This is a genomic window from Parapedobacter lycopersici, from assembly GCF_024643285.1.
GTDB lineage: Bacteria > Bacteroidota > Bacteroidia > Sphingobacteriales > Sphingobacteriaceae > Parapedobacter > Parapedobacter lycopersici.
The window spans coordinates 1-115,343 of sequence record NZ_JAMSLW010000002.1; the positions used below are offsets into that span (position 1 = coordinate 1).

The 115,343-nt window shown below is 49.1% G+C and carries 107 protein-coding genes (1 of these 107 running past the window's edge); 50 read left to right on the top strand and 57 right to left on the bottom strand.

Annotation, left to right across the window (positions count from 1 at the left end):
* The 10 genes from NEV57_RS04165 to NEV57_RS04210 form a co-directional block, all read left to right on the top strand.
* Positions 1-424 (top strand): ASCH domain-containing protein (locus tag NEV57_RS04165; protein ID WP_257657039.1); only part of this gene is annotated, 424 nt, incomplete at its 5' end.
* A 316-nt stretch (positions 425-740) separates the two neighbouring features.
* A complete protein-coding gene (locus NEV57_RS04170) occupies positions 741-2,027 on the top strand; it encodes a WD40 repeat domain-containing protein (protein ID WP_257657040.1) in 1,287 nt (428 codons plus the stop codon).
* A gap of 43 nt (positions 2,028-2,070) precedes the next feature.
* Positions 2,071-3,372 carry a YncE family protein gene (locus NEV57_RS04175; protein WP_257657041.1) on the top strand — a complete coding sequence of 434 codons (1,302 nt, stop codon included), beginning with the start codon at positions 2,071-2,073 and terminating at the stop codon, positions 3,370-3,372.
* Between the two features lie 264 nt (positions 3,373-3,636).
* On the top strand, positions 3,637-4,509 hold the full coding sequence (locus tag NEV57_RS04180) for an alpha/beta fold hydrolase (protein ID WP_257657042.1): 873 nt from the start codon (positions 3,637-3,639) through the stop codon (positions 4,507-4,509).
* Positions 4,510-5,330: 821 nt separating this feature from the next.
* A complete protein-coding gene (locus tag NEV57_RS04185) occupies positions 5,331-5,741 on the top strand; it encodes an Rrf2 family transcriptional regulator (protein WP_257657043.1) in 411 nt (136 codons plus the stop codon).
* 49 nt (positions 5,742-5,790) lie between these two features.
* Positions 5,791-6,639, top strand: coding sequence for an SDR family oxidoreductase (locus tag NEV57_RS04190; RefSeq protein WP_257657044.1), 849 nt, complete (start codon positions 5,791-5,793; stop codon positions 6,637-6,639).
* Between the two features lie 519 nt (positions 6,640-7,158).
* Positions 7,159-8,460 carry a DEAD/DEAH box helicase gene (locus NEV57_RS04195; RefSeq protein ID WP_257657045.1) on the top strand — a complete coding sequence of 434 codons (1,302 nt, stop codon included), beginning with the start codon at positions 7,159-7,161 and terminating at the stop codon, positions 8,458-8,460.
* Between the two features lie 36 nt (positions 8,461-8,496).
* Entirely contained in the window at positions 8,497-8,706 is a 210-nt protein-coding gene (locus NEV57_RS04200; protein WP_257657046.1) for a DUF1456 family protein, read from the top strand.
* A 140-nt stretch (positions 8,707-8,846) separates the two neighbouring features.
* The gene (locus NEV57_RS04205; protein ID WP_257657047.1) at positions 8,847-9,713 is read left to right on the top strand and encodes a metallophosphoesterase; all 867 of its coding nucleotides are present in this window, start codon (positions 8,847-8,849) and stop codon (positions 9,711-9,713) included.
* A 32-nt stretch (positions 9,714-9,745) separates the two neighbouring features.
* Positions 9,746-10,243 carry a RidA family protein gene (locus NEV57_RS04210; protein ID WP_257657048.1) on the top strand — a complete coding sequence of 166 codons (498 nt, stop codon included), beginning with the start codon at positions 9,746-9,748 and terminating at the stop codon, positions 10,241-10,243.
* 42 nt (positions 10,244-10,285) lie between these two features.
* Here NEV57_RS04210 and NEV57_RS04215 read toward each other — a convergent pair whose 3' ends face one another.
* A complete protein-coding gene (locus NEV57_RS04215; protein ID WP_257657049.1) occupies positions 10,286-10,897 on the bottom strand; it encodes a dihydrofolate reductase family protein in 612 nt (203 codons plus the stop codon).
* Between the two features lie 248 nt (positions 10,898-11,145).
* Here NEV57_RS04215 and NEV57_RS04220 point away from each other — a divergent pair, with 248 nt between their 5' ends.
* Both NEV57_RS04220 and NEV57_RS04225 read left to right on the top strand, forming a co-directional pair.
* Positions 11,146-12,162 (top strand): alkaline phosphatase, encoded by a 1,017-nt coding sequence (locus tag NEV57_RS04220; protein WP_257657050.1) that lies wholly within the window; start codon positions 11,146-11,148, stop codon positions 12,160-12,162.
* 83 nt (positions 12,163-12,245) lie between these two features.
* Entirely contained in the window at positions 12,246-13,037 is a 792-nt protein-coding gene (locus NEV57_RS04225; protein WP_257657051.1) for a carbon-nitrogen hydrolase family protein, read from the top strand.
* Positions 13,038-13,061: 24 nt separating this feature from the next.
* Here the strand turns inward: NEV57_RS04225 and NEV57_RS15755 are convergent, their stop codons facing one another.
* The 7 genes from NEV57_RS15755 to NEV57_RS04255 all read right to left on the bottom strand — a co-directional run bounded on the left by NEV57_RS15755 (position 13,062) and on the right by NEV57_RS04255 (position 20,090).
* Positions 13,062-13,352: a type II toxin-antitoxin system RelE/ParE family toxin gene (locus tag NEV57_RS15755; protein ID WP_372340057.1), complete on the bottom strand. Its 291-nt coding sequence runs from the start codon at positions 13,350-13,352 to the stop codon at positions 13,062-13,064.
* Positions 13,353-13,395: 43 nt separating this feature from the next.
* Positions 13,396-13,605, bottom strand: coding sequence for a DUF2683 family protein (locus NEV57_RS04230; protein ID WP_257657052.1), 210 nt, complete (start codon positions 13,603-13,605; stop codon positions 13,396-13,398).
* Between the two features lie 738 nt (positions 13,606-14,343).
* Positions 14,344-15,192 carry a DUF2911 domain-containing protein gene (locus tag NEV57_RS04235; RefSeq protein WP_257657053.1) on the bottom strand — a complete coding sequence of 283 codons (849 nt, stop codon included), beginning with the start codon at positions 15,190-15,192 and terminating at the stop codon, positions 14,344-14,346.
* 89 nt (positions 15,193-15,281) lie between these two features.
* Entirely contained in the window at positions 15,282-16,529 is a 1,248-nt protein-coding gene (locus tag NEV57_RS04240) for a glutamate-5-semialdehyde dehydrogenase (RefSeq protein ID WP_257657054.1), read from the bottom strand.
* Positions 16,530-16,538: 9 nt separating this feature from the next.
* Positions 16,539-17,573 carry a glutamate 5-kinase gene (gene proB / locus NEV57_RS04245; RefSeq protein ID WP_257657055.1) on the bottom strand — a complete coding sequence of 345 codons (1,035 nt, stop codon included), beginning with the start codon at positions 17,571-17,573 and terminating at the stop codon, positions 16,539-16,541.
* A gap of 319 nt (positions 17,574-17,892) precedes the next feature.
* Positions 17,893-19,335 carry an amidohydrolase family protein gene (locus NEV57_RS04250; protein ID WP_257657056.1) on the bottom strand — a complete coding sequence of 481 codons (1,443 nt, stop codon included), beginning with the start codon at positions 19,333-19,335 and terminating at the stop codon, positions 17,893-17,895.
* Positions 19,336-19,472: 137 nt separating this feature from the next.
* Positions 19,473-20,090 (bottom strand): GNAT family N-acetyltransferase, encoded by a 618-nt coding sequence (locus NEV57_RS04255; RefSeq protein WP_257657057.1) that lies wholly within the window; start codon positions 20,088-20,090, stop codon positions 19,473-19,475.
* A 241-nt stretch (positions 20,091-20,331) separates the two neighbouring features.
* On the opposite strand from NEV57_RS04255, the gene NEV57_RS04260 reads away from it, so the two are divergent.
* Both NEV57_RS04260 and arr read left to right on the top strand, forming a co-directional pair.
* Complete coding sequence (locus tag NEV57_RS04260) at positions 20,332-20,784, top strand: VOC family protein (protein ID WP_257657058.1); 453 nt, start codon at positions 20,332-20,334, stop codon at positions 20,782-20,784.
* A 371-nt stretch (positions 20,785-21,155) separates the two neighbouring features.
* Positions 21,156-21,554: an NAD(+)--rifampin ADP-ribosyltransferase gene (gene arr, locus NEV57_RS15715; RefSeq protein WP_307876400.1), complete on the top strand. Its 399-nt coding sequence runs from the start codon at positions 21,156-21,158 to the stop codon at positions 21,552-21,554.
* A 29-nt stretch (positions 21,555-21,583) separates the two neighbouring features.
* Here the strand turns inward: arr and NEV57_RS04270 are convergent, their stop codons facing one another.
* Complete coding sequence (locus NEV57_RS04270; protein WP_257657060.1) at positions 21,584-22,450, bottom strand: ATP-grasp domain-containing protein; 867 nt, start codon at positions 22,448-22,450, stop codon at positions 21,584-21,586.
* A gap of 301 nt (positions 22,451-22,751) precedes the next feature.
* The gene (locus NEV57_RS04275) at positions 22,752-25,211 is read right to left on the bottom strand and encodes an outer membrane beta-barrel family protein (RefSeq protein ID WP_257657061.1); all 2,460 of its coding nucleotides are present in this window, start codon (positions 25,209-25,211) and stop codon (positions 22,752-22,754) included.
* Positions 25,212-25,296: 85 nt separating this feature from the next.
* Here NEV57_RS04275 and NEV57_RS04280 point away from each other — a divergent pair, with 85 nt between their 5' ends.
* From NEV57_RS04280 to NEV57_RS04290, 3 genes are all read left to right on the top strand, one after another.
* Positions 25,297-26,283: a helix-turn-helix transcriptional regulator gene (locus NEV57_RS04280; RefSeq protein WP_257657062.1), complete on the top strand. Its 987-nt coding sequence runs from the start codon at positions 25,297-25,299 to the stop codon at positions 26,281-26,283.
* A 231-nt stretch (positions 26,284-26,514) separates the two neighbouring features.
* Positions 26,515-27,909: an acyl-CoA--6-aminopenicillanic acid acyl-transferase gene (locus tag NEV57_RS04285; protein ID WP_257657063.1), complete on the top strand. Its 1,395-nt coding sequence runs from the start codon at positions 26,515-26,517 to the stop codon at positions 27,907-27,909.
* A gap of 189 nt (positions 27,910-28,098) precedes the next feature.
* Positions 28,099-28,515: a hypothetical protein gene (locus NEV57_RS04290; RefSeq protein ID WP_257657064.1), complete on the top strand. Its 417-nt coding sequence runs from the start codon at positions 28,099-28,101 to the stop codon at positions 28,513-28,515.
* A 129-nt stretch (positions 28,516-28,644) separates the two neighbouring features.
* Here NEV57_RS04290 and NEV57_RS04295 read toward each other — a convergent pair whose 3' ends face one another.
* From NEV57_RS04295 to NEV57_RS04345, 11 genes are all read right to left on the bottom strand, one after another.
* The gene (locus tag NEV57_RS04295) at positions 28,645-29,607 is read right to left on the bottom strand and encodes an alpha/beta hydrolase family protein (protein WP_257657065.1); all 963 of its coding nucleotides are present in this window, start codon (positions 29,605-29,607) and stop codon (positions 28,645-28,647) included.
* Between the two features lie 124 nt (positions 29,608-29,731).
* Positions 29,732-31,126, bottom strand: a complete 1,395-nt coding sequence (locus NEV57_RS04300) for an MBL fold metallo-hydrolase (RefSeq protein ID WP_257657066.1) — start codon at positions 31,124-31,126, stop codon at positions 29,732-29,734.
* A 42-nt stretch (positions 31,127-31,168) separates the two neighbouring features.
* Entirely contained in the window at positions 31,169-31,684 is a 516-nt protein-coding gene (locus tag NEV57_RS04305) for a DUF6691 family protein (RefSeq protein WP_372340058.1), read from the bottom strand.
* 4 nt (positions 31,685-31,688) lie between these two features.
* A complete protein-coding gene (locus NEV57_RS04310) occupies positions 31,689-32,249 on the bottom strand; it encodes a YeeE/YedE family protein (RefSeq protein WP_257657067.1) in 561 nt (186 codons plus the stop codon).
* An 89-nt stretch (positions 32,250-32,338) separates the two neighbouring features.
* Positions 32,339-33,136, bottom strand: coding sequence for a sulfite exporter TauE/SafE family protein (locus NEV57_RS04315; RefSeq protein ID WP_257657068.1), 798 nt, complete (start codon positions 33,134-33,136; stop codon positions 32,339-32,341).
* A gap of 95 nt (positions 33,137-33,231) precedes the next feature.
* Entirely contained in the window at positions 33,232-33,882 is a 651-nt protein-coding gene (locus tag NEV57_RS04320) for a Crp/Fnr family transcriptional regulator (protein WP_257657069.1), read from the bottom strand.
* Between the two features lie 84 nt (positions 33,883-33,966).
* On the bottom strand, positions 33,967-34,368 hold the full coding sequence (locus NEV57_RS04325; RefSeq protein WP_257657070.1) for a VOC family protein: 402 nt from the start codon (positions 34,366-34,368) through the stop codon (positions 33,967-33,969).
* 11 nt (positions 34,369-34,379) lie between these two features.
* Positions 34,380-34,829: an SRPBCC family protein gene (locus tag NEV57_RS04330; protein WP_257657071.1), complete on the bottom strand. Its 450-nt coding sequence runs from the start codon at positions 34,827-34,829 to the stop codon at positions 34,380-34,382.
* Positions 34,830-34,865: 36 nt separating this feature from the next.
* Entirely contained in the window at positions 34,866-35,237 is a 372-nt protein-coding gene (locus tag NEV57_RS04335) for an iron chaperone (protein WP_257657072.1), read from the bottom strand.
* On the bottom strand, positions 35,230-35,604 hold the full coding sequence (locus tag NEV57_RS04340) for a DoxX family protein (protein ID WP_257657073.1): 375 nt from the start codon (positions 35,602-35,604) through the stop codon (positions 35,230-35,232). The genes NEV57_RS04335 and NEV57_RS04340 overlap by 8 nt, the downstream gene beginning before the upstream one ends.
* A 26-nt stretch (positions 35,605-35,630) precedes the next feature.
* Positions 35,631-36,050 (bottom strand): SRPBCC family protein, encoded by a 420-nt coding sequence (locus tag NEV57_RS04345; RefSeq protein ID WP_257657074.1) that lies wholly within the window; start codon positions 36,048-36,050, stop codon positions 35,631-35,633.
* A 140-nt stretch (positions 36,051-36,190) separates the two neighbouring features.
* Here NEV57_RS04345 and NEV57_RS04350 point away from each other — a divergent pair, with 140 nt between their 5' ends.
* The 12 genes from NEV57_RS04350 to NEV57_RS04405 all read left to right on the top strand — a co-directional run bounded on the left by NEV57_RS04350 (position 36,191) and on the right by NEV57_RS04405 (position 42,665).
* Positions 36,191-37,168, top strand: coding sequence for a GlxA family transcriptional regulator (locus NEV57_RS04350; RefSeq protein WP_257657075.1), 978 nt, complete (start codon positions 36,191-36,193; stop codon positions 37,166-37,168).
* 131 nt (positions 37,169-37,299) lie between these two features.
* Entirely contained in the window at positions 37,300-37,638 is a 339-nt protein-coding gene (locus NEV57_RS04355; protein WP_257657076.1) for an ArsR/SmtB family transcription factor, read from the top strand.
* Complete coding sequence (locus tag NEV57_RS04360) at positions 37,622-38,107, top strand: SRPBCC family protein (RefSeq protein WP_257657077.1); 486 nt, start codon at positions 37,622-37,624, stop codon at positions 38,105-38,107. Before NEV57_RS04355 ends, NEV57_RS04360 begins: the two co-directional genes overlap by 17 nt.
* A complete protein-coding gene (locus tag NEV57_RS04365) occupies positions 38,104-38,547 on the top strand; it encodes a nuclear transport factor 2 family protein (protein WP_257657078.1) in 444 nt (147 codons plus the stop codon). Before NEV57_RS04360 ends, NEV57_RS04365 begins: the two co-directional genes overlap by 4 nt.
* A gap of 93 nt (positions 38,548-38,640) precedes the next feature.
* Positions 38,641-39,009, top strand: a complete 369-nt coding sequence (locus NEV57_RS04370; RefSeq protein ID WP_257657079.1) for a helix-turn-helix domain-containing protein — start codon at positions 38,641-38,643, stop codon at positions 39,007-39,009.
* A gap of 97 nt (positions 39,010-39,106) precedes the next feature.
* Positions 39,107-39,862, top strand: coding sequence for an SDR family oxidoreductase (locus NEV57_RS04375; protein ID WP_257657080.1), 756 nt, complete (start codon positions 39,107-39,109; stop codon positions 39,860-39,862).
* Between the two features lie 67 nt (positions 39,863-39,929).
* Positions 39,930-40,280, top strand: coding sequence for a hypothetical protein (locus tag NEV57_RS04380; RefSeq protein WP_257657081.1), 351 nt, complete (start codon positions 39,930-39,932; stop codon positions 40,278-40,280).
* A gap of 99 nt (positions 40,281-40,379) precedes the next feature.
* Entirely contained in the window at positions 40,380-40,706 is a 327-nt protein-coding gene (locus NEV57_RS04385) for a hypothetical protein (RefSeq protein ID WP_257657082.1), read from the top strand.
* Positions 40,707-40,847: 141 nt separating this feature from the next.
* Positions 40,848-41,081: a thioredoxin family protein gene (locus NEV57_RS04390; protein ID WP_257657083.1), complete on the top strand. Its 234-nt coding sequence runs from the start codon at positions 40,848-40,850 to the stop codon at positions 41,079-41,081.
* 74 nt (positions 41,082-41,155) lie between these two features.
* On the top strand, positions 41,156-41,419 hold the full coding sequence (locus NEV57_RS04395) for a DUF2024 family protein (RefSeq protein WP_257657084.1): 264 nt from the start codon (positions 41,156-41,158) through the stop codon (positions 41,417-41,419).
* A gap of 3 nt (positions 41,420-41,422) precedes the next feature.
* Positions 41,423-42,040 (top strand): MarR family winged helix-turn-helix transcriptional regulator, encoded by a 618-nt coding sequence (locus NEV57_RS04400; protein ID WP_257657085.1) that lies wholly within the window; start codon positions 41,423-41,425, stop codon positions 42,038-42,040.
* A 160-nt stretch (positions 42,041-42,200) separates the two neighbouring features.
* Positions 42,201-42,665 carry a thermonuclease family protein gene (locus NEV57_RS04405; protein WP_257657086.1) on the top strand — a complete coding sequence of 155 codons (465 nt, stop codon included), beginning with the start codon at positions 42,201-42,203 and terminating at the stop codon, positions 42,663-42,665.
* Between the two features lie 46 nt (positions 42,666-42,711).
* On the opposite strand, the gene NEV57_RS04410 is transcribed toward NEV57_RS04405, so the two are convergent.
* Positions 42,712-43,569 (bottom strand): alpha/beta hydrolase, encoded by an 858-nt coding sequence (locus NEV57_RS04410; RefSeq protein WP_257657087.1) that lies wholly within the window; start codon positions 43,567-43,569, stop codon positions 42,712-42,714.
* A 292-nt stretch (positions 43,570-43,861) separates the two neighbouring features.
* Between NEV57_RS04410 and NEV57_RS04415 the strand changes: the two genes are divergently transcribed.
* The 9 genes from NEV57_RS04415 to NEV57_RS04455 all read left to right on the top strand — a co-directional run bounded on the left by NEV57_RS04415 (position 43,862) and on the right by NEV57_RS04455 (position 55,707).
* Complete coding sequence (locus NEV57_RS04415) at positions 43,862-44,068, top strand: (4Fe-4S)-binding protein (protein ID WP_257657088.1); 207 nt, start codon at positions 43,862-43,864, stop codon at positions 44,066-44,068.
* A 127-nt stretch (positions 44,069-44,195) separates the two neighbouring features.
* Entirely contained in the window at positions 44,196-44,543 is a 348-nt protein-coding gene (locus NEV57_RS04420) for a cupin domain-containing protein (RefSeq protein ID WP_257657089.1), read from the top strand.
* Positions 44,540-44,953 (top strand): OsmC family protein, encoded by a 414-nt coding sequence (locus NEV57_RS04425; protein ID WP_257657090.1) that lies wholly within the window; start codon positions 44,540-44,542, stop codon positions 44,951-44,953. The genes NEV57_RS04420 and NEV57_RS04425 overlap by 4 nt, the downstream gene beginning before the upstream one ends.
* 545 nt (positions 44,954-45,498) lie before the next feature.
* The gene (gene metA / locus NEV57_RS04430; RefSeq protein WP_257657091.1) at positions 45,499-46,443 is read left to right on the top strand and encodes a homoserine O-acetyltransferase MetA; all 945 of its coding nucleotides are present in this window, start codon (positions 45,499-45,501) and stop codon (positions 46,441-46,443) included.
* Positions 46,444-46,518: 75 nt separating this feature from the next.
* Positions 46,519-46,914 (top strand): hypothetical protein, encoded by a 396-nt coding sequence (locus NEV57_RS04435; protein ID WP_257657092.1) that lies wholly within the window; start codon positions 46,519-46,521, stop codon positions 46,912-46,914.
* Between the two features lie 140 nt (positions 46,915-47,054).
* The gene (locus NEV57_RS04440) at positions 47,055-51,434 is read left to right on the top strand and encodes a CusA/CzcA family heavy metal efflux RND transporter (protein ID WP_257657093.1); all 4,380 of its coding nucleotides are present in this window, start codon (positions 47,055-47,057) and stop codon (positions 51,432-51,434) included.
* 22 nt (positions 51,435-51,456) lie between these two features.
* Positions 51,457-52,698 (top strand): efflux RND transporter periplasmic adaptor subunit, encoded by a 1,242-nt coding sequence (locus tag NEV57_RS04445; RefSeq protein WP_257657094.1) that lies wholly within the window; start codon positions 51,457-51,459, stop codon positions 52,696-52,698.
* 30 nt (positions 52,699-52,728) lie between these two features.
* On the top strand, positions 52,729-55,221 hold the full coding sequence (locus tag NEV57_RS04450; RefSeq protein WP_257657095.1) for a heavy metal translocating P-type ATPase: 2,493 nt from the start codon (positions 52,729-52,731) through the stop codon (positions 55,219-55,221).
* 63 nt (positions 55,222-55,284) lie between these two features.
* The gene (locus tag NEV57_RS04455; protein ID WP_257657096.1) at positions 55,285-55,707 is read left to right on the top strand and encodes a Fur family transcriptional regulator; all 423 of its coding nucleotides are present in this window, start codon (positions 55,285-55,287) and stop codon (positions 55,705-55,707) included.
* 42 nt (positions 55,708-55,749) lie between these two features.
* On the opposite strand, the gene NEV57_RS04460 is transcribed toward NEV57_RS04455, so the two are convergent.
* Together NEV57_RS04460 and NEV57_RS04465 are read right to left on the bottom strand one after the other, a co-directional pair.
* A complete protein-coding gene (locus NEV57_RS04460) occupies positions 55,750-57,003 on the bottom strand; it encodes a hypothetical protein (RefSeq protein ID WP_257657097.1) in 1,254 nt (417 codons plus the stop codon).
* Between the two features lie 57 nt (positions 57,004-57,060).
* Positions 57,061-58,374, bottom strand: coding sequence for a ligand-binding sensor domain-containing protein (locus NEV57_RS04465; RefSeq protein WP_257657098.1), 1,314 nt, complete (start codon positions 58,372-58,374; stop codon positions 57,061-57,063).
* A 271-nt stretch (positions 58,375-58,645) separates the two neighbouring features.
* Between NEV57_RS04465 and NEV57_RS04470 the strand changes: the two genes are divergently transcribed.
* A complete protein-coding gene (locus NEV57_RS04470) occupies positions 58,646-59,248 on the top strand; it encodes a class I SAM-dependent methyltransferase (protein WP_257657099.1) in 603 nt (200 codons plus the stop codon).
* A 21-nt stretch (positions 59,249-59,269) separates the two neighbouring features.
* Here the strand turns inward: NEV57_RS04470 and NEV57_RS04475 are convergent, their stop codons facing one another.
* Positions 59,270-59,632, bottom strand: coding sequence for a DUF4260 domain-containing protein (locus tag NEV57_RS04475; protein ID WP_257657100.1), 363 nt, complete (start codon positions 59,630-59,632; stop codon positions 59,270-59,272).
* 275 nt (positions 59,633-59,907) lie between these two features.
* Here NEV57_RS04475 and NEV57_RS04480 point away from each other — a divergent pair, with 275 nt between their 5' ends.
* On the top strand, positions 59,908-60,432 hold the full coding sequence (locus NEV57_RS04480) for a DinB family protein (RefSeq protein WP_257657101.1): 525 nt from the start codon (positions 59,908-59,910) through the stop codon (positions 60,430-60,432).
* 38 nt (positions 60,433-60,470) lie between these two features.
* Here the strand turns inward: NEV57_RS04480 and NEV57_RS04485 are convergent, their stop codons facing one another.
* From NEV57_RS04485 to NEV57_RS04510, 6 genes are all read right to left on the bottom strand, one after another.
* Positions 60,471-60,929, bottom strand: a complete 459-nt coding sequence (locus NEV57_RS04485; RefSeq protein WP_257657102.1) for a MaoC family dehydratase — start codon at positions 60,927-60,929, stop codon at positions 60,471-60,473.
* Positions 60,930-60,983: 54 nt separating this feature from the next.
* On the bottom strand, positions 60,984-61,784 hold the full coding sequence (locus NEV57_RS04490; RefSeq protein WP_257657103.1) for a methyltransferase domain-containing protein: 801 nt from the start codon (positions 61,782-61,784) through the stop codon (positions 60,984-60,986).
* Between the two features lie 127 nt (positions 61,785-61,911).
* Entirely contained in the window at positions 61,912-63,156 is a 1,245-nt protein-coding gene (locus tag NEV57_RS04495; protein WP_257657104.1) for an outer membrane protein assembly factor BamB family protein, read from the bottom strand.
* Positions 63,157-63,270: 114 nt separating this feature from the next.
* Complete coding sequence (locus NEV57_RS04500; RefSeq protein WP_257657105.1) at positions 63,271-64,065, bottom strand: SDR family NAD(P)-dependent oxidoreductase; 795 nt, start codon at positions 64,063-64,065, stop codon at positions 63,271-63,273.
* A gap of 124 nt (positions 64,066-64,189) precedes the next feature.
* Entirely contained in the window at positions 64,190-65,284 is a 1,095-nt protein-coding gene (locus NEV57_RS04505; protein ID WP_257657106.1) for a helix-turn-helix domain-containing protein, read from the bottom strand.
* Positions 65,285-65,386: 102 nt separating this feature from the next.
* Positions 65,387-66,148, bottom strand: a complete 762-nt coding sequence (locus tag NEV57_RS04510; protein ID WP_257657107.1) for a hypothetical protein — start codon at positions 66,146-66,148, stop codon at positions 65,387-65,389.
* Between the two features lie 423 nt (positions 66,149-66,571).
* On the opposite strand from NEV57_RS04510, the gene NEV57_RS04515 reads away from it, so the two are divergent.
* On the top strand, positions 66,572-66,997 hold the full coding sequence (locus NEV57_RS04515; RefSeq protein WP_257657108.1) for a hypothetical protein: 426 nt from the start codon (positions 66,572-66,574) through the stop codon (positions 66,995-66,997).
* A gap of 169 nt (positions 66,998-67,166) precedes the next feature.
* Positions 67,167-67,499, top strand: a complete 333-nt coding sequence (locus tag NEV57_RS04520; protein ID WP_257657109.1) for a hypothetical protein — start codon at positions 67,167-67,169, stop codon at positions 67,497-67,499.
* A gap of 34 nt (positions 67,500-67,533) precedes the next feature.
* Here the strand turns inward: NEV57_RS04520 and NEV57_RS04525 are convergent, their stop codons facing one another.
* The gene (locus NEV57_RS04525; protein WP_257657110.1) at positions 67,534-70,002 is read right to left on the bottom strand and encodes a hypothetical protein; all 2,469 of its coding nucleotides are present in this window, start codon (positions 70,000-70,002) and stop codon (positions 67,534-67,536) included.
* Positions 69,968-71,008 (bottom strand): hypothetical protein, encoded by a 1,041-nt coding sequence (locus NEV57_RS04530; RefSeq protein WP_257657111.1) that lies wholly within the window; start codon positions 71,006-71,008, stop codon positions 69,968-69,970. The genes NEV57_RS04525 and NEV57_RS04530 overlap by 35 nt, the downstream gene beginning before the upstream one ends.
* Before the next feature lie 327 nt (positions 71,009-71,335).
* Here NEV57_RS04530 and NEV57_RS04535 point away from each other — a divergent pair, with 327 nt between their 5' ends.
* A complete protein-coding gene (locus NEV57_RS04535) occupies positions 71,336-71,782 on the top strand; it encodes a hypothetical protein (RefSeq protein ID WP_257657112.1) in 447 nt (148 codons plus the stop codon).
* Positions 71,783-71,804: 22 nt separating this feature from the next.
* Entirely contained in the window at positions 71,805-72,296 is a 492-nt protein-coding gene (locus NEV57_RS04540) for a YdeI/OmpD-associated family protein (protein ID WP_257657113.1), read from the top strand.
* A 78-nt stretch (positions 72,297-72,374) separates the two neighbouring features.
* Here NEV57_RS04540 and NEV57_RS04545 read toward each other — a convergent pair whose 3' ends face one another.
* The 3 genes from NEV57_RS04545 to NEV57_RS04555 form a co-directional block, all read right to left on the bottom strand.
* On the bottom strand, positions 72,375-73,277 hold the full coding sequence (locus NEV57_RS04545; protein WP_257657114.1) for a carbohydrate-binding family 9-like protein: 903 nt from the start codon (positions 73,275-73,277) through the stop codon (positions 72,375-72,377).
* 425 nt (positions 73,278-73,702) lie between these two features.
* The gene (locus NEV57_RS04550; RefSeq protein ID WP_257657115.1) at positions 73,703-74,131 is read right to left on the bottom strand and encodes a hypothetical protein; all 429 of its coding nucleotides are present in this window, start codon (positions 74,129-74,131) and stop codon (positions 73,703-73,705) included.
* A 146-nt stretch (positions 74,132-74,277) separates the two neighbouring features.
* Positions 74,278-75,093, bottom strand: coding sequence for a M48 family metallopeptidase (locus NEV57_RS04555; protein WP_257657116.1), 816 nt, complete (start codon positions 75,091-75,093; stop codon positions 74,278-74,280).
* Between the two features lie 314 nt (positions 75,094-75,407).
* Here NEV57_RS04555 and NEV57_RS04560 point away from each other — a divergent pair, with 314 nt between their 5' ends.
* Together NEV57_RS04560 and NEV57_RS04565 are read left to right on the top strand one after the other, a co-directional pair.
* The gene (locus tag NEV57_RS04560) at positions 75,408-76,292 is read left to right on the top strand and encodes a dienelactone hydrolase family protein (RefSeq protein ID WP_257657117.1); all 885 of its coding nucleotides are present in this window, start codon (positions 75,408-75,410) and stop codon (positions 76,290-76,292) included.
* Between the two features lie 204 nt (positions 76,293-76,496).
* Positions 76,497-77,156, top strand: a complete 660-nt coding sequence (locus NEV57_RS04565; RefSeq protein ID WP_257657118.1) for a response regulator transcription factor — start codon at positions 76,497-76,499, stop codon at positions 77,154-77,156.
* A gap of 28 nt (positions 77,157-77,184) precedes the next feature.
* On the opposite strand, the gene NEV57_RS04570 is transcribed toward NEV57_RS04565, so the two are convergent.
* Positions 77,185-77,931 (bottom strand): porin family protein, encoded by a 747-nt coding sequence (locus NEV57_RS04570; protein WP_257657119.1) that lies wholly within the window; start codon positions 77,929-77,931, stop codon positions 77,185-77,187.
* 224 nt (positions 77,932-78,155) lie between these two features.
* Here NEV57_RS04570 and NEV57_RS04575 point away from each other — a divergent pair, with 224 nt between their 5' ends.
* Together NEV57_RS04575 and NEV57_RS04580 are read left to right on the top strand one after the other, a co-directional pair.
* A complete protein-coding gene (locus NEV57_RS04575) occupies positions 78,156-79,199 on the top strand; it encodes a threonine aldolase family protein (protein ID WP_257657120.1) in 1,044 nt (347 codons plus the stop codon).
* A 366-nt stretch (positions 79,200-79,565) separates the two neighbouring features.
* Positions 79,566-82,178 carry a TonB-dependent receptor gene (locus tag NEV57_RS04580; RefSeq protein WP_257657121.1) on the top strand — a complete coding sequence of 871 codons (2,613 nt, stop codon included), beginning with the start codon at positions 79,566-79,568 and terminating at the stop codon, positions 82,176-82,178.
* A gap of 34 nt (positions 82,179-82,212) precedes the next feature.
* Here NEV57_RS04580 and NEV57_RS04585 read toward each other — a convergent pair whose 3' ends face one another.
* Positions 82,213-83,916 carry an FAD-dependent oxidoreductase gene (locus tag NEV57_RS04585; protein WP_257657122.1) on the bottom strand — a complete coding sequence of 568 codons (1,704 nt, stop codon included), beginning with the start codon at positions 83,914-83,916 and terminating at the stop codon, positions 82,213-82,215.
* Positions 83,917-84,042: 126 nt separating this feature from the next.
* Here NEV57_RS04585 and NEV57_RS04590 point away from each other — a divergent pair, with 126 nt between their 5' ends.
* The gene (locus NEV57_RS04590) at positions 84,043-84,621 is read left to right on the top strand and encodes a YbhB/YbcL family Raf kinase inhibitor-like protein (RefSeq protein ID WP_257657123.1); all 579 of its coding nucleotides are present in this window, start codon (positions 84,043-84,045) and stop codon (positions 84,619-84,621) included.
* A gap of 85 nt (positions 84,622-84,706) precedes the next feature.
* The gene (locus NEV57_RS04595) at positions 84,707-85,990 is read left to right on the top strand and encodes a glycoside hydrolase family 2 TIM barrel-domain containing protein (protein WP_257657124.1); all 1,284 of its coding nucleotides are present in this window, start codon (positions 84,707-84,709) and stop codon (positions 85,988-85,990) included.
* A gap of 20 nt (positions 85,991-86,010) precedes the next feature.
* Here NEV57_RS04595 and dinB read toward each other — a convergent pair whose 3' ends face one another.
* The 19 genes from dinB to NEV57_RS04690 form a co-directional block, all read right to left on the bottom strand.
* Positions 86,011-87,069 carry a DNA polymerase IV gene (gene dinB, locus NEV57_RS04600; protein WP_372340062.1) on the bottom strand — a complete coding sequence of 353 codons (1,059 nt, stop codon included), beginning with the start codon at positions 87,067-87,069 and terminating at the stop codon, positions 86,011-86,013.
* Positions 87,070-87,130: 61 nt separating this feature from the next.
* Complete coding sequence (locus tag NEV57_RS04605; protein ID WP_257657126.1) at positions 87,131-88,249, bottom strand: putative sensor domain DACNV-containing protein; 1,119 nt, start codon at positions 88,247-88,249, stop codon at positions 87,131-87,133.
* A gap of 77 nt (positions 88,250-88,326) precedes the next feature.
* On the bottom strand, positions 88,327-89,067 hold the full coding sequence (locus NEV57_RS04610; protein ID WP_257657127.1) for an SDR family oxidoreductase: 741 nt from the start codon (positions 89,065-89,067) through the stop codon (positions 88,327-88,329).
* 300 nt (positions 89,068-89,367) lie between these two features.
* Entirely contained in the window at positions 89,368-90,270 is a 903-nt protein-coding gene (locus NEV57_RS04615) for an NHL repeat-containing protein (RefSeq protein WP_257657128.1), read from the bottom strand.
* A 45-nt stretch (positions 90,271-90,315) separates the two neighbouring features.
* The gene (locus tag NEV57_RS04620; RefSeq protein WP_257657129.1) at positions 90,316-93,567 is read right to left on the bottom strand and encodes a heparinase II/III domain-containing protein; all 3,252 of its coding nucleotides are present in this window, start codon (positions 93,565-93,567) and stop codon (positions 90,316-90,318) included.
* Between the two features lie 49 nt (positions 93,568-93,616).
* Entirely contained in the window at positions 93,617-94,435 is an 819-nt protein-coding gene (locus NEV57_RS04625) for an SDR family oxidoreductase (RefSeq protein WP_257657130.1), read from the bottom strand.
* 52 nt (positions 94,436-94,487) lie between these two features.
* On the bottom strand, positions 94,488-95,225 hold the full coding sequence (locus tag NEV57_RS04630) for a hypothetical protein (protein ID WP_257657131.1): 738 nt from the start codon (positions 95,223-95,225) through the stop codon (positions 94,488-94,490).
* Positions 95,226-95,269: 44 nt separating this feature from the next.
* Positions 95,270-96,592 (bottom strand): sugar MFS transporter, encoded by a 1,323-nt coding sequence (locus tag NEV57_RS04635; protein ID WP_257657132.1) that lies wholly within the window; start codon positions 96,590-96,592, stop codon positions 95,270-95,272.
* Positions 96,593-96,662: 70 nt separating this feature from the next.
* Entirely contained in the window at positions 96,663-97,424 is a 762-nt protein-coding gene (locus NEV57_RS04640; protein WP_257657133.1) for a glucosamine-6-phosphate deaminase, read from the bottom strand.
* A 42-nt stretch (positions 97,425-97,466) separates the two neighbouring features.
* The gene (gene nagA, locus NEV57_RS04645) at positions 97,467-98,681 is read right to left on the bottom strand and encodes an N-acetylglucosamine-6-phosphate deacetylase (protein ID WP_257657134.1); all 1,215 of its coding nucleotides are present in this window, start codon (positions 98,679-98,681) and stop codon (positions 97,467-97,469) included.
* A gap of 118 nt (positions 98,682-98,799) precedes the next feature.
* A complete protein-coding gene (locus NEV57_RS04650; protein WP_257657135.1) occupies positions 98,800-99,525 on the bottom strand; it encodes a carbohydrate-binding family 9-like protein in 726 nt (241 codons plus the stop codon).
* A 45-nt stretch (positions 99,526-99,570) separates the two neighbouring features.
* Positions 99,571-100,623 (bottom strand): aldo/keto reductase, encoded by a 1,053-nt coding sequence (locus NEV57_RS04655; protein WP_257657136.1) that lies wholly within the window; start codon positions 100,621-100,623, stop codon positions 99,571-99,573.
* A 15-nt stretch (positions 100,624-100,638) separates the two neighbouring features.
* Positions 100,639-104,151, bottom strand: a complete 3,513-nt coding sequence (locus NEV57_RS04660; protein ID WP_257657137.1) for a LamG-like jellyroll fold domain-containing protein — start codon at positions 104,149-104,151, stop codon at positions 100,639-100,641.
* Between the two features lie 29 nt (positions 104,152-104,180).
* Positions 104,181-105,656 (bottom strand): pectate lyase, encoded by a 1,476-nt coding sequence (locus tag NEV57_RS04665; protein WP_257657138.1) that lies wholly within the window; start codon positions 105,654-105,656, stop codon positions 104,181-104,183.
* A 114-nt stretch (positions 105,657-105,770) separates the two neighbouring features.
* Positions 105,771-107,345: a pectate lyase gene (locus NEV57_RS04670; protein WP_257657139.1), complete on the bottom strand. Its 1,575-nt coding sequence runs from the start codon at positions 107,343-107,345 to the stop codon at positions 105,771-105,773.
* A 58-nt stretch (positions 107,346-107,403) separates the two neighbouring features.
* On the bottom strand, positions 107,404-109,002 hold the full coding sequence (locus tag NEV57_RS04675; RefSeq protein WP_257657140.1) for a SusD/RagB family nutrient-binding outer membrane lipoprotein: 1,599 nt from the start codon (positions 109,000-109,002) through the stop codon (positions 107,404-107,406).
* A 22-nt stretch (positions 109,003-109,024) separates the two neighbouring features.
* Positions 109,025-112,036 carry a SusC/RagA family TonB-linked outer membrane protein gene (locus NEV57_RS04680; protein ID WP_257657141.1) on the bottom strand — a complete coding sequence of 1,004 codons (3,012 nt, stop codon included), beginning with the start codon at positions 112,034-112,036 and terminating at the stop codon, positions 109,025-109,027.
* A 468-nt stretch (positions 112,037-112,504) separates the two neighbouring features.
* Positions 112,505-113,851, bottom strand: a complete 1,347-nt coding sequence (locus NEV57_RS04685) for a DUF4861 family protein (RefSeq protein ID WP_257657142.1) — start codon at positions 113,849-113,851, stop codon at positions 112,505-112,507.
* Positions 113,852-113,885: 34 nt separating this feature from the next.
* Positions 113,886-115,343, bottom strand: the 3' portion of a protein-coding gene (locus NEV57_RS04690; protein ID WP_257657143.1) for an amidohydrolase family protein. It continues 294 nt past the right edge of the window; the window shows 1,458 of its 1,752 coding nt (coding positions 295-1,752); its start codon lies off the right edge, out of view; the stop codon is at positions 113,886-113,888.

Genomic DNA, 115,343 nt, shown 5'->3' on the forward strand with positions numbered 1-115,343 from the left:
TTTCCAGGAAAACCATCCTGAATATGCGGACGTGAAGCCGCTAACTTATCATTACTGCGATAACAAAAAGGATGCTGACGAATGTGCAGACCTGGTTGTAAAGAAAATCAAGCAAGCAACTTCGCCTTCAGTCTGGTGGTTTGAAAAATATAACGAAGAATTTCCGAAAATTGGCGACCTGGCCATCATTACCAATTGGGACGGAGAGCCTAAAGCTATCGTCAAAACCATAAGAACCGAAATTGTAAAATTCAAGGATATTACCGCTGAATACGCCCGGATAGAAGGAGAAGGCGATAAAAGCTTAGCATACTGGAAAGAAACGCACTGGGCGTATTATACGAATGAAATGAAGGGGTTTGGCGAGCAGCCGACACTGGATATGGAAATTGTCTGTGAATATTTTGAAACGGTTTGGGTGTAGGTTTAATTTGCTATTTGTATAATTTAAACAGGCTTAGAACCAAGAAATCCGCTAGTAATTAGCCGACAAAGTGCTCCTTGAATTAAATTATGTTTTGCCCCTCCCCTCGCCATTTTTAGTGAATTGTTTCGAATAGATTGATTTTATCTTGGCGTCTTGGACATAAATAATTGACCAAACATAACCAATCCCGCAACAGGAAACATAACAACGCTTCGAAATTGAAAAACCAAATCGGTTTATCTCAAAAATAATTTTCTTTCTTTTAGATTGTATAATGGTTTATTATTTAAATTGCAGTCAACTTATAACCATTATGAAAAAAACCTTTACCGTATTCATCTTATTTGTCTTAATTATTTCATGTAAAAAAGGAGAAAAGGATCCAGTACCTGCCGAGAAAACTTACACAGATCAGATCATTTTGAATGATTTAGATATCCAGGGAGACACCGTTAAGCTATCATGGTCTAAATTAGATACCGCTTCCTTTATCAAATACGTAGTGGCAAGGAGAGATTTTGACGGAGCCGAGTTATATGCTATGGGCAATGAAATCCAATCAAAGGAAACAACCGAGGCAGTTGATGTAAATGTACCTTATAGCCCGGATGTGACTTACCAGATCCTTGGTTACCTTTCGGATGATTCGATCATATTCAGTAATGCCGTAAACTATCATAGACCTGATATTACGGCATTGGACTTAATACCTTTTGACGTTATTTATCATCCAGAGGACGATTTATTATATTTCTTTGAGCGCCCAGGCCGAATAAGTATATACGATCTAAAGGCGAAACAAGTGACCAAACAAATAGACACGGGTGGCAAGATTAGCTTTTCAGATTTTGAAGTATATCAAGGCAGAGAAGAATTATATGTACCGAGGGACGATGGATGGGTTTTTATATATGATGCGCGCACATTGGAAAAAGTGGATGAAATCAATATCGGAGCGACTTCATCTAGTGTAATTTCAAACAATAATATTCTTTTTATATCAAATATAAGCTGGATTGACAAAACCCTAAAAGTATATAACCGGGCAACAAAGCAAGTCATTTCGCAATCCGGTGGTGCTGAATCGGTCCGGTTCAAAAAAATACCACACAGCAGCACGAAGTTATTGGGGGCTAGATTAGGCTCCGGGCATCCGCATTATTATCAGTTTGATGCTAATGGCTCCATTGAAAACAACTTTTATGGTCAGTATAGTGATTATGGAATGAGTGCTAATATTTTTGAGGTTTTTCCCAATGGGGAGAAATATATTATGTCAAGCAATGGTGCCATCTTCAATATAGACCTAAGCTATGATAAAAGCTTACCACGCGGGAGTCTTCGGTTTATGGGCTTCGCCTTTAACCAGCAGGGAGATCTTATTTATGGCGCAACAACCACGAGAAGTATTGAGGTTTATTCGACACGGGATTTTGAACATATTAAAACGATCCCCACAAAAGCTTATCCTTTTAGAATTTTCGTAACCGACGATGCCGTGATCAGTGTAAGTCTTGCTTCACTTATCAACGGTGAAGTGGACCATTATTCTTTTTACGGGCTAGGCAATAAAGTAATCATGGAAGTATTGAATAAATAACTATAATTCTTGTTAAAAATATCAAAATCAACCAGTAATTCATATGAAAAAGTACGTTGCCATATTTATTTTATTGGGCTTAATTATTTCCTGCAAAAAAGGAGAAAAAGACCCAGCACCAGTAGAGACTTATACTGATAAGGTCGTTTTGAATAAGTTAGACATTCAGGGAAACACGGTTAAACTATCGTGGTCTAAATTGGACACCGACAAAGCTTATAAATATGAGGTGTTGAGACGGGATTTTGATGGTGCGGATTTCTATCCTATCGGTGAACAGATTCTTCTGCCTAAAGAAACGACAGAGACTGTCGATATGACTGTTCCTTACAGCCCGAATGTAAGCTACCAAGTCCGTGTTCGGCTTTCGAGTTCAACCATATCCAGTAATATCGTGAACTATCAAAGACCGGATATTACACTATTGGATTTAATACCTTTTGATGCTTTTTATCATCCCACTGATAAATCGTTGTATATATTCGAACGAGGTGGCCGGATAAGCATTTACGACCTAAACGCACAACAGCTGACCAAGCAAATAGATACCCGTAGTGTGATTGGCTTTCCAATTTTCGAAACTTATCAGGGCAGAGAAGAACTATATGTACCAAGGAACGACGGATGGGTTTTCGTTTATGACGCGAAAACATTGGAAAAAGTAGACCAAATCAGTACGGGAATTCCCTCAACTTCTGTCGTTTTGAACAACGATACCCTTTTCGTATCAACTGACGACTCAGGCCGCAAACACTTGAAATTATATAACCGAATAACGAAGCAGTTTATTTCCGAAGCCGCAGGTGACGGATTCGCGCGACTGAAAAAAATACCCGATAGCAACACAAAGCTATTGGCAATTACCTTAAACGTAAGTCCTGTACAGCTACATTACTATCAATTTGACAATCAGGAATTGATTGAGGGCAATGCGTACGATTTATATCATGAGAATTATGATATAGACGCCAGTATTTTCGAGTTTTTTCCGGATGGTAAAAAGTATATTTCTTCAAGCAACGGCGCTATATACAATATTGACCTGAGCCGCGATAAATACCTTCCGCGCGGGGATCTCCAATTTAGGGGTTTCGCCTTTAATCAACAAGGTGATCTTATTTACGGGGCATCAACCACGAAAAGCATTGAGGTTTATTCAGCACAGGGCCTTGAACATATTAAGTCCATACCTACAAAAGCTTATCCCTTTAAAATTTTCGTAACCGATGACGCCGTTATAAGCTTGGGCCTTGCATCTGTTTATAATGGTTATATAAATACTTTTGACTCTTATGGGCAATACGGCGACGTCAATAAGGTACTTATTGAAATACTGGATAAATAGGTAAATCGGATATGATGGGATATTATTCCAATCCTATGGAAACCATTGTAGCCGATGTCATTGAAAAGCCGTAATTAAAAAACATTCGGATGCATTGAATTCGAAAATAGGCTGATTGATTCTTCAAGCTATCTCAATATTACTACACTAAGACAAATCTAATCTTCTTTATTCATTGTATGACAATACACTGGAAAGCCACTTTTGAAACAATTGCCGCATTTTACCGGGTGGAGTCTGCGAGTTTTTTTTAAATTAGCTCGTATGTCAAGACAAATTTATAACAGGACAATAAAGATTAATGGAATTGATGTTTTTTACAGAGAGGCCGGAGATGTAAGGAACCCTTCTCTCCTGCTTTTGCATGGGTTTCCAACTTCATCAATAGCGTTCAAAAACTTGATGATTGCAATGTCCGATCAGTATCACCTTATTGCTCCGGATTATCCAGGATTTGGCTTCAGTGAGTTTCCGGTGCCCGCTGATTTTGAATATACCTTTGGGAATATTGCGGCGTTGATGAATGCGCTAACCGAGGAGATAAAATTGGATCGGTTTTTTATTTATCTCCATGATTACGGTTCGCCGATCGGGCTTCAGCTATGCGTAAATCACCCGGAAAAGATCGCCGGAATAATTGTACAGAGTGGCAATGCCTATCGTGAAGGAATGGGTCCGGAATGGGATGAGTATATTGACTACTGGTACCACCCGACTGCTGAAAAAAAGAAAAAGCTGACGCAGTTTCTAAGCGCTGAGGGTATAAAAAACCAATACTTCGGCGGGCTTCCCCCGGAAATATTGCTGCGGGTGAGTCCGGAGTTATGGATGCTGGATTGGGAACTCCTGAAAAGACCGGGTAATATTGAAAGGCAGTTTGAACTGAATTGTGATTTCAGGACGCACCTGGAGATGTTTCCGGTTTACCAGGAATTTTTCCGTAACCACCAACCGCCGGCCCTGGTTATTTGGGGAAAATATGAGATCTTTTTCTCGGTAGAGGAAGCGCATTGTTATAAGCGGGACCTGCCCAATGCGGAAATCCATATTTTAGACGGGGGGCACGATGTACTGGATACGCATTTTGATGAGGTATTGACGTTGATACGGAATTTCCTACAGCGAACGGACGCGTAGTACCGCTGCCAATGCTATTTTACAACGTTGTACCTGATATGTGTCACCACGCCTGTACCGCTTAAACTTTGACGCTTTTATCATCAGAAGAAAATTTTGATTAACTTTGTTAATACGGGAGATATAGTCATGGATAGGAATAAAAACAAGCAAAAAACAACGAGTATAAAGAGTACCCAACAAGCAGGTCTGTAGCGCAGTACTCCGATGCCGCCTTCTTCAAAAAGAAGGATGAGAAAGCTAAAAAGTTCCTAGATAAACATCCGATACCAAATACGTTCTGGGAACAATAGCAGACAGCATACGCTTCGATTGCTCCTAATCTTCGATGGCATTATATACGATTAATTTATAATACAACTCCTATACCCAAAGGCAGACCGCTAAACCTTTACTATAACAGGAATTTCAGCGTTTACTTTTAGTAGGGTATTGATAAACGTATCGTTATTATCTTATGGGCCAGTGCCGGGCGAAAAGCCTACCCCATAATTATGCCAGTGTTTACCACGCAGAGCACAAAGGAAAGCCCCGAAACAGGGAGAAAAAACAGCTACACCATTAACCTGATAAACTCAGAAAAAACCTACCATTGCTTTTGGTGCGTCGAGAAATAGAGGTGGCTGCGCGCGCGCTGCCGTTCCTCGGAGCATGCCATGAGTTGTAACATATCCATGTTATAATCAAATAGCAGCAGCCGGCTCATCCCAGTAGGCACCAAAAGCGTGTTATTGTTCAGCAGGGAGAATACGTCATCGTTACAAATTAAACTGTAATACTATTCATTACAGTTGTAGTTTATTTCTACCTTTGTTGCCCATATGAACAATACACGGTTTGCAACACTTATCCATATTCTGACCATCTTGGCCAAGAGCCCTGGTGAATGGCTGAGCTCGGACTGGATTGCAGGTAGTATTCAGATCAACCCAGTCATTGTCCGCAAAGAACTGGGTGCACTACAGGAACAGGGGTGGGTAACCAGCCGAAAGGGAAAAGAAGGCGGTTCTATGTTGCTTGTTTCGAGCGATGAAATCACCTTGGCAGACATCTATAAGACCGTAAAAAACTCAAATGTGCTGGGGAAGAAGAACCTCTCCCCTAGCCCCAAATGCCCCATCGGAAAGAACATCAACAAGGAGCTGGAAGAACTGTTTGACGAAACGGATGAAATCGTATTTGTCGCGCTCCAGCGCCGTACCTTGGCGGGTTTTGTAGATCAGTTCAACTAAAAAAATTTAAACACTACTGTAATAAGTTTTGTTACATAAATAGATTATTATGAAGATAGGGATCACTGGAGCTACCGGACAACTAGGTCGTTTGGTAGTAGAAAAACTAAAACAACGGGTAAATTCAGAAACGCTTGTGGCACTGGTCCGCTCTCCCGATAAGGCTGCCGACCTTGGGATCGAAGCAAAAGCATTCGATTACACCAAACCAGAAACCCTGGCAGCTGCCCTACGAGGGATTGATTACCTATTGCTGATTTCGGGAAGCGAGGTTGGTCAGCGTAAGGAACAACACCAAAACGTCATCAATGCTGCCCGCGAAGCTGACATCAAATGGATCGTATACACAAGCCTGCTCCATGCGGATACCTCTTCATTGAGCTTGGCTGCAGAGCACGTAGCAACGGAAGAACTGCTAAAGGCATCTGGCATACCGTACACCCTGTTAAGAAACGGATGGTATACAGAAAACTACACAGCTTCGATACCGGGTGCTCTGGGAGCCGGTGCATTTGTAGGCAGTGCGGGTGATGGTAAGATCTCCTCGGCCACCCGCGAAGACTATGCCGAAGCAGCGGCCGTGGTATTAACCACCGAAGGGCATGCGGGCAACGTGTATGAGTTGGCGGGCGATGTAGCCTATACGCTCAACGATCTCGCGGCGGAGGTATCCAGCCAAACCGGAAAAGACATCCCGTACAACAACCTATCCGAAGCAGAATATGCCGGGGTATTGAGATCATTAGGTTTACCAGAAGGACTTGCCCAGGCAATTGCCGGTTGGGATATTGGGGCTTCAAAAGATGACCTGTTGGATGATACTCGTGTGCTTTCCAAATTGATCGGCCGCCCAACTACACGTTTGGCTGATACCGTTAAGAATGCATTGAATTCGTAAAACAATCGAGTGTCCTCTCACCGCCCTGCATACCGTTCGGTACAGGGCGGTTCCTTAAGTTTTGAACCTAGCCTTTTGGTAATAACCCGAAAGGGTTAAATGTTGCTAAATGAAGAAAAACTCGTGCATAATATTTTTACTTCCCCTTATCATTTCTATTTTGACAATAGCGTGATTTAGCGTAGCATCTACATTAGATGCACATTAACCAGTTATGTAGTATCAGGCACAACTGCACCAAGATTTTCTTCAACCGCTGAAAAACTTTTGTCTTTATGATTTCTTCAATTACTCCTGAAAATTCAAGTTCTCAGTATATTTTATCTACGTATTTCATTTCCTTTAGCTCCTTGTCCTGCTTTTCCCCGATCTTAAATCCGACGCGATCCCTATCTCCTATCTGGCAATAATGCCGGTGAGGCAATGAAATAGCTCAAAACGCGACGGTGAACGAAAGAACGATAAAGGTATGAATTTGCTGGTTTTTAGCATTATCTTTGACACCCAACCACCATGCAGATGTTAAAGCAAGCACTCCGTAATCTAAAAATAAATGCACTTAACGAAATGCAGCAGGCTGCCATCCATGCCGCCGACAAGGAAAATCTCATCTTGCTTTCGCCCACAGGTTCGGGAAAGACGTTGGGCTTTTTGCTCCCGCTGCTTTCTTCATTAAACGCCGATATACCTACTGTCCAGGCAATGATTATTGTGCCTTCGCGGGAGCTTGCCCTGCAGATTGAGCAGGTTTTCCGAACCATGGGCAGTGGATTTAAAGTGAATTGCTTTTATGGCGGCCATCCTGTTCCGGTTGAAATCAATAACCTGTCGCAACCACCGGCTGTATTAATCGGCACACCCGGCCGGTTGGCCCACCACTTGCGCCGCAAGACGTTTGATACGGCTACGGTGAGCACCTTGGTGCTTGATGAGTTTGACAAAGCATTGGAATTTGGTTTTCAGGAAGATATGGCCTATATCATCAGGCAATTGCCCAATCTCAAAAAACGCGTGCTTACCTCGGCTTCGCCGATGGATGACATCCCGCCGTTTACCGGCATCACGAAGCCGACGACGCTGAATTACCTGGCGCACCAAGCTTCGGCCCCCAATCTGACACAAAAGGTGGTCATCACTGAAGCTGCCGATAAGTTGGATACGCTGTTTGCGCTGATCTGTAAGGTTAGTACGGCGCCGACATTGGTATTCTGCAATCACCGCGAAGCGGTGGAGCGCATCAGCGGCCTCCTGTGGGACAGGCGGCTGGTGCACGGTATCTTCCATGGCGGAATGGAACAGGACGACCGGGAGCGCACCTTGCTTAAGTTCCGTAATGGCAGCCACCGGATATTGGTTACCACCGATCTGGCGTCGCGCGGCTTGGACATTCCCGAAATCGAGCATATAATCCATTACCAGCTACCGCATAACGAGGATGCGTTTCTGCACCGCAACGGACGTACGGCGAGGATGCACGCTACGGGCACATCGTACCTGCTCCTTACCCCGGATGAGAACCCCGGCTATTTAACCGAATTCCCCGAAAAAGAAGCGATACCGGAAAATCCTGCTTTACCCCCGCCAACTAACTGGGCAACGCTTTACATTGCCGCGGGGAAAAAAGAAAAAATAAACAAGGTAGACATCGTGGGGTTATTGCTAAAAAAAGGCCAATTGGCAAAAGAAGACCTGGGGCTCATCGAGGTATTGGACAGCTCGGCCTATGCAGCGGTAAACCGGGGTCAGATTGAGCGCGTAGCACAATTGGTGAGAAACGAAAAAATCAAAGGCAAAAAAATCAAAATAGAAATTTCACGATAACGGCATTGAATTTATACCATGAGCAACAATGACATCATGAAAAAACTCCGGGTGGCTTTAAAGTTCACGGACGACGACATCATCGAAGTATTGGCGCTGGCGAATTTCAGGGTAACGAAAACCGAGCTCGGTGCGATATTCCGGAAAGAAGACCATCCAAATTTCAAACCATGCGGCGATCAGTTGCTCCGCAATTTCTTAAACGGACTGATTATTTACAAGCGTGGCCCCAAACCCCGCAAGTAAGTCCGCCAACCTTGCACCCCCTGAAGTTGTCTTTGCCGCGGCCATACAGGCTCCGGTTATCGTAGGGATTGCATCGGGCGTTTTTGGCAGCTTTGATAGGGAAATAACGGAAGGAACAATTAAAAAAACAAAATATCAACATGAAAAAAAGAGCAGTTTATTGGTTGGTAGCTGTATTTGCCGTAAGCGTGTTAAGTGGCTGTGCCGCACCTGAGGATAAGACAGTTTCGATTATTCAACTGACCGATCCGCAGCTCAATTTTTATTCCACTCCTGAATCGTTTGAAAAGGATGTGACGACTTTCACCAGGGCCATAGCGGCGGCCAACCGGCTCAATCCGGACTTCGTGATTGTTACCGGCGATTTGGTGAACACCCCATTTGATGCGGAACAGATTAAGGAATACAACCGGATTGGCGGTCTTTTAAAACCGACCATTCCGCTATACAACCTGCCGGGAAACCACGATGTGGGCAATGCACCCACGGCGGAGGACATCAGCGCCTATAACGAGGCCTTTGGTGCGGATTACTACACGATTGAGCAGGACGGTCTTTTTGCAGTGGTGTTAAATTCGCTGTACCTGCACCATCCGGAGCATGTAATGGATAAGGCGCGTGACCAAGAAACCTGGCTGGAAGCCAAATTAGCGGAGGCACAGCAGAAAAAAGATAAAAATGTGGTGGTGTTCCTGCATCACTCGTTGTTCTTAAACCGGTCGGATGAGGCAGATGAATACTTTAATATTCCTACGGAAACACGGATGCGCTACCTTGAGTTATTCAAGAAATACGGGGTAAGCCACGTCTTTTCGGGCCATTATCACCGGAATGCGTTTGGGACGTACGACGGCATGGAAATGGTTACCTCCGGTCCGGTTGGCCAGCCGTTGGGTGACGATCCGTCGGGCCTGCGCATCATCAATATTAGCGGGGGAAACATCCGGCATCAGTATTTTCCGTTGGATTCCCTGCCGGAGGATATTCATTTAGCGGAGACTAATTAATTACACGCGTAAACAATTAACCAATTAAATAAATGAAACGTAGAGAAATCCTGAAAAGTCTGACCGTGCTTCCCTTAGCCGGTGCGGCGGCGATAGCGCCCGGAAAGGCAGCGGAGGCCCCAACAAAAAAAGAATGGACCCCCAAAAAAGAAGCGATACCATTGCCGGGCTCATCAACTTCCTCTCCACTGTCTTCATGTATCCGATCGGGCAACTTGCTGTTTATCTCGGGTATCGGAGGCTGGTATGAGGCACAGCGGAAAGAGCCAGGTGATATCCAGGTTCAAATTAAAAGTGCGCTCGAGCGCATGAGGGAACTGCTTGAAAATGCGGGGTCATCTATGGCCAATGTACTGAAGGTACACATGACACTGGCCGATGCCAATAAGAATATTGGTCCGCTCAACGAGGTATATGGCGATTTTTTCCCGGATCCGAAGCCGGCACGCTCTTATAGTGCGGCAGGGGCAGATCAGATGGGCCGCCTCGGGGTGCTGGTGCAGATTGATTGCATAGCGTATGTGGATTAGCACCGCGGCAGTGTGGCGAGCTGCGGCTGGTTAATGCCAATGCTATTTTACAACGTTATACCTGATATGCGTCACCACGCCTGTTCCGCTTACCTCAACCGGCTCAAGCTTGAGATTCGGTACGCCTTCAAAAAGCCTTGAGCCGGCGCCAATGGTAACGGGTACCAGGTGCAGCCATAATTCGTCTATGAGACCAGCCGCCAGATATTGATTGACGGTATTTGCACCGCCCATGATCTTCACGTTTCGACCTCCGGCCGTTTCCTTCGCCTGGTTCAGTGCGGCTTCGATACCGTCTGTAACAAAATGAAATACCGTTCCGCCTTCCATTGTTATGGGTGGGCGTTCGTTATGGGTGAGCACAAAAACCGGGGCATGGTACGGCGGATTGTTGCCCCACCACCCTTTCCATGCTGATGTACTTCTCCTATCCTTAGGCCCAAACATATTGCTGCCCATGATAAATGCGCCTGCATCAAGAATAGCGGCTATCTCTTTTTTATGCTGATGCTTTTCAGGTTCGGAAAACATCCAGCGATCCAGCAGGTCCGCATCAAACCGATCGCCAAATGGCCTTTCAAAACTTTGATTGTGCCCCGCAGCAAAGCCATCAAGGGAAACGGTTAATCCGCTTGTTACTTTTGGTTTTTCCATGATTAGACATTTTTATTAATGTTTCTTTCAAAGCTAAACAATCTTGTTGATTGTGCTGCCTGCGGCGGGCCGGCTTAATCGTTACCTACCGGATGCGGCCGGAAGATTAATCATTGACGAATTGCCTATAATTGGTTAGCTTTGGGTAAGGTTAACCATAATATTTATTTCCTATCAGCATGAATAAGCAAGTAATTGGTGTGATGATAATCTTGTCATCGTGTTTCGGTATGTCGTTTGGCCAACAAATGAAACAAAAAGTGAAAAAGGCCAAAAATGTCATCGTTATGATTGGCGATGGCATGAGCGCGGTGCAGATATATGCGGGTTTGACCGCCAGCAAGGTGCCGTTGAACCTGGAACAATTCAGTTATATTGGGTTTTCAAAAACGAACTCCACCAGTTACGTTACTGATTCGGGCGCCGGTGCCACGGCAATTTCAACCGGCCACAAAACCAACAATGGTGCAATAGGTGTCGATTCGCTGGATAATCCGGTGCCGACGATCCTCGAGATTGCGGAAGCGCATGGGCTGACAACGGGCCTGGTAGCAACGACATCCATTACTGATGCGACGCCGGCTTCGTTTGTGGCTCACCAACCGAAGCGGAGCATGCAGCAGGAGATTGCGGCTGATTTCCTGAAATCGGGCGTTGATGTTTTCATCGGTGCGGGCATGACTGATTTTACCGACCGGACTGACGGGAGAAACCTGGTTGATGAGCTACGGCAAAACGGGTACCTGGTTGCTACTGACATGGAAGAAATTATCGGTGTTAATGCCGGGAAATTAGCGGGGTTTTTGCCTGAACGGTCGGTGAAGGAGCGCGGTGACCAGCTTGCGCGAACGGCAATGACTGCGATCAATATCGTTAATCGGAATAAAGATGGGTTTTTCCTGCTGATTGAAGGGTCAAAAATAGACGACGGCGGCCACGCTAATGATGTGGGTGTGGTGATTGATGAAATGATTGATTTCGACCAGACCATCGGGAAGGTGCTGGAATTTGCCCGGAAAGATAAACACACCCTGATTGTGATTACGGGCGACCATGAAACCGGCGGACTTACGTTAACAGACGGTGATCTGGCCACGGGCAGGGTTAAAGCGGAATTCTCCACGGAGGATCACACGGCCGTGATGGTGCCGGTGTTTGCCTATGGCCCCGGCGCGGAGGCGTTTACGGGGATTTACCATAATAACACCATCTTTGATAAACTGCTCGCAGCCTTCGGATTCCGCCATCAGAATGAAAAGCAATAATGGGACATATACGTAATAGTTGGTTTCAACCTTTCGGAATTTAATTGCATATATGCCGCGGACTCTTATTTATAACTAAAAAAATGAAAATAGCACTGGCAACCCCTCCTCTTCCCACATCACTGGCACATGGGCTGCTGTTATTAGACCAGTTGGTTTCGGACGCCGCGTTACAGCGGGCGGAAATGGTGTGCTTTCCGGAGTCTTTTTTGCCGGGATATATAGGTATGGGGTATCCGCCCGAAGACCGTACGGAACAGGCTTTACGGGATGCGTTAGCCCGTGCGGCCGACATCGCCAGGAAACACCGGATTGCCGTGATTTTGCCGATGGACGGTTTTATCGGGGGTCAAATCCATAACCTGGTGTATGTGCTGTCAGCTGAGGGTGAGGTATTGGGATACCAAACGAAAAACCAATTGGACCCGAGTGAGGATGGGTTTTGGACAGCAGGTGAAAAACGGCAGCTGTTTGAAATAAATGGACTGAAATTCGGGATTACCATTTGCCACGAAGGCTTCCGTTATCCGGAATCTGTGCGTTGGTGTGCGTACAATGGGGCGCATTTGGTGTTTCATCCGCATTTTGCGGGAAGTAATGACCATGGGCAAGCCTGCAAAACGTTTGGGGCGTTTGAAAACCCGTATTATGAAAAGGCGATGATGATGCGGGCGCTGGAAAATACGATCTATTTTGCCAGTGTAAATTATGCTTCGAAATACCAGGAATCGGCGTCGGCGGTTATTGCCCCGGATGGTTCCTGCATCGGGTACCAGCCATATGGCGAGCCTGGTGTTCTGGTTGTGGATATTGACCCGGAGAAAGCCTCAGGAAGGCTGGCGAAGCGGTTTAAACCTCAGTTATTGCAGTATTGATCAATAAACATCCGCTATCGGATATCAAGTAAACATCGGCTCCTGCCGATTATCCCAGAAACAAATGATAGTGACGGTTTGGTCGTTTACCTTGTACAGCAGGGAACAGTTTTTATGGATGATACATTTCCGGACCCGGGTTTCTTTAACAATAACGGGGTATAAGAACGGAGTGATGCTTAAGGTGGTTAATGCTTTGGAAATCCGATCTTCAAATTTTTGTACAAAGTGGATTCCCCAACGCTGCTGTAGTTGTAAAGATAATGCATCATAAGTATCTTCCGCCTCGGGAGTAAATCTGAGGGTATAAGACATTAATTAGTGTAGATTTAGTTTAGGTTGCTCGTATTTTGGCTAGTTAACGTTTCAGAAAATGCTTCTCCTTAAACGTTTCTAATCCAATAGTTTTTCCTTCAGAAGCCTGCTCCAGCCCTTTGTTAATACTTTCTGTTACATGATCTGGCAAGCTACTGGATTGTGATTCAAAAGGCACCTTTAACGCTTTAAGCATCGATTTAACGGTTTTGAGCTGTTCAGCATTTTCAGGATGTATTGTAATTGCTTCCATTTTTCAACTGCTACAATACAAAACTAATAAAAATTAACACAGGTATCCTAATCTGCTCCTTGATTTCTGTTTGATAAACAGCCTACTAAACGTATTTATCCATGTATGGGACCGGCCGCAGACCGTTTTCTTGCAGTTAGCCGGCACACAATATTGGTTTAACGCTTGGGTGACTGATATAGCATCTAATGTACTCAAATATTGAATAGCGCCGTATTAGGTGCCTTGCGAGAAATTCTTTGGGCAGACCGGGTTATTTCTACCTGCTATCCTTGCATTTCAGACAGCTGAAGGAGTTTTTCTACATGACTTACCATGGAGTCACCGGGCTGTCTGTGTTGAAAGTCAATAGTATTTTTGGTATACTGGTTGTACTGATTTCATTGGCTTTTGTGCTGTTCCTAAAGTCGCAGCAATAAAAGTATCTTTGAAAAGCTGCATCTTCCCACGGTGTGAAACTGATCGCAGGAAGATGCCGTAATTTTGATATTAGATGTATCCTTACCACAATAAAATAAAGCAGCGGATAAAAAACGGGGAGCTGGTAAAGTTTGAGTTTGTTGAAAAATACAAAAACATCAGCCCTTGTTTGCTCCTCTATTTCAGTACGGAGCCTTACATAAGGCCGATAAGGGCCCATCGGTTCGAAGCGTATGACTTATTGCTGAAGACGGTGAAAAACGTATCCGGCAAATAGCCCGAGCCCGTACAAGCCTGTTAAATTATTTACACTCCCCCCTATTGCTGCGCTTCGGCAATTACCTGACCATTCAGCTTTACGTATTCCGGATTGTTCTGCTGTTTGGCAATCTCGATACCCTGTGTTGCGGTTGCAACGGCACCAGCTTTATCGCCTGCCTTGATTTGGATCCGTGCCTTCCAATACTTAATATAGGGAACGGGTGCTGACGCTTTATCGGCTTCATTTACCCATTCAAGCGCCTTTTGAATATCTTTATTATTGGTATAGTAATATTGGGCCGCCAGGAAAAATGGTTTTGTTTCTCCCTTCATGGCCTGGTCTATTGAAGCCATTATCTCGGCATCCTGATCGACTGTCAGATCAAAACTGATTTTTATTTTTTCCCACGCGATATCCAGCTTTGCACTTTGGGGCTGCACATCGGAAAAGGATATCGTAAATGTTTCGGTGGCTTTATCCAGCTGCTCGGGCTTTACCTCAAAGCGGAATAGGTCTTCGCCTTGGTTATACGCATATGCGCCCCATTGTTGACTGTTTTTACTGAAGATGATGGTCCAGCGATCTTCCCCTGGTATTGTCAGTAATCCGTAGGTCCCGGCATCCACCTGACTGCCGGCTACCGTGACGGGGGTATCAAACGTAATGCTTGGAATGCCGTTAGCGCCGGTGCGCCACACTTCACCGTATGGTGCCAGATCCGTAAATACAGCTCTGCCGTTGGTATTCGGGCGGCTGTACGTAAGCGTTATGGTACTGATGCCCAAGCTCTGGATCACCGTCTGGGAACTGCTGGCCGGTGGTAATTTCAGCTGCGCCGCTACGGGCTGCCCGCCTACGGTGACTGCAACGGCAATCATTGCCGCGATAATTAGTGGTTTTTTCATAGGTCCGAAGCTAACGAATATCGTTAAGCAACCAGCCACGCTACGGAAAAATTACAATACGGGTATTGTAATGGTCAGCGGCCTCAGTTTTATCGTATCTGGCCGTCGCCCCGCACCACCCATTTTTCGGTAACGAGCTTCTCCAACGCAAACGGACCGCGGGCGTGGAGCTTCTGGGTGGAAATGCCGATTTCGGCTCCCAGGCCAAACTCACCACCGTCGGTAAAGCGGGTAGAGGCGTTGGCGTATACCGCGGCGGCATCCACCGCGTGCAAAAACGTATCGATATGTGCCTGATCGGTAGAAACAATGCATTCGGAATGCTTGGAGGAATATGCTGCAATGTGATCGAGCGCTTCTTCCAGGCCCCCAACAACTTTGACGGAACACTTCAGATCCAGGAACTCCCGGCCGAAATCAGCTGCCGTGGCATGCTGCAGGTGGGGATATCCCACTTCCTCGAGCTGTTGGAAGGCCTGTGGATCGGCATAGACCTCCACCTGATGTTCGGCAAGATAAGGAGCCAGTTTGGCAAGTAAAGGGCCGGCAACCTGTTGGTCTACTAATACGGTATCCAGCGCATTGCAGACCGACGGACGCGATATCTTTGCGTTGGCAACGATACGGGCGGCTTTATCGAGGTCAGCGGTTTCATCCACATAGGTATGGCATACGCCGGCGCCGGTTTCGATGACCGGTACTTTGGCGTGTTCCCTGACAAAATCGATAAGTGCCTGCGATCCGCGGGGAATCAGAATATCTACATAGTCCTTGGCCGCGAGCAGCTCACCCATCAGCTCACGGGCGGTAGGCAGCAGTTGCACGATGTCGGGGTTGATGCCCGCTGCTTCGACAGCCTGCCGGATCAATGAAACGAGGTAACTGTTGGTAAACCAGGCGTCCGACCCGCCACGCAACAGGCAGACATTGCCCGACTGGATGCATAACGCAACCACATCGACGGTTACGTTGGGCCGCGACTCATAAATAACACCGACCACACCGAGCGCTACTGACCGCTTTTCGATTTGCAGGCCGTTTTCAAGGGTTTTCTGGAGTAACACCTTATCGGTGGGATCTTCCAGATTGGCCACGTCGATCACGCTGTCGGCCAATGCCTGGATGCGTTCGCGGGTGAGCTTCAGCCGGTCATATTTGGCGTCCTGCGGATCCATACGATCCAGGTCCTTTTTATTTTCGGTGATTATGGCATCCTGATGGTCGACCAATAGTGCGGAAATAGCTTGCAGAAGCTGCTTTTTCTGGGGCAACGTCAGCATGTTCATCGCTTTCTTCGCCTGGCGTGCCTGTACCAACTGTTGTTTTATGCTATTCATCGGTTGTTGTTATAAGAGGACGATGTCGTCCGCGTGTGCGATTTCGATATTCTTTTTGTCTGTGGTGTTTTCAATCACCGCTGATTCGATCTTGGATTTGGCCACGGCATGTACAAGGCCCTGTTCGTCCACGATCTGGAACACTTCGCCGGTTGTGAAGCCACCGATCACTTCCGTAACCCCGACGGCGAGCAGGCTTCGTCGTTTTTTTAACGCTTCCAGGGCACCCTTGTCGGCCATAACTTTGCCGGAAATGAGGCTGCCGGTAGCCATCCACTTGTGGCGGGATGACACTTTCTTGGGCTGCGCCAGGCAGCGGGTGCCGGTTGTGCCTGTCACGGCTTTCAGAATGGCATCTTCGGTGCGCATACTGAAAATGACTGCCTCGATGCCCAGCTGGTTGGCTAACCTGGCAAAATTCAGCTTGGAGGTCATGCCGCCGAGCCCTACTGCCGATTTTTCTTTGCGGGCTAACGACAGGGCCTGCTTGTCAATCACCGGGATTTCGCTGATCACTTGTCCGGCTGCATCCAGTACGCCGGGTACTGAAGTGCTGAACAGGATCTTTTCGGCGCCGAAACCTACGGCGATAAGTGTAGCGAGCTCGTCGTTGTCGGAAAACTTAAGCTCTTTATTGCTGACCACATCGTTTTCATTTGCAATGGGTACGATGTGATTTCTCCACAGGGTCTCATAGGTGTTCTTCAATTGGAGAAACTGGTCGCGGTTGGCAAAATGCTGCCGCTCACAGAGACTCTGCGCCAGGGCGATTTTGTACGGCCTGAAATGCGTGGCATAAATGCCAATCAGGAGGGGGTTGCCAATTGCCGCAGCTGCTTTGCGCTCCGGCAGTGTACCCTTGTACCGGGGAATATAGGCTTTTCCTGCCGCCACGGCACCGGACGACACGAGTACCACGTTGTAATGTTCCTGTAGTTTGGCCGTCTGCCGCGCTATCTCCGTGATAATCTGTTCATCGACCAATCCGTCTGCCGTAGTAATCGCGGCAGAACCAAATTTGATGACAATGACGGGTTTCTTCATGAGCCAAAGATAATGCCTGCTAATTTCGTAAATTTTAACCGAATTCCGGGGGTTTTTGTACGGACAAACTGCTTTTCTTAGTTGCATGGCACGGCCACAGGCTATTCTTTGGGTCATTAGCTGCTTAATGCAGAATTGCCGCCTTATTTTGAATTTATTCTATATGCTGCTGAAATGACAGAGTATATGCGGCTTTTAGGGACCGAACTGGGCAATGCTTATCGCATCAAAGGACGCGTTACATGGCGCCGGCCGGGAGCATACATAACAAAAAAGGCGGATAAGTAACCTTACCCGCCTTTGGACATATTGCAAATTTTTATAACTGCTGTGCAGCGACGGGTACCTGAGCCAGTGCCGGCCTATGTTCCTCATCGACATCACTATGGGCTCTTCTTGCCGGTTGCGGAAGGTTAATCGGTTTAATACGACCATTCAGGTTGTACTCTACGTTTCCACCCCGAATGGTGATTTCATTGACGATGCGTTTGGTACCGTCAACGTAACCGTCATTACCCCAGAAACCAAACTTACCGTCGCGGACTTCAAAAATGGCAATATCGGCAATTGCACCTTCTGACAGGTGACCAAGTTCAGGCCGTTTGATTTCCTGTGCCGGTTCCCACGTACTTGCTGCCACAACGTCCTGCAAAGGCATGCCCATGGCCATGAATAAGCCCATGATATTCTGCATATCTTTCATAGCCGTGTTCATGCTGTTGATGTGCTGATCGGAGCTGATGGAGTTCGGGAGAAATCCAGCTTTGAAAGCTGGGGTAGCCCTGCGGAACGTAAAGCTGGAACCGCCGAAGCCGACGTCAAAAATAACACCTTTTTCACGGGCCGCAAGCACGAAGTCCTTTACTGTTCCGTCTTCGTTCATCAGATCCCTGCCGTAGATATGTGTAAAAATATCACCGGGACGGAACAATTCCATTGTTTTTTCTGAAAGCTGCCCGTCAAGCATGAAGATACCGCCCATTATTCCGGCAGCCTTAATGCCTTCCCTGATCGGCACCAGGTTACCATCGGGCTTTCCGGTATTGCCGTTGCCATAGTGTGCATTTTTTACCCCCACAATAATATCGGGATATTTCAGCCCCATTTCTCCGGTCTTCTGTGCGTCTATCTCGGCTTCGTTATTCTCTCCTTGACCGTCCATACCCGTGCCGATAATATTCAGCAAAGCAAGCACACGGGTTTTGGACACATCAATGGTCTGTCTTTTAAATTTCTCAAAATCCCGCCAGCCGGAACTACCGGCATCCACTACGGTAGTTACCCCTGTGCGAAGCGTAAATCCATCGGGCTGTATGCCGTTGGGGCCATCTTTGTAGTTAATGCCACCCATGTTGGTTCCCCAGAAATTGTGGGTGTGGATGTCAACAATACCGGGCGTTACATACAGGCCAGTAGCATCGATTACCTGTACGGCCAGGTCCGGGTCGATATTTTTTGCGACCAGGGCAATATGACCATCGGTACCTTTTACAGCAGGACGCGCCGGTTCAGCCGGACGGTCCGGCCGCCCGTTGGTGCCGGGACGTGCGGGTTGTGCATCCCGTGCCTCCATGGAGGGTGTCCATTCATGATCGATAGCGATATCCATCACTTCATCGATATTGTTCTTGGGGTCAATTACGTGACCTCCTTTGATCACGTATTTGTACAACTTAGCGGGAGCTGCCGCCGGTTGCTGTGCTTTTACGCTGATACTGATCAGAAAAAGCGATGCCAGCACGGGTACGAATATTTTTTTCATTGTTTTTGGTTATATTTTCAAAGCTAATATAGGTATACCAGCCTTTGTTGCAAATAGAATAGCTTTTTGGCAGTATTTAAGTTACAAAAGGGTAAAGTCCTGCTGGGCTCAAAACAATGTTTCGGATGGCCGGCGAGTTAAGCCCTTATCCATTCTTCCTTTAGTAAGCCCGTTATACATTCATCCATGACTGCACCATTGGCCATGGAGATATAGGCCTTTCTTCTTACGCCCTCAACTTTATATCCCAGTTTTTCCTGCATTTTAAAGGACACTTCATTTCCTTTAAAATAACCGTTTTCCAAACGTCTCAACTTCAAGTCTTCAAAGGCAAACTCAATCCGCTTACCAAAAGCCTCAGCTCCGTACCCCCGGCCATGAAACTTGTCATTTAACCAAATGCCACCACCGGCAGTCCCCTGGGAGAAGTTGATTTTATCAAGGCTTAAACCGCCAATGACTTTTTGAGCTGATTTAAGTTCAATGGCCAAATGATAGTCGGTTCTTTCCTTGCCGTTGCCTGAACTATTGAGGCAGTACTGTATCCACTTTTCAGCATCGGCAACTGTATATGGGTGTGGGACAAAGGCTAACCATTTCACTACATCCATATTATTTAACCCTTCTACCAAATCATCAATGTCGGTTAAATTCCATTCTCTTAAAATCAATCGGTTTGTTTCTAGTACCATTGTTACTGTATTAATGGGAATGATGTAAAGCGCTTCAAAAATAAAAATCACAATTTTTGACACCAAATGTTGGTAAGCAGGGGTATCATCGATACTGTTGTGAAAATTCTGCTGTTGTCGTATAACAGGTAGTTGCTTCTATTTTCAGTTACTATATCGCAAAACTAATAAAAACAAGGACTAACGGCATGTCGTGTCAATCGGGTATTCTCCCTGAAAATATGTCTTGGTTTGCAAGCCCTCAGCTACTACTTTTGTTAGTAACCCGAAAGTTGACATACTAAATTATATAAAACGAAAAACCATGGCAAACAACAAATTACTACGGATGGATAACGTCGGAATCGTTGTGGAATCGCTAGACAAAGCCATTTCTTTTTTTTCGGAAATAGGCCTGAAGCTCGAAGGACGGGCAACAATAGAAGGTGAATGGGCGGGCCGCGTTACCGGGCTGGGCAATCAGCATGTTGAGGTCGCCATGATGGTGACACCGGATGGACACAGCCGGCTTGAACTTTCGCAATTCCACACACCGCCAATTATTTCAGACCATCGTACAGCTCCGGTGAATGCGCTCGGCTACCTCCGTGTCATGTTTACGGTTGAAGACATAGACGAGCTGGTATCCAGGCTCAGCGAACACGGCGCACAGGTCGTTGGTGAAGTGGTTCAGTATGAAAACGCATATCGGCTTTGCTATATCCGCGGGGCCGACGGACTCCTTATCGGACTGGCAGAACAGCTTGGCAATAAATAAGACTTACCACAGCAAAATAATGAGCGATGGAATTTAACCCAAACAGCAAGATTGTAAAACTATGTATCCAGGGAATGGGCCTGGAAGAAAAAGGAAGACCGGAAGAAGCGGGTAGCACATTTCTTCAAGCCTGGAATGAGGCAGCAAACGACTTTGAAAAATTTATTGCCGCACATTACGTTGCCCGGCATCAACAAAATGTTTCCGACAGATTAAAATGGCTCGAAACAGCTTTACAGCTTGCATTGAAACTAAATGATGACTCCGTTAAAGCGGCTTTTGCTCCGTTATATACAAGTATTGCTAAATGCTATGCCGATTTGAACGACTTTGACAGCGCCAAAAAGAATAATGAACTGGCGGATCTGGCCATGCAAGGCCCCACTGACAAGGGTCCGTTTTATCACGGCACAAAGGCGGATCTGCGCGTCGGCGATCTGCTGACCGCAGGTTATGGTTCAAACTACGATCCGAAACTCACCATGAACCATATTTATTTCACCGCCTTGGCTAATGGAGCCGGGCTTGCTGCGGCATTGGCTAAAGGGGATGGACATGAGCGCGTTTATATCGTTGAACCAACAGGTAGCTTTGAAAATGATCCGAACGTTACGAACAAAAAATTTCCGGGCAATCCAACACGCTCCTATCGCACGGCTGCACCTTTGAAAATTGTCGGTGAAGCAACTGACTGGGTGAAACAAACAGCCGAGGAACGTCAAAAATGGCGTGAAAAGCTGGCAAATAACAAAGGAGAGATCATCAATTGATCCTACTGGCCGATATCCTTAATAACAATTCAAATCAAGGCTATTAACGCCTGGTAATAATTTTCCAGTAGATTTTTATCACCATTAAAAAACAAATACGGCTCGATCAATTCCAATTCCATCAATGTAAATGAATTGTTTACAATGACACCATCTACTCTTGCGTAGAGCGTAGGCTGCGGCAGGTGCTTTAAATAAGTCCCGGCCTGCGCGACGTGCAACGCGTTGGGTGCCGGATAACTAATGCTGCCGCCGTGGTGATGCTGTACTCTGAAGTCATCCTTTTTAGGCGTTTTTAATGCACAGTGGCTGTACCTACCATTAAAAAACAGAAAAGACCATTCGCCATTTTTAATTTCTTCCACAAACGGTTGTACAATGTAATCCGTTGCTTTTAAAAATTGTGCGATTTCGTCTAACTGTTCGTGATAATTGTTTTTACTAATGGTTATCGTGTTCTGCGCCCCTGCGCTTACACAGGGTTTTAACACCAGTTTATCCGTACCGAATACTTCAAAGAAATGAGGGTCAAATAGGGATCCCTTTTCAAGGTATTCAGCAGAAATTACCGAAAGTCCTTTTTTTGCAAGGTCCTTCAGGTATAGTTTATGGCTGTTCCATTTGATAATTTCTGTCGGGTTCAATACATGGACGCCCAGTTTATCCAGGCTATCCAGCCACATCAGAAATGCCGTCAAATGATTGTGGTAATCCCAGGGGGATTTAATGATGGCCACGTTAAACTCGCTCCAGTCTACCGCACGATCATTCCAGATCGCGGGGACCGCGTCTGATCCTTTGCCCTTCAAAAATTCAATGAGGTCTGTATCTTCATCATTGGCAACGCCCTGTGTGAATTTTTCCTGTTTCTTATAACTGACTATGGCAATTTTCATCTTCGTGCTGTCTTGATTAAATATGTTTCTGCCTGCCTTGCAAATTTATGCCAAGTATAAGCTTTAGAATAAAATACCATTAGCTAAAATTCCGAAGGAAAACGGTCTGCTTTTAAGGGAAGACGAAATCCGATGGCTTGGCGGTAGCAGCTGTTGGCTCCGGAATAGCGCATGAACGGCAATCATTAACCGAGAATAAATCATTATCATTTGGCGTGCTGTCTCTTGTAGAAGGTTCACTGGACCGGTTACATTCGCATGGAACAGCCTTTAAAAAGCCCTGCAGCCTAACTGGCATATCTTAGCCGCCACCTCTGATCCGCTGTTGCTCGTCCTCGGATCCCGTCCGTCGATCACGGGCCTGGATTTGCTGCCCGAAACGGAAAGTGGCTGAAAGGGTGACTATGCGTGAATCCAGGTTGAACCGCTGCCGCATTACCACCCCATCTGCTACGGACGTAGGGCGATAATCCATCGTCCGGAAAATGTCTGTTGCGGCCAGCTTGACCGTTAATCTTTCCTGTACCAGTTTCTTCATCAAACCGGCCGCTACCGCACCGTAAGCATTGACGCGGAATACCCCATCGGCCTGTGGCGTTTGGTATTCGCCGATCACCTCCGCGCCCCACCCGTTACCAAAGGAAAACGTATTGATGGAATTGAATGTGGCCGACCACTGGGCGTTGTCGATGATCTCCCCGTTGAAGGAACCACGGTAACGGTTGTTAAACCCATTGAGGTTGTTAATACTTGTCCAGAATCCAGCTGGCTTCAGGGTATAGTTGAGATTCACACCCACGTTATAAAACCCGTCGATATTCTGCAGACTTTGGATCGTCACGTTTTGCTGCGGCAACTGGGTTAACACGCTGGTCATAACGTCATTGATGTATGTATAATACACGGCGGCACTCAACGTGCTGCCGAGCATTGCATTAAGCTCAAAGGCGTGGACCAATTCGGGCCGCAAATAAGGATTTCCTTCCCAGAAAACAAAAGCATCCACGTAATAGCGGAACGGATTGAGATCGTCATAATCAGGCCGCTGAATACGCCTGCTATAGGATAACTGAATACTACGGTCCGCATGGGGCTTATAGGCGACTGAAATGTTGGGGAACAACTGTGTATAATGCCGTTCGGTAAGCTGATCAGCGGTAATTTGATGCCCTTCGGTACGGGTGTGCTCTAAACGGAGTCCGGCCATCACATGCCACTGCTCACGCTCCAGACTGTAACTCGCATAGCCTGCATGAATCTGCTCCCGGTACCGGAAATGGTTGCTTGTGCCGGCATCGGGTATCCAGCTGCCATCACGCAGTGTATCATTCATTGCATTATTGTCTGCATCGATCCAGCTGCTTTTCCAGCCGGCTTCGATTTTCTGACCGTTACCAATGTGATGCAGGTAATCCATTTTGCCAACGAAGACCGTAGTTGTGGATGGCGTCTGCCCACGGCGGACGGAGGTGAACGCATCCTGAAAGGCGGTTTGCTGGAAATCAGAAACCAGGTTTTGGTCGGCGGAGTAATCGGCATAGGTGTAATCAAAATTGGCCGACAGCTCGTGGTCGCGCGGACCGATTTTACGGAGTAAATTCAGGTTCAGGCCCTGGGTATTCCATAAACTGACCTGTTTGTTGTCGGTTAATGCATTGGATACCATACTGCCGTCAAGAAAGGCGACGTCGTTATAACCCTCACTCAGGTTTTTATAACTTCCGAAATTACCGGTCCACAATGCGCCGAGCGTAAGCCGTTCATCGGCGTTGTAGTCTATGCCGAATTTGGCATTGTGGGTAGCCAGCGGCTCGTCCGTTTGCGAATACTGGTTAGATACCTTCGATGAATCCGGGCGGGCAGCATCGTTGAATTGCCTCAGGAACGTCCGGTATTCGCGCTCGCCCCGATAGCTGTAATCATAACCCGCTACGGCATTCCAACGATTGTGCCGTGCATTGAGGGCAAGCCCTCCCCCATACCGCGGTTTGCGGCTGGTTGCGGCAAAAGAATGTGCCGTACCGTTTATCCCGCTGCGGCGGTCGCTTTTCATCACGATATTGATCAGGCCCGCATTTCCCGCGGCGTCAAACTTCGCGGAGGGATTCGTAATGAGCTCAATGCTCTTGATCGACGAGGATTGCGTGCCTTTCAACAGCAATGCCAGCTCCTTCTCAGAAAGATAGGAAAGCTTACCGTTGATCAGTATCTGTACCCCTGATTTACCGCGCATTGTGATGTTGCCATCGTTATCCACACGAACACCGGGAGCCCGTTGAAGTATTTCAAGCACGGTCATCCCATCGGCGAGTATACTGTTCTCCACATTAACCACCATCCGGTCGCTACGTTGTTCAACCAGCCGCTGCGGCCGGTTGATCACTACTTCGGTCAACAGTTGATCATCTACCATTAGTTGATGGGTTCCCAGGTCAGCGGTACCGGATACTACAGCCACGGAGCCGCTAACGAGTGGTTTATAGCCCAGGAAAGAGATCCGGAGCAGGTAGCTGGCAGGGAGTAACTGTACTTCAAAACGGCCTTCCAGGTCTGTAGCAATCGTTGCCACTACCGTACTATCGGCCGTGGCCGCCAGTACCTCTACGGTAGCCATTGCCACCGCCTGCCGCGCCTCATCCACCACCGTGCCACGCACGATAGATTGTGCACATACTAAACCGCTCAGGAAACAAAAGAAGAAAGTGGTGCTGATTAGCTTTTTTATAGTATTGGTCAACAGAAAACGGTATTGCTTCGTCATTATTTAAATTAATTCTAAACAACGGCAAAATTATTGCTTAATATTGCATTTCATTTACGCAAACAGACAAAAAGCAATAACGATTTTGGCCACGAATAAACTCGCCCCGGGAACGGTTACTTTAGCGGAATACCAGCGTGGGATTACGGAGATACATGACAACCATCAATTGTTTGTAAACAAAATAGCGGACCTGGCCATCAGGGAAAAACAGATGAAGTATGCCGGCGTGGAGGTTGTATACCGGGAAATTGACATCGAAAACCCATGCATACTTGAGGTGGTTCATCCGGCGGGCCTTCTGAAATTACAGTTTGAGCTGATGGGACATTCCGAATTTACACCCAATAAAAACACCCCTTCATCAATCCCCGTGCTCATCCCCTGCGGTCAATTCAATGGTATTTACATGCCGCATATTGCCGGACAGCTTTACTACCCACATTCCCGTAAATGTCTGGACGTGACCATGACCTTGGATTACCTGCATCGCGTCCTTGGGCCGCAAACCCGAGTCATTGCTGATTTTCTATCCCAGGTAGCGCGGAGACAGCCATGCCTGCTCCATAAACGTGCGCAACGGATAACCGTGGAAATGCACCGCTGCATCAATGAAATCATTAGACCGAGCGTATCTGCCCATCTTCAGGCGCTATTCATTTCCAATAAACTTGACGAACTTATCCTGCTGATTGCCGATGATATCAGCAGACAGACCAACCCGCTTCCGGCACTGGATAATCTCGATGACCGCGGCAATATACTGCGACTTAAACAGTGGATCGCCGAGCACGTCACTGATCCGATCACACTCTCCCAACTGGCAGCCATTGCCGGGATGAGCACGTCCAAACTCAAAACTGTTTTCCGGTCCAGTGCAGGGTTGCCGGTCATGACCTACGTAAGGCAGCAAAAAATGGAATTTGCGTACCACCTGCTTTTTGCACAGCAATATACCGTCGGTGAGGTTGCGGCAATGGTTAATTACCAACACACCCAACACTTCACGGCGGCATTCAAGCGGACATTTGGCAAACTTCCCAGTGAAGTGGCTTACCAGCGTGCGGTTTAGCCGTTAAATAAGACGCTGCCTCCCCCATTTGCGCGGATCCGCCGGCATAGCTTATTGCAATGGCGTACTGCATGTATGTCCGCTTTCGAACAGCTAGTGTACGGACTTGAACAGCCCCTTAGCTCAAAAAGCCACTTTTAACACCGTGGGAAGGCATTATTAGTGACGGCACCGTTGTTGCCAATCCTCCCGCGAAATAAAACACTTCTTTTAACTTCAACGATGATTAACATGATCAATATGGTATTTAAGTACCTTGTCTGTACACTGGCGGTGGGCGTAACGGGCCATGCCGCCGTAGCTTGCACTATTTTTATTGCGTGTGATAAACATACTGTGCTGGTAGGGAATAATGAGGATTTTACACCCGGCACACCTACATTTTTATGGGTAAGGCCACCGCAGGCTGAAAAAGCCGGGTATGTGTTCTGGGGATTTGAGGAAAAATACCCCGAAGGCGGGATGAATGATGCAGGCCTGTTTTTCGATGCGGCTGCGCTGCCGGAAAAGATAGCGATCAAAAAAGACCCGGAAAAACCGGATTTCGACGGATACCTTGTTGAGACGGTATTGTCGACGTGCCGTACCGTACCTGAAGCCGTTGCCCTTGTACAGCAATATAACCTTACCTGGCAGGAAAAAGCACAGATTATGATTGCAGACAAAAGCGGCGATTATGCTATTATCCACGCCAATTATGTGATCCGGAAAACGGACCCGTTATTTGCCCTAACCAATTATGCGCTGATGGGAGAACAACCGGCGAATTTTAGCTGCTGGCGGCGCGAAACCGTTTATCAGCTACTTGATCATCAACAGCCCACCGTGGCACGGATGAAAGAGGCCCTCAGCCAGACTACCCAGAAATCATCGGATAATGCGACACTGTACTCCCAGATATGTGATTTGAAACAGGGTGTGATCCACCTGTTTCAGCAACACGATTTTTCACAGCATGTAACACTCAGGCTGGCAGACTACTTAACACAGGGTAAGAAGGACCTGCGCATCGCTTCGCTCTTTCCGACGCGGATTGCCGACACGCTGCATGCATACCTACAGACGCACACGATCGCGGAAACCATAACGCATTATCATACCCTGAAACAGGAGAACGGCGCTGCATTTGATTTCGCGGAAGATGAGCTGGACCGGCTCGCCTACCGGCTTATAGATGAAGGCCGCTCTGCCGATGCATTGATACTACTGCAGCTGAATCTGGAAAATTTCCCGGACGCGGACCGGGCCAAGGCTTCCCTCGCCAATGGCTATTTATTGAACGGTAATGCTGAGCGGGCCGATAGTTTATACAGGGAAGCCGCGACAATTAACCCGAATAATAATTATGTCGGCCTGTTCGGGCAGACCAGCGGTCAGGTCAATTTTCAGATTAAGGGAATGCCCGGGGCAAAAAAGATCGCGCTCGTCGGGTCGTTTACCGACAATGGAATGCCGGAAGAATTATTGACCCGCGAAGGCGATACCTGGAGTTATCGCAAAACGCTGCCTGCCGGAAGGTATACGTATAAGTTTCTCGTAGACGATACCTATTGGATGGAGGATCCCGGAAACCGGGTACACACCAAGGTGCAGGACTGGTATGACTCCACCCTTATCGTCAGGTAATTTCAGCGATGCTTCCCACCGGTATCCGTCGGCCGGAGCTGGGCAAATAAAGGCTATCAGCTTTCACAATACCGATAAATAGGGTATTGTGAAAGCTGTACTGTTAAGCTAAATTTGCCCGGGCTCCGGCCGATGGATACAAAACGGCTACAGTTAGCTGTCAAATTATCATTTTTAGTCATTCAGACCATGAAATACTGCCTTACGCTTTTCACATTGCTTATCCTATTCGGTTTAAACAGTTGTTCCAAAGGAGAGGGCAACCTCCTCGATAAATATCGGTATGAAGTGACCGGTACGGTCACTGCGCCCGTGCATATCCAGTATACGCCGGATATCACAAAAGCCATTCCCGATGACGACGATTTGGACGATTACGAGGTGACCACCACACTGCCCTGGTCTAAAGCCGTCGAGCTGCATCCAAATGTCTCGGGCGCAGGCTGTTCAGCCGGCACTTCGGATGCGGTACCCGGACAAACAATCAATATCAAAATCTTTAGAGACAATAACCTGGTGGCCGAGCACGAAACCGTGGTGGATGCAGATGGATACGCCCAGCTTCTGCTGAATTATTACAAGGACGGGACGGTTAATAAGTATTAATTGAGACCATCCGTTTTCATAAGCGGGGTTCGTCGATACAGGAGCTGCTGAATGAAGACACCCGGAACCGGCAGACTGCTTCTGTACCATTGGAGATCAACCGTAGAGCAAGTGATAACAGGTCCTTAATTAACGCGTAATAAACCCGATAACCTCATCCACGACCCGTTGATGTACCGCCGACCTGTCAATATTTTCGGCGTCCTGAAAATAGACAGGGCTCTGCTCTTTTTGTAAAGCCGATCCCTCGGGCAGGAAAATATAATGGCCGATATCGCCTTCCAGCAGGATATACTTGGATGTATTGATCAATTGGTGGTAATGGGCGGCATTAGTGGCCACAGGAGCTATCTCATCTGCTTCGGCGCCGATAATAAGTAATGGCCGGTCTATCGCTTTAAATTGTTCTTTGCTGCCGAAGCCAAGTCCCCAGGCAGGTGCAAGCGCAACAAAATAAGCTATCCTGCGGTCTTTTAAGTTATCGGGCGCCTCACTAAAATCGACTTCGTCTACGTACTGCATCAGATCCGCTAGTTCAGGAATGGCTATTTCCCTTTCATACTTAGGATCCGTCATGTTTGAAAACAGCAACTCGGTATCCATAACCGCTCCCGCTAAAGCAATGGACGTATACCCACCGAACGAGAATCCAATCATGCCGACGCGGCTGAAATCGAGCCTGTCTTTAAACTCCGATTGTTCCAGATAATCCAGCACAAACGAAATGTCAAGAGGTCGCTCCCAGTACCTTAGAAAGTAGGCCGGAATGATGCTTTCGGAACTATTGCCATAGTGCTCAACCGACACGACGAAAAAGCCCTGTTCAACGAGACTGCTGGCAAGCCACGAAAGACTAAACCGGTTGCCTCCCGTACCATGCGACAGCAGGACGATGTGATGTTTTGTGGGGCCAATAGCACTAATACTCACCTCCCGATCCGCTGTGCCCGCATCGGGGGGTGCCCAGTATGCAATGGTGACGGGCCGGTTTCTGGAAGAATCACGGAGCTCAATGGTGATGCCTGATTTTACCTGGGCATAACCAAGGAATGCAGTAAGCGAAAATGTAAGCAGCAAAAATATAGGCTTCATAGCATAGGAAGACAATTGATGGCCTAAATATACTTTAAATCAGCAATAATGTGTCACGCATTGGCTAAATTTTGCCTTTGTGGCTGCGCTGTTTAAGCGGTGTCCATTAAAATCGCATAGCACGTTACGCGCAGCTGATGAGCTGGTTCGTGGCCGACCAGGCCGCCATGCCACCTGAGAAGTTTTTCACATCCTTGAAGCCGTTGGCCGCCAGCAGTGCCTGGGCAATGGCCGAACGGGCACCCGCCTGGCAATGGATGACGAGCTGTTTGCTGCGATCCAGTTTTTCCAGGTTATCCGCAAGCGTACCGACAAACAGGTTAATGGCACCAGGTACATGTCCCGCGGCATATTCAGTGGCGCCGCGCACGTCAACTACCTGAATATCATCCCGGCCGAGCAAAGACTTAAACGTGTCAATATCGATAATATCGCGGGTTTCCAATGCCAGTCCCAGGTCGCTGACCGTTGGAATGTATCCAATGATACGGTCCATACCGATACGCATAAGTTTGCGCGTCAGGTCTTCAATCTGCGCATCGTCGGCTACCAGCACGAGCGTTTCATCGTATCCAACCAGCCAACCTACCCACGTAGCGAACGAAAGGCTGTTCTCCACGCCGAGGCTACCGGGAACGGCACCTTTGGCGTGCATGTCCTTCGGGCGGGCGTCAATAATGCGGGCACCATCCCGGTATGCCGAAAGGAATTGTTCTTTGGTGAGCCTGGGGTGTTTTGGCACTTCCGTCAACAGCGGGCGATCCACTTTATTCCGTTTTTTCATCGTGGCAAAATACCGCGGTGGCTCGGGCTGACCGGTCAATAGATAGTCAACGAATCCCTTTTCATCGTTTTCGAAGCGGAATGCCCAGTTCCGTATCAACTCATAACCCACCGTTGTACTGGGCACGGCACCCAGGGCCTTCCCGCAGGCCGATCCGGCACCGTGACCCGGCCAGACCTGCACATAAGGCGGCAGCTCACTGAACTTCCGCAACGACTGGAACAATTCACGTGCACCGATATCCTGTGTGCCCACCAATCCCGCTGCTTTTTCCAGCAGGTCGGGGCGGCCGACGTCGCCCACGAAAACAAAGTCGCCGGTAAAGAGCATGACCGGCTCATCCGTAGCCGGATGGTCGCGCAGCAGGAAACTGATGCTCTCGGGCGTGTGGCCGGGTGTATGGATGACCTCCAGGGACAGGTTGCCCACTTTGATAACACTTCCCTCCCGAAGTCCTTCGTGCGGGAATTCGTATTGCCAGTCCGGACCACCCTCGTCCGAAAGATGCATAGCAGCTCCCGTCAGCGCCTCAAGCTCGCGGGTGCCGGAAAGGAAATCCGCATGGATGTGCGTTTCGGTGAGGTGCGTAATGCGCAGCCCGTTTTGCTTCGCAATATCGAGGTACGTGTCTACATCGCGCTTGGCATCAATGACGATGGCCTCGCCGGTCGCCTGACAGCCGATCAGGTAACTGCCCTGAGCGAGTGATTTATCATAAATGTGCTGGAAAAACATGGCTTTTGATTTTGTCTTAGCTGAATATTGAATGAATTATGCTTAATGGGGTAGGTTATCCCGCAGTTTACCGTACAACCAGGTACCCGCAATTGCGCTGAGCAGTACGACGGCTACCACAGTGGCTCCCGTACCGATCTGGACGAATAGGGGTCCCGGACAGGCACCGGTAAGGCCCCAGCCCAATCCAAAGAGCAGGCCCCCGTAAATCTGCCCTTTGTTGAATGTTTTCGGTGTAAACGTAATGGGCTCACCGTAAATGGTCCTGATATTAAACTTCCGGATCAGCCATACGGATAGCATACCCACGATCACCGCCGATCCGATGATGCCATACATGTGAAACGACTGAAACCGGAACATTTCCTGGATGCGGAACCAGCTGATGATTTCCGCTTTTACGAAAACGATCCCGAACAGAACCCCCACCACCAGATACTTTATGTTGTGATACCACCGATGCTGTAACTGCGATTCATTGACGCACATGGTATCCTGTCTGCGCACTTCCGAATCCGTATGGTTCATTGCTGTACTTCTTGTTATTGAATTTTCCATCGTCTTATCCTAAAATCAGTGGGAGTAATACATTCGCCATCAGGAATCCTCCGGCCATGAAGCTTATGGTTGCGACGAGCGAAGGCCATTGCAGGGTACTCAACCCCATGATGGAGTGCCCGCTGGTGCAGCCCCCTGCATAGCGGGAACCGAAGCCGACCAGAAAACCGCCACCAACCATCATGATAAGGCCTTTTGCCGATAACAGGTAATCCCAGTTATAGAGCTGCTGCGGCACCATGGAACTGTAGTCGTTGATGCCGTACCCGGCAAGTTCGGCAACGAGGGAAGCGTTTACCTCAATCGGCTGGGGATTGGCCAGCCACAAACTGGCGACGATACCTCCGCCGAACGCGCCGATCACGAAAAACAGGTTCCAGAATTCCTTTTTATAATCGTATTTAAAAAATTTGATATCCGAGGGAAAACACATGGCACAGGCATGGCGCAGATTAGCTGAAATGCCGAAGTGCTTATTTCCAAGGATCAGGAGTACGGGAACCGTAAGTCCCACCAACGGCCCGGCAATATACCATGGCCAGGGTTGTTTTAACCATTCCATCATATGCATTAATTAATTTTCAAGTATCATGATACAAAAGTACTGACGATCACTGCTCCGGTTGGTGACTTGCATCACTTTCAGCCATTATTTTAACAAAGGAAAAGCTCATTAACCAGAATGTACAGGCTCATCAGCAACACAAACCACCCAAAACCTTTCTGCAGGCGGTGGCTGGGTACCCTAGCGGAAACGCCATTACCTACATAGAATCCAAGGATAGCCAGACCGGTGACCAGCAGCAGGAACCCCCAGTCGATGGGCATATTAGTCACATCACCGGTAAAACCCAGCAGGGACTTGGCGGCAATGATCAGCAGGGATGTGCCAACGGCCATCTTCATGGAGAGCCTGCTCAGCAACACCAGCGCCGGGATGATCAGGAATCCGCCGCCGGCTCCCACCAGTCCCGTCAGCGAACCAACGAGAATCCCTTCCAATAGGATCATCGGATAATTGTACTGTATTACCGCATCATCGGGACAGTCCCTGCACGGTTTCTTGCGGATCATGGAAATGGAAGCCGCCAGCATCATCAGCGCAAAGAGCAGCATGACCGCCACCGGCTTGCCCAGGGCAAAACCGCCTACGGTAAAGATTGGGTCCGGAATCGCCGGCACCAGGTACTTGCGCGTAGCGTACACCGTAATGATGGATGGGATACCGAATATAACGGCTGTTTTAAGGTCTACCAGCCCTTTGCGGTATTTTGGCCAGGCCCCCACCAGACTGGTAGCCCCTACAATAAAGAGCGAATAAGCCGTAGCCGTAATGGGCGGCAGGCCAAACAGGTAAACCAATACGGGAACGGTGAGTATGGAGCCTCCACCGCCGATCAGGCCGAGGGCAATACCAATAAATAATGAAGCCAGATAACCAACGAATTCCATTTGCGATTACAGTCTAACTATCGCAAAGGTCGCTCATCATACGGCTAATCTCGGTGACCCAGGTCACACGATATATATTTTACATTACCGGTTCATCACCGAAACCCATCCAGCAGCTGGATGGCATTGCGCTGGAGGGCTACTTTTCCGTGCTGCTCCATCTTTTTGAGCAGGCGCGAAATAACTTCCCTGGAAGAGCCCAGGTCGCTGGCAATCTGCTGGTGTGTGGTATAGAGCTCATTGGAGCCGGATTGCCTGCTGAGTTTTTTGAGGTGGTACTCCAGCCGCTCGTCCATGCTTTTAAACGCAATATGGTCAATGACTTCCAGCAGTTCCTCAAAACGGGAGCGGTAAGTTTCAAGCACAAAATAATACCACGTCTTATATTCCCGCATCAGGTCATCCATCATTGCAATGGGAACGAGCAATGCAGTGGTGTCCTCAACCGCTGTCGCGAGTACCTCGCTCCTTTCCTGCTTGGTCGCGCAAATGATGGACAGCGCACAGGCACTGCCGGGTTCCAGGTGATAAACGAAAAACTCACCACCCTCTTCCCCCTGGCGGTATACCTTAACCAGGCCCTCGACGATCAGCATGGTCGACTTAAAATACTGGCCGGGTTGCATCAGCTGTTCACCCGCGGGGAAGGTCCTGACGCTGCACACTGCCGTCAATGCATTTCGCAGGCCGGGCTCGAATTGACTGAACCGGGTGGCCAAGATGTCGTGTATATCGGTTGTTTCCATGATATCCGTTGCTGGTGCTGAACGTTGATAAAGTTACGCGTTTTACCGCAACGGCGCAAAATACCGGGCAGATCGCGGTACTTGCTAAACACCCAGTATCCACCTCACATCAAAGGCATCGGTTACCTCAACCAGCTTTTGGCCTTCGTCAGCTACGGCAAAAAGATGCGCTTTATTAGTCTTCAGTTTTCCAATAAGCGCCTTCCGGTCATCTCTGTTTTTGCAATGCAGAAAAATAGCCAGGTAATTACCGAGCGTTCTTCCTTCGTTATGTATCAGGTCCGAACCATGGATAATGATGCGATCGGAAACAAGTGACCCACTGACGACAGGCTTTTCCGGGTAACCCGGCAATTCCTGTTCAAACATTTCAAATTGTACGGTACCACCAAAGCAGGTTTGGTAATGGGTGAGTGCTTTCCTGCAATTGCCGGAAAACGTAATGAATACGGCACTCACCCATTTTCGACGATTAGGGTCAGCCATAGCAGATCAGATTAAGCATCCGGAATTTCAGGTTCTACAAGCTTCATTAATTTATCCAGCGACTCCTGCCAGCCTAAATAACACATTTCAACCGGTATTTCCGCCGGGATTCCCTCCTGCACCACCTTGAGTTCGGTGCCGCACGAAACCGCGGTTAACCATACGGTTGTAGTCATTTCTCCGGGTAAATTGGGGTCGTCGAACGTATCGCTGTACCGGATAAATTCATTGGGTTTTATTTCAAGATACGTTCCGCTGAAAGAATGTCCGTTTCCCGTGCTGAAATTAATAAACGTCATATTGTACGTCCCGCCCACCTTAAAATCCATGTGTTGTACTGTGCATACAAAACCATAAGGTGGCAGCCAGGTTGCATGGGCTACCGGGTCGGCAAATGCCCGAAATACCTTCTCCGGGCTAGCCTTGATTACCCGGTGTAATGAAACTGAATTGTTTTTCATGATATTAAAATTTAATGGGTGATTAATTCATTCGTCTTACTTCTTTGCTTTTTCCTCATTCTCCTTTTTCCGGAATGCGACAATTTTTCTGATCAGCGCTTCGGGCAGCGGTTTATCGGTAGGAATCTGAATCACCGATTTACTGGTTTTATACCCTGCCAGATCCGCCTTGAAATGTTCCCAGAATGCCTCACTGTAGGGATGCGATATGGAGACATGTTTCGGAAAAGCACAGTAGTAGATCAAATAACCGTGGTATTTAAAACAAGGTATCTGGTAGCTGATGCTTTCCGCCGCATCGGGTACGGTTTCGTGAATGATTTTCCGGATGGTCTGCATCCGCGCCAACGCCTCACCGCTAAATGCCCCGTAATATTCATCAATGGTTTGATAATCTGTCTTAGCCATGTGTATGGATTTTATGGTTATATACATAAGAAATCGCAAGAATACCCAGCACAATCAGCGGCAGCAGCATAAACCCAACGTTCTGGTCTACAAATGCATGACTGATAAAGGCAAAGATTAAACTAAACGTAAGTCCTGCATACGCCCACTCCCGTAGCCTGCCCGGTGTTTTCGGGTAGGCAATGGCGAAAACACCGAGTGCTTTGGCGATGATCAGTGTATGGGCAAAGTAATCGGGGTAGCCTAACGGCTTGGTACCGGCGTTCGCGTACTCCGGCGCAAACAGCAGCGTGCTGAGCGGCATAATCCCCTCCCAAAGGATGATGATGGTGGTCGCTACCCAAAAGATAATTTTGTACTTTTTCATTTTACTCATTATTAACGGTCTATAAATCAGTTTGATTCAACAAAATTCACAAAATTGTTCAGGATGGCCTGCCATCCCTGTTTCTGAAATTCAGGGTCATTTTCTGTTTCCGCATCAAATGTGGTGGCAATGCTTGTCTTGCCGTCCTGTTCGGTAAACAGGGTGGTCGCCTTTCTCCCGTCCGGCATAGTGTAGGTAATCTCCCGATGGGGATCCACCTGATCATAAGTGCCTTCAAAGTCAAAACCGAAACTGCCATCCTTCGCTTCCATCCGATGCTTAAACTTACCACCTACGCGCAGGTCATTTTCACTGCTTGGGCTGTGCCAGCTTGGATCGGGTGTGTTCCATTGCATAATATCGCCCGGGGTATTCCAGGCTTCCCAGACTTTTGCTACGGGCGCATTTACTGTTGCTTCTACCGTAATTCGTGTTGCTTGTGCCATTGTCTTTTTTTTGTTTATTGATTTTTACAATTCAAAATTACAACGGGTCAGGAACTTACGGCGGTTGTGAAAATGACAATCTTAGGGGTAGATTATGACAAAACTATTTTCTACCTTGCAGTGTAATACCACTGATTGCTATGCAGATTTCTGTCTTTGTACCGGAACACGGGGTAATTGAAGCGGTTACACCGCCATTCAGAACCTTCAATACCGCCAACGAGTTTTTAACCACATTTGGCAAAAAACCCGTTTTCAACGTCGAGTACGTCGGCTTAAAAGAATATGTGCCGGCAAATAACGGCGAATACACCATTAAAACCGACCGGTTGCTCAAAGACGTAACGGAAACCGATTTATTGATTATACCACCGACATTTGGTGACACCGCCAAGGGAATCCAGGCCAATGCCGCGGCAATTCCCTGTTTTAAAAGGCTGCATGCGGGCGGATCAAGTCTTGCCAGTTTGTGTATCGGTGCATTCCTTTTAGCCGAAACGGGCTTACTTAACGGCAAAAAATGTTCTACACACTGGGCCTATATCAGCGAGTTTAAAGAAAGGTACCCGGATGTGGAAGTGGAAGATGGCGCCATCATCACCGAACACGATAATATTTACAGCAGTGGCGGGGCAAGCAGTTTATGGAACCTGATACTATACCTGGTCGAAAAGTTCTCCGACAGGGAAACCGCCATCATGATTTCGAAATATTTTGCACTGGATATCGGTCGGGACAACCAATCGCAATTTGCGATATTCAAAGGACAGCGGAATCACGGCGACGATGATATCCAGCAGGTACAGGATTACATCGAAAAAAACTACAGCAATAAAATAACCATAGAAATACTGGCCCAGTTAATTAATACGGGCCGCAGAACCTTTGAGCGAAAATTCAAAGAGGCGACCAACAATACGCCCATAGACTACATCCAACGGGTACGGATAGAAGCTGCCAAGAAATTCTTTGAAGCATCAAGACGGAACGTAAGCGAAATTATGTTTGATGTGGGGTATACGGATACGAAAGCATTCCGGGATACCTTTAAAAAGATTACGGGGCTTACACCAATTGAGTACCGGAATAAGTTCGCAAGGGTGGCCAATGAAATATAACCTGTTTTAGGCCGGCTGACCTTCGGTAATATCCCCTCCCAGTTTGCTCCTTTCTTTTTTCTGTTAAAAAAATTACAAAAATTTGCACAACCGAATGGTTGTGTTTATATTTGCAACCAAATGGTTGTATTATGATCGAAAGACGAGATGTTTTCCAGGCTATTGCAGACCCCACCAGAAGAATGATCATCCAGAAGCTGTCACGTGGACCGTTAAATATCGGCCAGATCGTGGAAGATTCGGGAATTACCAGGCAGGGGATTGCCAAGCACCTCAAAGTGTTAAATGAATGCGGCGTGATTTCGCTTACCCAGAAAGGCCGGGAACAATTTTGCGAAGCCCGGCTGGACCAGTTAGATGAAGTTGTTGATTGGGTAAATGCATCCCGCAGGCTGTGGAACCAGCGTTTTGAGAAACTGGACAAATTTTTAGCGGACACAAAAAACAACAATAATGAAACCACACGATAAAGAACTGCTGATCTCCCACTTGTTCGACGCCCCCATCGGGATCGTTTTTGATGCCTGGACCGATCCGGAAAAGTTAACGCACTGGTATGCACCGGATGGATGTACCATAACCTACAGAACAATCGAAGTTAAACCGGGCGGGCGATTTCACTCCTGTATCCATGATCCTGTACATGGCGAATGCTGGATCATTGGCACCTACCTGGAAATATTACCCCCCGAAAAGCTGGTTTTCACCATGCAGCTTTCCGATGAAAACGGGCACCATACCAATGCGCTGGAGGCCGGAAAGTCGGCCGACTGGCCCGCCGAAATACGAACTACCGTGACTTTCAAATCCATCGGCAACCAGACGACAGCAACAATCCATCAAACGGTTTCAGAAACGGAAGCTAAAAAAACCGGTGCCTACCAAAGCTGGATCAAAATGTTCAACAGGCTCAACCGCCAATTAATCGCTGAACGATGAAAAAGATAATCAAGTACAACGCCGTGCTGGCAGCAACGGTGCTGGCAACCATGCTCGTAACTGCTTCCAGGGAAAAAAGCCACAGCATCAGCCGGAATAAAAAGGTGGTGATGGATTATATGGATGGATTTAATGCGGGCGACCATCAGCGGATATTGGCGTGCCTGACGGATGATGTCATATGGGAAATGCCGGGAGTCTATCTCCATTCCGGCAAAGCGGCATTTGATAAGGAAATAGAAAACGACGCGTTTGAAGGCCGGCCAATAATTCAGGTGACCCGCTTGGTTGAAGAATCGGATGTTGTCGTCGCCGAAGGCACGGTGCAGGGAAAACGGAAAGGCGGAGATCTATTTAATGCCGTTTTCTGCGACGTATTTCATATGCATAACGGCAGGATCAAAAAGCTGACCAGTTACCTGATGTTCGCCGGCCAGTAACCAGGCCGGTTAACCGGGGTACTCGTTGCGGCGTTTAAAATCCGAAAAGTTCACCATGCGCATTTTCCTAAAAATGCCATCTTTGTCAGGACGATGAAACGGGATACCTCAAAGCGAAGCAAGGAAATTACGGAAAGCTATTTCCGGTTTTTAGACGGACACATTGCCGATGTCATTTCCGGAAGAACGGCTGATTTCATGGAAATCGGCCAGATAGCACGTGAACTGTTCGTATCCCACAAACACCTGACCGATACCGTACAAAAGGAAACCGGGGATCACCCCTGTCATTTCTACGACCTCAGAATCATCGACGAGGCAAAAAAAATGCTTTTGGAAACCGATAAACCCGTTGCCGAAATTGCAAGGATACTGACGTACGACCCTGCCAATTTCTCTAAGTTCTTCAAGAAGTTTGTCGGACAAACACCGGGTAATTTCAGAAAGGAAAGTCGGGACTAACCCTTTTTATAAAATTCCCGAAAAGTTCACCATAATTTAGCCGTTCAACCTTGCCATTTTTGCAATATCCATTGTAAGAATTAAAAAAACAACTGAAATGGCAAGAAACGATTTAAACGGAAAGGTCGCCTTAATTGCCGGCGGCGCAAAAAACCTCGGCGGCCTGTTGAGCCGTAACTTTGCGGCCAGGGGCGCAAAAGTAGTTATCCATTACAACAGCGACAGCACAAAAGCAGCAGCCGAAAAAACACAGGCAGCTATTACAGCCGCCGGCGGTGAAGCGTTGCTGGTTCAGGCGGATTTGACAAAAGTGGATAACATCAAAACCCTTTTTGAAGAAGCAAAATCCACATTCGGGGGGATTGATATTGCGGTCAATACCGTCGGGATGGTCCTGAAGAAACCTTTCCTCGATACCACCGAAGCGGAATACGACACGATGTTTGACATCAACTCGAAAGTCGCCTATTTCTTTATTCAGCAGGCGGGAAAAACACTGAACGACAACGGGAAAATCTGCACGATCGTCACCTCGCTGCTGGCGGCTTATACTGGTTTGTATTCGACCTACGCAGGGGCAAAGGCCCCCGTTGAACATTTTACAAGAATGGCCTCCAAGGAGTTTGGAAGCCGGGGGATCTCGGTCACCGGTGTCGCTCCCGGACCGATGGACACACCGTTCTTCTACGGGCAGGAAAGCGACGAGGCCGTTGCTTACCACAAATCGGCTTCGGCTCTTGGCGGCCTAACCGATATCAAAGACATCGCGCCACTCGTTGAATTCCTGGTAACCGACGGCTGGTGGATTACCGGGCAAACTATTTTTGCCAACGGCGGTTATACAACAAGATAAAATCGATCACATTAAAAGGCAGGCAACTGATTTCATTGTTTGCCTTTTACATAGCAACACCAAACCGATGATACTGAAAATACTGAACACTGCGCTCATCCTGTTTGCCGTATTTATGGGCCTGAAACACGGCTGGAGCATGCTTACCGCCAAGCCCGAAATGCTAACGATGTTCGGCAAGTGGAATTTCAGCAAAAATGCAGTGATCCTAAACGGCGCGGTAACGCTGCTTGCATCCGTTTTAATCCTGTTTCCCAAAACGTTTGTCTGGGGGAATTTTCTGATGGCGGCCGGAATCCTGCTGATTACCTGTCTGCAGTTACTGCACAGGGACCTGAAGGGTGCGGCAATCGAAATTCCATTTCTACTGCTCAACCTGGTCATCATCTATCTGCAGCATCCCCTTAAAAACCAATGAGTGTGCATTTGATCTTTCCGGTCCCTCCACTTGCATGCTTACGTATTAAAAAAATAAGCTAACCCATTTTCCCAAAACAGCGGAACAACCCGAAACAAAATGGACTTAACAACAATCACCAACGAAAACGTCAGAAAAGCGATCGAAGCCCTACAGGCAAACGATAAACATACCTGGTACACCTATTTTGCCAGGGAAGTAAGTTTTACCGATGACGGCCGAACACTGGATTTCAGGACATTCTTTGATAATGCATTCGATAAAAAGGAAAAATTCCTGGCCATCGAAAAGGTAGAAGACGGCGGGAAAAGCATCTATGGAAATTTCGATGCCGGGCAATGGGGAACATTCCGTGTTTACTTTAAATTTCACCAAAACGCAGCCGGGGAATTCGATGGGCTGGCCATTGGCCAAGCGCCACGATAAAACGGGTATCGGCTGGCGAAGGCCGACGCAGTTAGCCTGAAACCACGGAAACAGAAAAAACAGCTTTTTATTTTTTTAGTTAGGATAACTAACTATATTTATAGCGGCAATATTGCCGCAGAACGTTAAATGCTTAGTATCATGGCAAAATCAGTTTTTTATCATGCAGGCTGTCCTGTTTGCGTAAGCGCGGAACACGACATTATTAACCTTATCGGTGCCGAAAATGTAGAAGTAGTACACATTGGCGAAGTACGGAACAGAATTGACGAGGCAGAAAAAGCGGGTGTAAAATCAGTACCTGCACTGGTAACACCAACCGGCAATGTACTGCACATTAACTACGGCGCTTCAATAGCCGACGTAAAAGGTTAAAAATTTTTGCCCTATATTGTTAGGATAACTAACTTTGTAGGGCCTTTTAATGTAAACAAACAAAAACAACAGACATGCAGGTAGCCGTTTGGGACACTTACGTAACAAAAGATGACGGAAGTGTCATGCACTTTGACATCATTACGCCCCATGAGGTAAAAGACACCGCCGTAATTTACGGTTACGGTAAGGAATACCTTGAAACCAAGGGCCAGGAAAGCCATACACTAACGGCAGCGGAATGCCGCTTTTGCCATATAGAGACTGTAAAACCGCATTGGGAAAATGAAATCAGAAGAAAAGGTTATTATATTTATGAAATGGAAAATTGCAGCTGATGAATGATGAATAAATCTGATTTTGACTTAACACACCAGAACCGGCACACTGCGAGTAAAATCGTGGCTTCGCTGGAACGGATTGCCCAGGCTTTCCGTGTGCTGCTATGGCAGGAGAGCAAGGCGCATTCATTAAGCCCCATCCAGGTGCAGGTATTGCTGTTTTTGCGCTATCACAGTGATGAAAAAAGAAAAGTAAGCTACCTCGCAGGTGAGTTCAACATGACCAAAGCCACAATTAGCGACACGGTTAAAACGCTGGAACAAAAACACCTGATTGCCAAAGCATATGAACCGGATGATACGCGGAGCTATATCATCAACCTGACACAGAAAGGCAGGGAAATAGCGCACCAGACTTCACTTTTCACCAAAGAGATCCGTACACCCATTGATAAGCTTCACCCCGATGAGCAGGAAAACCTGTTGCTGAGCCTGCTCCAGGTCATCCGGCACTTAAATAAAGCAGGGGTAATTACCATCCAGCGCATGTGTACAACCTGCTCCCATTATCAACCATCCGCCGATGGAAAGACACATTTCTGCAAGCTGCTCAACCAGCATTTACATGTTACGGAACTGCGGGTCGACTGCCCCGAACACGAATTTGAGTTGACTTAATCTGCCTGCTGTGACCATGGAATACAGCAGGCAACTGCGTTCCGCTTTCACAGCTATCGGAAAACCCTCCCCAACGTTCAGCAACACCCCGGTAAAATCAGTATCGCTGTCCGTTGAAAAATAAATTTCGCCAAACCCATTCACTGCCTATCTTCGCGCCATGAAATTTTCGATGGTGGTGATGGCCCTACTGCTGGTATTCGGCTGTAAGATAAAAACCCTGACCGGGACGGTTGTACGTGTAGCGGATGGCGATACGTTTACCTTGCTGGTAGACGGCAATAGGCAGATACGGGTACGGCTGCACGGCATCGATTGCCCGGAGCGCGGCCAGCCCTACAGCCGTGCAGCCACCGATCACCTGAAGGCATTACTGGCAAAAGGGAATATCCGGGTAACGGAAATGGATACCGACCGCTATGGCCGCACCATCGGCATGGTCTATGCAGGTGGTGTAAATGTAAACGAAAGTCTACTCGCCAATGGCCTGGCCTGGCATTCCAGCGTTTTCGATCAGCGTCCGGCCTGGGCGGAACTGGAAGCCTTAGCCCGCGAGCAACAGCTGGGGTTGTGGGCGGAGCGTAATCCGGTGGCCCCGTGGGATTGGCGGAAAACCAGGCGGTAGCCTTTTCACCCACCGGCTGTTTACCACGATCGGGCGGTGCATCCGGTCACCGGCTGCGGGCGGGCGGGTAAAAATAGTGCAGTCCTTTTACGAAGCTCAGCTGGCCGGTGTCCATATGGTCAAGGAAATTGTAAATAAAGGCATTCAAGTACAGGTTAGGGATGCTTTGATCGTTAAAAAGCGCCGTCAGTTTCTGAATCGGTGCCAAGGTCCATTCACTGCTTTCCAAATCACCGGCCGTTATGATGATGTTCAGCGCACCCGCTAAATCAGTTGATGCCAGCTGCCCGGGCAATTGGTTGAGGTAAAAATCATGATACCATAACGTGGGGCTTGCCGATACAATATTTGAAAAGATAACCTGTCCCTCCATCGCTTGTTGCAATGCCGTATAAAGCGCAAAATAACCGCCGAATGAGTGCCCCAGAAGGGTGCGCTGTGTGGTATCTACGCGTAAATCGGCTTCCAGGCGGGGCAGTAATTCACCGGTAACAAAGCGATAGAAGTCAAGCCCTCCGCCGGGTGCAGCCAATTCGTCGGACGGCAAGGACTGTGGGTAGAGCAGGTCACGCGTCCGCAGGGAATCCATCCGCCGGAAATCGCCATAGCCAATCCCCACCAAAATCATCGGCGGCAGCAATCCGACCATTTCATACTGCCGCAATAGCGGTGCCATGGTCGGGAAATAGAAATCGCCGTCGGTCAATACGACTACGGGATACCGCTTAGCTGGATTAGCCGTATATTCCTTAGGCCATTGGATACTGACCGTGAAGGTATCTTTAACGTTTTCTGAATAAAATCTGACCGTCCGTTCCGGACGATCCGGCATCGGGTTATTTAATTGCGACATGCCCAATAAAGGCAGAAACAAGAACAGCAAAAGAATAGGTGCATTTTCCATGGCTTACTGATTAAGTGAGCGTAAAAGTAACGGGTTAACTTACACCAGTTGAATGATTTAACGTTTTTAACAACTTTTACATTATTTAACAGAAATCCCGATTTAGCGTCTACCCGTATTGCAAAAAAAGTATACCGCAATTCACTGGCATCTATTGGAGATACAACCGGCAACCGTACTGGAAATTAAATGCATCACGCGGGTTTCCTCCCGGACGAAATAATACATTTTATTAAACTGGTTCAATGGATCTAACTGATATCCCCCGTAACTTAGCTTAAAACAAAACAACATGAAAACATACGAATACACCAACGGAGAAGTTACGATCCTTTGGAAACCTGAAAAATGCATCCACTCGGGTGTTTGTGTCCGTGCCTTACCCCAGGTATATAACCCAAAGGAACGTCCCTGGATTAAACCGGAAAAGGCAACAAGTGAGCAGCTGACCGACCAGGTAGCCCAATGTCCATCCGGTGCGTTAAGCTTAAAGAAATAGGGTTTCACCAATCCATTTATAACAACAGGCAATGGCTGCGAATGCATTCGAAATGCGGTCGCCGGGTAACGAATACCCCCACCTGTGGAAGCACTGGATTGGATCAACAAAACGGTTCCCGCATAACATGAAAATAACAAAGATTTATACAGATGATCTTGGAGATTCCTTTTTCCAGGACATCGAAATTCCGTTGGTTGAACAGGGAGCCATCGGCTTTCTTTCGGAAAATATAGCCGTTACGAATCTACAGATCAGAAAGGTCCGTGCGGATTATGACTATGACTTCCACTGCGCCCCCCAACGGCAGTACATTGTATTATTGGATGGAGGCGTGGAGATTGAAACGTCGCGTGGCGAACGGCGAAAATTTCAAGCCGGTGAAATCCTATTGGTTGAAGACACGTTTGGAAAAGGCCATCGGACTAAAAACCTGCAAAAGCGGGAACGGACCTCATTATTTATACATATATGAAATACATTTTGGAATCCCCCATCGTGGGAAAGATAGGACAGCAGAAATTTAAAACAGCTATCGTTTGGCGAAATGGCGCGTTTATAACGGACGAGCCGGAGAAGATCGGCGGACAGGACCTGGGACCAGACCCTTATTCGCTGTTACTGTCATCGCTTGTCGCATGCACGCTGGCGACACTGCGCCTGTACATTGATCATAAATCCCTCGAAATAAAGGACATCACAGTGGAGGCCAACATGTATCAAAAAATAGTTAAGGAGCAAATCGTGACCTATATAGACCGGTCGATCACGTTCGATGAAGCGCTGACACCGGAAATTAAACAACGGTTACTGAAAATTGCAGAAAGTTGTCCCGTATCAAAAATATTGAAAGGAAACGTGGAGATAGCCACTCAATTGCCTTAAGACCAGGGAATGGTTGCCAAACTTCTACTGGCATTACATGTTGGGAAAACGGAGGTGTATCAACAGTTCATCATCAAAACGATCATGTCCGAAATCGTAAATAATACTCGGCCTGCAGCATGTTCCCGCTTATTCGTCGACTGCCCTTCGGGTGTGCTTCGAGGGTTGTTCGAGTGCGCTTCGACTCCGCTTCGACCGCGCTTCGGGGCTGCTCGCAGTGCAATGGTTTGCGTTCCGAAGAAGTCCGAAGACACACCGAAAAAGTCCCGAATCAGGGTCAAAGGAATCCCGAATAAGAGTCGAAGCAACCTGCAATGCCGGCCGGACAGCAGTCAACGCCAGGAAAGGCACGCCGGGGCACCACCGCGGGCTGGTCCTTTCCCACGGCGTACTTTTCAAAATACCCTTATCAGGCACGATTGAAACTAACCCCAATGTCAAAAACCGGATCATCACAGCCCGCGCAGTGAAAAGTACTTCCATGAAAAGTTTAAAAACCTAAAATTCTCCTTATTTTTGTATGCAAAGGAGCGAGAAGAAGTAGTATGCCAGTAAAGATACCAGACAATCTGCCAGCGATAGCACAACTCAAAAAGGAGAACATATTTGTCATGAATGATCTCCGGGCGAATACGCAGGACATCCGTCCGATGCGCGTGATTATCCTGAACCTGATGCCGTTGAAGATTTCCACGGAAACGGATTTCATCAGGTTGTTGTCCAATAACCCGCTGCAGGTGGAGATTGAATTTCTGCGGCTGGATACCCATACCCCAAAAAACACACCCATGGAACATCTCGAATTGTTCTATAAAGGTTTCAGTGAGGTGGCGGAAAACTATTACGATGGCATGATCATTACCGGTGCACCGGTGGAGAAACTGGAATTTGAGGAGGTTTCGTACTGGGATGAAATGAAAATGATTTTCGACTGGGCAAGAACCCACGTTACGTCCACCCTGTATATCTGCTGGGCCTCCCAGGCAGCGCTGCATCATTTTTACGGCGTCCGGAAAATACCCCTGGATAAAAAATTGTTCGGGGTGTTCAAACATACCGCGCCCGATAAAAAGCATCCGCTGTTCCGCGGGTTCGACGATGAGTTTTATATCCCGCATAGCCGGCATACGACCATCCTGGATTCGGATTTAACAGGCTTGGCCGAAGTGGACATCCTATCGCAGTCAGCCGAAGCGGGTACCGCTATCATTGCTTCCCGGGGAGGGCGTGAATTTTACCTGACCGGGCACTCGGAATATGCACCATGGACCCTCCATGAAGAATATACCCGGGACCTGCAACAGGGGGCATCAATTGACATGCCCAGGCACTATTACCCCGGAGACAATCCGGAGCAGCCGCCCGTTGTACGCTGGACCGGCCATGCCAACCTACTGTTCAACAATTGGCTGAATTACTTCGTTTACCAGGAAACTCCTTTTGATCTAAAGGAAGTTGCGCAGCTGAAAGAAATTAAACCACACAGCTGATATTGATGGTTTTGTAAGGCGCCTTACTTTTGCAATACCCTTGCATCACTATTATCCGTACCTTTGTGGGTAGTAATGAAGCCCGTATTATCCATAGCGTTCAGTTTACTTTTTTTCGTGCAGGCGATACAGCCCAGCATGAATTTCTTCTGTGAACTGCAAAAGCTTCCCGCACTTTTTGAACACTATCAGGAGCTGCGGGAATCGGAAGGGGTTTCTTTTCTACCGTTCCTCAGCCAGCATTATGCGGGTCGGGACGGGGCCACTGATGATCACCGGGATGAGCATGACAGCCAACTCCCCTTTCATGGTGCACATCAATGCGGCCACGTGTATGTATTCGTGCCATCGGGCACAGCGAACCTGCACCTGGAAGTACCGGAACTTCTCCTGAAAAACGACGCCAACATTTCCATAGCCGCCATTCGGTCGGCCGATATTGACACGCCTTTCCAGCCACCAAAATCCTGATCTACAGACATTACCTGGCAACATCCATTTGATGGCACACCCATCATCACGGATGCGCTGTGTCTGGATGGTTTTTTAAACCATGGGTAACAACATTGTCAAATCGTTGCTAACAAGACAGGAATTCAACTGCAATTGCCATGCTGGATCGCATTATTCAATTTTCCATCAGGAACAAACTGATCATTGGCCTTTTTACGCTTGGCCTGATCATCTGGGGGAGCATTTCCCTTACCCGCCTTCCCATAGATGCTGTACCGGATATTACCAATAACCAGGTGCAGATCATTACCTCATCGCCTTCCCTCGCCGCACAGGAGGTGGAACGGCTCATTACTTTTCCCATTGAAACCAATATGGCCACCATTCCCGATATCGAGGAGATCCGCTCGTTCTCCCGGTTCGGGCTTTCAGTGGTGACCATCGTATTTAAAGAACAAACAGATATCTATTGGGCCAGGCAGCAGATTGCCGAGCGCCTGTCGCAGGCAGCAAAGGAAATCCCGCCCGGTTCGGGTGATCCTTATCTTGCCCCCATCAGTACCGGGCTTGGCGAAATTTACCAATATACACTCCAGGCGGAACCGGGCTATGAAGACCGCTTTTCGCTCATGGAGCTCCGCACCATACAGGACTGGATCGTACGCCGGCAATTGCTTGGCACCCCGGGCGTTGCCGAGGTGAGCAGTTTCGGCGGTTACCTTAAACAATACGAAGTGGCTATTGATCCCGACCGGCTCCGCGCGATGAATATCACGCTTTCGGAGCTTTTCGGGGCGCTGGAAAAAAACAACCAGAATACCGGGGGTGCATACATCGAAAAGCAGCCCAATGCGTACTTTATCCGTTCATCAGGACTGATCAGCGGCTTAAAGGATATCGAAAAAATTGTCGTGCGCGTGAATCCAAACGGCATACCGGTACTGGTGCAGGATGTAGCTACGGTACAGCTTGGCCATGCGACCCGCTATGGGGCAATCACCCGGAACGGAACGGGGGAAGCGGTAGGTGCGGTGGTGATGATGCTGAAAGACGAGAATGGCGCCCAGGTGATTAAACGGGTAAAAGCGCGCATCGCCCAAATCGAGGAAGCATTACCGGAGGGGGTTTCGATCAAACCGTTCATTGACCGCACAACGCTGGTCGATAAAGCCATTGGTACCGTTTCCAAAAACTTGATTGAGGGTGCGCTGATCGTCATTTTTATTCTCGTCCTCTTCCTGGGGAACGTACGCGCCGGACTGGTAGTGGCCTCCGTCATTCCGCTGGCCATGCTCTTTGCCATCTCGATGATGAATGTTTTCGGTGTTTCGGGAAACCTGATGAGCCTCGGCGCCATTGATTTCGGGCTGATCGTGGATGGTGCGGTTATTATTGTAGAAAGTGTGGTGCACCGCATCACCGGAAGCAAGCTGCGCTATGCAGGTGTTGCCCGGCTTAACCAGCAGCAAATGGACGAGGAGGTGTACAGCGCATCGAGTAAAATCCGCAAGTCAGCCGCTTTCGGCGAAATCATCATCCTGATTGTATACCTGCCCCTGCTGACACTGGTGGGTGTTGAAGGAAAGATGTTCCGGCCCATGGCCATGACGGTGAGCTTTGCCATCCTGGGGGCCTTTATCCTTTCCCTCACCTATGTGCCCATGATGTCGGCGTTGTTCCTGGACAAACGGACGGAACACCGGCGCAATTTTTCGGACCGGATGATGGATTTTTTTCAGCGGCATTACCAGCCCGTCATCGCCTGGGCACTGAAAAGCCGGAAATCGGTGGTGTTTTCCGCCGTTGTGCTGTTCGCCTTTAGCCTGTTCATGTTTTCACGCATGGGCGCGGAATTTATTCCCACGCTGGACGAGGGGGATTTTGCCATCGGCACGATGGTCATGACGGGCAGCTCGCTTACAGAAAGTGTGGAAATATCCAATAAGGCAGCCAAAATACTCATGGATGAGTTTCCCGAAGTGGTAGAAGTGGTAGGCAAGACCGGCTCCGGGGAAATCCCTACGGATCCCATGCCCATCGAAGCTACGGACATGATTGTGGTGCTGAAAGACCGTAAAGAATGGACCAGTGCCCGGACCAGGGAAGAACTGGCAGCCAAAATGAATGATGCGCTGTCCGTACTGCCCGGCGCACGCTTTAGCTTCCAGCAGCCGATTCAGATGCGTTTTAATGAGCTGATGACAGGGTCCAAGCAGGATGTCGTGCTCAAGATCTACGGCGACGACCTGGATGAGCTCAGCCGGCAGGCAGACCGGGTGGGTGCCCTGGTGAATACCGTTGCCGGTGCTGCGGATCTATATGTCGAAAAAGTAACCGGCCTGCCACAGATTGTGGTGGAGCTGGACCGCGACGCCATCGCCCGCTACGGGCTCGACGTGGAGACAATCAACAACGTCATTAATACCGCCTTTGCCGGGCAGCCGGCCGGACTGGTGTATGAGGGGGAACGGCGTTTCGATCTGGTGGTACGGTTAGGGTCGGATTACCGGAAGGACATCACGGACGTAAAAAGCCTGTACATCAGCACGCCAACCGGCCAGCAGGTACCCATCACGCAGGTGGCTGACATCCGGCTTGTACCCGGTCCGGTTCAGATTCAACGTGACGACACAAAACGCCGGATCACCATCGCGTTCAATGTGCGGGGGCGTGATGTGGAAAGCATCGTCGACGAGATCAGGGAAAAGGTTGCCCAATCCATCAGCCTGCCCTCGGGCTATTATATGACATACGGTGGCCAGTTTGAAAACCTGATTGAAGCCCGCCAGCGGCTGGCAGTGGCCGTGCCCCTGGCCCTTGGGTTAATCTTTGCATTGCTCTACTTTACTTTCCATTCGGTAAAACAGAGCATCCTGATTTTCATGGCAATCCCGATGTCGGCTATCGGTGGCGTGTTCGCACTTTACCTGCGTGATATGCCGTTCAGTATCTCCGCGGGTGTCGGCTTTATCGCGTTATTCGGTGTAGCTGTACTGAACGGTATCGTGCTTCTCGCCGAATTCAACCGCCTCAAGACTTCGGGGGTGGTCGACCTGGGTGAACGGGTACGCCGCGGCACGCAGACCCGGTTACGGCCGGTGCTGATGACCGCACTCGTGGCGTCCCTGGGGTTCCTGCCCATGGCGCTTTCCACATCGGCCGGTGCGGAGGTACAGCGCCCCCTGGCTACCGTGGTTATCGGGGGGCTCTTTACGGCCACCCTGCTCACCCTGATCGTGCTGCCCGTACTCTACACATTCTTCGAAAACGGAATTAAACAACGCAACGGTGCGACGGGCGCTGTTATCCTGTTGTTGGGCATGCTGGCACTGCCGGCGGCAAACGGCGCCCGGGCACAGGAAGCCCCGCAACGATACACCCTGGAGCGCGCCATTGATGAAACCCTGCAAAACCATCCGGCACTCCGGGCGGACAGTTACCGGATTGCCAGCGGCCGCGCATTGAAACGGACGGCTTTCGACCCGGGCAAGACGGATGTAGCAATGCAGTACGGAAAGTACAATAGTTTCGAAAACGATCTTTCGTTCACACTTTCCCAGCGTTTTTCGTTTCCAACGGTATATACTGCCCAGGCAAAACTGCTTGCCGAGCAGCTTACGGGTCTTGAACTGAAGCGCGCCGTTACCGCCAATGAACTAACGGCCAACGTCAAAGCGGTATGGTATCAACTGGCCTATCTTGATGAGGCCAGGCGCCTGCTGCTCCGGCAGGATACCATATACAGCGCATTCGCCCGGGCGGCCGATATCCGGTTCCGCACCGGCGAAACGAACCGGCTCGAACAGGTGACGGCTGAAACCCAATTGATGGAAGTCCGCAACCTGCTTATGCAAAACCGGGCAGACTACCGGAACTGGTACCGGCAGCTGCAGGTATTGGTGAATACGTCCGATACGCTGATGCTTGATATTGGCAGGCTCGAGGCCCGCCCGCTCACCCTGCAGCTCGATACGGCTGCGTTGTCCCGTAACCCCGGACTGGCTCAGAGCCGGCAGCAGATTGCCGTGGCCGGGCAACGCCAGCGGGTGGAAAAGGGCCTGTTGCTGCCCGACCTGACGGTTGGTTACCTGAATCAGTCGCTGATCGGCAGCCCGCTGGTAAACGGTAGTACAGCGGCCATGGGTAACCGGTTCTCGGCCGTTCAGGCCGGCATCGGTATTCCCCTGTTCTTTGGCGCACAAACGGCACGCATCCGTGCCGCCACGGAAGTCCGGCTGGCCGCCGAAGCCGATTATGCCGCTGCCGAAAATGCACTCCAGGCCACATATTCCCGGCAGCTGCAGGCGTACCTGAAGTTAACGGATACGCGCGCCTATTACGAACTCCGCGCACTGCCCCAGGCGGAGGTCATACTGGAAAACGCCGATAAAGGATTCCGCGAAGGGGCAATCGGCTATGTCGAGTATGTGCAGGGGGTACAGCGCGCCATCGATATCAAGTCGGGTTATCTCGACGCACTTAATCAGTACAACCAGGCTGTGATTAACCTGGAATTTCTTTTCGGTCAATCCCAGTAATCATCATCAATCCATGAATACCATGAACACTTCCATAATACCCGCCGGACGATCCTTAACGGCCAACCGGCTCTGTTTAATTTATTTATTCTGCATGCTGCTGGTATTGGGCGCATGTTCAGCTGAAACCGCCACTGAAACGGAAGCCGATGGAACGGCTGCTGCTGAACAGGATAGCGGACACGACGATGAAAATCTTACCACGCTGACAGCCGCCCAGTTCAAGGCCGCTGGCATCACGGTAGGCGGCATTACCGTACGGAACCTGAGCAATACGCTCCGCGTAAACGGCACGGTGGACGTTCCGCCGCAAAACCTGATTAACATCAGCGCACCGATGGGTGGATTTATCCGGAAGACCGAGTTACTGCCTGGTATGGCCATCAAAAAAGGGCAGTTGCTGGCCGTTCTCGAACATCCGGATTACGTGACGCTCCAGCAGGAATACGTCGAAAGCAGCAATGAATTGGCGTACATGGAGCTGGAGTACCGGCGGCAGCAGACGCTGAGCTCGGAAAACGTCAGCGCGCTGAAGACATTCCAGCAAACCGAGGCCGCTTATAAAAACTTACAGGCCCGTGTGAAAGCGCTGGAAGAGAAACTGGCCATCATCGGCGTGAAGGCGACGGGACTTACCGCAGCGAATATCTCGCGCTATGTCAATCTGTACGCACCTGTTTCGGGCTATGTATCCGCTGTGGATGTTAACCTCGGCAAATATGTGACCCCTACCGATGTGCTGTTCCGGCTGATTGATGCCGAGCACCTGCACGCAGACCTTACCGTGTATGAAAAGGACCTCGCCAAAGTCCGCGCCGGGCAGCGGGTCTGGTTTACCGTACCCAATGCCCCGTCCAAAACGCATCAGGCTGAAGTGTACCTGATCGGCAAGCAGATTGAGGACGACCGGAGTATCCGCGTACATGCCCATCTTGAAGAAGAAGGAAACGATCTGGTACCCGGCATGTATGTCCAGGCGGTCATCGAAACCGGTGCTAACCCGGTACCCGCGGTACCGGACGAGGCACTGGTACAATTTGAAGGGAATTATTATGTTTACATAGTCCGCGGAACACCAGCAGGTAATGCAGCAGATTATACTTTTGAAATGACGGCGGTGCAGACCGGTGTTTCCGAAAATGGCTTCACGGAAGTGGTGCTTCCTGACAGCATAGACTCCGCCGCGGCGACGGTGGTAACAAAAGGTGCATTCACCTTGTTAGGAAAGATGAAAAACAGTGAGGAGGCCGGTCATGCACACTAACACAATTACGCTCATTCAACTGATCTGAACATGAAAAAAGTGACATTACAAATTCCGCTGGTGTTGCCGCATGTACCGGATGAAAAAGACCGGTGTGTCGACCAGCTTGTAAACCGGCTGCGCGAAAGCGAAGGACTTGAAAAGGTGCACATTCAGGTACAGGATAGCGTTCCATTGCTCTGCCTGCATTACGATCCGGAAAAAATAACAATCGACCGTGTGCGTTCGCTGGCACAAAAAGCCGGCGCCGCAATCAGCGAACAGTTTGGACATGCCCTTATTGAGGTGCAGGGAATCCGGCATACGCGGCACGCCCGCCACATTGCCGCCGGTCTACAGGCCGTACCGGGTATCCTGGAAGCCGCTGTCTCGGCCTCGGGAATGGTCCGGCTCGAATATGATGCCACACAGACGGATGCATCGGCAATTCATGGGGCATTGCGCCGGATGGGACTGGAAATCATCGATCCGGAAGTACCGGCCGCCCGTTTCCTAACCGTATCGGCCGGCGGGAAAGACGAAGCGGCACATGTGCACGGGGAAGGAGAAGCGCATGAGGGGGCGCATCACCACACGCACGGCGGACTGTTTGGTAAAAACACCGAACTCTTCTTTTCGCTCCTTTGCGGCGCATTGCTGGGTATTGGTTTCGGATTGTCCTTTGCGGAGGCAGTTCCTGCCTGGGTTAGTCTGACGCTTTATATCGGCGCTTACTTCTTCGGCGGCTTTTACACGGCCAGGGAAGCCGTGCAGACCATCGCACGGGGAAGCTTTGAAATCGATTTCCTGATGTTGGTTGCTGCCATTGGTGCCGCTATCCTCGGGGAATGGGCGGAAGGTGCCCTGCTACTGTTCCTCTTTAGCCTGGGGCATGCCCTGGAACATTACGCGATGGACAAAGCCCGGAAATCCATTGCGGCACTGGCCGACCTGGCACCTAAAAAAGCGCTGCGTAAACAAAATGGCCAAACTGTTGAAGTACGCATTGATGAGCTGCGGGTCGGTGACATCATCGTGGTAAAACCCAACACCAAAATTGCGGCGGACGGTGTGGTAGTGGCCGGTAGCGGAAGCGTCAATCAGGCACCGATCACCGGAGAAAGTATGCCGGTCGACAAGGAGCCGGTTTCCGATGCCGGAAAAGACTGGTCAGCCGAAACCAATATCAGTGACGTGAACCGCGTCTTCTCCGGGACGCTCAATGGCAACAGCACATTGGAGGTGCAGGTAACCCGTGCTGCTTCCGATTCGACGCTTTCCCGGTTGGTTAAACTGGTTAACGAGGCACAGACCCAGCAATCGCCCACACAACAGTTTACCGATAAATTCGAGAAATACTTCGTCCCCGCCGTACTGATACTGGTGGTATTACTCAATTTTGCCTTTTTGGTGATAGACGAGGATTTTGCCGACAGTTTCTACCGGTCGATGGCTGTACTCGTGGCCGCAAGCCCCTGTGCACTGGCCATTTCCACACCGAGCGCTGTGCTCAGTGGTGTGGCGCGGGCGGCCAGAAGCGGTGTACTGATCAAGGGCGGACGGCCATTGGAAGATCTTGGTGTACTCACCGCGCTGGCGTTTGACAAAACCGGAACACTGACCGAAGGAAAGCCAAAACTCACCCAGGTGGTCACGCTGGCCGAAATGGATGAGACGGCGCTGCTGAAGGCCGCGGTAGCCGTGGAGGCACTCAGCGACCACCCCCTTGCCAAGGCCATCGTACGCGACGGTACCGAACGGTTGAAGGGTATGGATATTCCCGTTGCCTCCCAGCTGGAAGCCGTATTGGGCAAAGGGATTAAAGCGACGCTGGGCACCGATACCGTATACATCGGCAATGTGGAACTTTACCAGTCGCTGGATGGGCCCGTACCGCCAGCCGGCGTAATTGAACAGGTACAGTCACTGGAATCGGCGGGGAATACCACCATGCTCATCCGCAAAAATGAACAATACGTCGGCATTATTGCCCTGATGGACACCCCCCGGCCCGAGGCGGCACCGACATTGAAACGCCTGGAAAGGCTCGGCATCCGGCGCATGGTCATGCTGACGGGCGACAATCAGCATGTTGCTGACGCAGTTGCGGCGCAAATCGGCCTGACCGATGCCTGGGGCAGCCTGCTGCCCGAAGAAAAGGTAGCGGCCGTCCAGCGGCTCCGGCAGGAGGTTTCCCGGGTCGCCATGGTAGGTGACGGGGTAAACGATGCCCCCGCCATGGCCAACAGCACCGTAGGCATTGCCATGGGGGCTGCCGGCAGCGATGTGGCGCTGGAAACGGCCGATATTGCCCTGATGGGCGATAAACTGGAAACCCTACCCTTTGCCATCGGCCTCAGCCGGAAAGCCAAGCGCATTATCCGGCAGAATCTATGGATGAGCCTCGGCGTAGTGGCACTGCTGATCCCGCTGACAATCGCCGGTATAGCCAGTATCGGTCCGGCGGTAATGGTGCATGAGGGTTCCACGCTGCTCGTTGTGTTCAATGCCCTGCGTTTACTGGCCTACCGGGATCATGCATAGGCAACTTACGGCACAGGATTTGAACTATTCGCTATTGGAAAACGGTTTATAATAATACAGGCAATGTCAAACACCTTTGAAGAAAAACTGACTGCAAAACAGATCCGGCCCACCGCCATGCGGCTGCTGGTACTGGAAACATTATCCTGGCAGGAATCGGCCATCAGCCTTTCGGAACTCGAAAAATCCTTCGGGAAATCCGATCGGATCACGCTGTACCGGGCGCTTAAAACGTTTGAAGAAAAGGGCCTCGTACACAGCATAGACGACGGAACGGGCGCACCGAAGTACGCCCTGTGCCCCGATGGGTGCAATTGCGATATCGCAAACGACCTGCACGTGCATTTTCATTGCAATGTCTGTGGCGAGACGTTCTGTTTACCGTCCTATAAAATTCCCGCGTTTTCGCTGCCTGACCGATTCCGTGCCGACTCGGCCAATGTGGTCATCAAGGGCGCGTGTGCACGCTGCATCCAACCTGAATAGGTCGATGCAGACACCCATAGCCGGCCCTGTACAGCTTATGCCCTATTTTGAATCTTCATATACCCATATGAAAGAATGGCGTTGATTTTCGGCCATCAGGATCCTGCCCGCTTTATCGGCACAGATCACCCCCACCTGGGCGGTGTTTTCCGGCCATCCGATCGTATTGATCGACCCCATCATGGGGTTGTAATTAATCAGCCATGAATTATCTTCATCCCTGCCGCCGAGCATGTAAAGGTTATCGTCTCCTCCATAAGCCAATGATTTCAGGTTCCAGTACTGGAATGCCTTTCCTTTGTTTACCACCGTCGACGTGGATGGATAAAACTTAAAAAGAAAGCCATCGTTAATCGTTCCGCACCAGAATCCGCCGTCCTTTGCCCGGATAACGGATGCAATGCCGTTTTCATAAAGCGGGTCGGAATCCATGCCGGTTTGTGTGGGAATGACTGCTCCCGTAAAAACCGGTGTATCGCTGCCTGGCGTAAGCCGATAGATACGGCCGCCCTTCAATGTAGACCGGGTTTGCTGGCCTGTTTCGTTTGCAGTTCCGTTTTCAGCTCCCTTATTTTCCCGCAGATAAGTAGCGTAATAGAGCGTCCCTGCATCGTCCAGGAAAAGGACTTTAGGTACGCCGCGCCACGATACCTGGCCAAAATCTTTAACCCGCCATGGCGTCATTACTTCACCGAAATCCGTGATGTTTCCCGTACCGATGGTATAGGAAAATAAATGTCCCGCAGGGTAAGTCACGCCATATACAATCCCACGGGCAGTATCTACGGTAATGCAATTTATCCCCTGTCCCGGGGCAATGATACCGTAATCATCGAGTTGCCGGCTTGCGGGGTTGAACGAAAATAGCCGGCCGCCTTCATACGTGTTCCCGCTGTCATCGAATACGTCATTTGACGACGACGTTGAGCCGATTATTACGTTCCCTTTTCCGATAGCAATGTCCGTTATTGCGATTTGCTGGGGAAATTTGGAAGTCAGGTCCAGCACATGTTCCACCTGTTCGCTGTCGGTCCTGAACAGGTGGCACTTAACTCCTCCCCAGGTACCTTTGGTGCTGCCGTATACCCAGCCATCCTCCAGCAGCAGCAGGTCTGTAACCGCGCTCTCCCCCCCTTTTATGGGTCCCGATGGACCGTTGGAGACCAACAGCCTCCTGGATATGGATTGCTCGGGGATGCCCCCCACGCGTTGGCTGTACACCGTGCCCGGGTTTAATCCGAATACGAGTAAAAACAGGATGGACCAGGCGGCTATATTTTTGTGTTGTGGTATCATGATCAGTTCATTTTCAGGTATAATGATTAGGAAAATTCGCTTTGGGCGGATACCCGGTTAATCAAGCTCCGCAGGTGGTTCGTATTTTACGAGGTATGGCCGTGTTGCCGGCTTACCGTCGCGGCCCAATTCCAGTTTACCGTTTTCATACAGGTGGCCGAAACTGCTGAAATAAACGGTATGGTCATTTGCGACTAATGCCCCGAAACATCCTTCCAGCCCATCGACCTGGCCCATCCAGTGAAACTTTCGTTTATTCAGGTCAAGCACCGTAATTAAATTCAGTGCTTCCCTTAGTATCGGGCCACCATGATTACCGGCAATAAAGTACAGCCTCCCCCATTCCTCGTCCAGCGCAATATTTGGCGTGTAATGCCCCTGCTCGGGCATCCCAAGGATATGGCCATATTCCTCCAGTTGGTTACGCTTAATATCATAACTCCAGACAAAACCATCGGTAGTTATGGCGTAAATAATGTTTTTGGATGAAACAACACTGGCCCGGAAATCCGCCAATTTACCCGGGAGTTTGATGTCAATATCGGTAAACTCATGTGTGTCCGGGTCAAACCGGGTTAAACCGCCGACATCATTGGCAAAATAGCAATAGCCGTCCCGGTCCATGATCATCTCACGGACACGGTCGGTCACCCTGCTCATCCGACCGATGGATTCATAGCGAAACAATTCCATGGTCGTCAGGTCAATGGACCAGAACTTAGCCCTGTCCACGGTTAATCCGCTGATTAAATTCCGTTTTTCATCGTATTTCAACGCGACGATACCACCGTTTGGAAACGGGACCCCGAAATTCACCACTTCATCTTTGGTGGGGTCATACCTTATAATTGCCCCTCCCGCATAACTTTTGGGGTAATAGGCCCGGGTATATTCGTGATTATAGGAGCCTCCAAGATACCCCGCAAAATAGATTCTGCCCTTCGAATCGGTAATGATATCGGAATGGGTCTTCCCGTGCCCCGGGGTTTCTGCGTTTGAAAAAATAGTGCTCGCCCGGTCGAATTCAACCGCTACCGCTGTCTGATCCGTTTTGGGATCGTAACTTGATAATACGGTGTTTCCGAATCCCCATAACCGATCGTACCGGTCGCCTTTGTCCCAGGTACCGGTTACCTCATCGGTTCCCCAGTGGTCTCCTCCGGCAAACCAGATCCTGCCGTCGGGAGATTGGGAAATTTTGTTCCAGTTCGTGTTCTGCGTCTTCTCTCCCCGCCATTCCAGACCGCCGACGGGAATCATGCTTAGCCTGAGCTTCTTAATGCTCTTCACATCCAGCTGCTGGGCGGCAGCCTGGAGGGAGCCCATCATGACTGCCAATAATAAAAGCAGTCTCCATTTGTTAGGTTTCATAGTCTATCGGGATTAAAATTGGTGTTCTTTTCTGATTGGTTCTCCCTTCAAGTAGTACCTGTTTTACCAAACCACTTACCTATAGGTTCTGAAAATTGGCAAAAGTCCCATTCCGTCCCGTCATTTTATTGTTTATGGAATAGCTTTTTAATGGATATGCTCAACCTATCAATTGATAAATACGGCCGTGATTGATCATAAACACCGATTATTATTGCAACAATGTATCAATAACAGAAAAAATGGTTAATTTTGAAATAAAACAGTTGACATGGCAGAATTCTGGGAGGACAACTTTATCGAAAAGCAGGAGATGTGGGGTTTTGAGCCGGCGCATTCGGCTGTCTGGGTGAAGGAACTATTTATGGAGCATGGCGTAACGAGTGTGCTCATTCCCGGCATTGGTTACGGCAGAAACGCAGCGGTATTCAGCGGCAGCGGAATGAAAGTAACGGGCATTGAAATTTCAAAAACCGCGATTGGGCTGGCCAAAAAACACTACGGGCCAGACCTGGTGATTTACCACGGCTCGGTAACGGAAATGCCTTTTGACAACAGCCAATACGATGGGATATTCTGCCATGCGTTAATTCACTTGTTGGACAAAAAGGAAAGGGGGAAGTTCATCCGGGACTGTTATCATCAACTGGCACCGGGAGGTTACATGTGTTTTACGGCGATCACAAAGGCGGCCCCGACCTATGGACAGGGCTCCCCGGTAGGCAAAGACAGGTTTGAGCAGTTCGGCGGCGTAAGGTTATTCTTCTACGACATGGCGACAATCAGGAAGGAGTTTGCTTCGGTGGGACTGATGGATGTAACCACAATAAGCGAGAATTACCCCTTCTATATCATTAAATGCCATAAAATATAACACAGTTACAGAACCGCTGCATCAGCTGTTTTTTTCTTTCCCTATTTTACCGAGATGCGTGTTGGTGAACGAATCACTGAATTTAAGTCCGTACCCCAAAGCCCGGTCAAGCGATATATGTGCAAACAAGATAACGGCAGCCAACTGCCAATACACATTTCCACTGGTCAGTGCGTAAAGGGCAACCACGGACGCAACCAAACGATGATGCAGCAGATTGTAGGTAAATGCACCGGTTTTAGGACCAAAAACATAGCCTATCATACCAAGGTCGGGTGCTAGCAGCAACGCAATAAACCACCACCACGGAAGATTTAACAGGCTGAATAAGAAAACGCACAGGAAAAACAGGGCGATCTCTTCCGACTTTACTAAATAGTTCATTTTCTAATCTGATTTCATTATGTAAATGCCATGCACAGTGCCGGCACCGCTTGGGAATACCACGTCCGATAGCTTGTTTGTGGTACGGTTCCTTCCGGCTGGTTTCCGTGCAGGGTAAAGGTAGCCTTTTCCCGAAATTATTACCAACACGCCGGATCCACGTATAACTGTCCTGTTTACCCCTTTCGATTGTCGCGTTTGTCACCGGCTAATCCGGGGAATATCAGCTAACTTGGCTGTATAAATAACAGGATTAATTCATTAACTAAAAAAACATGGACACGTCACTATCAGCACAGTTGAATATGATCATCCCCGCCTACAGGATGCATACACAGATCTTTATGAACGCGTTGGATGGTATATCGGAAGAAGATGCGCTAAAAAGAATTGAAGGCCGAACCAACCATGTGGCCTGGATGGCGGGTAATTTTGTCAACACGCGCTATGGCCTGGCCGGGGTGTTGGGCATTAACGAAAAGGATCCTTTCGACGAACTATTCTTCCAGGGCAAAGCATTGGACACGCAGGTTACGTATCCCACGCTAAGCGAACTTAAAGCGAATTTCCATAAAATATCACCGGTTGTATATGACGCACTGCTGAAGATCACCGACGCCCGCTTAAAAGAAGAGGTACCGTTACACATGAATATCTCCTTTTTCCCGGAAACGCTGCTCAACTTTATCGGCATGTGTATCGGCCGGGAAGACTACCTCTGCGGCCAGATCGGACTAATGCGCAGGATATTGGACTACCCGGGCATGAAATACGAAGTGAACGAGCAACTGAAATACTAAAGGTCAATGACAGCGGATGACCAATCTCCGTGTGGCACTTAATTGAAATGATAAAGGAACACCACATCGCCGACGTAAGCCGGTTTGGCGTTGTCCCTGATCAATAAGGTAGCCTGAATAACGGCTTTCACCGTCCCCCGGAGGTTGGTGATTGACTGTACCTTGGCCTGTAGCTGTACCTCGTTATCGACCAGCACGGGCTGTCCGAACTTCAGGTTTTCTATGCCGTAGTTAATTTCCATTTTTACGTTCCTGATATCCGCAATTTGCTTCCAGAGGTAGGGGATCAGCGCCAGTGTCAGGTAGCCGTGCGCAATTGTGGACTTAAATGGCCCTTCGTTCTTTGCGCGTTCCTTATCCACATGTATCCACTGATGGTCCAGTGTGGCATCGGCAAACGTGTTGATTTGCTGCTGATCAATGCGGTGCCAGTCGGAAAGGCCAACGACCTTTCCTTCGTATGATTTGTACTCTTCGAAATTAGTTATGACCACCATCGTTCAATCGTTGTTTTTATATTGTGTAACCTGGAAATTCACGGCCAGCGCCAATCAGCTGGTTGGCCTGGCGCCGGGCCTGCGCTTCACGCCGTACAATAATAGCCTTTTGAACGCATAAATTGCAGGGAAGGAAACAAATTGCGCTTGTATTCTTTTTATAAACGCCGACCTGAACCGTTTTTGCTGATCCGCATCCAGCCGTTCCATGTAGGGAATAAGCGCAGAGCCGGAAATGAATTGATATAAATCCGTTTCGTTTGCTGCAATGATCGGATAGACCCGCAGCGAAATATTCAAGTCCGTAAGCTCCCCATCGAACATCAGTTGTGCGTATTCATCCAATTGCAATAGCGGGGACTTTTGGACAAAACCATCCAGCCAATCAGCAAACGGTTTTTCGGATGCCATTTCCAACAGGATCCTGTTTAAGCTATTTTCTGTTTGAAAGGGCATCTGCACGGCAAACTGCCCGCCGGGATTCAGCTGGGCAATCAGTTCCGGAAACAATGTCCGGTGGTCATCGGACCATTGAAGGGCTGCATTGCTGAAAATTAAGTCCCACGTGGCTGCTGACGAGCGGATAAACGGCTCCATGGCAGTCAATTCAAAACGCAGGTTTTCCTTCGTAAACTGCCCCGATCCGGCGAGCATTTCTACGGAAGAATCAATGCCGAGAAAATCAGCTGTCTTAAACTTATCTGCAAGTATAGCCGACTGTTCTCCGGTTCCGCACCCGATGTCCACCCCGTTACCGTTTCCCAGCTGTGCCCCTGAAATTAAGCTCATCAGGTCCAAAAACGGCCTTAGGCGAATGTCCTTAAACTGATTGTATTTAGTAGGGTCCCAGGGCATGTTATTTTTCCTTTAGCTTATGTTGTTCTTCCAATGAATCAGATTCAGCAAATAAATAAGCGGCTATGACAAAACGGTTGCAGCAGACAACAGCAGCAAGGTTTTCACAACGCTTCGTTTAACATCATCATGCGGGATTTTTTGATGATGTGGTAAGCAGTATTTGTGAATCCAGGCGTGTCTCTGCCGCGTCAGCATCTTTTCCATCAAAGGGGATGACAACCTGCTGCCCACCATCGGACCGTCCAAACCGGACAAGCCCCTCCTTCGCATAATAATACACGTCGCCGTTAACGATTTGCAGGTTGGAAACTGGCTGGTAATCCAGCGGAGACAGTTCAACCGCACCAGTATCCATGGTCAATGTAAACAGTTTATTTTCCGCAGTATATCCATAGATAAGTGCACCGTCCTGTACAATAAATTCGATATCACCCTCAACAGCCGCTTTCCATTGCAGCTGCCCGTCCGCGGCTACCAGGCAATAAACGCCCGAATGGCTTCCATCGGTCTCGGTCGCAAAATAAACCTTATCCCCGGCGGTAAAAATTTTCTTGTTGATGTTGTATTCATCTTCGCCGATCTCAAACTCCCAAACCGGAGCCAGGTCCGCCGGAGCGAGCCCATAAACGGTTTTGGACTCGTTTGGAATGATGACCAAATGACCGTCGGTCACCGGTTTGCCGTACATCGCGCGGGGAAATCCGCGCTGGTAAAGCGGCTGGCCGCTGGCCGCGACAAAATTATATACGTAGGGCGCATTTTGCAGGTATAAGGTGTCATTCAAAACCAGGTTCGGCAGGTTATTATATGGATAAACAAGCTTATAATTCCACTGCAGTTGCCCATCCGAGGCACTTATAGCATAAATATTGGAGTTATTGCTGCTCAGGAATAACATATCCCGATAAGGTACCAGCGACTGTCCTCTTAACACCAGTTCGCCGGTGTTCAACCCGATTTTGGACTCCCAGAACAGGCTTCCGTCAGTCGCGTTTATAGCATAAATGTAGCCCGTCATGTAGGCGGTGAACAGTACCCCGTCCTGATAATAAAACTGGTTCCGGCCGTTGTTCAACCGTTCGGTATCGGTTGGGGTAAACGACCACAGCTTTTGGAAGTCGGTATTGTAACATTCCAGTACGCCATCATAACGGTTAATTATCCAGCGTGGGCCGACCGTTTTATTGTATATCAGGTATTCATGGAATGTTTCCACGTACATATCCTCAGCCGTAAAAACCTGATTATTCGAATAGTCGGGTTTGTCTGACTTCGGTGCGGGGTTGGGTGCAATGGCCTGACCGAATGAATGACCTACGTAACAGGTGGCGGCCAGGAATATGCTCAGGTACTGGATGGCTTTTTTCATTTGCTATCGCAATTAGGTGCGCTTTTCCGTAGCTAAGATACCATCACATTGATAAAGAAACAAATCGGCTACTGAAACTGCTCCCTATTCATTCATCCTGCTGGCCTGCTCATTTTACCCTACCTGTTGTTCCGTATGGAGTTCCTTTCTTATTTTGTTGGTCAGCATGGGTAATTTTACCCAGATGGGCAATAGGCTCAGGAATAACCAGCTGAAATGATTTACCATAATTACCGAATCTCTTTTTTCCAGTTGCCGGATACAATACTGCGCAACCTTATCGGGGTTTAATGACGTTATTCTGGCGAAAAAACCCTGTGCTTCGATCCTTCGGGTACTGTCTTCATTGGTTTTCATCGGCCCGGGATTTACCACGCTGACAAAGACGTTGGTGTTTTTTAATTCCTGATACAAACCCCTGGAGAATGAATGAACAAACGCTTTGGACGCGGGGTACACCGTTTTATACCCAATGGGTGAAAATGCAGCCAGACTCGATACATTCAGGATGTAGGCTTTCGTTCGCTTGTGCAGATTCGGAAGCAGCTGGTGTGTCAACAGGGCGGTTGCCAACACATTGAGCTGGATGATAGTGTCGATATAGCCGGTGGAAGCGTCTTCAAATTTTTTAGTGCCGCCGACACCGGCATTATTGATCAGCATACAGACATCAAATTGGCTGTTGATCCATTCGGCAACGGAAAGTATACTTTCCTTTTTACTTAAATCGGTTTCACAGGCATGGGCTTTGATGCCAAACTGATCCTGCAAATCCGCACACAGGGCCGACAGTCGCTGGTCCGGCAGGCTGATTAATACCAAGTTGATTTTCCGCCTGGCCAATTCGTAAGCAAACGACTTTCCGAGTCCCTGGCTGGCTCCCGTGATAACGGCATATGTTTCTTCCATTTGCGTGAATTTTCACTGCAAAATTAGCAAGGAAGGTGTACCGGAATGTTCGGATTTATCTACCCGAACAACAAATCGGATTTAGAAGCAATTGATTAATAACAAACAAGTTAAACGTTCGTCATTATCCATTGGAACGTATTTTACGGTACTCGGTAGGCGTATAAGAAGTCATTTTCTTGAATGTGGTATTAAACGCGGTTTTGGAATTGAACCCCGATGCATAACCGATTGCGAGTATGGTTAGGTGATCGTATTTCGGATTTAACAGCAGTTCTTCTGCTTTTTTAACCCGGTATTTATTTATAAAAAGGAAGAAATTTTCACCGATCCCGTTGTTGATCACATAAGACAACTGATGGCCTGAAACGTTCAGTTTTTCGGCCAGGCGGAGCAGATTGAGCTCGCTTTCCATATAAGGCTGCTCAGCTTGCATCAGGGCCAGTAATTGTTCCTTTATACGCTGCATATCCGCATCGGTTATTAATTTGTTCCGTGGGTTTACATCGTCGGTATTCTGCATTGTATTTACCGTGTTTTCCAGGCCTTCCAGTCCGCTTGGATAGATCTCCCGCTGCCGGACTGCATGAAAGGCCACAAAATAGATAACCCCCAGGAAAAACAGGTTGACATAGCTGTTTAATGATGCCGCCATGGTAAAGATGTTGTAAAAAATAATCAGTACCGAAGAGGCAATAAACGCATAAATAATGTATTTGATCCAATTCAGGTCAATGGATTCTTTCGTGGATGAAAACTGCTCGATATTTTTCTGATGGTTTTGAATTTTCAGATAGGCCGCTATGGTGTATCCTAGTGCATGCCCGAGGAACAGGATGATATATACAAAGTGGAAGCGATTTTCATCGAGCACTGGCCGGGATAATAAAAGGACCAGAAATAGCAGGGGTACGAAGAGATAAGCCAGGTCTTTTTTGATGTATCGGTAAGTTGGATTGGTATAGAAAACAACACTTAAATAAAAGGTCGGCGGAGTCAAAAATTGAATAAATCTGGTGATCGTAATGATGTAGCTGGTGTTCTCCGTTGATTTGGGAATGATCATTTCATCCAACCAGAATGTGGCCCAAAGCAGCACAAAAATTCCGAAATAACGATTGGCTCTCTGGTTTACCTGAACGGCATTACTTAAATTCAGGAAGGATAATAAAACCAACCCGCCGGTAATCAGCGTGATAACGATGAAATTGAACTCCATTTAGTGAAAAATTGCCTTACCGATGGGAACGATCGGTACTCCAGCGGCTAACATGCTCAACGTGCACAAACCCAGCCGAGGGTAAGCCACGTTACATACACCTTAATCCCGATCGGACTCCCGACGGTTTTCCAATGTCACTACCCGTTTTTCCACCGATTCCATAATGGTTGTCAAACTGGCGATAGCATCATTAACCTGCGCATCCGTGGCGTGCCGTTCCAGGCGCTTCATACGTAATGCCAGTTCATCCAGCCGTTCAGGTAATCCATCAAGATCAGGCTGTGGCTCCTTTTTCCTAAACAGGGGAAGGGCGGCCAGAACACATGCGAAAAGGCCGATGCCGAGTGCGAGGTATACCATCATGCTATGTTGTTTTTCAGAACTATTGTCTTCATCGGGTTGTTCGGGGTTGGCGGCATACACACCGGCAGCACTATCGGATAGCGTTTCCATGCTATCCATGGTGGCCACTTCCATTGGTGTTTCATCCGCAGGCGGGTGAATCAGGTGATCGGTTTGGGCAACATACGCTGCATAACCGGCAAGTTGCTTTCGATAGCCTTTCCCCGGCCGGTCGAAGATATCTGCAGATATTTGATTCCGCAACGCGGTCAATCCCGCCTCGTCAGTAGCTTTCATGGACCGCCAGCTGTTGTACCAGCGCTCGATCCCGGCGATGGGTTGACTGGATAATTGCTGCCTGAAGCAATCGTAATCCAACGTTTCGCAGGATATCCGGAAATTGGTATCCTGTGAAACTGCCTTGTCTGTTGCCAGAAAATTAATCGTTTCCCGGATCAGCTCATACTTGGCCCGGTCTGCCTGATCCTGTGCAACAGCCTCCCAAACCAGCAGGGCCATACATACAAAAGTTAATAAACCACGCCGCATATCCTTATATTTTATTCGGTAACATAACGATTCCCAATGTTCTTAACGGCTAAAATAGGGAGAAAATCAGGAGCAATCACGCTTTTTTTAAAATTGTATCCTATTTAAAAACCCGGCCACATTAAAAAAACCCGGCCACTCTTGGACAAGAATGGCCGGGATAACATCTTCTTTGAAGATGGCGTTCCCATGAGGATCGGGAACTTAAACCTAAACCTAGTGCCAATATAGGAAATGATAACGAGTTGTACAAGGGAAATCTTTCCAAATATGTATGCACTGCAAACGATTGTTTTTCCTTGTTTTCGAGGATTGTCCGGTAAATCCGCATCACTTAATTTTACATGGGTTAAACAGGAATCAAAACGAAAACAGGAGATTAAGATCATCGTTATGAAGAAAATCATGATCATTTTTATGCTGCTGTCCGTACAAATCGGATTTTCACAACAAGCTACACTCACGCAAAAAGGCCGTAAGGTGTTTGTGGTGGGCGTGTCGAAAAGCGAGGGCGCTGTCAAAACGGTCGATAGGCTGATTGATGAACTGAAAGATTGGTCGTATTGGGAAGTCACCGCCGATAAAGCAGAGGCAGATTTTGTGCTGCAGGTTGATGTTACCGCTTCAAAGGGCATTACAGCAACATCCTGGGGCGGCACTTCGTATGCGTTGGTGGCACAGCTGATTGATAAGGAGGACCAGGTTTTCTGGGAATCACCCCAGTTCCGTGCCAGTCCAAACGGCACCAACGGCTTTAATGCCGGAAACGCTGTAGTGAAAAAACTGATGCGGATACTGCGGAAAAATTATACGCCATAATTGCCCGGGCTGCAACGCATTTTGGCCGACCAGCAGATTACCCCGGTTGCAGATGACAACCCGCGGTTCCCGGGCCGATTTTCGGTCCAGCCGATTATTTTGTGTAATTTTGTTTATAGCGGTCCGGGCCGATGAGAGATGATGACAGGCAAACGCAAACAAATAGACCATGAATTTAAAAAACACATCGCTGGAAACTTCCTATCTCCCCGTGGCATGGGAATACCGGGAGGTTATTGAAGCGGAAATAGCGAAGAAAACGCGGGGTAAAATTTTCTTTTTCTGCAGGGAAGAAGGAATCTGTGAGGCGATAGGTAGTGTGCTGTGGATGAAAGAAGAACAGGGCAAAGGGTTATTCATCGGACTGGATACGGAAAAGAAGATCCGGGTGGACCGGATCATTACGTTATTCGGCAAGCCCGGAGCCGCCTACGATGAATACAATGCGTATGGCAATGCCTGCATGGACTGCACAGGAGGCTATGAAAATGACGAATTATAAAAATGTTTGCAGGGCCTATTTTATCTCACGCTGCTCACGGTAAATCGGACATAACAAAGTCGGCGAGGTAAGTACATTCCGCGATGGCTGCACGGGCAAATTCGGTATCCTGATACTTGGCCCGTAACTCTCCGAAATAACGGTTACGCTGGCTGAACAGCCAATAGGGATCCGGCTGGTGCTGTGAAAAGACATACCCGTTTTCATAATAATCGCTGATTGAGTCAAACTGATACAGTTTTTGTTCACATTTGGCCAGCATGAAGGTACATTTGGCCTGAAACTCCCGGTCGTCACTCAACTCGCGGGCCTTAGCGTACCAGATAGCGGCCTGACGCGCTTCATGGAAATCCCCGGCGTAATAATAATCCCCTTTCACGTAATTATCGGCACTAGTCCACGTATAGCTGATCAGTTGCCAGGAATTGCCAAATGCACCGGTTTGGTATACACCGTTGGCTAACTGATAATAGTATCCGGCAGCATTTACAGGATCTTGTTCAATACGCAGCTGCAGTTCAGCCATTGCTTTAGCGAAATCGGTCTTGGAGAGGGCGGTATTGCCAAACTTTTTCGGATAGTCCTTTATCGTGGTTACGAATGGATCAGGCCACAGGGTATCTTCTTCCGCACTGTACCAATTAACAGGTGGCTCTTGCTCGAAATCCGACGAAAGGTGGTCGAATGCTTTGGAAGCTGCCGGATAGTTGTGCATACGGAGATAAGCCGTACCCAACAGGTCCCAGTAATCATCGGAATCCAGTCCACCCAGCCGCCCTTCAAAAAGCGCTGCCCACGGCCGTTCCAGCCCTTCCCTGCTCCATTTGGCAAGTTGCTCCAATGCCGCCGGCTGCAATTGCTCCTGCCAGAAGGATTGTGCTGACCACGACATGTGGGTATATAAATCGGCAGTGTCAGCGGTGTTATCGGTCGCCAAAGGAAAGTCGCTGTTCCACATGAATAAGGCCGCCATGGCCGTATCCCGCTGCCGCATGAAATGCGGTGCCAGCACCGACTGGTACAGGTTAGTAGCCGTTCGGTTGAAGCGAAGTTCGCTGGCTCCAAGCCAGTCATATGATGTACCATATTGTTCTCTGGCATCGGCCAGCTCCTGCTGCCGCTTTTGTTCCAGCCATTGCAATGCGGGAAGCATTGCCTGCTCGTCAAGCGCGTTGGATACTTCGAGCGTACGTACCTGCACCAGCAGTTCAATAATGCGGTACTGGTCTGCCAATCGCTCGGATAACCGATTCAGCTTTACCGTAGCAAGTGTCGCTGTGGCCTTTTCCATCTCCCCCAGCAACCAGTAGATATAAGCCGTGGCAATGGTTCCCAAATCGGGATCCGTATATTGCTTTTCCATCGCAAGCTGCTGTGCAAATTCAGCAAGCCGGACGGCATGCTCGCGGGCATGTGTAATGACCGAATCGGGTTCCCGGTAGCCCGACCACCAACCGCCGTTGTAGTAAGCTGATGTTTCGGTGAGCAGGGTTTCCAGTTTATTGATTTCCCGGGTGAGCAACACGCCTACCAACGGGCTACGCGGTGCTAAGCTGTACACCGACTCAAGCGCGTGCATGTCAAAGTCGGCGTTGGTAAAGGCTTCGATCGCCGCTATGGCAGCGCGCTCGTCATCAGATTCCGCCTGTGCAAGCACCTCGTCGGGCGTTACGTCAATATAATGGAAGTTTTTGTAGGCTTGCACGCGCCGTTCCGGACTCCGTGTAAATACCCTTGAAAACAAGTACGCCGCAGTCGCCGGATCGCCTAATCGTCGGACAGCACCCGCTTTGAGTGAAAGGGCCCATCCTTTTACAGCAGAATTTCCGGGAGCAGTGGCGATGTACTGGTCATATATTTCCACACAGCGCTGGTAAGCGCCCGCGTAATGGTACATGCGGGCCGCCTGATAGGCATAGCGCAACCGGAGAAAGCGATCCCGTTTCAGTGCCGTCACACACGTTTCAGCACGGTCGGCCAGCGCTTCCATTTCGCCTGTATCCATGGTGTCACGGGGGTCAGGGTCCCAGTAATTTTGGTACGACACCACGGCATAGGGTTCGCTTTCTTTAGCAAACAGGTAATATTCGCGGGCATCTTTATGCCCGACCAGCGCACGGAGGTAAGTATTGCGCTGTAAGCTATCCGGCAGCGGCAACGGACCGCCAGTGAGGTAACCGGCAATGAGCGAATCCGTCGCTGCATCGGTACGGTACATGATGGCTTCAACGTCGGCTGCGGCAACCTGCTTCCCCAGGTAACGTGCCCATTCCCGGCTATTGATCAAGGACTCAGACTCCGGCTCGTTCTCGTCATATAAGAATCGTAACCCGGTAAAAGAAAAGGGCACATACGCATCCCCCGGTGTATTATTATGAAAATAAGACACATAATAGTCATAAGGGTCCGGCTCAGGTCCGCATGCAATATTTATTGCGATCTCACCAAAATACGCGAGCGCAAATGCACTAAAAACGATCAATGATTTCCTGGAGTTGTTCATTTGAAAATGCTTGAAGCACCTGGCTGTCCAGGTGGTAAAACAGTAACGTAAAGTCTTCCCTTCGCTTATAGGCAGCCAGAAAATCGGCCGCCGACCGGAGGTCCTTCCATCGTGTTTCTTCACGGCGGACCACATCGCCTGCACGCAGCCCGGCTTCCGGCAACGATACCTTCAGCCTGTACAGCGCCGAACCTTCACGATGGGCAAAACGGGCGGTATCGGATAATAGCCGTGGGTCCAGCCGTTTGCTGATTCCCGCATATTGCCCATCACGGAATACAACCGACCAGCTGAACAACGGAAGTGCGATATCCACGGGCAATGGGTAATCCGGCAGGAATTCCTTCAGGTAAGTCTCCATCTCGTGCAGGTCGAGAATGGAATTATGTTCACCTGACTGACGGAGGTTTCCCATATTGTAACACATGAGTAAGACACGGTCTACCGGCGGAATACCACTGCTGCGCCTATTGCGTACCTGGTGCAGTCGCAGTGTTGCCGTTAACCGGACGGTATCGCCGACCTGTTCACGCAGTGCCGCTAAGAGATCAAAATAGGTGTCACGCGTCGTGGCAGTCCAATCACAGTCTAGCTGGAGTTCGGTAAAATCCTGCTTGCCAGCCTGCCGTACTTTGCCTTTTACAAACCGGTATATCCGTGCAGCGAGGCTATCCCGTTCAGTTTCGGAAAGATCATACAGCACCTGGTTCACGATATAAACAACGGGGACAACTGCTACAGTATCCGGGAGCGGACCCGGAAAGGTGATAGCGGACACCGGGATGGCCTCGCCATTGGGCCCCTGGGTATCGATGTCCATCATGCGGATAAACAGCCGGTTCGCGTCCATGCTTTTTACGGCATTCTTTTCGATGCTATCGGGTTGGTAAACCGTTTTCCAGTAATAGAACGAGGGTTCCACTTTTCCGGAGTGGTATCCACACGCACCGGCCAGGATAACGATACAGACGAGGTAACTAAACCGGTAAATAATGCGAATTCCCACCTTTCAAAGGTACAATCCAACTAAATGCTTTGCAATAGCCGTTTTCCGGGATTCGTGTGTAGCAATTGGCGGTTATATTACGTTTACATCATATACAATAGCAACCGTAAGGGTAAAGCGCCAAGATCATCGGCCACGATACCGGATGCTATGTGACAAAAAGTGTCGTATTGTCTTTTCATAATTTAGGTTTATATTTGGTTAGTTAAAGCCCCGATTCTCCCCGTTTCGGGGCTTTTCTTTCAAATTAATAGCAATCAATTGTCCTTGTCATTTTTGATTTCCTCGATCCGGTCCAGTAACTTAGTCCCCAGCAAATGAACACCCGTGGTTAAACTAAACAACATCCGATGGTATTTCCTGTTCGCCGTGTGCTGCGTGGCTGGTTGCAGTGGCGGGCAGAAAAAAAATGAATTCACTTATTATCGGGCCATTCATAATAGGGATACGGCCTACCTCTCAATTCATATCGGGGGAGGCGATTTCTACGGTAAATATGGATTGGTCAAGGGGTGGGAAGTGCCCGTTGTGGGGGATATCATGGGGGAAATCCGAACCGATACGTTAGTCGGAACATTCAGCTATACTCCCTACCAGCACCGGCACAAAAAGCGGGTAGCATTCGCGCTCTTGCAGCGGGATAATCAATTGCTTTTAGGCGGTGGCGCCGAAACCAGTTACATGGGGATTCCGCATTATGCCCCGGGCACCCTGTATTTTGATGACACCGGGTTTGTCTTTGAACAGGTAGAAAAGCCCCTGATCTTTGAGTAAAACGGCTGCAAAATGGAATAAGATGGATAGAACGGACACCTTTAAAGCAGTCATCGAAATTATCGGAATCAATCCGTTTGTATTTGTCCCTCCGTATGTGCTGGATCAATTATTTGAACAGGCAGGTAAAGACAGGGGGCCTATTCCGGTATGCGGAACGATAAATAAAAAGCCATATACCCAGACATTGGTTAAGTATCAGGGGGAATGGCGGCTTTATATTAACATGGTCATGCTAAAGGACTCGCCAAAAAGGATTGGCGAGACCATTACCATCACCATCAGCCACGATCCGCTGGACAGGAATGTTTTACCACATCCGAAGTTGATGCATGCCCTGGCTGGTCACCCCGAGGCCCAGCGGATTTTTGACGGCTTGCCACCTTATCTGCAAAAAGAGATTATCCGGTATATCTCATTTTTAAAAACGGAAAGCAGTATCGATCGGAATGTGGCAAAAGCCATCGACTTTCTGCTCGGTAAGGGCCGGTTCGTCGGAAGAGATAAACCTTAGCCGTGGGGGCACTGCCTACCGCACCGGAAACACCTTCGGAATAGATAACCCGTTTATCCCTGTTCGGTAAGCTGGAGGCTATTCGATAACCTGATTGGAAAACGTGATATAGGTAAAACATTCGGGCACGTGGGAATCCCACACGCCATGTGAACTCCATGCCCAGCCGCCTGAATCCGTCGTATCTTTTTTATGGGTATTGAATCTCGAAAAATCCATCCGCCATACATCACCATCCTTTGGCGGTAGCGCCCGTCCATCACCTTTGGCCAGCAATTCAAGGCCTTTCCAGGGCAGTGCCAACTCTACCGTCCAGCCTTTATCGGTATCATCGGGCTTGTTGATGGTGCCGTTGATGTGTACGGCAGACTGCAATCCCGGAAAGTCCCAGTTCCAGAAGCCGATGCGTTTGCCCCGCGGATGATTCTTGTACCCTACCCCATTAAATGGCCTGACGCCTTCACGGGTGGTATCCAGTTCGGCTAACTGGCCGTAGCCTTTTTTCTCAAATTCTTCCTGCCAAAAAAACAACACCTCGTAGATGGTTCCAAACGAATTGATCTCGAATTCATAATAGCCATCGGCACCGGCTATAAACAGCTCCGCATCATTATCCTGATAAATGGGCGCATCTCTTTCTGTAAGGGTCGCAGTCACATTGGGTTCCTCCAGCCAGTACCCTACATAAAGGTAATCGTCGTCCCATAGCACAGCGGCCCGGGTATCCATATACGTCTCCGTTCCGTGGATCAGATCGACAAAGCGGGAGGAACGGGGAGCATTTTCCCAAACGGCTTCATCCAGCTTACCGTCGATAACCGGCGCTTGTTTTATCCGCTGTGCCGTATACGTTGGAATACTGTCTTCACAACAGGGTGGATGTATCGTGGTATTATTGTTTTTTTTACCGGGCGCGTTGCAGGATATCCCCAGAAAGCAAAGAAAAAAGAGGGCAGGGAATAGGCGTTTTGTATTGGTCATGTCGTTTATTTTGGTTTTAGCTGTCTGAAAGCCCGACAATGATACCGATTTTTTCTTATACTTTCTGCTGGCGCTATCGGGATTGTCCCTTTTCCTGTTTTCTGAAAATCAAACGAATCCGGATTAACATGATCCCGATAGGGTGCTTACGTATAGCGTCCGTATAACCGTTAGGTTAGTTTAACAAATTTTTGACAATAGGCTTTACAATTTGTGCGATCATTATCCGTTATAGCTATAAACAAAGTATAAAATTGTCTTTTCATAATTTAGGTTTATAATTGGTTAGTTAAAGCCCCGATCCTCCCCGTTTCGGGGCTTTCTTATGGCATTATGTTATGAAAGCATTGATCGTGGAAATGCGCAAAAAAAAGCGGATTTAGCTAGTCACGTTTAGCTAAATCCGCAATTTATGAGGTGGCTGACTACTGTTTTGTTCCTTCAAATGTGAAGGACACGTCCTCTTCAGCCATTTTTTGCGTAACAACAATCAGATTCTTTTCTGCAGCCTGGAAGGCGGCGGAACCTTCGGGGCCCTGGGCGATCAAACCATCCCGGGGATTCCCGCTTGGTGCCTGCATGGCCATGGTGGTTGGGGTCGCATGGGAATAAGCTTCTCCCGATTTAGGTGAGAATTTTATCTTATTGCCGCCTGCGGCCGTAGCGCTCAGTTCTGCACCGAAATATTCCTCGGCTCCGATGGTCAGTGTTCCCTTATATGTTCCGGCCATAACCGCCGCAACATCAACTTCTCCCGGCTGATCATCGTCTTTACTGCATCCGGTAATTAATACGCCTGTAACGAGTAAAAGCAATACGCTTAGCATCGGTGTCTTTGTATGTAATTTTTGCATAACATTGAAATTTGTTTATCCACAAAGTTATCGCAGCAAAGACCGCCAGGCAATACCGATAATTCGGACTTTTTACCCCCCTACTATTAGGGGGGTATTGTAACCGATTAAGAACCCCCTGTCATTTGGATTGAGATGACACTACATCACTGAGGCAGCGGCGTCGACGGAAGTTCAACGGTTCCCGGATCCTGCCATAAGCCATCCTGTTGCGCCTTGGCCTTCACTGCCTCCGCCCGTTTTTCGCTGTCGGGGTGCGAGCTTAACATTTTTTCGAATCCGGAAACGCTGGAATTACCTGCTAATAGTGCCAGTTTTTTAAAGGCTGAATAGGCCCCGACCACATTATAGCCGTGCTGTTTCATGAAATTATAGGCATATTCATCGGCATCCGATTCCTGCTTTCTGCTATGGGAAGCATCCAGCATCGCATTGGCCAGCTCACCCAATTGGCTCTCGGAAAGCGCCTGTACGGTATTCGAGGTAGATGATGCGGCATCCATCGCAGCGGCCCGCATGTAAGCGCTCTTCATGGCGTCCTTGGTATCCTCGTTTTTAACATGACCGATTTCGTGGCCGATGATTGACAGCAGTTCTTCGTCGGTCATCAGGTCCATTAACGAGGAAAACACCCGTACACTGCCATCTGCGCAGGCGAATGCATTAATATCCGTAACAAGGTATACCTTATAGTTCAGGGCTAAACCGTCCTGCGATTTATGGGTGCCGAAGAGCCGTTCCAGCCTTACTGCATACGGATCGTCCGCCGCTGCGATGGTGTTATTTTGATCCATCCATTCAACGGCCTCTTTTGATAGCCGGACAGCATCTTCATTACTGAAAGTCAACGCCGATACGCTTTTGGATGCCGCACCGGCAGCTTTCCCCAGATTAATTCGTTGCGCATTGGCCACACCTGTAACTGATGCGGCTAAACAAAGGGTAAGAAATAGGTTCTTCATATGATAAAATGTGATGTAAACTAATTAATATATCCTGGGGTAAACCAAAAGTATACCAAAAATACCGCTTGCCCAATTTTAGAAAACAATGTTAAAACGGCTTTTACAAACGATGATATTAGCGTTAATTCGATTTGTTTCTTCAGCTGCCGTCCATTGCATCGGGAAGGTAATTACCCAAAAAGAGAAAATAAAACCCAAAAAGGCGACGGACAATTTTGTAATTTTTAAGCGACTTATCCGGAACGTACTGAAAATGAACCGGCATTTACTTAATTTAGTATTAATTGTTTTGTGGACCAAAAGATAACGCTATGCTCAAGTTGAATAAGGAAGACATTAAGCAGGAAGTTTTTGATCTGTATGATGATTACGCGCATAATCGCATCAACCGCCGTGATTTCATGCAGAAACTTTCCATTTATGCAGTTGGCGGCCTCACCGTGAGCGCGCTGATGAGTTTCCTGATGCCGGATTATGTCGGGGCCATACAGGTAAAGGCTGATGATCCAAGAATCACGTCAAGTTATGTCAGTTATCCATCACCCAAAGGCGGCGGCACTATCAGGGCGCTGTTAACCATGCCTAAAGACAACCAGAAAAAACGGGGCGGTGTGGTTGTGGTACATGAAAACCGTGGATTAAATCCGCACATTGAAGATGTAGCGAGAAGAGCTGCCCTTGAAGGCTTCATCAGTCTGGCTCCCGATGCGTTAAGCCCGTTGGGGGGTTACCCCGGTAATGACGATGATGGACGCGCCCTACAGAGCAAACGGGATAGAAATGAGATGCTGGAAGATTTTATTGCTGGATTTGAATACCTGAGCCAGCATGAATATAATACCGGCAAAGTGGGTGTGGTTGGCTTCTGTTTCGGCGGGTGGATTTCCAATATGATGGCTGTGCGTATCCCTACCCTTGCGGCGGCAGTACCCTTTTATGGCGGCCAGCCGCCTACAGAGGAAGTACACAATATAACAGCCCCGATTGTGTTGCACTATGCCGCGCTGGATACGGGGGTAAATAAGGGGTGGCCCGAGTATGAAAAGGCGCTGAAGGAAAACAACAAGGAATACACCATGTACATGTACCCGAATGCCAATCATGGCTTCCATAACGATACCACGCCGCGTTATGACAAAGCGGCGGCGGAATTGGCGTGGCAGCGTACCATCGATTTTTTCAAGCAAACGCTATAAGCGGAAAGTCCTGTCGGCAAACTGTTCAATTTCAAGCCAGGAGATCAAAACGCAGCTCATTTTCCCGGAAATTTATATCTTCGCATATCTTAATTATACGAGAGGTATAATTTATTGGCCGAAAACAACCTGATCGACTATCAATCTACCGCTGTTTTCTCCAGATTACAGTCTCCTAATATTCAATCAGCATTGCGTGATACCATGTTTCAACAAACGGAAGAAGAAATTGACAGATTGATCGGCATCCTTAAAAGCCATGACTTGTTGACCAGGGACATTGAACGGTCGGAAACGTTTCTGACGATCGTCAACACGTCCGATTTCATGATTACGTTACACGACGTAGATTTATACCGGCCTGTTTGTATCAACAATAAATTCAAGCTATTTTACGGATTTGAGAACAATTGGCTTAGTCAACACGACTTACTTTATTACGTCAAGACCATCCATGTAAGCAATTTACATACCCTGGTCAAATCCGTGGTATTCTTTAAGCAAAAAAATCATGGATATCTCAACCTCACTTATAAATTGTTACACCGCAATACGACCTATAAAGATGTTATTGGGACCACAAAAATGGTATTTGCCGAAAAAGGCAGACCTAAATTTGCGATTACAGTAGCCCGGGTAGCCGACACACAAACGGATAGTTTTACTGTGGCAAAACTGACCAAGCGTGAAAAGGAAATTGTCAAAAGGCTGGTCAATGGAAGCAGCAGGAAAGAAATCGCAGACGCCCTGTATATTGCCGAACATACGGTACATACCCACACACGAAACATTTATAAAAAACTAAACATAAATAAGATACAGGAATTAATATTGCTGTACGAAATGTTTGTTTCGGAGGACTAAACAATTTCACAACTAAGTACGACCGCTCCTAGAGTTTATAGCCAACTGAAAAACCGACTAACTTGTTCCGGATATGGCCGTCGCCCGCTGTTCCCGAAACTTCCGGACTGAGGTTTGCCAGGCCCCATTGTGCATTAAACTGGATCGCCAGCTTACCGAAAAATTCATATCCTGCAAGAATACCTATCCCGTAGTCGAGCGGGCGGCCATATAGGTAATTACCAAATTCACCATCCATAACGTCGTTCTTAAAAATCACGTCGCCATGGTTTTCGATTACAATATCACCGATGTGGACTTCCCGCGCGGATTCCCAGTTTCCCCCCATACCGTAGCTGATATAGGGGCCTGCACCGAGTAGTAACTTACCAATGCCCAGCTGCGGCTTGTACAGCGCATTGACCGGAATCTCAAGATACGATACACGTGCTTCAAATTCATTAGCTGATCCCGAAAACCCGTTACCGGATTGCTTAAATCCTTTACCGGAATACAGCAGACCGGGTTGGATATAGAAATTGGCTGCCATTGGAATATCGATGGTAAGTCCGACATGCAGACGGGGTATGGCCTGGGTAGGACTTTCACTGCCTTCTTCGTCTTCAATGCCCGCGCTGGAAAAGTTTACTCCCGCCTTTATACCCCATGTGGTTTGTGCATGAACCGAATGGCCAGCGGACAGTATAAGCCACAAGGTAAAGAAGGTGAATACATGTAGTAGATTCGCTTTTTTCATTGGTAATACAAATTGGTCTTCGTTGAATTCTTTAGTCATTAAACGCCTTAAACCGTAACAACGCTACAGGAAGATAGGAAATTTAAGGAAACGGTATCATCACGGTATGCCAACCTGCCAACACGTGTGGTGGATTTACTTAAAAAAGCATCGTTGGTTGGGGAGAGAAAATGTAAATAATGTATAAAAATCCGTAAACTTGAGTTTCCGGAACCAGTCCGGATTACATGCGTTAAAGACCAGACAAAAGCCACGATAAAGTTATGATTGTAGACCTCCGTAGTGATACCCTAACCCGTCCCAGTCGCGAAATGCTGGATGCTATGATGACAGCCCGGGTAGGAGATGATGTTTTTGGCGAAGACGATACCGTAAAAGCATTGGAACAGCAGATCGCGACCATGTTCGGCATGGAGACGGCCCTTTTTTGCCCGTCAGGGACAATGGCCAATCAGATTGCCATCAAATGCCTCACCAATCCGATGGAAGAATTAATTACCGACCAGACCGCACATGTATACCGTTCCGAGAGCGGTGGAATCCCTTTTCATTCAGCGGTATCCGTGCGTACGCTCCGGGGCGAACGGGGCAAAATCACGCCGGCGCTCATTGCGCCCGAAATCAATGCCGATAGCATTACTGCCCCCCGGACATCGCTGGTGGTTCTCGAAAACACGGTGAACTGGGGAGGTGGCAGTTATTATACACTGGCAGAGATCTCGGAAATCGCTGCGCTCTGCCGTAACAGCGCATTGAAATTGCACCTCGATGGGGCAAGGATTTTTAATGCGCTGACCGAAACTGGGGACCTGACGATAAATTACGGTCAGTTCTTCGACACCATTTCGGTATGTTTATCCAAAGGGCTCGGCGCACCTGTTGGTTCGGTACTAATGGGTAATGGTGAACTCATCAAAAAAGCACGGAAAATCCGCAAAGTAATGGGTGGTGGAATGCGACAGGCGGGATTTTTAGCAGCAGCCGGTATTTACGCACTTGACCACAACATCGGGAAACTCAAGGCAGACCACCACCATGCACGGCAACTTGCATCGGCATTGAAGGGACAATACTATGTCAAAAGCGTGATGCCCGTGGATACCAACATCGTTATCTTTGAAGTAGCCGAAAACTATCAGACAGCAACGCTAATCAGGCAACTCGACCAGCACGGCGTGAAGTGCCTGGAATTCGGAAAGCAGCGCATCCGGTTTGTCACATATCTGGATATTACGCAGGAAATGATTGATGAGGTGATCATGGTGCTGAATAAGCTGCAATTAGCTGAAAAATCTTCAGGTGGTTAGCCAATCCCAATTGTGCCGATTCACGCTTCAACATGAAAATCAACCCTACCGGATCGACGTACCCGTGAGCCGGAATAACCGATTTCACCGATGTCAGGTCTATGATTTACCCAATCCAAATCGAAATAATATACTAATTAACAACGTGTTATGTTTAAACACAACATAATGTCTACTAATTATATAGATTTTATATAAAATATATATATTTGCAGCATTCACATATTAATTAGAAGTCATGAAGATCTATAGCTTACGCTCCAGCGGCCATCGAATGTCGCTTTTCCAAATCATTCCATGCATGTTAACTACTCATTCATCAATGCTGTCAACAGGACGGCGAAAAAAACACATAACAAAACAACAATGAAACGATTACCTATTAGCAAGACCATATGCACAAATACGTTTACAATTGGATTGTTTGTATTGACCGGACTGGGTCTGGTCGGACAATTTCCAACCGTACGTGCGCAAGAAACCACACCACTGGTGAACTCCATATTGGATGGCACCGTGGTAGATTCTGAAACCGGGGAACCGCTTGCGGGAGCCACCCTGCAGCTTGAAGGGATTACCCACATGACGAAATCGGATACCCGCGGTCAATTTCGTTTTGTTACCGGTCAGAAATTCCCTTACACCATCATTGTTTCCTATATCGGTTATATTACCAAAGAGGTAGTAGCGACGGGAAGTCCATTGGCTATAGCGTTGGACCGTAATGCCACCGGTTTGACAGAGGTGACTGTCACCTCCCGCCGGCGCCGAGAGCTTTTGCTCAATGTTCCCATTCCGGTTTCCGTAATCAGCGGAGCGTTGGCTGCGGATGCTGGCGCATTCAATGTCAATCGGTTAAAGGAACTGGTGCCCACGGTACAGTTATACTCGTCGAATCCACGGAATACAGGACTGAGTATCCGGGGACTTGGCACCACATTTGGCCTCACTAATGACGGCATTGACCCCGGTGTTGGATTTTATGTAGATGGAGTTTACTATGCACGTACCGCAGCTACCACGCTTGATTTCATTGATGTGGAACAGATTGAGGTGTTGCGCGGGCCGCAGGGCACTCTGTTCGGGAAGAATACGGTAGCGGGTGCATTCAACGTAACTACCCGCAAACCTACTTTTACCCCGGAAGGACAAGTGGAATTAAGTTATGGCAATTATGGTTTTATACAGGCGAAGGCTTCGGTGAGCGGTCCGCTCTCAAGGCATTTAGCCGCCCGCCTTTCATTCAGTGGCACACAGCGGGATGGCCTGTTGTATAACGTGGCTACGCAGAAACGGGTCAATGACCTGAATAACCTGGGTTTGCGGGGGCAGTTGTTATATGCACCTTCGGATCGGGTTCATGTATTGTTGGCCGGTGATCTGACCCGCCAGCGGCCGGATGGCTACGCCCAGGTATTTGCCGGGGTAGCGCCAACGTTGCGGCCGGCATATCGTCAATTTGAGCAAATTATTGCTGATCTTAACTATCAATTGCCCAGCAGGAACCCGTTTGACAGGTTAATAGACCACGATACGCCATGGCAGTCGGGGCAGGATCTTGGCGGTGCCTCAGCAAATATTGACATTAAGCTCGGAACAGGTACGTTAACTTCGACAACCGCGTGGCGTTTCTGGAATTGGGACCCATCCAATGACCGGGATTTTACCGGCTTACAGGGTCTGGCGCTATCCCAGGCACCTTCACGTCACGATCAATGGTCGCAGGAAATCCGTTGGGCAGGCGACTTCTCCCCGCGTGTCAGCGCGGTATTTGGTCTCTTTGCCTTCGGACAGTCATTGAATGCCAATCCTGCCCATACAGAAGAAGCGGGAAGGGACCAATGGCGGTTTTCACAGAATTCCGAAAGTCCGCTATGGCAAACACCGGGATTATTTGAAGGCTTTGGCATTAAAACCTACCCCAGCCTTCGCACATTCAGCGGCGCACTTTTTGGTCAGCTGGACTGGGCAGTCACCGACCGTTTACGTGTTTTACCCGGACTGCGGGTGAACTATGACGATAAGTCCGTTGATTTCCGGCGTGAACCCTATGGCGGACTGGAAACGGATGACCCGGAATTAATTGCCCTTAAGAATTCATTGTACAGTGCCCAGGCATTCACCGCCGATATCGACGACACGAATCTTTCGGGGCAGTTGACCGTCGCCTTTAAGGCATCGCAGCGGGTAAACACCTTTGCAACGTTCTCCACCGGATTCAAGCCGGTCGGACTAAACCTGGGTGGATTACCGAATTCGAACGGGCAGCCCTTGCTGGAACTGGCCGTGATTAAGCCGGAACGTGTACTGCACTACGAGGTGGGAATAAAGGCCCAGCCTACCCGGACTTCTTCCGTCAGCCTTACGGTGTATAACACTGATGTCCGCGATTACCAGGCTCAGGTACAGGCAGCAGATCTTTCGGTAAACCGGGGTTACTTAGCGAACGCGGAACAGGTTCGCGTTCGTGGTGTGGAATTTGACGGCAACATCAGGCTTGGCAATTTCTTATCACTCTACGGTTCACTTGCGTATACCGACGGCAAATATGTATCCTTCACGAATGCTCCCCCACCATTGGAAGAAACAGGTGGCCCAACATTTAAAGATATTTCCGGTGGCTTATTACCCGGGATTTCAGAGTGGGCGGCCTCCTTCGGCGGAGAAGCAGTAACACCATCAACCACTTTCCTGGGACAGACCGGCGAATTTGCCTTTGCGGTGGACGGCTTTTACCGGTCGTCGTTCTCATCGAGTCCGTCACCGTCTAAATACCTGGTTGTCGATGGTTATACACTGCTGAACGCACGGGTCGGATTCCGTGCGCCGCAGGGGGTATCCTTGTACGTCTGGGCACGCAACCTCTTCGATAAAGATTATTTTGAACAGCTATTACCCGGAGCAGGCAACGCGGGGCACTATGCCGGTGTACTGGGCGACCAGCGCACCTACGGTGTCACTTTGCGTTATGCGTTCTGAAGATAAACAAAGGTGGTCTATCCGGCCACCTTTGTTATTTTGGCCAATGCGTCTCTATTCCCTGCGACCGGATAAACTGCTGGAATTCTGCCAGCAAACCTGGTTTTTCGTACACCTGTCTAGGGGTGATTTTCTTACCAAGCGAATAGGCAACCAACATACCTGCTGCCTCGCCGATACCCCACTCCACCGGATGTAGGCGATAACATCCATTGGTAATATGCGTAGTGCCAATATTTTTATTGGCGGGCAGGATATTCTCCATCCGTCTGGGAAGAAGTGCCCCCAGCGGGATCTGGAACGGCAATGACCCAAAGTCTATGTAATTGTTTCCTCCTGTGCTCGGGTGCAGGTCGATATGATAGTAACCAACACCGATACTGTCGTGAAAATCAGCAGCCCGCGATGGTTCCTTACCAGTCACCAACATCCGGTTTTCCGCGCCAACGTGTTCCTCAAGAATAGTAAAAAGGGCCTTAATACGACGGGATTCCCTAACATATGGATACTTGGCCAAACCATCGGCCGTTCCCATGATATCCGGTCTGAGTCGCAAACCCGGCCACCCCGTCCCACCGTCGGGCCGTGGTGCTTCCGTCTGTAACCAGTATAACCACGACAAACTTAGTTGCTTTGCACGTGCAACGTGTTTCTTAAATACATTTTCGTCCACATCAACAATATTCCCAAGAAAATAATCGTTTTGCGGCCAGTTCACGATACTGATATCTCCACGGTAGGTACCGGGTGTAAAATTAGCTTTATTGATAATACGACGGTAATTCCACAGATTCAATGTGTCACCAGTGGATTTGCCTTCCGGATGGAATCCCAAATCTTTCGGTTTTAAGGTCTTGGGATCGGAATAATCAAGATCGAGCAGGTTTCCCGGCCATGCAGGTTGCATAGCAGGCACATAGCGCTGCCAAAACGCGTATTCTTCAGGTCGATTGATGACATGGCTTTCTCCCGGGATATAGTCCATGGCAAAACAGGCTGTAAATGCCTGGTTGTTTTCCGGGTTCCCTGTTTCGGGTGCGTGAAGCTCCCCGGTTTCTTTCCTTGATTCGGTACCGGTAACATATTCAGTACCTGTAAGTGGCAGTAAGTCACCAAGCTCGGTTGCATCCACAAAATAGGGTGCGGATAGCTGTACTTCCCTCCCTTCACGGAGATCCTTCGCCTTTAATCCATGTACCCGATCGCCGCTCACATCAGCCGCAATGATCTGATGTTCCAGCAATAATGTTAATTTTCCCGCACTTATGTAGGGTGCAAATAAGGCATGCAATACCGCCAAAGCCACCCGGGGTTCGTGGCATAGTGCCGAAACGGTGCCGTCCCCCGGATTGAAGTATCTCCGGCTTTTCGCCGTTTCGGTAAGCGGATAGTTTTGTATGTAAAATTGCCGGATACCCGCACGGAAGTCCCGGTAACATTGGGTGGCACCGTGTGTTTCAATCCATTGATGTTCATCCGGCGGCACACCCTGTTGGGTAAGCTGTCCGCCAATCCAATCGGTTTCCTCTGTCAGCACAACCCGCAAACCATTCCGTAATGCTGCCAGGGCCGCTGCACACCCTCCCAATCCACCCCCTGCAATGATCACATCTGCTGAAAATCCGTGCTGGTCCCGATCGGATACTGTCTGTATAGCAGCACCGCCCAGGGCAATAAATGGGTATCCGGTTAATGTCGTTGATGCCGCTACAGTTCCTCCCATAGCTAGCAATTCCATAAATTTTCGTCTTTCCATTGTAATTTAAGCAACGCAAATTAGCCAAAAATTCAGATCTTTACGATCACAAGCATTATGTTTGCACGGTATTTTTGAATGCTATTATTAACCCCGAATATGATTTACATGAAAAAGATCCTGTTAACTTTCGTTTCGTTTATGTCGCTAATCGCCCTGTGCAATGCACAATCGGCAACACCGGCCATGACACTGCATACCACGGCTTTTGAGGACGGCGGCATCATTCCCGTAAAATACAGTCAGGCCGCCGAAGGCGCTGCGCCGGGTGAGGGCACCTCGCCCGCATTGATGTGGGCAAATGCACCAACGGGCACCAAAAGCTTTGTGCTGCATATGCACGACGTGGATTTCGCGCGTGAAAAAACAACAGATGATCAGGTCCATTGGCTGGTCTGGAACATTCCGGCAGACAAAACAGAATTACCTGAAGGCCTGCCCCGGGGCGCACAATTGCCTGATGGCAGCTATCAGATCAGCGTAACGGGTCCGGTTTACCGGGGACCGGGTGCCGCGGCGAGTGGCCCCCTGCACCATTATGTTTTTGAGATCTATGCGCTGGATATCGTACTGGACCAGGAACCCGCTGCCGATGCCTTCCAAACCCGGACGGCCATTATGCAGGCCATGCAGGATCATGTCGTGGGCAAGGCGGCTTATGTGGGCCGTTTCCGGCGGCCGCAATAATTACCATATACGGTCAAATCACCCGCTTTCGGTGGTTGCCCTGGGCTGAATTAGTTAGTTGCTTACACCCATAAACTCTACTGCCATGCGTTTTACCCATGTGATGCTGCTGACCCTCACGGGGTGCCTGTTATTAATGACAGCTGCCGTGGCGCAGCATGCAAAGCCCATAAAAGTGGAACTGATTAAGCAGGGGGATACGTACACCCTGCTCCGCGGCGGCAAACCCTATTTTATTAAGGGGGCTGGTGGCTCAACTTATATGGACCGGCTAAGTGCATACGGCGGAAACTCCGTCCGGACGTGGGGTACAGCCAATGGACAGCAGGTGCTGGACGAGGCCCAACGACTGGGGCTTACGGTAACCATGGGAATCAATATGGCCCGCGAGCGTCACGGATTCGATTACAACGATGCGGAAGCCGTGGCGAAACAGCTCGAAACCGTACGTGCGGAAATATTGAAATTCAAAGATCATCCCGCACTGCTGGCCTGGGGAATCGGCAATGAACTCAACCTCGAATACACCAATCCGAAAGTCTGGGATGCTGTCAATGAAGTAGCTGAAATGATTCATGAGCTGGATTCCAATCACTTGGTGACCACGATGCTCGCCGGAATCAATCAGCGGGAGATTGACTATATCAAGGAAAAATGCCCGGCGCTTGATCTGATCTCGGTGCAGGTCTATGGCGGACTGGCAGCGGTGCCGGAACGAATCCGGGCTACCGGATGGGAAAAAGCCTATATGGTGACCGAATGGGGTCCAACCGGCCACTGGGAAAGTCCGCAAACACCCTGGAAAGCGGCTATTGAAGAAACCAGCAGTGAAAAGGCAGCGGTTTATAAAAGCCGTTACGAAGCGGCTATCATGAAAGACCGGCATTGCATCGGTTCCTATGTGTTTCTGTGGGGCCAGAAACAGGAACGTACCCCCACCTGGTACGGATTGTTCACGGAAGCAGGTGAAGAAAATGAGGTAGTGGATGTCATGCAATACCTATGGACCGGGCAATGGCCGTTGAACCGCGCCCCGCATTTGGATTCGATACGTCTGGACGGCAGGAAGGCCCTTGATTTCATTTACCTCCAACCCGGAAAAACGTATCCCCTGGATGTAGCGGTCACCGACCCGGATAACGACAGCCTGTCCACACGCTGGGAGCTGTTGCCGGAAAGTACGGACCTCAAATCGGGCGGCGACCGCGAAAGCAGGCCCCAAGCGATCCCCGGGCACGTGACCAACGCAACCGTCAGCCAGGCGAGATTCACCACGCCGGAACAATCTGGCGCTTACCGGTTATTTCTGTATGTTACCGATGGGCAAAACAATGTAGCAACAGCAAATATTCCCTTTTTTGTGCAATAGCGGCCGGAAGCCGAGACGCGCTAAAATAACTGGAGCTGTCCTCCCATCGCTTGCCCTCCCGGCGATTTTGCCGGCAGCGAAAAGTTAGAGATGCCCACCCCCAGCAGACGAATCCGCCGGTCCTGTAAGATGGCCTGTTCCAACAAGTGGGTAACGATGGAAAATATACGGTCGTAATCGTCTACCAATTCGGTAAGCGTCTGGCTGCGGGTCATGATGGTAAAATCATGAAATTTAAACTTTATAGTGATGGTCCGCCCCTTCAATTGGGCCCGCTGCAGTCGGGTTTCCAGTTTTTCGGTAAGCACGGCTAGTGCCGACCGCATGGAGGCTACCGATACCAGGTCTTCGGGGAAAGTATCTTCTACGCTGATTGATTTTGTTTCCCGATATGGCTGCACTTCCCGGTCATCGTGACCGCGTACAATCCGGTAATAAAACTTACCAGATTTACCGAAATGCCGCACAAGTTCAGCTTCCGTAAGCTGCTTCAAGTCTGCACCGGTATGCAACCCCATGGCTTTCATTTTGGCAGCCGTGATCTTCCCAACCCCAAAAAATTTTTCCACCGGAAGACTTTCCATAAACGTTTCGATTTTTGAGGGGCCAATGAACGTCAAGCCATCTGGTTTCTGTAAATCAGAAGCTACCTTGGCCACAAACTTATTAACGGAAACGCCCGCGGATGCGGTGAGCTGCAACTCGTCATGAATCGCCTGTTTAATGAAACGGGCAATAGCAATGGCCGAACCAACGCCCTGTTTGTCATGGGTTACATCCAAGTACGCTTCATCCAGCGAAAGCGGTTCTACGATATCGGTATAGCGACTAAAAATTGCTCGTATCTGCTTGGACACAGCCTTATACATCGCAAAACGGGGTGGCACAAAAATCGCGTCCGGACAGAGGCGCTGGGCTGTTTTAGCCGGCATTGCCGAACGGATGCCGAATTTCCGGGCCTCGTAACTGGCGGTTGCCACAACACCGCCCCGCCCCTCCGGTGACCCACCAACAATAAGGGGCTTGCCTCGGTAAGCGGGAAAGTCGCGCTGTTCTACGGAAGCATAGAATGCGTCCATATCAATATGAATGATTTTGCGTTGTTCCGTCACGATCAAATCGGATAAGACAACTCTATGATTACATCAGCAGGGTGTCAATCCGATGGCCATGCACCATCTGCTGCTTTGCTGACCACGAAAATACCGTGAACGTACCGTCCTGCGAGGCCACCATTGCCAGCGAATCATGCTGGTCATTCACAAACTGTGCCGCTGCCAGGTGCCGGGTTCCGCCGATTCCGGTGGCATCCAGCAACTGCACCGAACTCCCTGCAACGGGCTCGGTAATCATCAATTGTGCAACAGGCGCGGAGTGGGGTGACCGTGCCACTTTCGCGCCAAAGGCCAGTAAACGATGATCCTGCGTAATTACCGTGGCCCCGTCGATAGCAGAATACCCCCCAACAGCACTGACCATCTTCTGCATGGTATCCTGGCCATCCGGATGCTGCAACATGTCATCATCAGCAGGCAAAACAGCCTGTGGCTCCACCAGGTAGTTGATTGGCTGTACAATGGAGTGCAGCCATGCAGTGCTGTCTTTGGGCACGACCAGAAGTAACGCCCCACGCCCATGGCTACGCATAGCCAGTGCAAGGTTCACCAACAGATTTTCCGACTGATCTGCCACTGATCGATGAGTAAAGCCCAACAGGGTGGAAAGCATCCCCGGGCAGTCTGTTAATCCCCAATGATTGTTATCGATCACCTTGATCTGGTTCCCCTTCAATACTGCGATATTGATAAACTTCCGCATGGCATCATGATGCTTATGCTTAACCACCAGCAAGCCCGCTTCCACAACTTCCAATACCAGGCAGTGCACGGGCAGCTCATGTGTGGTACCCCAGATGTATAGCCGATCATCTTCTTTCCAAACACCCAAATGGATCCCTGGCTGCACCACGGCAGGAGACAGTTTAACAAGATTGTATGGCGTAAACCGCTGTTGGTGGAGAAAGACCAAGTTACTCCCGGTCATATCCGGTGGTGCAAAAGCCAATGATATCTTAGGTTCATAACCTTCCTCCCGACGCAGGCTTGCCCAGAATGCAGTATCAATTAATGCTTCAATAATGGGGATATCCGGAAGGTACCCCACCGTCTCAGACTGATGGAGGCCTGCCTGTTTTTCCAGGTAAGCAGCAACCTGGTCGGCTACCACCTTTGCCGCTAAATATGTAGGTTCTGAAATCATCCGCTAATGATCCGTGCCGCTTACCGATACGGTATGATGACATCGGCGTTCTACAAACTTAGCTAAATTCTTTTATATCAGCTTACCTGCGCGGTCGGCCGTAATAAGATTTCGTTAACGTCATATTCATCCGGCTGTTCAATGGCATAAGCAATCGCACGGGCAATGGCATCAGCTGGTATCGCGATACGTCCCAATCCTGCTTTGATATCCGGATTGGTGACCGCATGGGGCAATTCCGTTTTGATGGCTCCCGGGGAGATGATGGTTGTGCGGATATTATACGGTTTGGATTCCTGCCGGAATCCCTCGGAAATGGCCCGAACGGCAAATTTGGTCGACGAATAAATAGCACTCTCCCCATTAAGCGGAACACGCCAGCCGGCTACGGACGCCACATTAATTACATGTCCGCTTTGCTGTGCTTTCATGTAAGGGAGGACTGCGCCGATTCCGTACAACACGCCCTTGATGTTCACGTCAATCATCCGGTCCCAATCGTCGTATTGCAATTCTTCAATCCGGGACAGGGGCATAATGCCTGCATTATTAATGAGCACATCGACTTTGCCAAATGCGCTGATGGTGCCGTCAACCAACGCCTGAACGGCCACGCGATCGGTCACGTCAGTTTCAAAAGCCACTGCCTTTCCTCCTGCTGCTGTGATCTCCTCCACCAGCTTATCCAATCGATCCTTACGCCGTGCACCCAATCCTACCAGGCCCCCATTAGCGGCCAGGTCCTTTGCAGCAGCTTCACCAATACCGCTGCTTGCTCCCGTAATGACAATGACTTTCCCGTTTATGTTGTTTTCCATTTTTAAATTCCTTAGTTAATTGAACCATGAATAGGCATCAAAATTAACAATTTTGATCCAATCACCCCCTGCAGCTGCACCAAGCCCCGCTTAGGGTTGGGTTTCGGACCGGTTAGGGGTTGGCTTCGGAGCTCATTCGGTACTTGTTCGACACTCGTTCGACTCGGCTTCGGGTTTTTCCCGAATGAGTGTCGAACGAGTGTCGAACAAGCATCGACGGAGTGTCGACGGAGACAGCAAGAAGCTCTGAAGCCAACCCCTAACCAGTCCCTACATGGATAGAAACCGGACAGCAAGCTGTTACTCCCGGATTTCCATGCGGTAAGCAACTAACCGATTATCATGGAATGTTGGTATAACCAGTAGCTTTTCATTCGGAATGTATCCAATATCTGCAGCATTGATTGCCTGGTCTTTGGTATCAAGAATTTTCTGCTGTTTCCCATTTTCGTCTATGAAATACACCTCCCCTTTCCAGCTGGAGGTCAGGTAACGGCCACCTTCAAGTGGAATGATCCCATCTACCTGTCCGAGGCCGGCTACCCGCGTTTCAATTGATCCGTCACCTAAATTAACCGCTTTAAGGCTACCGCCATGGGAAGAAGCTACAAGCAGTTCATCGCCGTTGATCAATACCCCATTAGGGGTCTCCAGGCTATCACTCTGTACGATCATTTTCGCCTGCCCGTCCGGGCTCACCCGGAAAATTCCATTCGTTTTTGAATCCGCGGCATAGATCGTCCCGTCTTCAGCGATATCCATTCCATTGAGTGCGCCCGCACCATCCACCGTAATCCGTTCGACTATCTTTCCTGTCGCAATATCAATTTTCACAATGGTATTGCGGTCATTGACATACAGAAAATCGCCATGCACTTCATTTCCAAGCGGACCTTTAAAGCCGGTTACCCATTTGGCATTTTTTATGCTTCCATCTGCGCCAACCAACGCAATATAACCTGCGTTTTCTGCATCACTTTGCCTATTGATGTTAGACACGTAAAACTGGTTTCTTGCAGGGTCATAGGTAACACATTCCGGTGTGATGAGGGATGTGGTATCTGTTGCCCAAGCCTGGGATAATACGACTGATATACTGTCTGTCGATGACGTAGCGGTATTGGTCTGTTCATCAGACCCACCGTTCGGATTACCACAAGCGGCCATGCATAGCACCGTGGTCATCATAAATACATGCTTCATAGGACTATCCTTTGGTTTTTACCAATCCCACAACATTCAGGCCAACTACTTGACGGACAGCTTCCCTTCGCCAGCCGGCAGCTGAATGGTTAATTCTTTCGTATTTTTATTATACGTGTAATTTTTTATGCGTTGACCGTTTAACATGACAGCTGAGACACCCCCGTCATAACGGATGGTAACCGCGGCTGCCTCATCAATATAGTAATGTAATTCGTTGCCTGACAATTCAAACGTAATCGGAATACCTGCGCTGACTGCCACATGCTGGTCCTGATAGGTCGTGGCACGTGCAACGAAGACCGGTTCTCCCTGTCCATAGGCAATAGCCAATGCATCGGTGGTAAACCCACCGACCTGGTAGGCTGTTCCGGGGTTAGTAGAAAATGCAAACTGCTGGCCGGACACCGTTCCCTGCATGAATCCGTCACCCGCCTGTGTCGCAACATCGGGTTTGCCGCCCAATGCCGTAGCCGTAAATAAATTGGCCATAACCAGGGGCTTACCCTGTGTCTTGCCGGTCACGGTAAGCATGCCTTCCCGTTCAAGCGGCCTCATGTTAAGCAGTGTCTTGAGGTAATGCGGCGTTTTCACCGCTTCCACGTTCACCTGTTGTGGCGCTAAGTGCATGATATGCAGTGTCGCCTCATTTTTAGTAATGGTCGATTCCTTCGCACCTGCCTGGATATCTTCAAAACGCTTGGCCTGATACAGTAAATTAATTTCCGCATCTTTTTCAGCAGGTGCCGCCACGTCAAGCATCAGCACGGCATTGGGTTTAAGGAACAGCACGTTCCTGCGCAGGCTCTTAACCTCGCCCCAATATAGCTTACCGATGTCACCCGTCACATAAGATGCGTGCTTGCCGTCCAAAAAATGGGAGATGAACGCATGGTCATCAAAACCGGGAGCAAAGCTCCTATGGTCGCCCGTCCGCTGGCTTTGATGGTTACCGTTGACCAGGATTGTGGAGTGCCCCACTGGCTGCGTAAGCCACGACTCGTAAATAGGATCATCGTAATAATTGGAGTTAGCCAGCGGCCGCTCTTCAATAAATATTTCGCCCCGGTCGGCCAGCCAAAAACTACCCTGGTCAATATGCTGGTGGTTATAGAACGGTCCCGTCCGCATAACAAAGACAAAATCGTCCGTTTCCCAGCCTCCCTTAAATACCGTGGTGCCGATATCACGGAATACCTTAACCGGGTTTTCGTCAAAAGGATCATCCTCCGGAATATCCTCCGTATAGAAAACCACATCTTCATATGTGGCTTTATCGAAATTCCGGAATCGTTCAAAACGGTCCGTACCATGCCCTTCCCCGGTGGCACCCGTCGGCGCTGCGGTGTTATCCTGCCTTAGAAAATGATAAAACCAGCTTAACCGCGGATCCTTATATTTGCCAAGCAAATAGGCCCAATTCGTCGCCGTAGTTAAATTTCCACCCGAATCGCCGTATTCAAACCACCGTTTGCCTTTCACCCAGCCAGCCCAGATATATTCGTTATAGGTGTTCCGCATGGGTGCCGACATATCGATATGAAACACATTCTCCAACGACGGCAGGCTATAAGACAGGTTTTGGAAACTGTAATTATTATAACCAAATCCTTCACCCCAAGCCCCGTCTTCGGAATCCGTCACATTGTGGGCAAATTTATCCAGTTTCAGGATGGCACCTGTAAAATAGGGTTCCAATTGTTCTGTATCCGGTCCGTCCTGGAAGATTGCCGCCATGCTCATTAATGAGCCACCTACCGTCATTGCCAGCCAATTCGAGGTTCCGGCTGTAATGTTATCATTATACACATAGGTTCTATGCACCCCCTCCACAATGTTTTTCATGATCGCTTCCCGGATTTTCAACCGTTCATCCTCGCTCATAAAGTCGTATACCAGGTCATACGCCTCAGCCAGCCGGTGCGACCAGCTTCCGGTACGGTGTTCACTGAAACGGCCACGTTTGGTTTGCCAAGGGTGTGTCCAGTCCGGCCAGGCGGCAAGCCTCAGCAATACCGCTTTGACATAATTTCCCGCCTCGGTATCGTGGTGAAAAGCATAAGCCCTGGCATTCAGCCGGAGTGCCTCGCCTGTGTGGTAGATGCGTGACCCCCAAGCGGCCCACGTTGGCAGCCAGTTTTCATCAGGGAATTGGTCGAGGTCATAGATCAGGCTCTCTGCAGGAATATCTTCCCGCTGTTTCTTAGCCTGTACTAAAATATCGTCATATACCTGTTGATAGCGTTCGTCCTGGAACCGTTGAGCGATTTTTTCTTTCCCTTCCGCATCAAAAAGCAGGCGCGGATGCTGTCCGCCAATCGCTTTCGGTGCGATATGAATCGTAAATACCGTATTGGCCAGCTGCTTGTTGCCTTTGCGCGCCGTTAATGTTGCCAAATACAGCCCTTCCGGAAACGCAAGTTTAATACCCTTAGTCGCCCACGTAGCGGACTGGTTACTTAAATTCCCTTCATACACCGTGTTGTTTTGATCAAAATAAGGCGCAATCCGTAACGTTACCTTGTCTGCATCGGTTACCCAGGTTCCCTTCAGCTGGAACTCATCTCCCGCATAATAGTGTTTTTTTGGAATGTAGGGTTTGAATTCCGGCAGTTTAACCACCTCCGGTTCATTAAATTGGAACGCCGCAACCCGCGCTCCCTTAAACGTGATGTCATCCAATCCCAAGTATATCGGCATGTCCGGATCCGCATCCGGAAATTTCGTAAGGAAAGCCAATGCATTGATCTTTACCCGGTCCTTACCGGCAATTGCCGGGTTTTGCGCCACAAAATCATCGTAGGATACCGTTACCCATTCCCATTTGTTAAGTGTAGGTGCAGGTATCGTAACGTCCAATTTGCCATATTCCCCTGCAGCAAACCGCACCTTATACCATTCCGCTGGAATATTGGCCTTTAAATAATACCTGAATTTTACTGTTGCCCCCGGCACAAGGTACATGTCCAGCAGTTTCTGCGCACCGGCATAATTATCGACATTCGTATAGGGTGTTACTTTCTGAACGACAGAAATATTGGGATCACCGGAGACAATTTCGTTTACCCTGAAATTCTGGTTATAAGCGATGTCCTGCCAATGGGGATACGATGCCCAGGCTCCCAGGGCCCGGTCCTCAAAATCATCGGTATACGTCCATGGCTCCAGGATGACGTCCACGGGATCCTGATCCGTTGTTTGTATTGTTTTTGGTTGCTCACCGATATCCGTTTTCGTCGGTAGTACCGCGCTGGCCAACAGGGGCAGCGTAATTGCCATTAGCACTTTTAAAGACATGGTTTTATAATTAGGTATTTTAATTGGAATATTTTGGTTAGGCGGGGCACTAAACCCCGCTGAATATTGAAAAGCCCCCGTCTACACAGATCATTGCACCGGTCACAAATTTGGACGCGTCGCTCAACAACCACACAATCGCACCTTTTAACTCATCCGGGTGGCCGAATCGCTTATAAGGGGTTTGCCGGATGACTGATGCGCCCCGGTCGGTGTAGCCGCCGTCCGGTGTAGTAAGCAGGTTGCGGTTCTGTTCAGTGAGGAAAAAGCCAGGCGCCAGCGCATTCATCCGCAATTTATCACCGTACCGGTTCGCCAGTTCAACGGCAAACCACTGATTATAACAATCCATGGCTGCTTTTCCCATGTTATAGCCCAGCACGCGGGTAACCGCACGCTTGGAATTCATAGAAGAAATATTAACGATGCTGCCGTATTCGGCGGTATTCGCCATGGCCTCACCGAAAACCTGTGTGGGTAATACGGTGCCCCAGAGGTTAACTTCCATCACTCGTTTCATCCCGGCCAGGTTCATTTTAAAAATATCTTCACCGGGTAATAACACCCCCTCCGGCATATTGCCACCGGCGGCATTTACCAGCCCGTCAATTTTCCCAAATTCACTGAGTGTCTTATCTTTTGCTTCCAGCAATTGCTTTTCATCCAGTACATCCGCTACCAGAGCGATAGCCCTACCCCCCTGTTGATTGATCTGATCGGCACGCTGGTGAGCCACCTCTGCATTCCGGCCCAGTATGCCCACGGCTCCGCCCGCCTCCACAATCCCGTTAATAAACGCTTCTCCTAAAATTCCGGTACCACCGGTAACTACAATCACTTTTCCTGCTAATGAAAAATTATCTGCCATTTCCGCTATTGTTATTTTTATGAATTCATTGTTTATTTCGTTCCCGCGACCATCATTTGGTGTAGATCGACAGGTCTTTGATCAGACCGATGGCAGGGAGTCCCGCGGTACCCCTTAACCTAAAGGCAATATGCCCGCCGGTTATGAGAGAGTCATCCACCATGCTGACAACCTCTTTACCGTCTATTGACAGCCACAATTTAGTGCCTTCCCTCCCCGCTTCAATATCATAATATACCCCGGCAATCATCCCGTCCTGTCCCGGTGCGTTAGCCTGTTTTTCCGCTGCCGGATTCTTGGTGATAAAAGGGGTTCCTCCATGGGGTGCGTTCTTGAAGGCAAAAAAGTAATTGCGCGTTTCCGAAGTCCAGAACCCCATCGTGCCATCGTAATTTCCAGGAACAGTCAATTGATCACCCGACTGGTCCTTGGCCGACAGAACGGTTACGAAAACAGTTGCCGGGGACAGGGCAAGCGCCTTGTACCGTACAACGACGTCTCCTTCATAATACCGCGGACTCAATAGCATGACCCCTTTCGACTGGCCGGTTTCCTCAAGACTGACCTGTTCACCCATGACACTCGCAACCTTACCGTCGCCCAATAATTGCCAAGCCGCCAGTTCATCAGGGAGTACCTGCTCCGCTGTCCATCCATCGGCATTAAAACCCGTATCATTTTTTTCGGTTTCTGCATGGGGTTCCGTAGTCACCGGGGCATTACAGCCCGCGTAAACTCCCGCTAACATCAACAAGAGGCAGAGTAAGGAATTTTTATTACGTTTCATCATTATACTCATCTTTCGATTCAAAAGAAGGGTTAATTATTCAACCACTATTTTGACCAGTTTTTGATCCGGTGGCCCCAAATGGCGTAAAACAGGATATACAGATAACAAGGCATTAATACCCAATATGCCGACCGCTCATTGTAATGATCGGCCAGGAGTCCATACATCATCGGCAATACGGCATTTCCGGAAAGTCCCATAACGATAATTGAAGAACCAATTTTCGTAAACCTGCCCAGTCCGTTTATTGCTAAAGGCCATATCGCCGGCCCCACCAGCGAATTAGCCAGCCCCAGCATAACCACGAACCAGATAGACCAATCCGCTGTGTGTCCAAGGAATGTAACCGAACCATGGCTATATACGATCAGCAGGGTAAAAATGGCACCCAAAATAGCACAGACCTTCAGCGCATTACCCTGCGAGATAAATCTCGGGATACAGATAACACCGATAAAGTAACCAATAATGGCAGTAAACAGGGTATAAGATGGAAATGCCTTTGCCTCCAATAAGCCGATCCCCATGGTTTCCGCGTAGCTGATGATGGTATCGATGGATACCACCTGCGTGCCCACGTGAAGAAACCAGGCAAAAGCACCTAATATTAAATGCGGGAATTGCAGGATGCTTGTTTTCGAAGAATTAGATACCGCCACATCGTCCGTCTCATGCTCGGTGTCGATCTCCGGAAGCGGAGAATAACGGATTAATAATCCGAAAACGATCAATGCAATGCCAACACAGGTATAAGGCAGGACAACCCGGCCGATTAATTCTTCCAGTGCCGCTGTCTTGGCCGCACCGGTCATGCTCGGCAGCTGCTCAAACAGCTGTGCATCGGATTCACGTAGTACTACGGCTGCAAAAATCAGCGGCGCCAGTATGCCGGCACCTTTGTTGCAAATCCCCATGATACTCATCCGCTGGGCACCCCGTTCTATCGGGCCAAGTATCGTTACGTACGGATTTGCCGCAGTCTGCAGCATCGCCAGTCCGGCCCCGATGGAAAACAGCCCGAACAGGAAGATCGGATAAGCCATTGCCGCCGCTGCCGGTATAAATACCAGCGCCCCCACCGCCATTGCCCAGAAACCGAGCATCATCCCCTTTTTAAATCCGATCCGCTTCAGCAGAAAGGAGGACGGGACCGAAAAAATAAGATACGAAATGTAAAATGCAAAGGCAACTAAATAAGATTCAAAATGAGATAATTCAAACCCGATCCGGAAGTAAGGGATCAGGATGGCGTTGATCCACGAAACGAATCCAAACATAAAAAAAAGGAACGCGATGATAAATATGCCTTTCATCGATTCCTTAACACTTAGCGTGCCTGCAAGTACGGTTTTAGGAGAATTAGCCATGGTTTATTTTGGTATAGTAATCATAAAATAGCGGGATCTCCAGGTTGGAAATCCCGGGTGTGCTGCGAACTTAATAGGTTAATTTCGCAGCACTGTCTTCATCAATATACAATACAGCATTTGCTTTCTTGCGCAGTATTGTCGACGGAAACATTTCCGAAATATCGTTATTTACAGTGTGATATATGGCATCTGCCTTAAATTTCCCCGGAACAATGGCATAGGCATATTTCGCTTCCAGCAACGCAGGTATGGTAATCGTAATGGCATGGCTAGGCACATCCTCGATCAGGGGGAATGCACCATCATTCACCTGCTGTAAGCGACAATCCTGATCGAGGTCAACAACCTTCACCACCAACGGATCGTTGAAATCGGCTACATGCGGATCATTGAACGCCAAATGCGTATTTTCACCGATACCCAGTATAACAATATCAACCGGGTATTTAGCTAACAGTGCTGCATACCGGTTGCACTCGCCCTGCGGATCGCCGGTATTCCCGTCCATGTAGTGCACCTGCCCTACCTGTACCTTGGAAAAGATCCTGTCTTTTAAAAAGTTGGCAAAACCCTGCGGTGCATCCGGGTTCAATCCGATATATTCATCCATGTGGAAGGCAACGATGCGCGACCAGTCAATGTCTTTTTTTACGAGCTCGGCTAAAAATTCGTTTTGCGAGGGTGCCGATGCAAAAATAATGCTCACCAATTCCTGCTGTGCAAGCAGTGCGTTGATTTTAGCAGCGATCTGTTCTGCCGCTGCCCGACCCAGGGCCGGCCGGTCTTCATGAATCTGGATGTTCAGCTGATCTTTCTTGATTTCTTTCATAGCAAAAATGTAATGGTAATTAGCAACATATAACTCGAACGGTTAGGACGCCCGGGAATCCCGTGTGCTGTCGTAAACCACTTCTCCGTTAATAATGGTTTTGTCAATCTCAATATCCTGATTAAAAATTACAATATCCGCATCCATTCCCGGGAGCAATACGCCTTTCTGGCTGTCTACACCCAAGATCCGTGCTGGGGTTTGCGTAATCATCCGGACGGATTCGAGGAGCGGCACCTCGGCTATTTGTACCATCGTACGCACCAGCCGGTCTGTCGTGGCCACACTGCCGGCAAAAGAACTCCGGTCGGGCAGTTTGGCAACGCCATCTTCCACAATGACTGGCAGTCCATCGTGCAGGCTACCCAGGATACTCTCGCCCGGCGGCAGTCCGGCTGCCCGCATGGCGTCCGTGATCAGTGCCGTGCGGTCGACACCCTTTATCTTATAAATCAGTTTCAGCAGGGGAGCGGGTAGGTGTACCCCGTCGGCAATGATTTCCACGTCCATCTCGTCAATCAGGTATGCGGCTTCAATTGCCCCGGCATACCGCATCGCATTCTTACGTGACACCCCTGCCATACAGGAATAGAAATGTGTAGCCAGCGAATAGCCATTTTCAAAACCCAGCAATGCTTCCTCATACGTCGCATCAGTATGAGCCAACGCAACAAGAATACCATTGGATTTCGCATACTGTGCAAACGCCAGGGCGCCGTCCAGTTCAGGCGCAGCACTCCAGCGTTTTATATCCTTCGAGTGCTGGATAATCTCCCTATATTCCTCCGGTTTCGGATTCCGGATATACCGGGGGTCCTGTGCGCCACGCTGATTCATGGCAAAATAAGGTCCCTCCAAATGTACACCCAGGAACTGCGCACCTTTGGTGTTATTCCTGTTGGCCGATTTATAAATATCCAGCGTACGGAGCAGTTCCTCAGTTTCACTGGTCAATGTCGTCGGGAGCATTGCCGTTGTACCATGCTTGGCATGGGCCTCCGCAATTTTAAGAAATGCTTCTTCGGTACCGTCCATAAAATCATGACCGCCACCGCCGTGTACATGGATATCGATAAAACCCGGTGCCACATATTGCCCTCCGGCGTCAATTTCCACGGCATCCGGGAGATCAACACGCTGATCCCCCACCGCAAGGATCTTACCGTCCTTTACGATTATTGTACCCGATTTAATGGTTCGATATGGTGTCAGTATTTGTCCGTTAACGATCTTAATGTTTTTTCCTGAATTGTGCATGTATAAAGTCTAATGAAGTATGGATAAAAGAAAGTTTCATATATATAGACCATGAAAAATGGAAAAGTACCATCCCGATCTAAAATTTTGCCGGAAGAATTTCAGTATACTAAATCCCTTAATTGAACACCAATTGCCCGAAATATGCCGGTAAATGAAAGTTGGGCACTTCATGTTGTACGGGCGACCACGTAATGTAATGCGGATTAGTGCTTTTACTGGCCGTTTTATAAAAATTGGCCCGCCAGGCAATTCCAGCACTCGGCGGCGTGACCGTTCCGTATTTTTCCAGTATCCTCAAGGGGATACGACATTCTATCGTCCAGGTTACCGGATCATTGATAGGCGGGTCTACAACCTTTGGTAAGGAGTGTGCAACCTCAAACGCGGCGATATCTTCATCGGTAAACGGTTTTCGCTCCACACCGTTGTACCGCATGAGGACCGTGCCGCCGGCATTGATCTCTAAGTTGAAGTAATGTAACGGATGGTGCACGTCCGGGGAAAAGAAAAACTCGACACAGGCATCACGTGATACCGGGCCATTGGGCTCCTGCACCAGGCTGCTGACGTAGCGGTCTTGTACCCGGAAAATCAAATACAGGTTGTCGGCATCGTATTGCATCTTCGCATGGGTCACCGGTTTAAACGGAGGTATTTCCCCCATATAGTTGGTGAGCACAACCTTGGCTACTTCGTTCCATTGCGGCTTATCCCATTTGCCGTCAACGGGGATGGTAGTCATGGACCGACTCACATGGTATACCGAATCCTGCGCCATAGCTATTCCGGATATCAGGGCAAACGTTGGTATGGCAATCAACAATCGCCAAGTGTTTTTCAAGTTATTCATTGTTATCTATCTTTGCGTTTATATTCAAGCCTTGAGTTAAGCACCAGCAAGTATGGCACGGATCGTGTCTTGCTGCGTGTCGGTCAGCGCTATCTTTCCGCCCTTCGCATTTGATCGCAGTTGGTCCGGTGTGGAGGATGACGGGATCACCGGGCCCATTCCCGGAATGCGGAGCATGTAGGCGATAACCAGCTCATTCAGCTGCATATCCCACGCTGTCGCCAGCGCCGCCAGTTTCCGCACCTTGGCCATAGCTTCCGTGTTGGCCGCCTTGTCCAGCGACTGCTCGTCGTACAGGCGGTCGCCCGGACCTATTTTCGCGCCATCCAGATACCTCCCCGTCAGCAGTCCCCGGGCAAGCGGGCTCCATGCGATGTACGAAATGCCCTGTTCTTCCGCCATCACCTGCGTACCGGCGTAGTCGGCGGCCTCACCGGCGAGAACGTCAAACTGATTCTGCACGGCTGCTATACGGCTTCTCACGGTGAAACAGGTCCCGCAGTCCAAGTAGGCTTTAAGCTGGGAAACGTTGAAGTTGGATACCGCAAAGTAGCGAATCAAGTCCCTTCCCACTGCATCCTCAATTGCCGAAAGACTCTCTTCGATGGGCGTTTCGCTATCAAAGGAATGAAAGTATAGCAGGTCGATGCAGTCGACCTGCAGTCGATCCAGACTCCGGTAGAGGGCCTCCAGAATGTTTGCCCTTGACAGTCCGCAATGGTTCGGCGTGTTCCCGTCCATCGTGCCGGATAATTTTGTGGCGAGTACAACGTTTCTTCGCTGGGAAGGGTTGCTTTTAAGCCATTTTCCGATAATACGCTCCGAATTGCCGGAAGCATTGTTGTATCGGTTGGCCGTGTCCCAAAAGGTCACGCCCAACTCGACGGCGAGGTCAAAGATTCCGAACGCCGTCGTTTCGTCCACGCGCGAACCGTCGCCCGCTTCAGGGTACCCGATTTTCCAAGTTCCCAACCCTACATTAGACACGTTTAATCCCGTATTGCCCAACCTTCGGTAAGGCATTCCATTAAAGCTGTCTACTTTAAAAGGAAGGTTGTAATGGGCTGGGTTGCCATACTCATTTTTCATATTTTTATTCCTCGATTATTGACGCGCTGCAATACCGATTGGAACTTCCCCCTTTTTTCGCACAAAACGCACATTGTTTTCCTCTAATATTTCGTCTATCTCGTTGTCCGGATCGACGCGAATATATAAATCGCCGGAATAACGGATATTGGTAAAGGTAAGTTCCGTGCGCTTTGCCTCTAAGTCTGTCGGGGCTTCCATGCCCCTGATCAGTTGCGTTTCAAGAAGTTCATCACCATCAAACAGGGTGACTTTAAACGTTCCAACGGCGTGATTTCCGATGTTGTGGACTATGCAAGTGACCACCTCATTATCAAATATAACATCCCAGGGATCAATTGCCAAATCCGCTAACGTGTTTGCCGATTTAAGAGCCGTCAGTTGTTCTATTTTTATGACAACCGGCACTTTTGGGGGTATTGGCAGGCTGATGGTATCGAAACGTCTGACGATTTGGCTAGTTTGCCAGATCAGCGCTTCGCCCTCCCCTGTTCCATGCTGGTCTTCCAAAAGGCTAATTCGATATGTACCGTCGTCTATACGCATGAGTTGCATAGCCAGCTCACGCATTTTCTCATCAAACGAGTAGGCCGCTACCTCGAGCGCCGTGTTGTCCGCATGCAAAACGACACGGGCTATCTCCGGCCCACCTCCCGACGGCCACGCTACTGCTAGGACAAGGTGTGCGTCGAGACGTGTCCCACGTTTTCCCCCCAGCATATACTCATACATATTATTCGCGCCATAGGGACTGAAATCGTCGCGATGCACATTCGACCCTGTAAACCGATAGAACGCGTATTCGTCCAAAACGGATGTGTACCGCTGGAATTCAGTTGCCAATTCGTCCAAACTTTTCGACCGATAGGGTTGCTCAGGCACGTCTTTTCCCCAGTACCAGTTGATCGCGTTGACGGACGACTTAAACGCGTCTTCATAATAGTTCCTCGGAATTTCGTCAGGTTTCCCTAACCAACGTGCAGCTTCCAGTTCTCGTTCAAAAGCGTACGCCTGCCCCAGATTATTTACGATGGTATTGTAGCGCTCACTGATAAAATCCCCGATATGCATTCTATCCATGGGGTAGACGTTGCAATAGCCGTCCTTAAAATAGCGCGTGGCCTCTAAACCGGTTTGTGCAGCATCAATCACATAGCGGGCATTTTCGTTTCCATCCAGCGGAAGATCGGGCTGGTGGAAACTGAGAAAGAGAACGTCGTCGTTCCATCCACCGCCCAGCTGTCCATCCGGATTTTGCCGTTCGGCCCACCAGTCTGCAATGTCATGCCGCTTACGATTGAAATCACGCATATATACAGCCCAATCGGGCGCTCCATCAGGATTCGGCAAGGTAACCAGCGGCACGTTTTCTGGATTAATGACTTTCCCATCTTTATAGTCCGGGCCGCTCACCCGGATCAAATAATTGGCGATGAAGTGATTGGTGTCTACGCGATTAATGGCCAATGCTGGCAGGATCATATCAAAGGGTCCGCCATATGAATACGGCGCCGAGATGGACACTTGTTTACCGGTGAATTGCCACGGCATGAATTCGTACATTTTCCCGTATTGCATATTGGCTGGAACAATTTCCTTCGCCGTATATTCATGGAGTGAAAGATACGTTGCCGCCTCTTCCACGAATAACGCCGCCCCATTACTGTCGTCACCCACGCGTATTGCTGCATCTCCCGCAGTTGCGAGGTCGACCCATAAACGGTCGCCTCCCGTGACCACGATATCCTGAAAATCGATGGTGATTGCCAGCTGCGAAAAATCATCGTTGAATCCCTGCAGCCGAATGGCAAATTGGTTCCACATGCGCGAGGGGACTCCCGGGTCGCGTACACGAATGAACAGAACTTCTTCAGGTAACGCCGTTTTGATGGGCAGCGTAAGCGAAATAGACCGTATCCCCGTACTTTCGTTATACGGTTCGCTCAAAATGTTGAGTCGCTCAAAAGCGCCGATTTCCACCTCAGAGCCGGCCTGCCCCAGTGCTTTGGATGTAGCCAAGGCGATCTTCCGCTCGTCCCTCGAAGTTAACGCGTGAATGGCAAAAACGCTGCGATCGTCCGCTGGCGTGTTGTCCATGCCGATACGTAACTTTTTACCATATGGATGGGCAGCAGTCGACTGGATTTTGTCGAAATGATACAGTCCGACGTTTTGGATCCGCTTCTCGCCCGATAGCGGAACATGGATATCTCCACTAAATCCATCTGGAGTTCCATATTCCTCCGTAAAAGGGATGCGGAATGTCGACCCATAGGTCGTATTGATCGTCGACCCATAGAAGAAATGATCTCCACGGGGGACGGAAAAAAGTTCCCGGGACTGTTCATCGCGCTCGCCATATGCCTCAAAGTCGACATTCGTTAGGTTACCCGTTGCCGTTATGAAGTTTACTTTGGAATCTCCGGCCGTCGCAATATCCACTTTTTCCGCATGGAAATCGGCATCCCCCGGAATAATCGTAAACATGGCATAAGGGTGCGGCCACGCCATCTCATTCCGACCGTCCATGATATACCAGCCGGGTATATGACCATCCGAAACGGATTCGGGCCAAACCTCCTTGATGACAAACGTTTCTCCGGGATTCACCTGAGGCAGCTGTTCCGCATGGCTTGCGCCGCTAATTGCTTTTATTTTGTTAAGATCGACCTGCTCCCGGTGATAAACCCGGTTGTCGTCGCCAGGTGCCGTGTTGGAGGCGATGAGTGATCGGATCTCATTTTCGGAGATAGGCCGATCCATCAGATACAGCTCATCATAAACCACGTCAGCGGCCGGGAGGTGAAATAAGCCCGGAAGCGCTGTCTCAAACCAAGATTGTTTATTCCAGGAAGATCCTACCCTTTTTCCGTTGATCCATAATTCCATACCATATGCCCAGTCCCAATTGAAAACAATATGGTTCCACTGCCGCGTGTCCCAGACGGCATCCGTTTTCAGCTCATGACGTTTATACCGAGCATCGGTTACGTAGGCAGACAGTTTACCATCATCGCCTACGACGACCCCCAGCAAATCCCTGTCCTTCCGACCAAAGGAAACACTTGTCTGCTCAAACAAGGGTCCCGAAAAGGGCAAATCCCCCTTTGCCCAAAAGGCAACGGCACCGAGCCGGGCATTTATCCGCCCACCGCCCCAGATAAAGGGCTGATTATATCCCATCTCGTTGCCCGGGCGTGTGTTGAAGATTACCGCGGTTACGAGATCGAGGTCGATTCCAGTCATATTGTCTTCGTCCGGCGGTGTAGGGATCTCGGCCATCCGAATCCCTTTTCCAAACCGGGCTTCGGGAAAATCGATCTTCCTTTCTTCGATTGTTTTTTTCCCCGATTGCTGGATGATGTCCTCTTTAAAAAAATCGTCGTTATCAAATGACAGGTGGTACGACACCGGGGATACCCGAAGTCCTCCCTCCCTATTTTGGACAGTTTGTGCAACGCTGCCTTCCGTTACCAACGCGCATACGGCGGTGACAACGAAAAAGCCGAAGTGATTTTTTTTCGACATGGTCTTATTTTGTTAGCTGTTGGCAATTACTATTGCGCCTCCAGTACCGTTTTCATCAACACATTCATGTTCTTGATGTATTCCCTGACCGAGATATATTGTTGGTCGGAATTATCTCTGATGGAATTTCCATTCTCGTCACTAAGTCTGGCTGTATTAACCTCTTTGCCGTCCGCGGATATGGCATACGGCCTGCTGATCCATTCGTTCTTGGTCAACCACCGCCCGCGGCTGTCCAATTTATCCATGACGTCCGCAACCGTCAAGCTCAGGTCTGCTTCCAGCTCCCTGATCCGCTTCGTCAAGAAAAACTGCTGTGGGGTTTCGCCCCGCTCAAACCGCGTCGCTTTCAGGGGCGAATTCGCGGTGGCCTCCTCCGGGGTTAGCTTGTTTACTTTCTCGTATTCGTCCTTAAGCCGCTGAATATTGACGTTGGCCTTGCCACCATAATGGGCGAGTAAATTTTTATCGTCATAGTCGACCCAATATACGCCATCCGCCACCCCGGTGCCCTTACGATGCGCGTAAAGCCCCCGGTTTGTGCCGACTTCCACGAACGTCGAATGTGTCCGCGTGCCGTTTTCTGTTTGGTGATCCGGTAGACGGGAAGCTTCCAGCCAGGCGATCGCATCGGGAATCCTTGCTAAGAACCGGCGGTCACCGGTAAACTTATAAAAATCGAGCATACGCATAGCGATCCGGAATGTAGCGCCCGGCATCAGGCCTGCAGGTTCGTAGCTTCTGGCGTGGGCAGGCCTGAGGTTCATGTCGTATTGCTCGGTCCACCCGCCCTGTGGATTCCCCTGCTGGGTGAGGATGAAGAAGTTCATCGCCCGATGTATGGGATCCAGCAGCCGTTGCTCACCCAATGTGTAATAGCAATCAATGAGAAATTCGAGGTTGCCCCATATCACGTCATCATTGTACGTATAGAACGACGTATAATCTTCCTTTCCATGATGCGGATGGTTGTGCATTAGCGGATACCGCTGTGGCCAACCACCGAGCGGGTACTGTGCTTCCAGGATAAAATCAATAGCTTTATCCAACGCCGGCTTAAACCGCGGATCAAGCTTCTCCAGATAAATCCGTAAGAGAAATTCCGCAGCCTTTGAGGTAGTGACATCATCAAATGTCGCATTGCCATAATATTGATTATGTTCTTCAAAGCCCCAGGCATTTTTCCCGGTGGTATTATACCATTCCTTCAACGAACGGTCGCCCGCGAAGTCGATCATATAATTCCACCCACCGCGTGGATGCTGACCCCAGATCAACGCTTCTGCTACGCGCTCGGCTGCCTGATAATAATATTCGTCTTTCGTAATCTGGTAAGCATCTAAAAACAGGTTTCCCATGCTCACGGTGCCGGGTTCCTGCACCCAGATCTGCGTATCAAACGCCTCAAGCTCGCCCCACCGCCTGGACAAGTCCTCGAAATAGAAGCCAACATACCCGCCATGGGTACTGACTTCCTCCACCATAAACTTGGTGGCTTTCAACATCGTTTGTTTTACCCGCCCGATATCCTGACCGACAGCGGTATTAACGAAAATCAAGCCTATTAAACAGCTTATGCAAATTTTTCTCATGGTAAGTTTTAAAAGGTTAGCGATTTTTTATTCATCCCCCGAATTTTTGGCGAGGTACGCCGACAACGATTTAATATTCGAAATATAAGCTTGAACAGACACATATAGTTGGTCTGAGGGATCTACGATCGTTCTGCCAATGGCGTCGCTTCTCCGAGCCGTGTTGCTGGTTTCGCCGGTAGGCAAAATCTCATAAGGCAGGGAATAGGGCTGGTGCTTCACCAACCACCTGTTTTTATCGTCCATCGCAGCGATGATGGCGCGCACATCTGCATCGGTAACCTGTTTTCCCTCCGATGCCCGGGGCGATGAGGATCGCTTCAGAAAGTCCTGCATTGGATCGGCGACCGTCGCGCGTCCCAACAGCGGCGAACCAGCCGCTGCTTCGTCCGGAGCGCACGCATTCCAGCGCCTAAATTCATCCTCGAGGCGTTCGACATGCACTTCTCCCCCCTTGTAATGCTGTATCACACCTTCTGCGTTATAATCCCACCAATATGCGCCATTCGACACGTTCGTCCCTTTCCGGTGGACGTACAGTGGCTTATTCGTGCCCAGCTCTACAAAAATCGGGTACACGATGTTGCCCGCTTCGTCCCGCTGTTGCACACTTTTCAAAAATTCGATCGCGTCGGGTACCCTAGCGAGGTACTTTCGATCGCCGGTCAGCTCATAGAACCGCAACAACAACATCGAATTTTTATAGGTGAAATCCGGGTAAATGGCTGCCGGTTCGTACGTTCTGGCATGGGCGGGTCGCAGTGCCATGTCGTGTTGCTTGCTCCATCCTGCCTGTGGCCGGGGCTGCTGGGTCAGCACATAAATTTGCATCGCCCGATGTATGGGATCCAGTAAACGTGCTTCGCCCAATGCGACATAACATTGAATCAGGAAGTTCAGGTTCTCTGCGGTCACGTCATCGTTGAACGTGTAAAAATGGGTGTAATCGATGAGCGTGCCATGGGGAAAATCATACTTCAGTGGATATCGCTGGGGCCAACCACCCAGTGGATACTGACTTTCCAACACGAATGCGATGGTTTTGTCCAGCGCCTGTTTAATTTTCGGATCCCGTTTGATCAGATAGGTGCGCAGCAAAAGTTGCGCGGCACTGGCGGTGTTCTTCCCGTCAAAAGTTGCATTGCCATAATAATGGTTGTGCTCCTCAAACCCCCAGGCATTACGGCCGATGGTACGGTACCACTCCCGCATAGACCGATCGCCGGCGAAGTCGATAAAATAATGCCATCCGCCCGACTCATGCTGTCCCCAAATCAGCGCGTTTACCGCTTTTTCCGCAGCTTCGTAGTAATATTCATCCCCGGTCACTTCGTATACATTCAGAAAACAATTTCCCATGGCTACAGTGCCATATCCGCCTTCGATCCAGATCATACTGTCAAAGGCCTCCAATTCGCCCCACCTCCGCGAAAGGTCGTCGTAGTACAAGCTCACGTATCCGCCGTTCGTACTCACTTCGTCCACCATGTACACCGTGGCGGCCCGCATTTTTTTTGTTACCTCCTCAATGGATAGTTGTCCGAGGGCAGACGAGATTAAGGCCAAAAAGGCCAAAAAGAAAGAAAAAAATTGTCTATGCATGTCGAAACGGATATTTAGTAACCGGAACGCCCTTCGGCATCCCGGTTACTTGTGCCCATTACTGTTTAGGTGTTGGATATAAACCGATCGGCTTTGCATCCCACCATAATCTTGTATGGTTGGCATCTGGTCCGCCAAGTAAACTTCTGGCGTTTTCAACAGCAGCCGCGTTATTGGTTTGCTCGGCAGTTGTAAACTTCAACCTTCTCATCAATCCAGTAACCGGAATATCGGGGTTAAATGATTCGATGATTGCGAATCCTACAGGGTACCCCGTCCGCCTCCGTTCTGTCCACGCCTCCCAACTATCCGGAAAAAGCGCAATCCACTTTTGGGTGATGATCTGTTCCAGTTGTGTTTCAAAACCTGCTCCCACTTGGTAAGCCACCGGAATGTCTGACATTGCTGGGCTATTCCATTTGTCACTAACCGCCACGGGCGTGTTTAAACTACTTTGATATGCAGCCACCTCATCCGGCGACGCTGCTTCCCATTGTTCCATTGAAATGGCGATACCCTGATTGTACAATTCCTGAACCGTTCCGCCCATATTCCATCCTCTTAGTGCTCCTTCCGCGCGGAGAAAATAGTTTTCTGCAGCCACCATGACCTGTAATGGTGGGTTAGTTCCTCCCCGAGCCAACGGACGCCACCGCGTGTTGATAAACGAGTGGGTTGGTTCCAGGAACGGACCCTTTTCAAGACGGGGCATCCCATTGCGGATTCCTTTATATCCGCCTCCCTCGACTGCCTCGTCGAAATATTCACGTATCCGGGGATCCTGATAGCCTTCCAGTACGCTCTGCATTGTCGCACTCATCCGGAACTCGTCGATATAAGTGATCGCAGCATAGAAATTGAGGGAATTTACTGTCGTCAACACATTCGCATTTTGGTCGTTATGCGTCATCACGCCGGCCGCTACAGCTTTTTCTGCCTCCGATTTCGCCAGCTCGGGATCCACATAAGCTAAACGCATGGCCAGCCGTAGCCGAAGCGAGTTGGCAAAAGTGAGCCACTTCGACGCATCGCCGGCATACACCAAATCGTTTGAACCGAACCCATTCGCGGTCGCATTCGCTGATAACACGGCAACAGCGTCATCAAGCACCTTAAAGAAGTCTTTGTAGACATACTCCTGTGAATCATAGGCTACGCTGGTTTGTCCATTTCCGAATTGCGAATAAATCGTTGGCCCGAAAAAGTCAGATATCCGATGATACATGACCACTTTCCACACTTTGGCGATCGCATTTTCAACCACCATGTTGTTAGCAGCGGTTGTCTGCTCCACGAATAACAGTTGCGGCGCTGCTCGTGAATAAACATCATCGTAGTAGCGCGACGTCCAGCTCATTACTTCCAGAAAGTTCCCGGAGTCAAAGTTCGCCTCTGTCGTTGCAAAGTATTGTGCATATTCATCCGAGAACAGGCTTTGTGAACGCTGAAACGCTTGGTTGTCACCGTTCAACCCATAAAATTGAGACTGCGCAAACGCCTGTCCTAAAAGTGAAGCGTCGATGTTATCAACGATGATTTGATTTTCCGGCACGTTAAGCTCATCAAAGTGATCCGTACAGGCGCTGAACGCACCAACAGCAAGGGTAAGGACAACCGTGCGTTTTATTATATTTGATGTTAATATTTGAATTTTCATGACAATTGAATTAGGCTACCGATTAAAAATCAACCTTTAAACTTAGACCGAATGACCGGGAAGATGCCGGTGTAAACGCTTGCGTACCTTCTGATGACGGCGACGTGCCCCCCATAAAATCGGGATCAAGATGATCGGAAGCGCGATAGATGAAAAACAGGTTCCGGCCAACAAGTGAGAGTTGTACATTGCTTACCGGCCACTTACTAAAGAGCGCCTGAGGCAACGTATAGTCTAGGGTAAGTTCGCGGAGCCGGGTATTGGTGGCGTCGTCTACGAATGCCTCACCAACCGGAATGCTCCGGCCACCTATACTTCTCCAAAAAGATTCGGCAGAGATAGCAATATTATTGGGCGTTCCATCTTCCAACACGGCTACTTCGTTGGTAAAAACGTTCTGTCCAAACACCAAATCACCGCTTCTACCTACGAGGGTCTGCGCAGTAACGCCGTCGTCATATAAGATCGCATTGGTTTCCGAGGCGACAGTGCCTCCCTGACGATGTTCAATTAGGAAACTTAATCCAAAGTTCCGATAACGGAAGGTATTCGATATGCCTCCCGTCCAGTCCGGGTTAAAATTAGCAACCAGCTCCGTAATACCGCTTGTGACCTTTGGAAGCCCGTTTGCCCCAACAATAACACGCCCCTGTTCATCCCGGATGAATCCTCGAGAATAAATATTACCGAAAGGCTGGCCTTCCTCAATAATAAAATTGCTGAAGAATCCTGAGGGTGTCAGGTTGACGCGAGGACGTTCATCTGAAATACGGTTTACCATGTTTCGGTTCAAACCAAAATTCAGATTTAAATCCCAACTGAAATCTGTTTGTCTAACTGGCGTGGTGGTAAGCAGAGCTTCGATACCTTTGTTCTCTACATCACCGCCATTGGTATAATACTCCCTTGCGCCGGAACCTACGGGCAACGCAACAGTGAATAGCTGGTCATAGGTATTGGTTTTGTATGCCGTAATGTCGAGTCCTAACCGATTATCCAAAAACCGCAGATCCAATCCTAACTCTGTCGAACGTGTCCGCTCGGGCCTGAGATTGGCATTGGGCAACGTATTGCTTAATTGCAAAAATCCGTTTGTACCACCGGCAGCGAAAGAAGCAGTTCGCTGTACCATATAAGGATTTGCACTGTTGCCCACCTCTGCCCACGATCCACGGAGTCTTGCCATTGAAATTGCGTCGGGGAATGTAAATAGGTCCGACAATACTGCACTTAAACCCACAGATGGATAGAAATACGAGCGGTTGTTTGCCGGCAACGTAGAGCTCCAATCGTTCCGACCAGTCACATCTAAAAAGACAGCATTTTTCCAGCTCAACTGGCCAAACGCATACAATGAGTAGATATCCTGGTTTAATCCTGGATTGTGCGTAACAACCGGAAGATTTGTATTGCTGAGTGCGAAGAAATTAGGAATGATCATAGCCTGCCCTGTGCTCACCCGAATTGCCTGGTTACGTTGGATTTTCATGTTTCCACCAGCACTTAGGCTCAGGTTCCAATCCGTCGCGATCTCCTTATTAAAAGATGCCAAAAAGTCCGAATTGAACTCACTCTCCCGATTACTCTCTACATTATACTGGCCGTCGGGGGCGCTTGCATAGTTGTCGTTATACAGTTTTTCTTCCCTGCCTCCGTTGGCGCCATCATAAGAACCGCGTACCATCAAGCTGAAAGCGTCGGAAAATCGGTAAGTCAGCGAAGTCAGCGCAATGATCCGATCACGCGTTGTCTCGTTCGGCGTGCGGTTTAAAATCCAATAAGGGTTTCCACCGATCGCCGAACCTGGGTTAAAATAATTTTGCCTGTTCCGATCCTGTGTATCGGTATATTCGAAATCGCGCAGGTCAGCGGTCCGAATATTCCGTGGAAGCCGATAAATCATTCGAGTTGGGTTATAGCGACCGCCAAAATAACCATTGTCTATCGCTTGCGAAATGTAATCTACTTTTACGTCTAACGTGAGTCCGTCTGCCAGTTGGTTATTCATCCGGGCCGACACGTTATGTCGCTTTAAACTATTGCCAGGAAGAATTCCCCCTGCATCAGTAAACGTATACGAAAACATAGTCTGCGTCCGTTCACCACCGATCGTCGCATACACATTGGTTGTTGAGTTGTGTCCATTTCGGTAGGCATCGATGTTGTTGTCGGGTTGTGGCGTTAAGGAATAAGTGGCACCCGTCATGGCAGGATCCAGCGACCAATGATCAACGGTCTGTCCCTCCATTCTGGGCCCCCAGGAATATTCAGATGTTTTATCATAGACTCCCCCTTGTCCCTGACCGTATTCATTTTGGAAATCGGTCAATATCACCGGTTGTTGAATCATGTACGTTTGACTGATTCCCACACGGGTCACGCCCGCCTTGCCGCGTTTGGTTTCGATAACGATGGCTCCGTTTTGCGCCGCGCTACCATACAGTGCTGCGGCATTTGGCCCTTTTAGGATGTTAATTGATTCGATATTGTCTGAATTCAAGTTGTCTGGATTTCCACGGATTGGGACACCGTCTACCACATAAAGTGGCTGACTGTCTCCGGATATTGATTTGTTCCCCCGAAGAACAACGCGAGCGGAAGCGCCGACCCCCGACGCTGACGAACTAATGGACAAGCCTGCTACTTTGCCCTGAAGGGAATTCATAATATTGGGCTCACGCGCTTTGGTCATCTGTTCGGTACTCACACTTTGAGTGCTGTATGTCAAAGATCGAGTTTGACGCTCAATACCCAACGCCGTGACGACGACTTCCTCCAGCGCCGTAGATTCTTCCAGTAAGGATACATTTATAACCTGCTCTCCATTTACGGGCACCTCCCTAGCCACAAATCCTACGTAGGAAAACACCAACTTACCGTCTTTTGAGACAGTAATTGAGTAACCGCCGTTGGCGTCCGTGGTTGTTCCTGTCGACCTATCCCCCGAGGTTACCGTTACACCCGTCAAGCCATTTCCCTCTGAGTCAGTAACCTTTCCGCGTACAACTATATCGTCTTGGAGAACGAGATTCATCTCTGACAAATTAACCGTAGTAGCGGTCGTCACAATCCGATTGGTTGTTTCAGCAGAAAGGTCGACCGTATTTATCGTCATAACGAAGCACGCTCCCGCAAATTTCGCCTGATGAAGCAGGGACCGGTATGCAGAGATTGAAGGACTAAGCCTGGCACCTCGATACCGGAAGCAGGCATCGGAAAAAGTAAAAAATTTCATAATTTACCGTATTTTAGTTAGTTAATAAACCCATTCGACCAATGCGGCCGCTTATTCATAGTTATTGATTAGCTTTTTATTTATAAGAACACGGGAGCTGGGGAAAGCCCCGCCATCAAATAAACGTTATTGAATAGAACACGAAAAGGAAAAAAATCCCATTCAATCTTTTATTTTTTATACGGGCTATGCGGTTTGCCTAGCGCGATTGCACTGCTAGCCTACCTCAGGCAACGACGTTGATCGCGGAGCGTATCGGCAAAATGATCAGCGGTTCTTTTTTTCAAATTCATGCACACTGACAACCGGTGGATGGTTGTATATCTGTGCTTCGGCTTCCACATACTGGACGAAATCCGCTTCGTTATTGTGCTTCTTGCCAAAACTCCATCCATCAATTACCATATACTCGTACGTCTGATCGGCCGTCTGCGGTATCATAAAAACATGATTACCGCCATAATTGGCCATTTCATGATACCGTGGCTGGTATTTTTCTTTTACCACGACGCCGATACCCTGCCAGGGCACAATCAATACGTCTTCGCCGATATCTTCATCCGGTATCCTGGCTTCAATATCTTTCCCCATGGAAACCGCAATCCCGTTTTTGTTTATGGATTTGTACTCATCCATAATCTTCCGGATGCCGACGCCGAACATGGCATCGCCGGCTGGGGGCATAAATTTATCAAAGGCCACCTGCACCGTGCTCCAGCTTTTGTGTGCATAGGCGGAGTAATATTGTTTCAGCTCATAAAAGCCTTTTTCTGAATTCCAGTTTGTAGTGGTCACTTCGATCATGCTTCTTAGCGGCCCGTTGTACACCACATCGTAAGCATATCGGGTATCCAGGTACGGTCCCTTGTCCTTATATGGCGAATGGTACGCCCGTGCGGGATGCTCCGGATCGTTGGGGTTTTCAAAAATACAGATTCCACCGCCCCCGAAGGTCTTGGCCACCGTCATGATATCGGTACCCATTTCCCAAGGCATATAATAGCCGGAGTTATTGGTTGAATACTCGTAATACGCCGTCAGCATAGGGTCACGCTTTCCATGCACGTCCAGGTCGTGGGGGTACCACAATTTCCACCCCATGTCTTTCGATTCCCAGAAAGGCACGGTATGGCGACCGTAGTTGCCAATGCCCGCGTGCACCTCGTGTTCAAACATCCCGCGCTCGTAAAATCCGATGTAGATATAAAACTCGCGCGTTTCCTTCGGCTGCAGGTCGCTAATGAAAAAGATCTCATCCCAGATACCATCCTTGTTCACATCATCAACCTGCAGCACAATGGAATGCCCGTTGGTTTCCTTCCGACGCAAATAGCCGCTCATCTCCTTCAGTTCTTCCATGGTAGGCTCATGATTGCTTGGCAGCTTGGGATCCACGACCGCAATCCAGCGTTCGGGAATATTTTGAACGGGCAGCTGCTCCCGTTTTACAACAATCGGCTGGTTTTCCAGCGGAATATCCAGCACATTGCTTACCGAAATCCGTATCCGTTGTGCGGGCGCAAAATCACTGCCTTCGGTATACCAGCCCGAACCGGGTTGCGCATAAGCCGAAAGGGACAACAACAGAACCAGGTGCGTGCAAATTATTTTCATGTTCATCGTAATAAAATTAAGTGGAATGAAGCGGCTACAAACGGTTTAAATAAGGAGCCGGTATGTTATGGCGGGGAAGCCGTCCGATGCAGGGTTCAATGACCCCAAACGCGTTTTCACCCAGTATTTTTTTCTTTGACGACAGTGGCAGCCGCGAAAAGACCACCCAGCCCAGCTGCTGCCGCGGATCCCGCATCGGCAAGTCCGACCCATACAGGATGCGGTCATCCCCCACATGTGCCACCATGTATTCGATAATGCCCAGCGGCACCGGTGTCAGCGTGATCTCCGCATACACATTGGCATACTTCTGCATGGCCGATATGGCCATATCGGCCATGGCATAACTGCCACCGGCATGGGCAATAACCCACCGCACACCCGGATACTTCGCTGCCAGTGTTTCTACCTCCAGTAAATCTGTCCGCGTCGGGTGGATCAGGGCATACAGTCGGTTCTGTTCGCCGAATTTCCACCATATATCATACGAATGATGATGGTACTCCACACCGTAAAAATGATAGGGCTTCATCCCGATAATCCGTTTATCCGCATATAAAGCAGGAATCATATCACCCAATTGCTGCTGTGTATAGTGGGTAGGGTCAAATGTACCCAGCCCCCAGAAGCCCTGGGGCGAATGGTCGAGTGTCTGCTGTACCAGCCGGTTACCGGCAACAGCATCGTTACTAACCACCCCAACCCAGCTCATGAAGCCACCGCCGATGCAGCCGATTTTCTTCATCATCGCAAAAATCCCATCCGGACCGCCATTTTCCATCCGGTATCCGGCGCCTCCGGCACCATTCAATCCTTCATGCAACATATGCATGTGCATATCTACCACCGGTACAGGCAGCGTCTGTCCACGGCGGACAGCCGTCATCAGCTCATCTTCCGAACGGTTCGTGTGAATGGCCGGTGGACGCAGTCCGCCCAACAGGCGGGTCAGGTTTCCCCCTGCTATTTTTGCACGTGCATCGGTCGGTATTCCCGCATAGTCGACGTAGCAACGATGGGCCCCTGCCGACATCGTGGGCGTATCCGAAGCAAAAATAAGCTGGTCGGTACATCCCTTTTTGTGCAGGTATTCCAGGCCTTCATTGATCTGAAAACGGTCAAAACTGATATGGAGGTTGGCATGCCGTTCCAGCAACGGCAACAGGTAGCGCTGTTCAATCCAGTTGGTGTTTGTGATCAGCAATGGAATGGATGTATACCGATTCAGAAACTGATTCAGCGCAGGCCAGCCGCCCAATTCGGCAGCGGTCGTAATCGTCAGTATCCGCTGACTTTCCAGCCAGTCCAGCAATTCGTTGCTTGTTTCGGCCGTCCAGTCCCAGCCATTGGAAAGCGGATTGATCGTAACCGCCTTTACGCCATGTTCCCGCATGCTGGCACCCAGCGTTTCCGGGTCGGGAAATTCACCGGTATGGTGGGGTAATACATTCCATATCGCAAAGAGGCGCGGATGTGGCCTTAGCATATCGCT

Bases quoted from the DNA above. Each gene is read 5' to 3' on its own strand.
- NEV57_RS04360 (WP_257657077.1), top strand. From the start codon at position 37,622: ATGAAACCACACGATAAAGAACTGCTGATCTCCCACTTGTTCGACGCC.
- NEV57_RS04540 (WP_257657113.1), top strand. From the start codon at position 71,805: ATGGATAGAACGGACACCTTTAAAGCAGTCATCGAAATTATCGGAATC.
- dinB (WP_372340062.1), bottom strand. From the start codon at position 87,069: ATGGACGCATTCTATGCTTCCGTAGAACAGCGCGACTTTCCCGCTTAC.
- NEV57_RS04595 (WP_257657124.1), top strand. From the start codon at position 84,707: ATGCGTTTTACCCATGTGATGCTGCTGACCCTCACGGGGTGCCTGTTA.
- NEV57_RS04305 (WP_372340058.1), bottom strand. From the start codon at position 31,684: ATGGAAAATTCAATAACAAGAAGTACAGCAATGAACCATACGGATTCG.
- NEV57_RS04610 (WP_257657127.1), bottom strand. From the start codon at position 89,067: ATGGAAAACAACATAAACGGGAAAGTCATTGTCATTACGGGAGCAAGC.
- NEV57_RS04170 (WP_257657040.1), top strand. From the start codon at position 741: ATGAAAAAAACCTTTACCGTATTCATCTTATTTGTCTTAATTATTTCA.
- NEV57_RS04390 (WP_257657083.1), top strand. From the start codon at position 40,848: ATGGCAAAATCAGTTTTTTATCATGCAGGCTGTCCTGTTTGCGTAAGC.
- NEV57_RS04565 (WP_257657118.1), top strand. From the start codon at position 76,497: ATGTTTCAACAAACGGAAGAAGAAATTGACAGATTGATCGGCATCCTT.
- NEV57_RS04220 (WP_257657050.1), top strand. From the start codon at position 11,146: ATGAAACAAAAAGTGAAAAAGGCCAAAAATGTCATCGTTATGATTGGC.
- NEV57_RS04685 (WP_257657142.1), bottom strand. From the start codon at position 113,851: ATGAAAATAATTTGCACGCACCTGGTTCTGTTGTTGTCCCTTTCGGCT.
- NEV57_RS04210 (WP_257657048.1), top strand. From the start codon at position 9,746: ATGAAACGTAGAGAAATCCTGAAAAGTCTGACCGTGCTTCCCTTAGCC.
- NEV57_RS04180 (WP_257657042.1), top strand. From the start codon at position 3,637: ATGTCAAGACAAATTTATAACAGGACAATAAAGATTAATGGAATTGAT.
- NEV57_RS04560 (WP_257657117.1), top strand. From the start codon at position 75,408: ATGCTCAAGTTGAATAAGGAAGACATTAAGCAGGAAGTTTTTGATCTG.
- NEV57_RS04325 (WP_257657070.1), bottom strand. From the start codon at position 34,368: ATGGCTGACCCTAATCGTCGAAAATGGGTGAGTGCCGTATTCATTACG.
- NEV57_RS04315 (WP_257657068.1), bottom strand. From the start codon at position 33,136: ATGGAATTCGTTGGTTATCTGGCTTCATTATTTATTGGTATTGCCCTC.
- NEV57_RS04625 (WP_257657130.1), bottom strand. From the start codon at position 94,435: ATGGCAGATAATTTTTCATTAGCAGGAAAAGTGATTGTAGTTACCGGT.
- NEV57_RS04355 (WP_257657076.1), top strand. From the start codon at position 37,300: ATGATCGAAAGACGAGATGTTTTCCAGGCTATTGCAGACCCCACCAGA.
- NEV57_RS04620 (WP_257657129.1), bottom strand. From the start codon at position 93,567: ATGTCTTTAAAAGTGCTAATGGCAATTACGCTGCCCCTGTTGGCCAGC.
- NEV57_RS04380 (WP_257657081.1), top strand. From the start codon at position 39,930: ATGATACTGAAAATACTGAACACTGCGCTCATCCTGTTTGCCGTATTT.
- NEV57_RS04465 (WP_257657098.1), bottom strand. From the start codon at position 58,374: ATGAAACCTAACAAATGGAGACTGCTTTTATTATTGGCAGTCATGATG.
- NEV57_RS04375 (WP_257657080.1), top strand. From the start codon at position 39,107: ATGGCAAGAAACGATTTAAACGGAAAGGTCGCCTTAATTGCCGGCGGC.
- NEV57_RS04190 (WP_257657044.1), top strand. From the start codon at position 5,791: ATGAAGATAGGGATCACTGGAGCTACCGGACAACTAGGTCGTTTGGTA.
- NEV57_RS04440 (WP_257657093.1), top strand. From the start codon at position 47,055: ATGCTGGATCGCATTATTCAATTTTCCATCAGGAACAAACTGATCATT.
- NEV57_RS04460 (WP_257657097.1), bottom strand. From the start codon at position 57,003: ATGATACCACAACACAAAAATATAGCCGCCTGGTCCATCCTGTTTTTA.
- NEV57_RS04425 (WP_257657090.1), top strand. From the start codon at position 44,540: ATGAAATACATTTTGGAATCCCCCATCGTGGGAAAGATAGGACAGCAG.
- NEV57_RS04185 (WP_257657043.1), top strand. From the start codon at position 5,331: ATGAACAATACACGGTTTGCAACACTTATCCATATTCTGACCATCTTG.
- NEV57_RS04445 (WP_257657094.1), top strand. From the start codon at position 51,457: ATGAACACTTCCATAATACCCGCCGGACGATCCTTAACGGCCAACCGG.
- NEV57_RS04655 (WP_257657136.1), bottom strand. From the start codon at position 100,623: ATGAAAAATGAGTATGGCAACCCAGCCCATTACAACCTTCCTTTTAAA.
- NEV57_RS04660 (WP_257657137.1), bottom strand. From the start codon at position 104,151: ATGTCGAAAAAAAATCACTTCGGCTTTTTCGTTGTCACCGCCGTATGC.
- NEV57_RS04200 (WP_257657046.1), top strand. From the start codon at position 8,497: ATGAAAAAACTCCGGGTGGCTTTAAAGTTCACGGACGACGACATCATC.
- NEV57_RS04580 (WP_257657121.1), top strand. From the start codon at position 79,566: ATGAAACGATTACCTATTAGCAAGACCATATGCACAAATACGTTTACA.
- NEV57_RS04515 (WP_257657108.1), top strand. From the start codon at position 66,572: ATGAAGAAAATCATGATCATTTTTATGCTGCTGTCCGTACAAATCGGA.
- NEV57_RS04485 (WP_257657102.1), bottom strand. From the start codon at position 60,929: ATGGTGGTCATAACTAATTTCGAAGAGTACAAATCATACGAAGGAAAG.
- NEV57_RS04640 (WP_257657133.1), bottom strand. From the start codon at position 97,424: ATGAAAGAAATCAAGAAAGATCAGCTGAACATCCAGATTCATGAAGAC.
- NEV57_RS04575 (WP_257657120.1), top strand. From the start codon at position 78,156: ATGATTGTAGACCTCCGTAGTGATACCCTAACCCGTCCCAGTCGCGAA.
- NEV57_RS04225 (WP_257657051.1), top strand. From the start codon at position 12,246: ATGAAAATAGCACTGGCAACCCCTCCTCTTCCCACATCACTGGCACAT.
- NEV57_RS04310 (WP_257657067.1), bottom strand. From the start codon at position 32,249: ATGATGGAATGGTTAAAACAACCCTGGCCATGGTATATTGCCGGGCCG.
- NEV57_RS04235 (WP_257657053.1), bottom strand. From the start codon at position 15,192: ATGAAAAAACCACTAATTATCGCGGCAATGATTGCCGTTGCAGTCACC.
- NEV57_RS04510 (WP_257657107.1), bottom strand. From the start codon at position 66,148: ATGGCCCTGCTGGTTTGGGAGGCTGTTGCACAGGATCAGGCAGACCGG.
- NEV57_RS04415 (WP_257657088.1), top strand. From the start codon at position 43,862: ATGAAAACATACGAATACACCAACGGAGAAGTTACGATCCTTTGGAAA.
- NEV57_RS04340 (WP_257657073.1), bottom strand. From the start codon at position 35,604: ATGAAAAAGTACAAAATTATCTTTTGGGTAGCGACCACCATCATCATC.
- NEV57_RS04405 (WP_257657086.1), top strand. From the start codon at position 42,201: ATGAAATTTTCGATGGTGGTGATGGCCCTACTGCTGGTATTCGGCTGT.
- NEV57_RS04320 (WP_257657069.1), bottom strand. From the start codon at position 33,882: ATGGAAACAACCGATATACACGACATCTTGGCCACCCGGTTCAGTCAA.
- NEV57_RS04345 (WP_257657074.1), bottom strand. From the start codon at position 36,050: ATGGCACAAGCAACACGAATTACGGTAGAAGCAACAGTAAATGCGCCC.
- arr (WP_307876400.1), top strand. From the start codon at position 21,156: ATGCAAGGCCCCACTGACAAGGGTCCGTTTTATCACGGCACAAAGGCG.
- NEV57_RS04480 (WP_257657101.1), top strand. From the start codon at position 59,908: ATGGACACGTCACTATCAGCACAGTTGAATATGATCATCCCCGCCTAC.
- NEV57_RS04335 (WP_257657072.1), bottom strand. From the start codon at position 35,237: ATGGCTAAGACAGATTATCAAACCATTGATGAATATTACGGGGCATTT.
- NEV57_RS04545 (WP_257657114.1), bottom strand. From the start codon at position 73,277: ATGACCAATACAAAACGCCTATTCCCTGCCCTCTTTTTTCTTTGCTTT.
- metA (WP_257657091.1), top strand. From the start codon at position 45,499: ATGCCAGTAAAGATACCAGACAATCTGCCAGCGATAGCACAACTCAAA.
- NEV57_RS04670 (WP_257657139.1), bottom strand. From the start codon at position 107,345: ATGCATAGACAATTTTTTTCTTTCTTTTTGGCCTTTTTGGCCTTAATC.
- NEV57_RS04490 (WP_257657103.1), bottom strand. From the start codon at position 61,784: ATGCCCTGGGACCCTACTAAATACAATCAGTTTAAGGACATTCGCCTA.
- NEV57_RS04585 (WP_257657122.1), bottom strand. From the start codon at position 83,916: ATGGAATTGCTAGCTATGGGAGGAACTGTAGCGGCATCAACGACATTA.
- NEV57_RS04635 (WP_257657132.1), bottom strand. From the start codon at position 96,592: ATGGCTAATTCTCCTAAAACCGTACTTGCAGGCACGCTAAGTGTTAAG.
- NEV57_RS04250 (WP_257657056.1), bottom strand. From the start codon at position 19,335: ATGAAAAAAATATTCGTACCCGTGCTGGCATCGCTTTTTCTGATCAGT.
- NEV57_RS04420 (WP_257657089.1), top strand. From the start codon at position 44,196: ATGAAAATAACAAAGATTTATACAGATGATCTTGGAGATTCCTTTTTC.
- NEV57_RS04410 (WP_257657087.1), bottom strand. From the start codon at position 43,569: ATGGAAAATGCACCTATTCTTTTGCTGTTCTTGTTTCTGCCTTTATTG.
- proB (WP_257657055.1), bottom strand. From the start codon at position 17,573: ATGAAGAAACCCGTCATTGTCATCAAATTTGGTTCTGCCGCGATTACT.
- NEV57_RS04520 (WP_257657109.1), top strand. From the start codon at position 67,167: ATGAATTTAAAAAACACATCGCTGGAAACTTCCTATCTCCCCGTGGCA.
- NEV57_RS04385 (WP_257657082.1), top strand. From the start codon at position 40,380: ATGGACTTAACAACAATCACCAACGAAAACGTCAGAAAAGCGATCGAA.
- NEV57_RS04525 (WP_257657110.1), bottom strand. From the start codon at position 70,002: ATGAACAACTCCAGGAAATCATTGATCGTTTTTAGTGCATTTGCGCTC.
- NEV57_RS04295 (WP_257657065.1), bottom strand. From the start codon at position 29,607: ATGAAGCCTATATTTTTGCTGCTTACATTTTCGCTTACTGCATTCCTT.
- NEV57_RS04260 (WP_257657058.1), top strand. From the start codon at position 20,332: ATGGCAAACAACAAATTACTACGGATGGATAACGTCGGAATCGTTGTG.
- NEV57_RS04395 (WP_257657084.1), top strand. From the start codon at position 41,156: ATGCAGGTAGCCGTTTGGGACACTTACGTAACAAAAGATGACGGAAGT.
- NEV57_RS04605 (WP_257657126.1), bottom strand. From the start codon at position 88,249: ATGATTTCAGAACCTACATATTTAGCGGCAAAGGTGGTAGCCGACCAG.
- NEV57_RS04680 (WP_257657141.1), bottom strand. From the start codon at position 112,036: ATGAATCTCGTTCTCCAAGACGATATAGTTGTACGCGGAAAGGTTACT.
- NEV57_RS04615 (WP_257657128.1), bottom strand. From the start codon at position 90,270: ATGAAGCATGTATTTATGATGACCACGGTGCTATGCATGGCCGCTTGT.
- NEV57_RS15755 (WP_372340057.1), bottom strand. From the start codon at position 13,352: ATGTCTTATACCCTCAGATTTACTCCCGAGGCGGAAGATACTTATGAT.
- NEV57_RS04455 (WP_257657096.1), top strand. From the start codon at position 55,285: ATGTCAAACACCTTTGAAGAAAAACTGACTGCAAAACAGATCCGGCCC.
- NEV57_RS04195 (WP_257657045.1), top strand. From the start codon at position 7,159: ATGTTAAAGCAAGCACTCCGTAATCTAAAAATAAATGCACTTAACGAA.
- NEV57_RS04300 (WP_257657066.1), bottom strand. From the start codon at position 31,126: ATGTTTTTCCAGCACATTTATGATAAATCACTCGCTCAGGGCAGTTAC.
- NEV57_RS04675 (WP_257657140.1), bottom strand. From the start codon at position 109,002: ATGAAAATTCAAATATTAACATCAAATATAATAAAACGCACGGTTGTC.
- NEV57_RS04475 (WP_257657100.1), bottom strand. From the start codon at position 59,632: ATGAACTATTTAGTAAAGTCGGAAGAGATCGCCCTGTTTTTCCTGTGC.
- NEV57_RS04370 (WP_257657079.1), top strand. From the start codon at position 38,641: ATGAAACGGGATACCTCAAAGCGAAGCAAGGAAATTACGGAAAGCTAT.
- NEV57_RS04590 (WP_257657123.1), top strand. From the start codon at position 84,043: ATGAAAAAGATCCTGTTAACTTTCGTTTCGTTTATGTCGCTAATCGCC.
- nagA (WP_257657134.1), bottom strand. From the start codon at position 98,681: ATGCACAATTCAGGAAAAAACATTAAGATCGTTAACGGACAAATACTG.
- NEV57_RS04435 (WP_257657092.1), top strand. From the start codon at position 46,519: ATGAAGCCCGTATTATCCATAGCGTTCAGTTTACTTTTTTTCGTGCAG.
- NEV57_RS04665 (WP_257657138.1), bottom strand. From the start codon at position 105,656: ATGTTGAAAGCCACCAAGTTTATGGTGGAGGAAGTCAGTACCCATGGC.
- NEV57_RS04495 (WP_257657104.1), bottom strand. From the start codon at position 63,156: ATGAAAAAAGCCATCCAGTACCTGAGCATATTCCTGGCCGCCACCTGT.
- NEV57_RS04215 (WP_257657049.1), bottom strand. From the start codon at position 10,897: ATGGAAAAACCAAAAGTAACAAGCGGATTAACCGTTTCCCTTGATGGC.
- NEV57_RS04175 (WP_257657041.1), top strand. From the start codon at position 2,071: ATGAAAAAGTACGTTGCCATATTTATTTTATTGGGCTTAATTATTTCC.
- NEV57_RS04350 (WP_257657075.1), top strand. From the start codon at position 36,191: ATGCAGATTTCTGTCTTTGTACCGGAACACGGGGTAATTGAAGCGGTT.
- NEV57_RS04290 (WP_257657064.1), top strand. From the start codon at position 28,099: ATGAAATACTGCCTTACGCTTTTCACATTGCTTATCCTATTCGGTTTA.
- NEV57_RS04230 (WP_257657052.1), bottom strand. From the start codon at position 13,605: ATGGAAGCAATTACAATACATCCTGAAAATGCTGAACAGCTCAAAACC.
- NEV57_RS04505 (WP_257657106.1), bottom strand. From the start codon at position 65,284: ATGGAGTTCAATTTCATCGTTATCACGCTGATTACCGGCGGGTTGGTT.
- NEV57_RS04365 (WP_257657078.1), top strand. From the start codon at position 38,104: ATGAAAAAGATAATCAAGTACAACGCCGTGCTGGCAGCAACGGTGCTG.
- NEV57_RS04400 (WP_257657085.1), top strand. From the start codon at position 41,423: ATGATGAATAAATCTGATTTTGACTTAACACACCAGAACCGGCACACT.
- NEV57_RS04550 (WP_257657115.1), bottom strand. From the start codon at position 74,131: ATGCAAAAATTACATACAAAGACACCGATGCTAAGCGTATTGCTTTTA.
- NEV57_RS04285 (WP_257657063.1), top strand. From the start codon at position 26,515: ATGATCAATATGGTATTTAAGTACCTTGTCTGTACACTGGCGGTGGGC.
- NEV57_RS04470 (WP_257657099.1), top strand. From the start codon at position 58,646: ATGGCAGAATTCTGGGAGGACAACTTTATCGAAAAGCAGGAGATGTGG.
- NEV57_RS04270 (WP_257657060.1), bottom strand. From the start codon at position 22,450: ATGAAAATTGCCATAGTCAGTTATAAGAAACAGGAAAAATTCACACAG.
- NEV57_RS04630 (WP_257657131.1), bottom strand. From the start codon at position 95,225: ATGATGAAACGTAATAAAAATTCCTTACTCTGCCTCTTGTTGATGTTA.
- NEV57_RS04240 (WP_257657054.1), bottom strand. From the start codon at position 16,529: ATGAATAGCATAAAACAACAGTTGGTACAGGCACGCCAGGCGAAGAAA.
- NEV57_RS04555 (WP_257657116.1), bottom strand. From the start codon at position 75,093: ATGAAGAACCTATTTCTTACCCTTTGTTTAGCCGCATCAGTTACAGGT.
- NEV57_RS04450 (WP_257657095.1), top strand. From the start codon at position 52,729: ATGAAAAAAGTGACATTACAAATTCCGCTGGTGTTGCCGCATGTACCG.
- NEV57_RS04205 (WP_257657047.1), top strand. From the start codon at position 8,847: ATGAAAAAAAGAGCAGTTTATTGGTTGGTAGCTGTATTTGCCGTAAGC.
- NEV57_RS04275 (WP_257657061.1), bottom strand. From the start codon at position 25,211: ATGACGAAGCAATACCGTTTTCTGTTGACCAATACTATAAAAAAGCTA.
- NEV57_RS04330 (WP_257657071.1), bottom strand. From the start codon at position 34,829: ATGAAAAACAATTCAGTTTCATTACACCGGGTAATCAAGGCTAGCCCG.
- NEV57_RS04570 (WP_257657119.1), bottom strand. From the start codon at position 77,931: ATGACTAAAGAATTCAACGAAGACCAATTTGTATTACCAATGAAAAAA.
- NEV57_RS04500 (WP_257657105.1), bottom strand. From the start codon at position 64,065: ATGGAAGAAACATATGCCGTTATCACGGGAGCCAGCCAGGGACTCGGA.